This is a genomic window from Rossellomorea oryzaecorticis (assembly GCF_038405515.1).
GTDB lineage: Bacteria > Bacillota > Bacilli > Bacillales > Bacillaceae_B > Rossellomorea > Rossellomorea oryzaecorticis_A.
This window is the reverse complement of sequence record NZ_JBBYAF010000002.1, coordinates 115,344-221,676: the sequence shown is the minus strand read 5'-3', so window position 1 is coordinate 221,676 and position 106,333 is coordinate 115,344. Positions and strand designations below refer to the sequence as shown.

The 106,333-nt window shown below is 45.2% G+C and carries 105 protein-coding genes, 1 pseudogene and 4 riboswitches (1 of these 110 running past the window's edge); of the genes and pseudogenes, 18 read left to right on the top strand and 88 right to left on the bottom strand.

What is annotated here, in order from left to right; genetic code table 11:
• Window positions 1-143: 143 nt before the first annotated feature.
• From AAEO50_RS02015 to AAEO50_RS02005, 3 genes are all read right to left on the bottom strand, one after another.
• Window positions 144-602 carry an 8-oxo-dGTP diphosphatase gene (locus AAEO50_RS02015; RefSeq protein WP_341979877.1) on the bottom strand — a complete coding sequence of 153 codons (459 nt, stop codon included), beginning with the start codon at window positions 600-602 and terminating at the stop codon, window positions 144-146.
• A 460-nt stretch (window positions 603-1,062) separates the two neighbouring features.
• Window positions 1,063-1,779, bottom strand: coding sequence for a GDSL-type esterase/lipase family protein (locus AAEO50_RS02010; protein ID WP_341979859.1), 717 nt, complete (start codon window positions 1,777-1,779; stop codon window positions 1,063-1,065).
• Between the two features lie 686 nt (window positions 1,780-2,465).
• On the bottom strand, window positions 2,466-2,780 hold the full coding sequence (locus AAEO50_RS02005) for a MerR family transcriptional regulator (protein WP_341979857.1): 315 nt from the start codon (window positions 2,778-2,780) through the stop codon (window positions 2,466-2,468).
• A 171-nt stretch (window positions 2,781-2,951) separates the two neighbouring features.
• Here AAEO50_RS02005 and AAEO50_RS02000 point away from each other — a divergent pair, with 171 nt between their 5' ends.
• Complete coding sequence (locus tag AAEO50_RS02000; protein ID WP_341979855.1) at window positions 2,952-3,098, top strand: hypothetical protein; 147 nt, start codon at window positions 2,952-2,954, stop codon at window positions 3,096-3,098.
• Window positions 3,099-3,143: 45 nt separating this feature from the next.
• Here the strand turns inward: AAEO50_RS02000 and trxB are convergent, their stop codons facing one another.
• The 12 genes from trxB to AAEO50_RS01940 form a co-directional block, all read right to left on the bottom strand.
• Window positions 3,144-4,091: a thioredoxin-disulfide reductase gene (trxB, locus tag AAEO50_RS01995; protein WP_341979853.1), complete on the bottom strand. Its 948-nt coding sequence runs from the start codon at window positions 4,089-4,091 to the stop codon at window positions 3,144-3,146.
• Window positions 4,092-4,207: 116 nt separating this feature from the next.
• Window positions 4,208-5,716: a tetratricopeptide repeat protein gene (locus AAEO50_RS01990; RefSeq protein WP_341979851.1), complete on the bottom strand. Its 1,509-nt coding sequence runs from the start codon at window positions 5,714-5,716 to the stop codon at window positions 4,208-4,210.
• Between the two features lie 697 nt (window positions 5,717-6,413).
• Window positions 6,414-7,049, bottom strand: a complete 636-nt coding sequence (gene hisIE, locus AAEO50_RS01985) for a bifunctional phosphoribosyl-AMP cyclohydrolase/phosphoribosyl-ATP diphosphatase HisIE (RefSeq protein WP_341979849.1) — start codon at window positions 7,047-7,049, stop codon at window positions 6,414-6,416.
• The gene (hisF, locus tag AAEO50_RS01980; RefSeq protein ID WP_341979847.1) at window positions 7,046-7,804 is read right to left on the bottom strand and encodes an imidazole glycerol phosphate synthase subunit HisF; all 759 of its coding nucleotides are present in this window, start codon (window positions 7,802-7,804) and stop codon (window positions 7,046-7,048) included. Before hisF ends, hisIE begins: the two co-directional genes overlap by 4 nt.
• Window positions 7,798-8,535, bottom strand: a complete 738-nt coding sequence (hisA, locus tag AAEO50_RS01975; RefSeq protein WP_341979845.1) for a 1-(5-phosphoribosyl)-5-[(5-phosphoribosylamino)methylideneamino]imidazole-4-carboxamide isomerase — start codon at window positions 8,533-8,535, stop codon at window positions 7,798-7,800. The genes hisF and hisA overlap by 7 nt, the downstream gene beginning before the upstream one ends.
• Window positions 8,532-9,170, bottom strand: a complete 639-nt coding sequence (gene hisH / locus AAEO50_RS01970; protein ID WP_341979843.1) for an imidazole glycerol phosphate synthase subunit HisH — start codon at window positions 9,168-9,170, stop codon at window positions 8,532-8,534. The genes hisA and hisH overlap by 4 nt, the downstream gene beginning before the upstream one ends.
• Window positions 9,171-9,173: 3 nt before the next feature.
• Complete coding sequence (gene hisB / locus AAEO50_RS01965; protein WP_341979841.1) at window positions 9,174-9,761, bottom strand: imidazoleglycerol-phosphate dehydratase HisB; 588 nt, start codon at window positions 9,759-9,761, stop codon at window positions 9,174-9,176.
• A 62-nt stretch (window positions 9,762-9,823) separates the two neighbouring features.
• Window positions 9,824-11,098, bottom strand: coding sequence for a histidinol dehydrogenase (gene hisD / locus AAEO50_RS01960; protein ID WP_341979839.1), 1,275 nt, complete (start codon window positions 11,096-11,098; stop codon window positions 9,824-9,826).
• A 162-nt stretch (window positions 11,099-11,260) separates the two neighbouring features.
• The gene (gene hisG / locus AAEO50_RS01955) at window positions 11,261-11,887 is read right to left on the bottom strand and encodes an ATP phosphoribosyltransferase (RefSeq protein WP_341979837.1); all 627 of its coding nucleotides are present in this window, start codon (window positions 11,885-11,887) and stop codon (window positions 11,261-11,263) included.
• On the bottom strand, window positions 11,884-13,077 hold the full coding sequence (locus AAEO50_RS01950) for an ATP phosphoribosyltransferase regulatory subunit (RefSeq protein ID WP_341979835.1): 1,194 nt from the start codon (window positions 13,075-13,077) through the stop codon (window positions 11,884-11,886). Before AAEO50_RS01950 ends, hisG begins: the two co-directional genes overlap by 4 nt.
• A 140-nt stretch (window positions 13,078-13,217) precedes the next feature.
• A complete protein-coding gene (locus AAEO50_RS01945) occupies window positions 13,218-13,604 on the bottom strand; it encodes a hypothetical protein (protein ID WP_341979834.1) in 387 nt (128 codons plus the stop codon).
• A 132-nt stretch (window positions 13,605-13,736) separates the two neighbouring features.
• Window positions 13,737-14,906, bottom strand: a complete 1,170-nt coding sequence (locus tag AAEO50_RS01940; protein WP_341979832.1) for a MalY/PatB family protein — start codon at window positions 14,904-14,906, stop codon at window positions 13,737-13,739.
• Between the two features lie 359 nt (window positions 14,907-15,265).
• On the opposite strand from AAEO50_RS01940, the gene AAEO50_RS01935 reads away from it, so the two are divergent.
• A complete protein-coding gene (locus AAEO50_RS01935) occupies window positions 15,266-16,408 on the top strand; it encodes a hypothetical protein (protein WP_341979830.1) in 1,143 nt (380 codons plus the stop codon).
• Between the two features lie 170 nt (window positions 16,409-16,578).
• Here the strand turns inward: AAEO50_RS01935 and AAEO50_RS01930 are convergent, their stop codons facing one another.
• The 17 genes from AAEO50_RS01930 to serC all read right to left on the bottom strand — a co-directional run bounded on the left by AAEO50_RS01930 (window position 16,579) and on the right by serC (window position 34,489).
• The gene (locus AAEO50_RS01930; RefSeq protein WP_341979828.1) at window positions 16,579-17,118 is read right to left on the bottom strand and encodes an acyltransferase; all 540 of its coding nucleotides are present in this window, start codon (window positions 17,116-17,118) and stop codon (window positions 16,579-16,581) included.
• A complete protein-coding gene (gene ppaX / locus AAEO50_RS01925; protein WP_341979826.1) occupies window positions 17,115-17,765 on the bottom strand; it encodes a pyrophosphatase PpaX in 651 nt (216 codons plus the stop codon). Before ppaX ends, AAEO50_RS01930 begins: the two co-directional genes overlap by 4 nt.
• A complete protein-coding gene (locus AAEO50_RS01920; RefSeq protein ID WP_341979823.1) occupies window positions 17,737-18,702 on the bottom strand; it encodes a nucleoside recognition domain-containing protein in 966 nt (321 codons plus the stop codon). The genes ppaX and AAEO50_RS01920 overlap by 29 nt, the downstream gene beginning before the upstream one ends.
• 131 nt (window positions 18,703-18,833) lie before the next feature.
• On the bottom strand, window positions 18,834-19,670 hold the full coding sequence (lgt, locus tag AAEO50_RS01915) for a prolipoprotein diacylglyceryl transferase (protein WP_341979821.1): 837 nt from the start codon (window positions 19,668-19,670) through the stop codon (window positions 18,834-18,836).
• Window positions 19,671-19,706: 36 nt separating this feature from the next.
• Complete coding sequence (gene hprK / locus AAEO50_RS01910; RefSeq protein ID WP_341979818.1) at window positions 19,707-20,642, bottom strand: HPr(Ser) kinase/phosphatase; 936 nt, start codon at window positions 20,640-20,642, stop codon at window positions 19,707-19,709.
• A gap of 494 nt (window positions 20,643-21,136) precedes the next feature.
• A complete protein-coding gene (locus AAEO50_RS01905) occupies window positions 21,137-21,790 on the bottom strand; it encodes an alpha/beta hydrolase (RefSeq protein WP_341979816.1) in 654 nt (217 codons plus the stop codon).
• A 97-nt stretch (window positions 21,791-21,887) separates the two neighbouring features.
• Entirely contained in the window at window positions 21,888-22,244 is a 357-nt protein-coding gene (locus AAEO50_RS01900; RefSeq protein ID WP_341979814.1) for a phage holin family protein, read from the bottom strand.
• Window positions 22,241-22,447 carry a PspC domain-containing protein gene (locus AAEO50_RS01895; RefSeq protein ID WP_341979812.1) on the bottom strand — a complete coding sequence of 69 codons (207 nt, stop codon included), beginning with the start codon at window positions 22,445-22,447 and terminating at the stop codon, window positions 22,241-22,243. The genes AAEO50_RS01900 and AAEO50_RS01895 overlap by 4 nt, the downstream gene beginning before the upstream one ends.
• 489 nt (window positions 22,448-22,936) lie before the next feature.
• Window positions 22,937-24,058, bottom strand: a complete 1,122-nt coding sequence (locus AAEO50_RS01890; RefSeq protein ID WP_341979810.1) for a DUF4097 domain-containing protein — start codon at window positions 24,056-24,058, stop codon at window positions 22,937-22,939.
• A gap of 28 nt (window positions 24,059-24,086) precedes the next feature.
• Entirely contained in the window at window positions 24,087-24,401 is a 315-nt protein-coding gene (locus AAEO50_RS01885) for a DUF4870 domain-containing protein (protein WP_341979808.1), read from the bottom strand.
• A 396-nt stretch (window positions 24,402-24,797) separates the two neighbouring features.
• Window positions 24,798-27,671, bottom strand: coding sequence for an excinuclease ABC subunit UvrA (gene uvrA / locus AAEO50_RS01880; RefSeq protein ID WP_341979805.1), 2,874 nt, complete (start codon window positions 27,669-27,671; stop codon window positions 24,798-24,800).
• A 7-nt stretch (window positions 27,672-27,678) separates the two neighbouring features.
• Window positions 27,679-29,661, bottom strand: coding sequence for an excinuclease ABC subunit UvrB (gene uvrB / locus AAEO50_RS01875; RefSeq protein ID WP_341979803.1), 1,983 nt, complete (start codon window positions 29,659-29,661; stop codon window positions 27,679-27,681).
• Between the two features lie 714 nt (window positions 29,662-30,375).
• The gene (locus tag AAEO50_RS01870) at window positions 30,376-30,609 is read right to left on the bottom strand and encodes a CsbA family protein (RefSeq protein WP_341979875.1); all 234 of its coding nucleotides are present in this window, start codon (window positions 30,607-30,609) and stop codon (window positions 30,376-30,378) included.
• Between the two features lie 70 nt (window positions 30,610-30,679).
• Entirely contained in the window at window positions 30,680-31,321 is a 642-nt protein-coding gene (locus AAEO50_RS01865) for an HD domain-containing protein (protein ID WP_341979801.1), read from the bottom strand.
• A gap of 69 nt (window positions 31,322-31,390) precedes the next feature.
• Window positions 31,391-32,158, bottom strand: coding sequence for an alpha/beta hydrolase (locus AAEO50_RS01860; RefSeq protein WP_341979799.1), 768 nt, complete (start codon window positions 32,156-32,158; stop codon window positions 31,391-31,393).
• 75 nt (window positions 32,159-32,233) lie between these two features.
• Window positions 32,234-33,406 carry a phosphoglycerate dehydrogenase gene (locus AAEO50_RS01855; RefSeq protein WP_341979797.1) on the bottom strand — a complete coding sequence of 391 codons (1,173 nt, stop codon included), beginning with the start codon at window positions 33,404-33,406 and terminating at the stop codon, window positions 32,234-32,236.
• A 12-nt stretch (window positions 33,407-33,418) separates the two neighbouring features.
• The gene (gene serC, locus AAEO50_RS01850; protein ID WP_341979794.1) at window positions 33,419-34,489 is read right to left on the bottom strand and encodes a 3-phosphoserine/phosphohydroxythreonine transaminase; all 1,071 of its coding nucleotides are present in this window, start codon (window positions 34,487-34,489) and stop codon (window positions 33,419-33,421) included.
• A gap of 332 nt (window positions 34,490-34,821) precedes the next feature.
• Here serC and AAEO50_RS01845 point away from each other — a divergent pair, with 332 nt between their 5' ends.
• Genes AAEO50_RS01845 through AAEO50_RS01835 form a run of 3 tightly spaced genes read left to right on the top strand, consistent with a single transcriptional unit; the run spans window position 34,822 to window position 37,344 of the window.
• Window positions 34,822-35,712, top strand: a complete 891-nt coding sequence (locus tag AAEO50_RS01845) for an ABC transporter permease subunit (RefSeq protein WP_341979792.1) — start codon at window positions 34,822-34,824, stop codon at window positions 35,710-35,712.
• Window positions 35,709-36,746, top strand: a complete 1,038-nt coding sequence (locus tag AAEO50_RS01840) for an ABC transporter permease subunit (RefSeq protein ID WP_341979790.1) — start codon at window positions 35,709-35,711, stop codon at window positions 36,744-36,746. The genes AAEO50_RS01845 and AAEO50_RS01840 overlap by 4 nt, the downstream gene beginning before the upstream one ends.
• Entirely contained in the window at window positions 36,733-37,344 is a 612-nt protein-coding gene (locus AAEO50_RS01835) for a hypothetical protein (protein WP_341979788.1), read from the top strand. The genes AAEO50_RS01840 and AAEO50_RS01835 overlap by 14 nt, the downstream gene beginning before the upstream one ends.
• 71 nt (window positions 37,345-37,415) lie before the next feature.
• On the opposite strand, the gene AAEO50_RS01830 is transcribed toward AAEO50_RS01835, so the two are convergent.
• Window positions 37,416-38,738 carry a TrkH family potassium uptake protein gene (locus AAEO50_RS01830; protein WP_341979786.1) on the bottom strand — a complete coding sequence of 441 codons (1,323 nt, stop codon included), beginning with the start codon at window positions 38,736-38,738 and terminating at the stop codon, window positions 37,416-37,418.
• A 3-nt stretch (window positions 38,739-38,741) separates the two neighbouring features.
• Window positions 38,742-39,398, bottom strand: coding sequence for a TrkA family potassium uptake protein (locus tag AAEO50_RS01825; protein ID WP_341979783.1), 657 nt, complete (start codon window positions 39,396-39,398; stop codon window positions 38,742-38,744).
• Between the two features lie 356 nt (window positions 39,399-39,754).
• Window positions 39,755-39,885, bottom strand: a riboswitch (cyclic di-AMP (ydaO/yuaA leader).
• 201 nt (window positions 39,886-40,086) lie between these two features.
• On the opposite strand from AAEO50_RS01825, the gene AAEO50_RS01820 reads away from it, so the two are divergent.
• The 6 genes from AAEO50_RS01820 to AAEO50_RS01795 all read left to right on the top strand — a co-directional run bounded on the left by AAEO50_RS01820 (window position 40,087) and on the right by AAEO50_RS01795 (window position 46,176).
• The gene (locus AAEO50_RS01820) at window positions 40,087-40,944 is read left to right on the top strand and encodes a DUF1206 domain-containing protein (RefSeq protein WP_341979781.1); all 858 of its coding nucleotides are present in this window, start codon (window positions 40,087-40,089) and stop codon (window positions 40,942-40,944) included.
• A gap of 133 nt (window positions 40,945-41,077) precedes the next feature.
• Complete coding sequence (locus tag AAEO50_RS01815) at window positions 41,078-42,385, top strand: cell wall-binding repeat-containing protein (protein WP_341979779.1); 1,308 nt, start codon at window positions 41,078-41,080, stop codon at window positions 42,383-42,385.
• A 179-nt stretch (window positions 42,386-42,564) separates the two neighbouring features.
• Window positions 42,565-43,944 carry a sensor histidine kinase gene (locus AAEO50_RS01810; protein ID WP_341979777.1) on the top strand — a complete coding sequence of 460 codons (1,380 nt, stop codon included), beginning with the start codon at window positions 42,565-42,567 and terminating at the stop codon, window positions 43,942-43,944.
• Window positions 43,941-44,627, top strand: a complete 687-nt coding sequence (locus AAEO50_RS01805) for a response regulator transcription factor (protein WP_341979776.1) — start codon at window positions 43,941-43,943, stop codon at window positions 44,625-44,627. The genes AAEO50_RS01810 and AAEO50_RS01805 overlap by 4 nt, the downstream gene beginning before the upstream one ends.
• 19 nt (window positions 44,628-44,646) lie before the next feature.
• Window positions 44,647-45,561: a F510_1955 family glycosylhydrolase gene (locus AAEO50_RS01800; protein ID WP_341979774.1), complete on the top strand. Its 915-nt coding sequence runs from the start codon at window positions 44,647-44,649 to the stop codon at window positions 45,559-45,561.
• A 30-nt stretch (window positions 45,562-45,591) separates the two neighbouring features.
• Window positions 45,592-46,176: a TVP38/TMEM64 family protein gene (locus tag AAEO50_RS01795; protein WP_341979772.1), complete on the top strand. Its 585-nt coding sequence runs from the start codon at window positions 45,592-45,594 to the stop codon at window positions 46,174-46,176.
• Window positions 46,177-46,337: 161 nt separating this feature from the next.
• Here the strand turns inward: AAEO50_RS01795 and AAEO50_RS01790 are convergent, their stop codons facing one another.
• The 3 genes from AAEO50_RS01790 to AAEO50_RS01780 form a co-directional block, all read right to left on the bottom strand.
• Window positions 46,338-47,369 (bottom strand): ABC transporter permease, encoded by a 1,032-nt coding sequence (locus AAEO50_RS01790; protein ID WP_341979770.1) that lies wholly within the window; start codon window positions 47,367-47,369, stop codon window positions 46,338-46,340.
• Window positions 47,369-48,241, bottom strand: coding sequence for an ABC transporter permease subunit (locus AAEO50_RS01785; RefSeq protein ID WP_341979768.1), 873 nt, complete (start codon window positions 48,239-48,241; stop codon window positions 47,369-47,371). The genes AAEO50_RS01790 and AAEO50_RS01785 overlap by 1 nt, the downstream gene beginning before the upstream one ends.
• Window positions 48,242-48,394: 153 nt before the next feature.
• On the bottom strand, window positions 48,395-49,519 hold the full coding sequence (locus AAEO50_RS01780; RefSeq protein WP_341979766.1) for an MBL fold metallo-hydrolase: 1,125 nt from the start codon (window positions 49,517-49,519) through the stop codon (window positions 48,395-48,397).
• A 223-nt stretch (window positions 49,520-49,742) separates the two neighbouring features.
• Here AAEO50_RS01780 and AAEO50_RS01775 point away from each other — a divergent pair, with 223 nt between their 5' ends.
• Window positions 49,743-50,969, top strand: a complete 1,227-nt coding sequence (locus AAEO50_RS01775) for a dicarboxylate/amino acid:cation symporter (protein ID WP_341979764.1) — start codon at window positions 49,743-49,745, stop codon at window positions 50,967-50,969.
• 98 nt (window positions 50,970-51,067) lie between these two features.
• Here AAEO50_RS01775 and AAEO50_RS01770 read toward each other — a convergent pair whose 3' ends face one another.
• From AAEO50_RS01770 to AAEO50_RS01715, 12 genes are all read right to left on the bottom strand, one after another.
• A complete protein-coding gene (locus tag AAEO50_RS01770) occupies window positions 51,068-52,264 on the bottom strand; it encodes a PDZ domain-containing protein (protein WP_341979762.1) in 1,197 nt (398 codons plus the stop codon).
• Window positions 52,265-52,743: 479 nt separating this feature from the next.
• Entirely contained in the window at window positions 52,744-54,204 is a 1,461-nt protein-coding gene (locus tag AAEO50_RS01765) for a S41 family peptidase (protein ID WP_425383137.1), read from the bottom strand.
• Window positions 54,205-54,478: 274 nt separating this feature from the next.
• Window positions 54,479-55,561, bottom strand: a complete 1,083-nt coding sequence (gene metX, locus AAEO50_RS01760; protein ID WP_341979758.1) for a homoserine O-acetyltransferase MetX — start codon at window positions 55,559-55,561, stop codon at window positions 54,479-54,481.
• 161 nt (window positions 55,562-55,722) lie between these two features.
• Window positions 55,723-57,018, bottom strand: coding sequence for an O-acetylhomoserine aminocarboxypropyltransferase/cysteine synthase family protein (locus AAEO50_RS01755; protein WP_341979755.1), 1,296 nt, complete (start codon window positions 57,016-57,018; stop codon window positions 55,723-55,725).
• A 184-nt stretch (window positions 57,019-57,202) separates the two neighbouring features.
• A riboswitch (SAM riboswitch) is annotated at window positions 57,203-57,328 on the bottom strand.
• A 389-nt stretch (window positions 57,329-57,717) separates the two neighbouring features.
• Window positions 57,718-58,854, bottom strand: coding sequence for a PLP-dependent aspartate aminotransferase family protein (locus tag AAEO50_RS01750; protein WP_341979753.1), 1,137 nt, complete (start codon window positions 58,852-58,854; stop codon window positions 57,718-57,720).
• Between the two features lie 469 nt (window positions 58,855-59,323).
• Window positions 59,324-59,704 (bottom strand): DUF302 domain-containing protein, encoded by a 381-nt coding sequence (locus AAEO50_RS01745; RefSeq protein WP_341979751.1) that lies wholly within the window; start codon window positions 59,702-59,704, stop codon window positions 59,324-59,326.
• Between the two features lie 165 nt (window positions 59,705-59,869).
• Complete coding sequence (locus AAEO50_RS01740) at window positions 59,870-60,451, bottom strand: redoxin domain-containing protein (RefSeq protein ID WP_341979748.1); 582 nt, start codon at window positions 60,449-60,451, stop codon at window positions 59,870-59,872.
• Window positions 60,444-61,082: a hypothetical protein gene (locus tag AAEO50_RS01735; protein ID WP_341979746.1), complete on the bottom strand. Its 639-nt coding sequence runs from the start codon at window positions 61,080-61,082 to the stop codon at window positions 60,444-60,446. Before AAEO50_RS01735 ends, AAEO50_RS01740 begins: the two co-directional genes overlap by 8 nt.
• Complete coding sequence (locus AAEO50_RS01730; RefSeq protein ID WP_341979744.1) at window positions 61,063-62,160, bottom strand: HAMP domain-containing sensor histidine kinase; 1,098 nt, start codon at window positions 62,158-62,160, stop codon at window positions 61,063-61,065. Before AAEO50_RS01730 ends, AAEO50_RS01735 begins: the two co-directional genes overlap by 20 nt.
• Window positions 62,153-62,839 carry a response regulator transcription factor gene (locus AAEO50_RS01725; RefSeq protein ID WP_425383134.1) on the bottom strand — a complete coding sequence of 229 codons (687 nt, stop codon included), beginning with the start codon at window positions 62,837-62,839 and terminating at the stop codon, window positions 62,153-62,155. Before AAEO50_RS01725 ends, AAEO50_RS01730 begins: the two co-directional genes overlap by 8 nt.
• Before the next feature lie 12 nt (window positions 62,840-62,851).
• Window positions 62,852-63,565, bottom strand: a complete 714-nt coding sequence (locus AAEO50_RS01720) for a cytochrome c biogenesis CcdA family protein (RefSeq protein WP_341979740.1) — start codon at window positions 63,563-63,565, stop codon at window positions 62,852-62,854.
• A gap of 359 nt (window positions 63,566-63,924) precedes the next feature.
• A complete protein-coding gene (locus AAEO50_RS01715) occupies window positions 63,925-64,500 on the bottom strand; it encodes a class I SAM-dependent methyltransferase (protein ID WP_341979738.1) in 576 nt (191 codons plus the stop codon).
• A 345-nt stretch (window positions 64,501-64,845) separates the two neighbouring features.
• A riboswitch (cyclic di-GMP riboswitch) is annotated at window positions 64,846-64,934 on the top strand.
• Window positions 64,935-64,957: 23 nt separating this feature from the next.
• Between AAEO50_RS01715 and AAEO50_RS01710 the strand changes: the two genes are divergently transcribed.
• Window positions 64,958-65,275, top strand: coding sequence for a hypothetical protein (locus AAEO50_RS01710; protein WP_341979736.1), 318 nt, complete (start codon window positions 64,958-64,960; stop codon window positions 65,273-65,275).
• A gap of 88 nt (window positions 65,276-65,363) precedes the next feature.
• Here the strand turns inward: AAEO50_RS01710 and AAEO50_RS01705 are convergent, their stop codons facing one another.
• From AAEO50_RS01705 to hpf, 13 genes and pseudogenes are all read right to left on the bottom strand, one after another.
• A complete protein-coding gene (locus AAEO50_RS01705) occupies window positions 65,364-65,636 on the bottom strand; it encodes a hypothetical protein (protein WP_341979734.1) in 273 nt (90 codons plus the stop codon).
• Between the two features lie 146 nt (window positions 65,637-65,782).
• Window positions 65,783-65,874: riboswitch (cyclic di-GMP riboswitch) on the bottom strand.
• A 300-nt stretch (window positions 65,875-66,174) separates the two neighbouring features.
• A complete protein-coding gene (locus AAEO50_RS01700) occupies window positions 66,175-67,533 on the bottom strand; it encodes a murein hydrolase activator EnvC family protein (protein ID WP_341979732.1) in 1,359 nt (452 codons plus the stop codon).
• A gap of 38 nt (window positions 67,534-67,571) precedes the next feature.
• Window positions 67,572-68,456 carry a permease-like cell division protein FtsX gene (gene ftsX, locus AAEO50_RS01695; protein ID WP_341979730.1) on the bottom strand — a complete coding sequence of 295 codons (885 nt, stop codon included), beginning with the start codon at window positions 68,454-68,456 and terminating at the stop codon, window positions 67,572-67,574.
• Window positions 68,446-69,132 carry a cell division ATP-binding protein FtsE gene (ftsE, locus tag AAEO50_RS01690; protein ID WP_341979728.1) on the bottom strand — a complete coding sequence of 229 codons (687 nt, stop codon included), beginning with the start codon at window positions 69,130-69,132 and terminating at the stop codon, window positions 68,446-68,448. Before ftsE ends, ftsX begins: the two co-directional genes overlap by 11 nt.
• A gap of 877 nt (window positions 69,133-70,009) precedes the next feature.
• Window positions 70,010-70,327 (bottom strand): cytochrome c551, encoded by a 318-nt coding sequence (cccB, locus tag AAEO50_RS01685; RefSeq protein ID WP_341979726.1) that lies wholly within the window; start codon window positions 70,325-70,327, stop codon window positions 70,010-70,012.
• Between the two features lie 81 nt (window positions 70,328-70,408).
• Complete coding sequence (locus AAEO50_RS01680; RefSeq protein WP_341979724.1) at window positions 70,409-71,281, bottom strand: YitT family protein; 873 nt, start codon at window positions 71,279-71,281, stop codon at window positions 70,409-70,411.
• A 683-nt stretch (window positions 71,282-71,964) separates the two neighbouring features.
• Window positions 71,965-72,636, bottom strand: coding sequence for a permease (locus AAEO50_RS01675; protein ID WP_341979722.1), 672 nt, complete (start codon window positions 72,634-72,636; stop codon window positions 71,965-71,967).
• Window positions 72,637-73,021: 385 nt separating this feature from the next.
• A protein-coding gene (prfB, locus tag AAEO50_RS01670) for a peptide chain release factor 2 (protein WP_341979720.1) occupies window positions 73,022-74,123 on the bottom strand; the annotation gives its coding sequence in 2 pieces (ribosomal slippage) (window positions 73,022-74,050 and window positions 74,052-74,123; 1,101 coding nt in all).
• Window positions 74,114-74,304 (bottom strand): annotated as a pseudogene (locus AAEO50_RS01665) (hypothetical protein). Before AAEO50_RS01665 ends, prfB begins: the two are co-directional and overlap by 10 nt.
• A 257-nt stretch (window positions 74,305-74,561) precedes the next feature.
• Window positions 74,562-77,072, bottom strand: coding sequence for a preprotein translocase subunit SecA (gene secA, locus AAEO50_RS01660; protein WP_341979718.1), 2,511 nt, complete (start codon window positions 77,070-77,072; stop codon window positions 74,562-74,564).
• A 342-nt stretch (window positions 77,073-77,414) separates the two neighbouring features.
• Entirely contained in the window at window positions 77,415-78,542 is a 1,128-nt protein-coding gene (locus AAEO50_RS01655) for a YecA family protein (protein WP_341979716.1), read from the bottom strand.
• 364 nt (window positions 78,543-78,906) lie between these two features.
• Window positions 78,907-79,743, bottom strand: a complete 837-nt coding sequence (locus tag AAEO50_RS01650; RefSeq protein ID WP_341979714.1) for a DUF1028 domain-containing protein — start codon at window positions 79,741-79,743, stop codon at window positions 78,907-78,909.
• A 101-nt stretch (window positions 79,744-79,844) separates the two neighbouring features.
• A complete protein-coding gene (gene hpf / locus AAEO50_RS01645; RefSeq protein WP_341979712.1) occupies window positions 79,845-80,423 on the bottom strand; it encodes a ribosome hibernation-promoting factor, HPF/YfiA family in 579 nt (192 codons plus the stop codon).
• A gap of 447 nt (window positions 80,424-80,870) precedes the next feature.
• Between hpf and AAEO50_RS01640 the strand changes: the two genes are divergently transcribed.
• Window positions 80,871-81,140, top strand: coding sequence for a DUF3949 domain-containing protein (locus tag AAEO50_RS01640; protein ID WP_341979710.1), 270 nt, complete (start codon window positions 80,871-80,873; stop codon window positions 81,138-81,140).
• Window positions 81,141-81,189: 49 nt separating this feature from the next.
• Here the strand turns inward: AAEO50_RS01640 and AAEO50_RS01635 are convergent, their stop codons facing one another.
• Genes AAEO50_RS01635 through flaG form a run of 5 tightly spaced genes read right to left on the bottom strand, consistent with a single transcriptional unit; the run spans window position 81,190 to window position 84,279 of the window.
• Entirely contained in the window at window positions 81,190-81,585 is a 396-nt protein-coding gene (locus AAEO50_RS01635; RefSeq protein WP_341979708.1) for a hypothetical protein, read from the bottom strand.
• An 8-nt stretch (window positions 81,586-81,593) separates the two neighbouring features.
• Window positions 81,594-81,941, bottom strand: coding sequence for a flagellar protein FliT (locus AAEO50_RS01630; protein WP_341979705.1), 348 nt, complete (start codon window positions 81,939-81,941; stop codon window positions 81,594-81,596).
• The gene (gene fliS / locus AAEO50_RS01625) at window positions 81,941-82,345 is read right to left on the bottom strand and encodes a flagellar export chaperone FliS (RefSeq protein ID WP_341979702.1); all 405 of its coding nucleotides are present in this window, start codon (window positions 82,343-82,345) and stop codon (window positions 81,941-81,943) included. Before fliS ends, AAEO50_RS01630 begins: the two co-directional genes overlap by 1 nt.
• A 34-nt stretch (window positions 82,346-82,379) precedes the next feature.
• Window positions 82,380-83,903, bottom strand: a complete 1,524-nt coding sequence (locus AAEO50_RS01620; protein WP_341979700.1) for a flagellar hook-associated protein 2 — start codon at window positions 83,901-83,903, stop codon at window positions 82,380-82,382.
• Between the two features lie 16 nt (window positions 83,904-83,919).
• Complete coding sequence (flaG, locus tag AAEO50_RS01615) at window positions 83,920-84,279, bottom strand: flagellar protein FlaG (protein ID WP_341979698.1); 360 nt, start codon at window positions 84,277-84,279, stop codon at window positions 83,920-83,922.
• A gap of 159 nt (window positions 84,280-84,438) precedes the next feature.
• On the opposite strand from flaG, the gene AAEO50_RS01610 reads away from it, so the two are divergent.
• The gene (locus tag AAEO50_RS01610) at window positions 84,439-85,359 is read left to right on the top strand and encodes an endonuclease (protein WP_341979696.1); all 921 of its coding nucleotides are present in this window, start codon (window positions 84,439-84,441) and stop codon (window positions 85,357-85,359) included.
• Window positions 85,360-85,414: 55 nt separating this feature from the next.
• Here the strand turns inward: AAEO50_RS01610 and AAEO50_RS01605 are convergent, their stop codons facing one another.
• The 15 genes from AAEO50_RS01605 to AAEO50_RS01535 all read right to left on the bottom strand — a co-directional run bounded on the left by AAEO50_RS01605 (window position 85,415) and on the right by AAEO50_RS01535 (window position 97,230).
• Window positions 85,415-85,549, bottom strand: coding sequence for a flagellin (locus tag AAEO50_RS01605; RefSeq protein WP_024027835.1), 135 nt, complete (start codon window positions 85,547-85,549; stop codon window positions 85,415-85,417).
• A 321-nt stretch (window positions 85,550-85,870) separates the two neighbouring features.
• The gene (locus AAEO50_RS01600; RefSeq protein ID WP_341979873.1) at window positions 85,871-86,659 is read right to left on the bottom strand and encodes a flagellin; all 789 of its coding nucleotides are present in this window, start codon (window positions 86,657-86,659) and stop codon (window positions 85,871-85,873) included.
• A gap of 155 nt (window positions 86,660-86,814) precedes the next feature.
• Window positions 86,815-87,036, bottom strand: coding sequence for a carbon storage regulator CsrA (csrA, locus tag AAEO50_RS01595; protein ID WP_341979694.1), 222 nt, complete (start codon window positions 87,034-87,036; stop codon window positions 86,815-86,817).
• A gap of 4 nt (window positions 87,037-87,040) precedes the next feature.
• Window positions 87,041-87,487 (bottom strand): flagellar assembly protein FliW, encoded by a 447-nt coding sequence (gene fliW / locus AAEO50_RS01590; RefSeq protein ID WP_341979693.1) that lies wholly within the window; start codon window positions 87,485-87,487, stop codon window positions 87,041-87,043.
• Between the two features lie 18 nt (window positions 87,488-87,505).
• Window positions 87,506-88,096 carry a DUF6470 family protein gene (locus AAEO50_RS01585; protein WP_341979692.1) on the bottom strand — a complete coding sequence of 197 codons (591 nt, stop codon included), beginning with the start codon at window positions 88,094-88,096 and terminating at the stop codon, window positions 87,506-87,508.
• A 77-nt stretch (window positions 88,097-88,173) separates the two neighbouring features.
• On the bottom strand, window positions 88,174-89,079 hold the full coding sequence (gene flgL, locus AAEO50_RS01580) for a flagellar hook-associated protein FlgL (protein ID WP_341979690.1): 906 nt from the start codon (window positions 89,077-89,079) through the stop codon (window positions 88,174-88,176).
• Window positions 89,080-89,094: 15 nt separating this feature from the next.
• Window positions 89,095-90,651 carry a flagellar hook-associated protein FlgK gene (flgK, locus tag AAEO50_RS01575; protein ID WP_341979687.1) on the bottom strand — a complete coding sequence of 519 codons (1,557 nt, stop codon included), beginning with the start codon at window positions 90,649-90,651 and terminating at the stop codon, window positions 89,095-89,097.
• 23 nt (window positions 90,652-90,674) lie between these two features.
• Entirely contained in the window at window positions 90,675-91,169 is a 495-nt protein-coding gene (locus AAEO50_RS01570) for a flagellar protein FlgN (RefSeq protein ID WP_341979685.1), read from the bottom strand.
• Window positions 91,170-91,181: 12 nt separating this feature from the next.
• Entirely contained in the window at window positions 91,182-91,445 is a 264-nt protein-coding gene (gene flgM / locus AAEO50_RS01565) for a flagellar biosynthesis anti-sigma factor FlgM (protein WP_341979683.1), read from the bottom strand.
• A 113-nt stretch (window positions 91,446-91,558) separates the two neighbouring features.
• Window positions 91,559-91,966 (bottom strand): TIGR03826 family flagellar region protein, encoded by a 408-nt coding sequence (locus AAEO50_RS01560; RefSeq protein ID WP_341979680.1) that lies wholly within the window; start codon window positions 91,964-91,966, stop codon window positions 91,559-91,561.
• A 62-nt stretch (window positions 91,967-92,028) separates the two neighbouring features.
• Entirely contained in the window at window positions 92,029-92,730 is a 702-nt protein-coding gene (locus tag AAEO50_RS01555) for a ComF family protein (protein ID WP_341979678.1), read from the bottom strand.
• Complete coding sequence (locus tag AAEO50_RS01550) at window positions 92,723-94,207, bottom strand: DEAD/DEAH box helicase (protein WP_341979675.1); 1,485 nt, start codon at window positions 94,205-94,207, stop codon at window positions 92,723-92,725. The genes AAEO50_RS01555 and AAEO50_RS01550 overlap by 8 nt, the downstream gene beginning before the upstream one ends.
• A gap of 194 nt (window positions 94,208-94,401) precedes the next feature.
• Entirely contained in the window at window positions 94,402-94,965 is a 564-nt protein-coding gene (locus AAEO50_RS01545; protein ID WP_341979673.1) for a transposase, read from the bottom strand.
• Window positions 94,966-95,234: 269 nt separating this feature from the next.
• The gene (locus AAEO50_RS01540) at window positions 95,235-96,086 is read right to left on the bottom strand and encodes a DegV family protein (RefSeq protein ID WP_341979871.1); all 852 of its coding nucleotides are present in this window, start codon (window positions 96,084-96,086) and stop codon (window positions 95,235-95,237) included.
• A gap of 241 nt (window positions 96,087-96,327) precedes the next feature.
• The gene (locus AAEO50_RS01535) at window positions 96,328-97,230 is read right to left on the bottom strand and encodes a DMT family transporter (protein ID WP_341979671.1); all 903 of its coding nucleotides are present in this window, start codon (window positions 97,228-97,230) and stop codon (window positions 96,328-96,330) included.
• A gap of 260 nt (window positions 97,231-97,490) precedes the next feature.
• Between AAEO50_RS01535 and AAEO50_RS01530 the strand changes: the two genes are divergently transcribed.
• The 3 genes from AAEO50_RS01530 (at window position 97,491) to murB (ending at window position 101,416) form a co-directional block, all read left to right on the top strand.
• Window positions 97,491-99,563 carry a bifunctional 2',3'-cyclic-nucleotide 2'-phosphodiesterase/3'-nucleotidase gene (locus tag AAEO50_RS01530; protein WP_425383136.1) on the top strand — a complete coding sequence of 691 codons (2,073 nt, stop codon included), beginning with the start codon at window positions 97,491-97,493 and terminating at the stop codon, window positions 99,561-99,563.
• Window positions 99,564-99,652: 89 nt separating this feature from the next.
• Entirely contained in the window at window positions 99,653-100,366 is a 714-nt protein-coding gene (locus tag AAEO50_RS01525) for a hypothetical protein (protein WP_341979669.1), read from the top strand.
• Window positions 100,367-100,495: 129 nt separating this feature from the next.
• Entirely contained in the window at window positions 100,496-101,416 is a 921-nt protein-coding gene (murB, locus tag AAEO50_RS01520; RefSeq protein ID WP_341979666.1) for a UDP-N-acetylmuramate dehydrogenase, read from the top strand.
• Between the two features lie 40 nt (window positions 101,417-101,456).
• Here the strand turns inward: murB and AAEO50_RS01515 are convergent, their stop codons facing one another.
• From AAEO50_RS01515 to gloA2, 6 genes are all read right to left on the bottom strand, one after another.
• Entirely contained in the window at window positions 101,457-102,014 is a 558-nt protein-coding gene (locus tag AAEO50_RS01515) for a class I SAM-dependent methyltransferase (RefSeq protein WP_341979664.1), read from the bottom strand.
• A gap of 314 nt (window positions 102,015-102,328) precedes the next feature.
• Entirely contained in the window at window positions 102,329-102,790 is a 462-nt protein-coding gene (locus tag AAEO50_RS01510; RefSeq protein WP_341979662.1) for a hypothetical protein, read from the bottom strand.
• Between the two features lie 119 nt (window positions 102,791-102,909).
• On the bottom strand, window positions 102,910-103,626 hold the full coding sequence (locus AAEO50_RS01505; RefSeq protein ID WP_341979660.1) for a CBS domain-containing protein: 717 nt from the start codon (window positions 103,624-103,626) through the stop codon (window positions 102,910-102,912).
• Between the two features lie 27 nt (window positions 103,627-103,653).
• Window positions 103,654-104,541 carry a helix-turn-helix domain-containing protein gene (locus AAEO50_RS01500; RefSeq protein ID WP_341979658.1) on the bottom strand — a complete coding sequence of 296 codons (888 nt, stop codon included), beginning with the start codon at window positions 104,539-104,541 and terminating at the stop codon, window positions 103,654-103,656.
• 26 nt (window positions 104,542-104,567) lie between these two features.
• Window positions 104,568-105,470, bottom strand: a complete 903-nt coding sequence (locus AAEO50_RS01495; RefSeq protein ID WP_341979656.1) for a tetratricopeptide repeat protein — start codon at window positions 105,468-105,470, stop codon at window positions 104,568-104,570.
• A gap of 671 nt (window positions 105,471-106,141) precedes the next feature.
• A protein-coding gene (gene gloA2 / locus AAEO50_RS01490) for an SMU1112c/YaeR family gloxylase I-like metalloprotein (protein ID WP_341979654.1) crosses the window boundary here: on the bottom strand, window positions 106,142-106,333 show its 3' end. Its footprint extends 195 nt past the window's final position; only the last 192 of its 387 coding nucleotides appear in the window; its start codon lies off the right edge, out of view — the gene reads right to left on this strand; the stop codon is at window positions 106,142-106,144.

Here is a 106,333-nt window from a genome sequence, read left to right as displayed (position 1 = left end):
CTTCTTGGTCGGTTTGACTTATGACATGTGCCTCTAAGCCCCAGAGCTAGACACGTCTCACATTGGCCACTTCTCCCGCAGGAGTCTTCGTCTTGTACTCCAATCACCTGCTAGAAAAGGCCTAACATAATCTTTACCTTCAATCAGCTCGGATCTAACCGGTATGATAGCAGCTTAAAATCCGGCGTATATGTGAACGTTCCATAGATGGTTTTCTTTCCGTGCAGGAGATAATCAAGGATATGATAGTCCCCTTCAGCCATCGGCAGATTCTTGATGTCTTCAAACTTATGCCACTTGATCTTTCCTTCTTCCGATTCCTGAAGGTTGACACCGTCTGCTTCTGTCGCAAAAAAGGAAAACATCATCCACTCTGAAACCACTTGGTCTCCGTCTTTGATAATAAATGTGAAAACTCCTTTTAAATCGGGATTTTTCAAATAGATCCCTGTCTCTTCGCGGTATTCGCGTATAACCGCATCGCGAATCGATTCACCCGGCTCCATCTTGCCGCCCGGTGCTACCCACCAATTGCGGCGGGGTTTTTGGAGAAGGAGTACTTTGTCTCCATCCAGATATAAGCAATTTGTGACACGCTGCACTTCCTTCACCTCTAGTCTAGTTCTTTAGGACATTGTTTCCGTCCTTTCTCATTCCTTTCATTATACTATGATTGAAGACAAGCCACAATGTCTCAGCCTTCAATGAAAAACGGAATGTTTATTCGAAGGGAACATTGTCGATTTATCCTTACAAGAAAAGGGACAAACTTCTCCATCATTCGAGTAGTACAGCCCTCTCCCCGTCACTATAACAGAAAAAAAGGCAAAAAAAATAGACACAGGCGAGTCCTGTGTCGTCTACGGGATTTATTACTTAAAAAGGGGGTCAATTTCTTACTCTTTATATTACCCGATAATTGTTTCACTAGTGTTACAACAGATTTAAAACGGTATTACGGAATTGTTAATTTTGACGAATTTTTATTAAGTACCCCTCGGATTTTGGGGGAATTTGTATAATCTTCAGTGAATGAACATTCATTCCTTCGAATAGTTATTCTTAAAAGTTATATTTCTTCATAATTTGATCTGCCATAAGTTCATAGCCTTTTCCATTCGGATGAAGTGAATCATGAAAATATTGCTGTTTGTCTTTTCCTTTGAATAAAGGGTTGGATGAGACATATTTTACTTTTCCATGTTTCTTCACTTCTTTCACGATCGTTTGATTCCATTCATCGACATATGCTTCAATCTTGTCGCTGTCTTTGTCCGGATAAGGATTATAAAGCCCGATGACAAGAATCTCAGCATCCTCGTTCGTTTTTTCAAGCGTATCCAGAATGAAGTTCAAGTTATCAACATACTCTTTTTTCGCTTCCATGATTTTATCATGATGAAGAGGAACAAAATCCCCGCCATTGCTTTTGATCAAATCATTTGTGCCGATGTTGACGATGAATACATCCGCTTCCGATAGATCCTCGGTCACACTCGGTTTCATCAGCTGCTTTTGAAGACCTGATGACTTCTGACCCGGAATCCCCAAGTTTTGAAACTGATAGCTTTTTTTCGTATTCTTCGCGTTCACCTTTTCTTCCAAGCGGCCTATATAACCTGTATCCTTATCGTCCCCATATCCATACGTCAGCGAATCTCCGAGGGCGATGACCCTTTTCTTCGATTCCGATTTGCTTTCTTGGGCAAAAAAACTGAAATAAACGATGGGGATCAGTGCGATTACCACGATTGGTATTATGATTTTCCATTTTGACATTGATGATCATACCTTCCGATTAGACTGAGATGCTGTTCATGATGTGTTTATTCCCTTTTCTTGGAGGTGTAATCCTGTATATTTTTGGTATTGTTGAGCTTAGCGGGGGTTAAGCCTAATCACCGCTGTTGATTTCCGTGCAAGACTTCGCTTTCCGCGGGTGACCCGTGAGCCTCCTCGTCGCTGCGCTCCTGTGGGAAGAAAAGCGGAGGCGGCTCGCTCAAGCCCCGACAAGCATAAGATGAATGGGCCGGGAAGGCGTTCTTTGCCTTCTTGGACCATTTAGCTTATGACCTCGAGGGGCTAGCCGCCGGAGCTGGACAAGTCTCACATTGGCCACTTCTCCCGCAGGAGTCTTCGTCTTGCACTCCAATCAATAGCTGGAACCAAATTTAAAGGATGTTCTGCACATTAATCTACGAATTAAACATTCGTAAATCACATCGAATTTAGCTGTTAACCTGGTAGTGAAATCACCCTTAATCATCGTTTAAGTCGTTAATCTTCGAGTTTTCACCATTAATCTTCGAGTTTCACCTAAAAATCTTCGAGAAATCATCATTAATCATCGAGTTTTGACCATTAATCATCGAGAAATCACTGATAATCTTGCAATTTGGCTATTTCAACTGATATTCATCAAAAAAGACAAACTCCCCATTAGAGTTTGCCTTTTGCGGAATCTTTCAATTCTTCTGGATTCCAAACCGTGCGTTTATTTGGCCCTTGATCATTTTCTGTTTGGCTTCTTTTCTCTCTTTTTTGGTCAGTTCGTATTTGATTTCTTTGGTTGTGACACCTTCTTCTCTATGGTCCGCTATTTCCATTAGTCGTTCTACATCGTTGAAAGAGTATTTGCGGTATCCCCGGTTGGTCCGTTCCGGGAAGATCAGATTCTTTTCTTCGTAGTACCTGATTTTTCTTTCTGTCAGTCCTGTTAATTCACTGACTACGCCGATTGAGATTACTTTTTTATCCTTATAAGAAGATTCCTGTGCCACACTACCCTCCTCCTCTTTTCTTCATTATACATGGGCCTGAAGGAAAAACTGATGCGTATGTAAGAAAGTCTGACAAACAATCTTTTAATTGGAAGGAAAACTGACAAAGTTGCGGAATGCAGGCGGGGACCGTACTACAATGAAGGTAAGCTAACATAAGGAGTGAATGCTATGCCATTTTTAAGAGATGCCGTTCAAAAGCAGCGAGAGCATTTTATTCGTCTTTTAGTTAAGAGTGGAGTTGCGGAAGGACCGGATGTGGAGAAATGGACGCTCACCGAATTGGTCGCCTTGTATGATAAGCATCACAGGAAATGAATTGAAAAAAGCCTTGGGAGCAACTTCGCCCCAAGGCTTTATCTATTAAACGTGCTTGACTTTTTCCTTCAATTCTTCTACATAATGCTGGGCTGCCTGCGCCGCGATGCTGCCGTCGCCAGTCGCGGTAACGATTTGACGGAGTTCTTTCTCGCGCACATCGCCTGCTGCGAAGATTCCAGGGACTTTCGTTTCCATTTGTTCGTTTGTCATGATATAGCCCATATCATTGGTGATGCCAAGGTTTTGGAAAGGCTTCGTCAATGGAATCATTCCGATGTAGATGAAGACACCATCCGCTTGGAATTCTGTCTCTTCTCCGTTTTCAGTGGACACCAGCGTGACGCTTCCAACCTTGCCATCTTTGTCATTGATTTCTTTGACTGTATGATTCCAGATGAAATCAACTTTTTCGTTATCGAATGCACGCTGCTGAAGGATTTTCTGCGCACGAAGCTCATCGCGGCGGTGAACGATCGTTACTTTGTTCGCGAATCTTGTCAGGTACACGCCCTCTTCGACTGCAGAGTCTCCTCCGCCGACAACGACAAGGTCTTTCCCTTTGAAGAATGCACCGTCACAAACGGCACAGTAGGATACTCCGCGTCCGCCAAGTTCTTTTTCGCCCGGTACGCCGATTTTCTTGTATTCGGCACCGGTTGAAAGGATGACAGCACGTGCTTTGTATTCCTTCGATCCCGCTTTGACAAGCTTGTAATCGCCCTCGTCGACGATTTCCTTGATATCTCCGTAAGCGTATTCCGCTCCGAATTTCTTCGCGTGATCGAACATTTTATTCGACAGGTCCGGACCAAGGATATGGTCGAAGCCTGGATAGTTTTCAACTTCTTCCGTGTTTGCCATCTGTCCGCCGGGCACACCTCTTTCAAGCATTAGCGTTGAAAGACTTGCACGGGACGTATATACAGCCGCTGTCATTCCTGCTGGACCGGCACCGGCGATAATCACATCATAAATTTTTTCTTCTGACATTCTGAATTACTCCTTCCAAAAACGTTGTTATAAGCATGTTTTTTATATTCCCTATATAGTATTTACTGTCTATCACTATCCTATAAAAAACAGGGTTGTATCGTCCAAAAATATGCTCATGGAAGGTAGCTTTCCACCACGGAAATGTATTTGGTCAGTGTGCTTGCAGAGATATTGTAGGCATCACACACCTGTTTTTTCGTCACCTTTTCATTACGAAGATGATTCCATACGTACTCGGCAGCCGCTGCAAATGCTTTCGTATTCTTGAATGTCTCGCGCTCTTTAAGCCCGCGGTACGCAACCGTGAACCATGTTAAAAACAGACCGGAATCAATGCTTGAAATCGGATGATGGCCATCATACAGATGAAGCGCGACCTCATGCATATTCTTGATCTCCTGGTTCACCTTCATGGAGCTTTTCCCATTCGTGTTCAGGACATGCGCAAGATACACCTTTTCGACAATCGAAAGTTCCTCTACCTCACAAAAATCAGCATGAGTCAGCACTGATTTCTGATGCTCCGAAACAGACGTGAGGAAAAGACCGAACAGCTTTTCTTCTGTATAGTCACTTTGCAGTTTCTTTAAGATGGAAGTAACGTGATTCTCAAAACCTGCAGTACGGTTTTCATTCCAAGGTTCGCTTCCCTCTTTTTCCGGATTAAGCTCGACAACCTTTTTCCAGGCATTGCGTGCCGTCTGCCCGTGTCCGGTTTCATGCGCGGAGTGGGACAGCCAGTAATAATAGCTCGCATCCCCTTCAAAACCGATCTTCTGCAGCGACTTCAGCCATTCATATGCTTTTTCAGAATGACCGATCAGAGCGAAAGTGGCCCCTAGCTTGAAACGATGCTCATGCAGTAACGGACGCACCTTTTCAAGCCCCTCGATCAGCTCTTCCAGCTCGTCATTCCTCTTTTGATAAAAATAAAAAACAGCCGTGTTGCAAAGCGCATGAAGATTCCCCGGATTCTTCTCAAGCACTTCTTCAAGTGTCGCGGATGCTTGATCCACTTCACCCAAGTAGAAATGCGCAAGTGCGAGATTATTATAAGCAGACCAGAATTCAGGATATTCTTCGATCACTTTTTTCAATGTATCAACTGCTTTTTGGAAATGACCTGATTCAAGCAAGTCCTTTGCCTTCTCCTGCTGCATGATCAGATCATCATGTTCATATAAATCTTCCACAGTCAGGTCTGAATCCAGTTCCAACAATTCAAGCAGATCCTCGGCATCCTCGACGAACTCGCCGTGCTCTTCTTTATCCAAATATACGCTGACATGGTCATATGCCTCTTTAAACAATCCTAAATGCGCATAATTATTGGCCAAAAAATAATGGCACTCCGTCATATGGGGGTCGAGATTCTTAATGATTTCGTGAAGCAGTTCATTCGCATGCTTGAACTCGCCAAGCTCTGTATACACAATCGACAATTGACATGCAATCATCGGCTCCAATGGTTCCAGTTGAAACGCTCTATTCAAATATTTTAACGACCGCTTAAGCTCGCGGCGCTGATAAGCTTTCATTCCCTTGTTGTAGTAGTACTCACCTGTAGGGACAAATGACAACACCTTTGCTTGCTCACTTATTAGTTTTGACCCTTTTCTCATCAAAGTCCTCCGAACCGTTCATAGTATATCCAGGCTCTTTCATCAGACATTGGTATGCCGGCGGTGATTTTCGTCCCGACCGCCGGCTCCATGTATAATTGAAGAGCACGATTTATTAGTTGTAATAATCCATTTCATTAACCTATAACTAAGATAGTATAACACACAACAAAGTTGGACTAAACTACCATATTTTGAGGGGCTGGGAGTTTCGTCGGGGATGCGGGGGACGGAATGGGAAGATTTTTCGACATGAAGGGAGCAATTATTTTTTTGAAAGGCAGAAATAATCAATTGAAGGGTAGAAACAGATCTATGAAGGGTGTAATCTTCTTAGGGAAGGGTGCAATTGTTTGAATGAAGGGCAGAATCAGTATATAAGCTTAATCCGACCCTGGGGATCAAGCTGGCCACCAGGGTGGTTTGGCGCAATTATTTCGATTCTGGCGCAATTATCTGGAAAGTGGCGCAATTATGCTGAAACAGGCGCAATAATCTGGATTCCGGCGCAATTATCTAATATGTGGCGCAATCCCGCTCCCCAATTAAGAATTTACTTTAGCAGATCTCAACTATGCAGAAACAACTTCGAAAAAGTATACCGTTCGAACTCATTTCAAAAGAAATATTGTTCAGAAAATACATAAAAGGGACGAACCTTTAACAAAAAAGACCCGTCCCTTTTCCACATATTTATTTATTTATTATGCCGCTCCACAAGCACACGGAGCACTTCTTCCAAAGGGAGATCCTGTTCGCGCAGCAGCACCAGTACGTGGTAGAACAGGTCCGCCACTTCCCATTTCAGTTCTTCCCTGTCCCTGTTTTTGGCGGCGATGATCACTTCAGAAGCTTCTTCACCTACTTTTTTGAGGATCTTGTCGACCCCTTCCTCGAACAGGTAGGTTGTGTAGGCGCCTTCCGGACGTTCTTTTTCGCGGTCGGCGATGAGGGCTTCCAGAGTAAGTAAGATGTTTTCCTTAGAAGCAGATGGAGAATCCTCCCCAGCTACTTGTTCATGAAAACAGCTCTCCTCACCTTTGTGGCACGCGGGACCATTTTTATCGACAAGGACGAGTAAGGCGTCCTTATCGCAATCCCAGACAATGCTCTTGACTTTCTGTGTATTCCCGCTCGTTTCGCCTTTATGCCAGAGTTCCTGGCGGGAGCGTGAGTAGAACCATGTTTCGCCCGTTTCTAGTGTCCGCGCGAGCGACGTCTCATTCATATAGGCGAGGGTCAGGACTTCCTTCGTTTCCGCATCCTGGATGATGGCGGGCACGAGGCCGTTTTCATCGTATTTTACTTCTGTTGTCCAATCATACTTCGTCATCGTACATGCACCTCCTTGTCTCTCAGATAACCCTTCACTTCTTCTACGCTTGTTTCTTTATAATGGAAAATCGATGCGGCAAGCGCTGCATCTGCTTTCCCTTCTGTAAATACTTCTTTAAAGTGTTCTGCATTGCCGGCTCCGCCCGAAGCGATGACCGGGATGGATACTGCTTCGCTGACCGCTTTCGTCAACGCCACATTGAAACCTTTTTTCTCTCCGTCACTGTCCATGGACGTCAGCAGGATCTCTCCTGCACCAAGGGCTTCCACCTGTTTCGCCCACTGTACTGCATCGAGGTCTCTAAGCTTGCGTCCGCCGTGGGTGTACACCTTCCAGTTCCCGCTTTCTTCATCATGCTTGGCATCGATCGCCACGACGATGCACTGGGAGCCGAAGTACTGCGCACCTTCCCGCACCAGTTCAGGACGCAGGACTGCTGCAGTATTCAGGGAAACCTTATCAGCCCCCGCCCTCAGGATGGCTTTCATATCTTCAACGGCGTTGATGCCGCCGCCTACTGTAAAAGGGATGGCGAGTTCAGCCGCGACGTGCCGGACGACTTCGACGATCGTCTTCCGCCCTTCATGGGAAGCTGAAATATCTAAAAATACCAGTTCATCCGCACCCTGCTTGTCGTATACTTTTGCAAGCTCGACCGGGTCTCCTGCATCTCTCAGCTCAACGAATTGAATCCCTTTTACGACACGGCCGTCTTTGACATCAAGACAGGGAATGATCCGTTTTGTCAGCATGATCCGCTCACCTCTTTTAACGCCTCTGCAACGGTGAACTTCCCGGTATAAAGAGACTTCCCGCAAATCGCACCCGTGACTCCCTGCTCGCAGTACTTTTTCAAAGCAGCAAGGTCTTCAAGTGAGCTGACGCCTCCAGAGGCAATGACTGACTTTCCTGTTTCCCTTGCAAGCTCGACTACTGCGTCCACATTTGGACCCGACAGCATCCCATCGGTTGCGATATCGGTGAAAATAAACGTCTCCGCTCCGGCGTCGGCCAGTTCTTTTCCAAGGTCAACCGCTTTTAACGAAGATGTTTCAATCCAGCCGTGAGTGGCAACATAGCCATCCTTGGCATCCAGTCCGATCGCAATTTGGTTCCCGTATTTCGCAAGCCATTCTTTTACTAATTCTGTGTTGGAAACGGCGATGCTGCCGATGATCACGCGGTCGACACCGCGGCTCAGATAATGCTCGATGTCTTCTGCCGATCGGATCCCTCCGCCGATTTGCACTTTTGCATCCAATTTTTCAGCAACGTTAATGACAAATTCATCGTTGATCCGGGAGCCTTCCTTTGCTCCGTCGAGGTCGACCATGTGGATCCATTCGGCACCTTCATCCGCGAACTTTTTTGCCATATCAAATGGGGAGTGGCCGTACACCGTCTCCTGGTTGTAGTCTCCTTGAATCAATCGTACACATTTTCCTCCGCGCATATCGATGGCGGGATAGATGGTGAAACTCATGAAACCGCCTCCGATTCTTTCACTCGTTTTGTGAAGTTTTCCAGTAGCTGCATGCCCAATCGTCCGCTTTTTTCCGGGTGGAACTGCATGCCGTAAATGTTATCTTTGCTGACAACTGCCGGTATTTCAACGCCTGCATAATCCGCGGTTGCTGTCAGAACGCCTTCGGAGCCGTGAACATAATAAGAATGGACGAAATAGACGTAGCCTTCTGTCAAACCATCCAGAAGGTGAGATTTTTTTCGAAAAGATAGGTGATTCCAGCCCATATGCGGGACCTTGTATTGGTTCCCTTCGCTGTCTTGTTTCGGGATATGGATCACTTCACCGGGAAGCAGCCCGAGGCCGGGTGATTCACCGTTCTCTTCACTTTTTTCAAAAAGCAGCTGCATCCCGAGGCAAATACCGAGAAGCGGTTTCCCGCTGCCGGCAAAAGTCAGGATGGTTTCTTTCAGATGTGTCGATTCCAAGAGATTCATGGCATCCTTATAGGCACCGACCCCTGGTAATATCAAACCGTCCGCTAATAGCAGCTTCTCACGGTCGTCACTGATAAAATAAGGCACGTTCAACCTTTCGAGCGCTTTGCTCACGCTGAAGAGATTTCCCATTCCGTAATCTGCGATGCCGATCATGATTTACAACATCCCTTTCGTGGAAGGAATTCCTTTGACCCGCGGGTCGATGGTTGTGGCTTCGTCCAGCGCACGGCCGAGTGCCTTGAAAATCGCTTCGATGATATGATGCGTGTTGTGGCCGTAATGAACGATAACATGGAGGTTCATCCTGGCTTCCAGTGCCAGCTTCCATAGAAATTCATGCACATTTTCAGTATCGAACGTCCCGACTTTCTGACTTGGAAGGTCCGCTCTGAATTCAAGGTGCGGACGGTTGCTGAGATCGACTACGACTGTGGCAAGCGCTTCATCCATCGGCACCATCGCCGAGCCGTAGCGCTTGATGCCTTTCTTATCGCCAAGGGCTTTGACGAGTGCCTGTCCGAGGCAGATCCCGATATCCTCCGTCGTGTGGTGGTCATCCACCTCCGTGTCTCCATTCGCATCAATCTTGCAATCGAACTGTCCATGCTTTGTGAACAAATCCAGCATATGACTCATGAACGGAACACCCGTCTCAATCTCCGAATTTCCCTCACCGTCAATTCCAAAACTCAAACGAATATCCGTCTCATTCGTCTTCCTCACAATCTCCGCACTTCTCTCCATCGTTGCTTCACTCCTTTAAAGTACCGAGGGACGGGCGTTTAGCGATTTATCGCACTAAAGTATCAATCCCTCTTTTTGAATCGTATTTCGACTGCACGCGCGTGGGCCTCGAGTCCTTCGAGCCGTGCAAGTTTCGCTATTTTATCTCCATTTTCCTTCAGCGCTTTTTCGCTGTAGGAAATGATGCTTGATTTTTTCATGAATTCATCGACGTTCAGGGGACTTGAGAATCGTGCCGTCCCGTTTGTCGGCAGGACGTGGTTCGGTCCTGCAAAATAATCGCCGACCGGTTCTGAGCTGAACCGCCCTAAGAAAATCGCTCCTGCGTGGCGGATTCCGGCCATCGTTTCGAACGGATCCGCCGTCAGGATTTCCAAATGCTCCGGTGCAAGCTGATTCACAAGCTCCACACCTTGTTCCAAGTCGTCCACCACATAGATCGCCCCGAAATCACTGATCGACCGGCGGGCAATGTCTTCGCGCGGAAGAGTCGACAATTGACGCTCAACTTCCTGTGAGACATGTTCGGCAAGGTCTTCACAAGTGGTAACGAGGACCGCGGATGCCAATGCATCGTGTTCCGCCTGCGACAACAGGTCTGCTGCAATTTCGTCCGCATGCTGACCCTTGTCCGCTAAGACAACAATTTCGCTCGGACCGGCAATCATATCGATATCCACATCTCCAAAGACTTCCCGCTTGGCAAGCGCCACAAATATGTTCCCCGGACCCGTGATTTTATCAACAGAAGAAATCGTTTCCGTCCCGTATGCCAATGCGGCTACTGCCTGTGCACCGCCGACCTTATGGATTTCCTCAACACCGGCGATTTTTGCAGCGACCAGGACTCCAGCAGACAGTTTGCCGTCTTTCCCTGGCGGCGAAACCATCGTGATCCGCTCGACCCCGGCCACTTTTGCGGGTATGACATTCATCAATACGGAAGATGGGTACGCCGCAGTTCCTCCCGGTACGTACACTCCGACCGAATCAAGAGGTGTCAGCTTTTGCCCGAGCATCGTACCGTCCGGCTGAGTCGTGAACCATGATGACTGCTTTTGCTTTTCATGAAACGCGCGGATATTGTCTGCCGCTTCCTGGATCACTTTGATCATTTCTGTGTCCATCTCTGCAAACGCGTCGGCGATTTCCTCTTCCGGAACCCTAGTCTCTTCTATTAATACTCCATCAAATTTCTCTGTGAAGTCAATCAGTGCTGCGTTTCCTTTTTCACGGACAGATGAGATGATGTCCTGAACGGCTTTCCGCTGCTCTTCCGTTCCGCTGTCGACTGAGCGTTTAATCGATGCCCCTTCGACCTCTCTGATAATCTTCATTCATTCCACCAACCTTTTATAAGAAAAGCGCAAGCGCCTTGTTCAGCCCCGACAAACGCTCTTGGTCCGAACGGTGAAGTCGTTCTTTGACTTCAGTGAGCGGACCGAAACGTCTCGAGGGGCTAGGCGCTGGAGCTGGCCTTTTCTCAAATCTATTTATTACTATCCTTCGATAATACGGGTCAACCTAGCAACAAGGTCCTCGATTTTTTCATCCTTCATCCGGTAGCTGACAGGGTTCACGATCAGCCGCGATGTGATATCGACAATCGTTTCGTATTCAACGAGACCGTTTTCCTTCAGCGTCCTTCCTGTTGATACGATATCGACGATCCTGTCGGCGAGTCCGATCAGCGGTGCAAGCTCGATTGAACCGTTGAGCTTGATGATTTCCACCTGCTCACCCTGTTCACGGAAGTAAGAAGATGCGACGTTCGGATATTTGGTCGCGATTTTTGGAGCCACATTACTCATTTTTGTATCGGGAAGTCCTGCAACAGCCAGGTAGCAGCCGCTGATTTTCAGATCTAGCAGCTCGTACACATCCCGTTCTTCCTCAAGCATCACGTCTTTCCCGGCGATCCCAAGGTCTGCAACACCATGCTCGACATACGTCGGTACATCCATCGGTTTTGCTAATATAAACCGCAGATCTTCTTGGGGGACTTCGATGATCAGTTTTCTTGAATCATCAAATTCAGGCGGGAGATCGTAATCCGCTTTTCTTAAAAGTTCAACCGCTTCTTCAAAAATCCTGCCTTTTGGCATGGCAATCGTTAAGCTGCTCATCGGTCATCACCACCATTCCCAAACTGGCCCTGTCCAACAACAAAATGAACATTGCTGAACCCTTTTGTAAATTCATCGACGTCCCCGACACCTTTCCAGTTCTGAAGGACCACCTCTTTTCCTTCGTTTCTAAGTTCAGATGCAAGCGAGATGGCTTCTTTTCTGCGTTCGTCACTGAACAGCACACATTCCTGGTTGGACGATGAAAGTTCGACTTGCATGGCTTCCAGCACATAATCAAGACGCAGTCCAAAACCGGTCGCTCCGGAGGTTTTGCCGAACTTTTCAAGAAGCTTGTCGTAGCGTCCGCCATTCCCGATCGCAAATCCGACATTTTCACCGTACACCTCAAACAGGATCCCGGAGTAGTAACTCATATGACTGACGAGGCTGAGGTCGAATTTGATATACTGTTCGACTCCGTAGTCTTTTAGGATGCTCCATAATTCCTTTAACTGTTCCAGGGCCTGAAGTCCTTTTTCCCCTTCCAAAAGGGAGTGCGCTTCACTCAGCACATTCTCCGAGCCTCTCAGTTTCAAAAAACTGAACAATCTCTGTTTATCGATTGAGGAAAGCGTCAGTTCATTCACATGCTGTCGGTATCCCACATAGTTTTTCTCATATAAAAATCTTCTTAATGTATTGGCTCTCTCTTCAGTGCCGACGATTTGTGTGAAGAGTTCCTGGACAAAGCCGATATGGCCGACCGATAGTTTAAAATTCTCAAGTCCTGCTTCTTTTAAAACAGAAACCATGAGGGCAATCACTTCAGCGTCCGCACTGACGGAGTCATCCCCGATGCATTCGATGCCCACCTGTTCGAATTCTGCCGGGCGGCCGCCTTCCCGCTGCTGTGCTCGGAATACGCTGTTTGAGTAGGCCAGTCTAAGCGGCGTCTGATCATTAAGGAGCTTCGATGCTGCGATACGGGCAATAGGTGCAGTCATATCCGGTCTCAAAACGAGTGTGTGTCCCTGCTGATCGAGCAGTTTGAAAAGCTGCTGATCGAGGATGGCAGATGCATCCCCCACCGTTTCGTAGTACTCAAGCGAAGGTGTTTCGATGAATTTGTAGCCCCAGCGCTTCATCGCACCTTCCATTTTCTTTTTCGTGCCATCTTTTATCTCATATAAATCAGGAAATGTGTCTCTCATTCCCAACGGCTTCTCGAACATGAATAGCTTTGTCATAAGAACCACCTTTGGCAAATTGAATATTGATTTATTTTCCCCTATCAAAAGGGCTTTACTAATAGTTGATTATTCCGAAATCCTTTAGTTCGCTAATGTGCTAATAAAATAAAGTTATTAGTAGTGTAGCTTTTCTTGTTTTATTCGTCAACCGTTGTGAGCGGATTTTTTTGGCGGGGATTGGGTTGAGGAGAGGGGCTGGGCGGGTGTGGGTCGAGAGAAAATTCCACAGGTGGTGAAGTTGGAACGCGGGGCATACGATTCACGATTTTTCGACAAGTTGCGCAATAAATGAGATTCTTGCGCAATAAACCCAAAAGTAGCGCAATTACAAGAATTCTGGCGCAATTAATTTTTTCTGGCGCAATTCCTGAAAAACCGGCGCAATTATTAATAAAAGCAACGCAATTTTCAAATGCCCACCAAGTAAACTCTGCTCCCAACCCGTTTTCATCGTCCAACGAATGAAAATGATCCTGATTTGTCATTTTCAAGTCTAATATGAACTTGGAAATGACCATTTGCATAATGAACCGCCAAGCCTTTTAATATAACAAAAAAGACAAAAACAGATTTTCTCAATCTATCTTTGTCTTTTCCCCTATTTTTCAGTTTTCAATCCATTTCATGAATTCATATTATGCCTTCAAATTAAATGGTCATTTCACTATCCTCCGATGCTCCAGAACAGCATGGTTCATCCTTCTCAAAGCCATATCAATCCGTTCTTTCGGACATGCGATGTTCATTCGCACAAAGGATTGCCCGCATTCACCAAACTTGAAGCCTTCGTCGAATTTGACCCGGGCTTTCTCAAGGAAGAACATGCAAAGGTCCTCACCTAACATATCCAACTCGCTGCAATCGATCCAGATCAGATGAGTTGCCTGCGGGACGATCGCTTTCAGTTCTGGAAGGTGTTGTTCCAAATAATTGAGGACGTACTGCTTATTATCTTCGAGTACCATAAGCAGCTCATTTAACCAGGGTTCGCCTTCTTCATATGCGGCAATGGTTCCTTCAATTCCGAACACATTCGGTCTCATCAGCCCATAACCGGTAAGCTTTTCATTATACTTTTCCCTCAGTTCCTTGTTGGGAATGAGGAGGATCGACGTTTGAAGTCCCGCTATATTAAAGGTTTTACTTGGTGCTGCACAAAGGATGCTGTTTTCTAAAAAGCTTTCACCCACTTTAAAAAGCGGCTTGTGCTCATACCCTTCGTAGACCAGGTCCCCATGCATTTCATCCGAGATGATCCATAGATGATGACGTTTAGCGATGTCGCCGATTCTCTCTATTTCTTCAATTGTCCACACCCTGCCGACAGGGTTATGGGGACTGCAGAGAATAAGGACCTTTGTTTCAGGCTTCCGGGCCTTCTCTTCTAAATCGTCAAAATCAATCGAGTAGAATCCGTCCTGGTATAGCAGTGTATTTTTCAAAACCGAACAGCCGTGGTTTTCAATCGTACTGTAAAAAGGATAATAAACGGGATCCTGGATGATGACACCGTCACCCGGTTCCGTCAGTACGGATAGCAAAACATTTATCCCAGGTATGATCCCTGGGCTGAAGCATATCCAATCTTTGTATATCTCCATATCGAATCGCTTTTCCCACCAAGAGACGATCGATTCAAAATACCGGCTGCTAAAAGTGGTATAGCCATATATCCCGTGATGCGCTTTCTGATTGAGTGCCTCGACAATCGCCGGCGATACTTGAAAATCCATGTCTGCAATACACATCGGTATCACATCTTCTTCAGGAAACGACCATTTAACAGAGTGCGTATTTGTTCTCTCGATGCAATCATTCCAATTCATATCCCATGCCCCCCAGTTTGTCTCTGTTCTTACTTTATAACAGATTAAGGAGAGGGGGAATAGCTAATTTATTGTAATCGTCTGTTAAACTCCGCTGTTGATCTCCGTGGAAGACTTCGCTTTCCGCGGGTAGCCCGTGAGCCTCCTCGGTCGTACCCTCCCTGTGGGGTCTCACATTAGCTACTTTTCCCGCAGGAGTCTTCGTCTTCCACTCCAATCAACAGCTGGTATCGGTTAGAACAACATCAATCTTTAACAAAGGAAAACAATCATTCTTTGCCTATATGATACAAGCCGGTCCAATTCCAAGCACTCACCATAATATATAGAGAATTAATAAGAAAAAGAGGTGAATACTATTGTCTTTATCTGACAAACCAAAGAAGACTCCCCCGACCAGCATTGATCGAGATGAAGCTTTTCATCTGCTTCTAGCTTCGGTTGCCCATCAGGAGAGGAGTTTGGGGAACCTGATCAACGCTGAAGCTGAAGTGCTAAGGGCAGCTGCCGCCGGCTTACAGGGGAATCGGCATCCAGGGGCCGCTATTTCGAACTTGATTGACTTAAATCGTTCCATCGACGAAATATTGAGATCGGTAACAAGACATGAACGAGTTCTGCACGCTAAATTAAGAACGATTTTGGAGGGTATGCAGACCCGCCCCCCTTTAACGGCTGGATCCAGAATCCTTTATGTTGCCAACAACTGGGGCAGGAGTGTGGCGATTTTCGATGCTTCTAATCCAACCGCTCCGATACAAGTAGGAGAATTCAACAGCAATCAATTCCTTTCTCCTTCCGCTTTAGCGATTACGGGAAGAGTTCTTTATGTAGCAGACCAGTCTGCGGATAAGGTTGAAATCTATGACTTGGCCGACCCTGTGAATCCTGTCAATATCGGTGAATTTAATGCGGGGAACCTGGACAGCCCCTCTGCTTTGGCCATTACAGGTAACACTCTATATGTCGCGAACCAATCTGAAAAAACAGTTGAAATCTATGATATTTCCACTCCTGCAAATCCTGTGCGTCAAGGTGAGTTCAATGGGGAAAACTTCAGCTTTCCTCATGGATTGGCGGTTACGGGAACGATCCTTTATGTAGCTGACGGTACGAGAAATACCATTGCCATCTATGATATTTCCGATCCAGTAAATCCAGTCAGACTGAGAGAATTTAATGGTGCCAACTTGAACAATCCCCTCTATATGCTCGTGTACAGGGACATTCTTTATGTAGCGAATCACGAGGGTAACACAGTAGAAATCTATGACATATCGTCACCGACCGAGCCGGTCCATACGGGCACATTTAATGGGAATTTAAATGCTCCTGTCGGACTGGCCATAAACGAAACGACTCTATATGTTTCCAATTACTATGAAGATACTGTGGAATTGTACGATATTTCTACTCCTGAATCCCCTGTACGTATAGGACAAGTCAGCACAGGACTTTATACGGCGCCAAGCGGTCTGGCTATTTTCAATGTGTTTGGGTGAGTATGGTTATTGGAGCACAGTCAAGTGGGCGTTTCATTTGAATGAAATCAACTTAGGCAATTAAAAAAGTGATCCCTTTATGCTTCTTAGCATTCCAAGGGATCACTTTTTTTTATTTTAATGGGTGTACGAGCGCTGATCTATAGGCGAACTAAAAATGAAGGATTCACTTATTTCTCCGTTCTTACCCCGTAAATCTCATCATCCCGCCAGCGTTCGGCGAGTTCTTCTTTGGTATAAATGACACGCATGGGGTTTCCTCCGACAAACGCTCCCTGCGGCACGTCTTTATGGACAAGGGTGCCGGCCGATACAATGGCTCCGTCGCCGATTTTTACCCCTGGCAGAATCGTCGTATTCGCCCCGATCATGACTTCCGATCCGATTTCCACTTCACCGAGACGGTATTCTTTGATCAGGTACTCGTGGGCGAGAATCGTTGTGTTGTAGCCGATGACGGTGTTCTTGCCGACGGAGATCTTTTCAGGGAACATGACGTCGAGCATGACCATGAGGGCGAAGGATGTCTGGTCCCCGATGTTCATTCTCAGGAACGTTTTGTACAGCCAGTTCTTCATTCCGAGGAACGGGGTGTAGCGCGCTGCCTGAATGACGATGAAATTCTTGACGACTTTCCCGAATGGCACGGTTTTATAGACATGCCAGAGTGAGTTGGCTCCTGATACCGGGTAGCGTGTCGTTCTTCTCATGCTGTCGGCACTCCGACCACCTTCAATAGGTCAGGCATCGTTTCGAGCATGAAGTCAGGTTCGTAGTGGGCAAGATGCTCGCGGCCTTTCGCACTCCACGCGACACCAGCAGAGAGGACTCCCGCATTTTTACCTGCCAGGATGTCATGGTGATTGTCTCCGACCATGATCGCTTCCTGGGGTGAAGCGCCCAGTTCAATCAGGGCTTTCTCGATCGGTTCGGGATGAGGCTTCGCGTTCTCCACTTCATCAAGTGTGATCACCACGTCGAAAAATTGGCGGAGATTCATCAAATCAAGCCCTTTCAGGACGACATCTCGCACTTTCGTCGATACGATCGCGAGCTGATAGCCTTGTTTGTACAGCGTTTCAACGGTTTCGTAGACGCCTTCAAACCCGGTGACAAGCTCGTCATGGTGCTCATGGTTGAATGCTCGGTAATGGGCACACATTTCATCGACTTTATCCGGATTCAATCCCCCGAAAGATTCCTCCAGTGGAGGGCCCATGAATGGAAGCACATCTCTTTCGGTGTACTGATCCGGATAGTAATGATTCAAGGTGTGAAGGAAGGAAGAGATAATCAGATCATTTGTGTTGATCAGTGTTCCGTCCAGGTCAAATAATACTGTTGTAATTTTGCTCATAGTGATTCTTCCTTTCTTTTTTTGCATCAGCGCGGTTCCAGAAATACGCTACCGCCATCGTCAACACAATCGCCGTGACGAGTCGGATGATCAAGAGCGGCAGTACCGGGATGCCAAGCGGTATGAAAATCAGCGTATCCTCGACGACTGCGTGGCAGGAAACGAGGAAGATGAAGGCAATCGTGACGTCCTTTTTGCTCACGCCGTCCTCTTTCACGGCCTGGATCATGACGCCTGCCCCGTAGGCAAGGCCGATGACGAGTCCAGCGACCATCGTCGTCGACGTGTTGGCATTCATCCCCAGCGCTCGTGTTGCAGGTGCTAGCCAGCGCGAAAAGACTTCCATCCACCCCAAGTCTTTCATGATCTGGATGATGACCATGAGCGGGATGACGATCAGCGCCAGCTGAAGCACACCGTAACCCGCTTTTTCAAGTCCAAGTAAAAGGATTTCTCCCCATCCCTCAGGCTCTGCCTGCTGCGGGGGCATCATGCCATATTGGGCCATCTCGGATCCGCCCTTCCATAACAGGTTGATGACGACTGCCGAGATGAGCGCGAGTCCAATCCGTACGGTGACAATCAGCCAGATTTTCACCCCGACTTTGGCGGCAACCGTCGATTCGATCAATAGGTTATGGGAAAACGACAGCATGACCGCAATGATGAAGACTTCCTTGACGGTCAAATCAAGTGACAGGATACCCGCTATACCTGCGTACAGGTTAAGGAAATTTCCTAGGACAAGGGGAATGGCGGCGTCACCCGACAGGCCGATCAGCTTCATGAAGGGCGATATTTTTTCCATCACCCACGGCAGGACAGGAGTGTATTGCAATACAAATACAATCAGTGTGATGGGAAAAATGACTTTTCCCAGGGACCATGTTGTCTTTAAGCCTGTCAGGCCGCCATTTTTAATCGATGACATCCACATTCTCTCTTCTCCCCTTATCTATTAGCTCTGTTAACGTATAAAAGGAATGCGGAGCCCCCTGACCGTGAACGAACCGGTTGGCCGGCTCATTTATCCGACAGGAGTTCCGCTTATTCCCCTTCAAACTCAATTTACATATTCACTTCTTCATTGCTTTTATCGTTATAGGAATGGCGTGCCATACCTGACTTCCTTCTATAAATGATCAGTACAGCAGCCACTGCAATCAGAACAAGTGAAATGACTTGTGCGACCCGCAAATATTCCGTCAGCATCAGGCTGTCCGTTCTCATTCCTTCAACAAAGAAACGGCCGATCGAATACCAGATCACATAGGACAGGAATAATTCACCGCGGCGCAGGTTCACTTTTCTTCTTAAAATCAAGAGAAGAACGAAGCCGGCAAAATTCCACAGAGATTCATACAGGAACGTCGGGTGGTAATAGGCTCCATTTATGTACATCTGATCAATGATGAATTGCGGAAGATAAAGATTCTCCAAGAAGGCACGCGTCACATCTCCTCCATGAGCTTCCTGGTTCATGAAGTTCCCCCAGCGGCCGATCGCCTGACCCAGGATGATACTCGGCGCTGCAATATCAGCAAGTTTCCAGAAGGAAATCCCTTTTATTTTTGCGAACACAATCGCGGTGATCACGGACCCGATCAATGCTCCATGAATCGCGATCCCGCCGTTCCATACTTTAATGATATCCCCGGGATTTTGAGAATAATAATCCCATTCGAAAATGACATAATACGCTCTTGCAGAAAGGATGGCGATCGGGATCGCCCAAACAAGTAAATCGACAAACGTATCAGGGTGAAGCCCTAGCCGCTTGCTTTCCGATATCGCTAAATATAATCCTAGTGCAATTCCCATTCCGATGATGACGCCGTACCAGTGTACCTGCAATGGTCCAAGCTGGAATGCAATTGGATCAATGGGTGTGATCGTTTGGTTCATGGTTTCGCTCCTTTGTTCATAAAGTTGAAATCTCTATTAGATATCTTCGTTTACGCCGTCTTCGATGACTTCAGAAAGGCGGTTCGTGAACTGCTCGGCTGCATTCACACCCATCCGTTTCAGACGGAAGTTCATCGCCGCCACTTCGATGATGACCGCTAAGTTTCGTCCGGGACGAACGGGTACGGTATATTTTGTAATATCCGTATCGATGATTTTCATTTTCTCTTCCTCAAGTCCAAGTCGATCATACTGTTTCTTCTGATCCCAGAGCTCAAGGTTGATGCAGAGGGTTATGCGTTTATAGTTACGTACAGCTCCGGCACCGAAGAGAGTCATGACATTGATGATGCCTAGTCCACGGATTTCAAGCAGATGTTCAATCAGGTCAGGTGAGGTCCCGATCAGGGTATCCATATCTTCCTGACGAATCTCAACGCAGTCATCGGCAACAAGGCGATGTCCACGCTTCACCAATTCAAGTGCTGTTTCACTTTTACCGACGCCGCTCTTCCCTGTGATGAGCACCCCTACCCCGTAAATATCCACGAGCACACCATGTACCGCTGTTGTAGGAGCGAGCTTGCTTTCCAGATAGTTGGTCAGCCTCGAGGAAAAACGGGTTGTTTTCATTGAGGACCGCATAACCGGGACGGATGTTCGGTTCGCAGCTTCCACAAGTTCATCCGGTATCTCCAGGTCTCGGGAAATGATGATCCCCGGTGTGATATCTGTGCACAGTGCCTCCATTCTCCGCTTGCGTTCTGCTGCATCGAGCAGGTCCAAGAATGAAAGCTCCGTCTTACCAAGCAGTTGAACCCGTTCTGCAGGATAATAGTTAAAATAGCCTGCCATCTCGAGTCCCGGCCGTGATATGTCACTTGTGGTGATCGGTCTATGTAATCCATCTTCTCCGCCCACAAGTTCCAAGTTGAATTTTTCCTGTATATCTTTCGTTCGAACCTTTGCCAAAGCAAGCTCCTCCTTCTATTCTATAACCATTTTCGTTCGCTCTTCGAATCTTTTCTACTCTTACCTATTTTAGCAATTATGAGGAAAAGCGCAAGCGCGTCAGTTCTTATGGAAGTGGCCACGCTTTAACATAACAAAACTCTTTTAATACCGCTTTTGATTTCCGTGCAAGACTTCGCTTTCCGCGGGTAGCCCGTGAGCCTCCTCGGCTTCGCCTGCGGGTCAGAAAAGCGCAGGCGGCTTGTTCAGCCCCGACAAGCATAAGATGAATGGGACGGGAAGGCGCCTTTTGCCTTCTTGGACCATTCAGCTTATGACCTCGAGGGGCTAGCCGCCAGAGCTAGACAAGTCTCACATTGGCTACTTTTCCCGCAGGAGTCTTCGTCTTGTACTCCAATCAACCGCTGGAACGAACCCTTTATAGAGGGTAAGTCCACTTTTCACAAAAACTACAAGCGGCAAGGGAGATACAAATAAAAAAACATAGCCCAGGGCTATACTTTTTTTATAAATGACTCTATTGCCGTCATGATGCTTTTGTGGATGTCCATGGAATTGAGGACGTGAAAGTCATGTTCCAGGCTGTGGTTGGCGTCTGGGATCAGGTGGAGTTTCAATTGTTGGTTTGAGGATAGTTCTTCAATTCTTTCCTCAAGGTAATGGGGATCGCGGTCACCTATGAAGCAGAGTCCTTTATGGTTAGTCTCCTTCATTGCCTTGTAGACCATTTCCTCTTTTAATAAGGGGGTCAGCCAGATGGCTGCAGCGTCTTTAAAGGCTTCCCGTTTCAGCTCATTTCTGAGCGGGATGGTTCCGAGGGATTTGGCCAATAGGCAGTAGGATTCATATGTTTTAGCTTCTAACGCGATATCGATCACGGTTTTACAATCACTTAACAGCATTTCATCAAATTCCTGGTCGGTCATCTCTTTTAATTCATCTGAATTGTAGTGATAATTAATATGCAGTACATCCCATCCTTCGCTCAGGAACATGCCCGTCGGGTAGTGCAGAAGCGGCCCCATAACGGTGTACCCGATCCCTGGAAAGAAAATGGCGAGACCGACCGGGTTATCCGATGTGCTTAATACGCGATAAGGGACTTCACAATTTTTTAAACCTGTAATACTTGATGATGTCACTTTCATGGTTGATTCCTCCTCTTCTTTCCAACTATTTCTAGTTACCGAAGGAAAAATCCTCTTTTTTCCATAAAAAGAAAAACTCCAGTCAATTGACCGGAGTTCATTTCTCTTTACGAGGTTCTAACACAGATTTTTGAATGATCAGATTGGCAAGCGACAGGATGATTGATGCCAGAAACGCCATTCCGAACCCTGATAATTCAAATGCGTCCCCCATGATTCCGTCTGTCAGCAGCAGGGTTACTGCATTGATGACGAACAGAAACAATCCAAGTGTCAGAATGGTTACCGGCAGGGTCAGGAGGATCAGGATCGGGCGGATCAATACGTTCAGTATCGATAAGATAAAGCTTGCGATAATCGCCGAGCCGAATCCTGACACGTTAAATCCGTCAAAAAAACCTGCCAATGCCACAAAAATCACTGCGTTGATTAAGATCCCAACAATCCATCTCATTCTCTGATGGCTTCCTCCTCATTCGGCAGCACAAAGGCCATTAAGCCGTACACGACGACCAGCGGAAAGAATCCCGTGGGAATTAATAAAATAATGAAGATCACTCGCAGAATGGTCGCATCAATTCCTGTGAATCGGGATAACCCGCCGAGGACCCCGGCGAACTTACGATTAGATCTTGAGCGTACTAATTGTTTTTTCATAGAAAACCCTTCCTTCTCATCTTATGCGTTGTCCTTCTTAACATTCTTCTCCCCGCCCTTTTTTATGAGGAAAGAATGATTTGTTTCCGCAAAAAGATGACAGTTGCGCAGTTATTTCCGGTATTTAACGCAGACCGTTTCTTTCCGCTGCAGGCACTTGCTTTCCGCGGGCGGCCGGTGAGCCTCCTCGGCTTTGCCTGCGGGTAGAAAAGCGGAGGAGGCTCGCCCAGCCCCGACAAGCATAAGATGAATGGGCCGGGAAGGCGTATTTTGCTTTCTTGGACCATTTAGCTTATGACCTCGAGGGGCTAGCCGCCGGAACTGGACAGGTCTCACCTGTTCCGCTTTTCCCGCAGGAGTCAAGTGCCTGCAGCTCCAATCCACTCTAGGGAGAAATTGTTGAGAGACTTCTATTTTTACAAAAGGACAACGTCTCTTCTTTCATTTATTCCCCTCTATATTGAGCTTAAACGATTTGAAGGGGAATCTTTACACGTTACCTTCATTCCTGTCCTCTGTCTTTTTGATGAGGACAGAACCGGTTTTCGTTTCTGCAAACAGGTGAAGTTTTTCTTCGGCATCTGTCCTGCGGTTGAAGCGGATATGCTTTTGTACGACTTCATTTTTTTCCTCGACGACGTCGATTCCTTCGAGCTCCACTTTGAATCCGCCAAGATTTGATTTGGCTTCACCAGCGATGTTGATGGTTCCGGGTACGTAGAGGTCGACATTGCCTGTTACGGTTTTGGCGTGCAGCGTGTCGGCTTTTGTGCCGGTGATGGCGCAGACGATGTTACCGTTCAGGGATTGGGCATCCGTATACTGAATATCCCCTTCAACCTTGACTTTCCCGTTGATGGATTCTGCTTCGACTTTTTCGGCTTTGACGTTCAAAATTGTGATGGCTCCGTTCGATGTTTCGACCTCTGCTTTTTTGCTTGTCAGATGATCGATCTGAATTTTTCCGTTTGCCGATTTGGCACGAAAATCGTCGGCATCTATATGATCGGCTATCAGACCGCCGTTGAACAACCGTACCGAAACCTTTTCATACTGGTGCTTCGGTATATACAATTTCGAGTCAACCTTCATCCATTTCAGCTGAGTGGAGAAATAGAGGGTCTCTTCATCAACCGCGAAGGAGGTGTTCTCCATGAACTGCTTGCGTGCTTCTTCACGATCTTCCGTGCGGTATACCTTTGCCTGGCATTCGACCCTTACTTCTTCACCATCCCAAGGAATCAGTTCCACTTTCCCATTCGCAACATCGATATCCACCTTTTTGAATGCTGTGTTCGGCTGCTGGAAGACGTGGGATACCTCAACCGACTGATTCCACTGGAAGTCAAAGTCGAAGTTCTTAATTTTAGAAAAAGCGGTATTCATGAAATCAAGAAGTTTATCCTTTGTTTTGTCTGATTTATAGCTGTTGCTGGTGTCACCCTTCTTCTCATCCTGAAAAATGGACACGAATTCATCAAGGAAATCCTTTTCTTTTTCCCCTGCAGGCTCGGTTTTCTTATCGAGGGCTTCCAGAAGCGTCAATGCTTCCTGGGCAGTCAGCGTCCCTTTTTCCACCATATCGAGAATTCGTTTGCGTTCTTCATTCATAACTTTTCATCCCCTTATCATTAGTTCTTTATAGAAGTACTTTGATTCCTTTGTACACATTCCAAATGACAATGACGATATTGATCAATATGAACAAACCGATCATCAGGAAGAAAAAGACCGGAAGTCCTGAGCCCGTGGCAAAAATCCCAATGTCTAAAAAGATGCCTGCAAATATAAGCGGAATGGCGATTAGTGGTATGATGTGAGAAATCAATGCCGCCTTGGCATCCTTTTTCACATGCGGGTTATCTGTAATGAAATAAACAATGATTGGAAAAATGAATCCTGCAAAAAATATACTAAAATAGCAAAGCGCTGATAATATCTTGTTGGTCTCCATCTTCATCATCTCCTTTACTATTATTTACGATACGTTTCTGAAAAGGTTTCATTCTTTGAAATTTCCTTCTGTGATCATTTTCTCATAGGACACTCTTCTTTTTACTCCATCTTAGGTCTGAGTTTTTGTCGGTATGGAGGTGTGTTTTGTTTTTTATTGGATGTCCATTTACATCATCCATTTTTGAATGCCGCTGTTGATTCCCGTGGAAGACTTCGCTTTCCGCGGGTGACCCGTGAGCCTCCTCAGCTTCGCTTCCGGGGTCTCACATTGGCCACTTCTCCCGCAGGAGTCTTCGTCTTCCACTCCAATCAACTGCTTGAGCCAGCTAAATCACCAAAACCTTTAACAAGACCAAAAAAGAGCCGGATTTCTCCAGCTCTCGATTGATTGATATTAACTCGTTACTTCTTCCTTCTCACGGATTTTTTTCTTCATCCGTTCGCGGTCGCGTTCAAGAATCGGCTTCAGGTACTTACCGGTATAGGAACCTTTGGCTTCTGCCACTTTTTCCGGGGTTCCGCTGGCGATGATGGTGCCGCCTTTGTCTCCGCCTTCTGGTCCGAGGTCGACAATGTAGTCGGCCGCTTTGATGACGTCAAGGTTGTGTTCGATGACGAGCACGGTATCCCCGTTTTCAACGAGGCGCTGAAGTACGGTCAGCAGGCGTGAGATGTCATCGACATGAAGACCGGTTGTCGGTTCATCCAGGATGTAAAGGGAGCGGCCCGTTGAACGGCGATGCAGCTCGGATGCCAGTTTTACACGCTGCGCTTCTCCTCCTGACAGGGTCGTCGCAGGCTGGCCAAGTGTGATGTAGCCCAACCCGACATCAAAGATCGTTTGAAGCTTCCGTTTGATTTTCGGGATGTTTTCGAAGAACTTCACTGCATCTTCGACTGTCATTTGAAGAACGTCCGCAATATTCTTATCCTTATATTTCACTTCAAGCGTTTCACGATTGTATCGTTTTCCATGACATACTTCACATGGGACATACACGTCCGGCAGGAAGTGCATTTCGATCTTGATGATCCCGTCTCCGCGGCAGGCTTCACATCTTCCGCCTTTTACGTTGAAGCTGAAGCGTCCTTTTTTATACCCGCGCACCTTGGCTTCATTGGTTGTCGCAAATACATCCCGGATATCATCGAATACGCCTGTGTAGGTGGCCGGATTCGATCTGGGGGTACGCCCGATCGGTGACTGATCGATATCGATGACTTTTTCGAGATGGTCAATTCCCTTTACTTCTTTATGCTCACCAGGTTTGGTTTTGGCATTATGAAGTTTTTGCGCCAGGGATTTGTGAAGGATCTCATTGATCAGCGTACTCTTTCCGGAACCGGAAACGCCTGTGACCGCTGTAAAGACACCGAGCGGAAACTTTGCTTTCACGTTGTTCAAGTTGTTTTCCTTGGCGCCGACAATTTCAAGATATCTTCCATCCGGCTTGCGTCTTTCCTGAGGAAGCGGGATGAATCTCTTTCCAGATAAATATTGTCCTGTCAATGAATTTTTGTCATCCATGACTTCATGGGGTGTTCCGGCTGAAATGACTTCTCCGCCGTGTACGCCTGCCCCGGGACCGATATCGATAAGGTAGTCGGCTGCCAGCATCGTATCCTCATCATGCTCGACGACAATCAACGTGTTTCCGATATCACGCATATTTTTAAGTGTATCAATCAATCGGTCGTTGTCCCGCTGATGAAGTCCGATGGATGGCTCGTCCAGGATATACAATACCCCTGTCAGTCGGGATCCGATTTGAGTCGCGAGACGGATCCGTTGTGCTTCCCCTCCGGAAAGGGTTCCTGCAGCACGGCTTAACGTCAGATAATCAAGACCTACATTCACAAGGAAACCGAGACGTTCCCGGATCTCCCTCAGGATCAGTCTTGCGATTTTCATATCTTTTTCGGAAAGTTCAAGCTGGGCAAAGAAATGATCCGCTTCCTCGATGGAAAATGCAGTGACTTCCCCGATGTGAAGGGAGTCCACCTTCACGGCAAGGCTTTCTTCTTTCAGGCGGTGGCCGTTACAAGTCGGGCAGTCCTGCTGCGCCATGTACTTCTCCATCTGCTCCCGGATATAGTCCGAGCTTGTTTCGCGGTAACGGCGCTCTATATTTTTCATGACCCCTTCAAAGCGAAGATAGTTTTCGCGCACTTGACCAAAGTCATTTTCGTAACGGAAATAGATCTCATCTTTGCCGGAGCCTTTCAGGATCTTATCCATTTTATCTTTCGGAATATCCTTGACGGGAACATCCATCGGGATGCTGTAGTGATCACAGACCGCTTTCAGCAGGGATGGATAATATTGTGAGCTCGTCGGCTCCCAAGGGGCAACCGCGTGCTCATTAAGGGTGCGGTCCCAATTCGGGATGACCAGCTCTTTGTCCACCTCAAGCTTTGTCCCCAGCCCGTCACAGCTTTGACATGCTCCGAAAGGACTGTTGAAGGAGAACATTCTGGGCTCAAGCTCAGTGATCGAGAATCCGCAATACGGGCAGGCATGATGTTCACTGAACAGGAGCTCTTCCTCGCCGATCACATCGATGACGACCTGGCCCTCTGCCAGACGGAGAGCCGTTTCCAATGAATCGGATAATCGCGCTGCCACACCTTCTTTTACGACGATACGGTCAATGATGACTTCGATGGTATGCTTTTTATTTTTTTCAAGCTTGATCTCTTCTCCAAGATCCTGTACCTCGCCGTTTACACGGACACGGACGAACCCTTGCTTCTTGATGTCTTCAAGTGTCTTGGCATGGGTCCCTTTGCGTCCGGACACGACAGGTGCAAGCACCTGGAGCTTTGTGCGTTCCGGGTATTCAAGAATCCTGTCGACCATCTGCTCGATCGTCTGGGAAGAGATTTCGATGCCATGATTCGGGCAGATCGGTTTCCCGACACGTGCAAATAACAGACGCAGATAATCATAAATTTCAGTGACCGTTCCAACTGTTGAACGGGGATTTTTGCTTGTCGTTTTCTGATCGATTGAAATCGCCGGCGATAATCCTTCGATTGAATCGACATCGGGCTTATCCATCTGTCCCAGGAATTGACGTGCATATGCTGACAGCGACTCGACATAACGTCTCTGTCCCTCAGCGTAGATTGTGTCAAATGCAAGGGAGGACTTCCCGGACCCGGATAAACCGGTCAGGACGACCAGCTTATCTCTCGGAATTTTGATATCTATATTTTTTAAATTATGAGCTCTTGCTCCTTGTACGATAATTTGGTCTTTGGCCATTCCTGTTTCATCCTTCCGCCTTTAGCTCAAGAATGGTGTCGCGAAGCTGGGCTGCACGTTCAAAGTCGAGCGCCTTGGCTGCTTCTTTCATTTCCACTTCTAAGCTAGCAATAAGTTTTTGTCTCTCCGGTTTGGACATATTTGATACTTTCGTCTCTTTCCCCTCATAAACCCCTGCTTCTTCTGCGGCATGTGTCGCACGGATGACATCTCTGATTTCTTTTTGGATCGTCGTCGGTGTGATCCCGTGTTTCTCATTGTATTCCTCTTGGATTTCACGACGGCGCTTCGTTTCATCGATCGCTTTCTGCATCGAATCAGTCATCTTATCCGCGTACATGATTACCTTACCGTTCGAGTTACGTGCGGCACGGCCAATCGTCTGGATGAGTGAACGTTCGGAACGCAGGAATCCTTCTTTGTCTGCGTCGAGAATCGATACCAGTGACACCTCGGGGATATCGAGTCCTTCACGGAGTAAGTTGATGCCTACCAGCACATCAAATTTCCCGAGACGGAGATCACGGATAATCTCAATTCGCTCGAGCGTCTTGATTTCAGAGTGCAGGTATTGAACCTTGATGCCGATCTCTTTTAAATAAGCGGAAAGATCCTCTGACATTTTCTTTGTCAATGTCGTGATGAGTACACGCTCATTCTTCTCGATTCGTTCATTGATTTCGCCGAGAAGGTCATCAATCTGCCCTTCAATCGGACGCACTTCAATAATAGGGTCCAACAGCCCGGTCGGACGGATGATCTGCTCGATCATTTCAGGGCTGTGTTCAAGTTCATACGGCCCCGGTGTTGCTGAAACGTATAGAAGCTGCTGTACTTTCTCTTCAAATTCTTCGAATCGCAGCGGCCGGTTGTCCATTGCAGAAGGCAGACGGAAGCCATGGTCGACGAGCACCTTTTTACGTGCCTGGTCACCGTTGAACATCCCCCTGATCTGGGGGAGTGTCACATGGGACTCATCGACGACGATCATGAAATCATCGGGAAAATAATCGAGCAGCGTGTATGGTGTAGAACCTGGAGGTCTCAGCGTCAGATGACGGGAATAGTTTTCGATCCCTGAGCAGAAGCCCATTTCACGCATCATTTCGAGATCGTAGCGTGTTCTCTGTTCGAGACGCTGAGCTTCGAGGAGCTTCCCGTCTTCTTTCATGATCGCTAACTGCTCTTCCAGTTCTTTTTCGATATTTTTAATCGCGACCTTCATCTTTTCTTCGCGTGTTACGAAATGGGATGCCGGGAATATGGCGACGTGATCACGGTCTCCCATGATTTCACCGGTCAGTGCATCGACCTCTCGGATACGGTCGATCTCATCCCCAAAGAACTCCACGCGCATACAATGTTCGTCGCGCGAAGCCGGGAAGATTTCCACAACGTCGCCGCGCACACGGAATGTTCCGCGCTGGAAGTCGATATCGTTTCGTTCATATTGGATATCCACAAGCTTCCTTAAAAGCTGGTTTCGTTCGATTTCCATCCCTGTACGCAGGGAGAGGACAAGCTCACGGTATTCTTCCGGGTTACCCAACCCGTATATGCAGGATACGGAGGCAATGATGATGACATCTCTCCGCTCAAATAAAGCCGATGTAGCCGAATGGCGGAGTTTATCGATCTCATCATTGATACTCGCGTCTTTTTCTATAAATGTATCGGTTTGAGGAACATAGGCCTCAGGCTGATAATAATCGTAGTAGCTGACGAAATACTCGACGGCATTATCAGGGAAGAAATCCTTGAATTCGCTGTAGAGTTGTCCGGCAAGTGTCTTATTGTGGGCAATGATCAGCGTCGGTTTCTCTACTTTCTGAATCACGTTGGAAACGGTAAAGGTCTTACCGGTACCTGTCGCCCCGAGGAGCGTCTGATGACGTTTCCCTTCATTAACACCCTGAACCAATCTGTCAATCGCCTTGGGCTGATCGCCCTCCGGCTTATATTTGGACTTTAACTCAAATTGTTCCTTCACCGTGAAACCTCCTATAATAAAGGATCCGTACCTTGTTATTTACCTATTTATTCACATAATAAACACAGTCCATTCATCTATACACATTCTACCACATCTCATACAGGAATAACCAATAAAAAGCGAACAAAAGTTCGTTTATTTATACCGCTTATGATTTCCGTGAAAGACTTCGCTTTCCGCGGGTGACCCGTGAGCCTCCTCGTCGCTTACGATCCTGCGGGTCAGAAAAGCGGAGGGGCTTCGCTCAGAGGCGGTTGGCATAAGGCGAATCGACCACGAAGGCGTTCTTTGCCTTCTTGGACGGTTTGACTTATGACATGTGCCTCTAAGCCCTATAGCTGGACACGTCTCACATTAGTCACATTTCCCGCAGGAGTCTCCGTCTTGCACTTCAATCAACCGCTGGAACCGACTTTTATTTCAATTTTATGGATAAGTGAAATTTTTTTAAACACGTAACCCTTTATCAGATGGATGGATTGTTTTTAAAAAGAAATACACACAGGTTGTGAATAACTATGTGTATAAGTTGTTGTGTAATGTGGAAAACACCATTTTCATCCACAAAAAAGTAACTGACTTGTGAGCATTGTGTATGAACACGCATTCATAATGTGGATAATTTATTTCCCGACCTACTTATGCACATAACGACACAACTTATCCACAATCCACAAGAAAAATGCCTGAACACCGCTTCATCCACAGTGTTCAGGCATTTTTTCTTGCTTTTGTCATCATTTGATTGCTGTACCAGAATCCGATGGTCAATGATGCGGCGTCGACCACGATCAGCCACCAGGAATCTGTATATCCTTTATAAACAGATGCAGCAATCAGTGCTACGGTAAGTATTAGTCCGACATAATGATTGTAGGTGACCCTGGTGAACAGAACCACGAGCAATCCCGGTAAAAAGATCCCCAGTATGAATTTAGACACGATCCACTCTCCTCAATTGAAGGGAATAACCATATTTTAACGAAAATGCATCTGAGAAGAAAGGATTTTCTCCCTATTCGTCCCCTTCCTGGATCAATCGCTGCGTCTGCTCCTTCAGTTCACTATGAGGTATGAACTTCTCAGACAGCATGTCAGGGAGTATGTACTCCAGGAAGTATTGGACGCATTGGAGTTCTTTGAACCTCACGATCGTCGACAATGCTCCCTGATAGATTTCCATGAATAACGGATCGGGATTTCCTTTCTGGATTTCACCGAATGATTCATATAAAAGGTCGATTTTGTCTGCTACCGACAGAATCTTCCCTTCCAATGATGCGTCTTTGCCTTCTTTGAAACGTCCTCTGTATACTTCCTGAAATTGTGGAGGAAATTCTGTCGAGATGAATTTTTTAACCATTTCATCTTCGACCTGACTGAACAGATCACGCAGTTCCACCGAAGCATATTTTACAGGCGTTTTGATGTCACCAGTAAACAATTCTGCATAGTCATGGTTCAGTGCTTTTTCATAAAGAGCTTTCCAGTCGACTTCTTGTCCATTCTGTTCTTCGACGGTTCCGAGAAATTGAGAAATCTTGGTCACTTTGAAGGAATGACTGGCCACATTGTGTTCATGATATTTAAAACGTCCCGGACAGCGGACGAGCGTCTCCAGGTCCGAGAGACTTTTGAAATAATGATGAATTCCCATAGTATTCTCCTCTCATTATAATAGTCCCGGGAAGTACTATACCCTTTTCTCTTTAAAAGAAACAATTCATTACTTTTTCAGCAGCTCCTCCACTTCCCCGAGCAAAATGGCATTGAGTGCATCATGGTGAAGGGTCGGGATTTGGTGGGAGGCTCCTGGGATGATATAGATCTTTTTTGGATGACAATCCTTGTAGCACTCCATCTGATCGTTCAGCCAATCCGATTTTTCTCCATAGATCAAGAGAAGCGGAAGTTTGCAGTGGTTCATTTTTTCAATGCCGTCATAAAGAAGGGACTGCTTGTAAAAATGGTACCAGATCTCAGGATTCGCCTTGTTCATATGAAGAAGCAGTTCTTTTCGTTCCATCTTGCTTTTCGTGTGCGCTTTAGAAATGATTTTAGCGAGGCGGACGGGATGGTTACGGACCAGTTTCATCCCTGCTAAATGCATCAGCTTCAGTTTGTTGTGTATCACTTTCGGATACGCCCCGATCAGGATAAGGGCGCTCACTTTATTTTTATATAAAGATGCAAACTCCTGCGCAATGACTCCTCCTGCCGAATAGCCGATGAGAACGCATGTGGATATCTGTAAGTGATCGAGAATGAAGTTGATTTCTTCCGCGTAGGAGTCGAGGCTTACGAATGACTTGAGGGACGGTGAATCCCCGTGTCCTGACAAGTCCGGGATAATCAGCCGGAACTGCTTGGCGAGGGTGTGCTGTTTGTCAAAAACAACCCTCCCCATTCCAGGTGGATGCAGGAATACGAGCGGTGTCCCTTTTCCTATATCTTCGAAAAATAGAGTCGATCCCTGATAGGATACACTTGGCATAAATGAAAACCTCCCTTAATCCGAGTTAGTCTATTACACATTCTTCTCGGGTTAAGGGAGTTCTAGTCATATTTTTTAGATGAGACGAACCGATACGACGCCGTCGATGGCTTTCAATTTGGATTTCACATCGTTCTGCTCTTCTTCTGTCAGTTCTTGGTCAAGGTCGATCATCGTGTAGGCCCATGTGTTTTTACTGCGGTTGATCATGTCGGCGATGTTGACCGCATAACCGGATAAAGTCGTCGTGATGCCCCCGACCATGTTCGGGATGTTTTTATGCATCACGGTCACACGCATCTTCCCACTGTACGGAAGTTCCACGTCAGGCAGATTGACTGCATGTTTGATGTTACCTGTTTCAAGATAGGTTTTCAGCTGTTTGGCCGCCATGACGGCGCAGTTTTCTTCCGATTCAACGGTTGAAGCGCCGAGGTGGGGAACCGGGACGACATTGTCCAGTTTCAATACGTATTCGTTCGGGAAATCCGTGACGTATTTTTTGACGATGCCGGCGTTTAACGCTTCACCGAGCGCACTTTCTTCGACAAGCTCCCCTCTCGAGAAATTCAGGAGGGTGATGCCCTTCTTCATGCGTCTGAAGCTGTCATTATTCACGAAGTGCTTCGTTTCATCCGTAAGCGGGATGTGGAATGTGACAAAGTCACATTGCGCCCATACGTCTTCGATATTATGCGCTCTTTTTACGTCCTGGGATAATCTCCATGCGGCGTCGACTGAAATGAATGGATCGTAGGCGACAACGTCCATGCCGAGTGCCAGCGCATCGTTCGCGACGAGGACACCGATGGCGCCGAGTCCGACTACACCCAGCTTTTTCCCTTTGATTTCACTTCCGACAAACTCTTTCTTTTTGGCCTCGACGACAGTGGACACATCTTCTTCATTATGAAGCGTCTTTGCCCAGCCTACCGCTGAATAGAGATTGCGCGAAGAAGCGATCAAGTTCGCGAGCACTAGTTCTTTTACGGCATTGGCATTTGCACCGGGCGTATTGAACACGACGATTCCTTGATCGGTGCACGAGTCCACAGGGATATTATTGACGCCTGCCCCGGCACGTGCAATCGCTTTTAAAGACGGGGGGAACAAGAAGTCATGAAGATTCTGGGACCGTACAAGAAGGCCATCCGGATCTCCTTTGCCGTTCAGATGATAATTGATGTCGTCCTCGATTAATGAAAGTCCGCTTTTTGATATCGCATTGTACGTATTAATTGAAATCATTGTGATCCTCCTTCACTGCTTCTTTTCAAAGTTCTTCATAAATTCGACGAGCTCCTTCACACCTTCGAGCGGCATGGCGTTATAGATGCTTGCACGCATCCCGCCTACCGACCGGTGACCTTTCAGAAACTCGAACCCTGCTTCTTTTGCTTCTTTTAAAAATCTGGCATTTATTTCATCGTCGGTTGCGGTAAATGGAATGTTCATCAGTGACCGGTTTTCTTCCCGGACAGGGTTATGAAAAAGTCCCGACTGATCGATATAGGAGTACAGCAGGTCCGCTTTTTCCTGATTACGTGCCTCCATCCCTTCTACTCCGCCATTTTCTTTCACCCATTCCAGCACAAGTTTCAGCACATAGATGGCAAAGGTCGGCGGCGTGTTGAATAGCGATCCGTGTTTGACATAGGTCTCGTAATTCAGCAGCACCGGACAGTGATCAGGTGCATTGCCAACCAGGTCTTTGCGGATAATCGCGACGGTGACGCCTGAAGGGCCGAGATTCTTCTGTGCCCCTGCGTAAATGAGGCCGAATCTGGAAACGTCGAGTTTTTCAGAAAGAATATGCGATGACATGTCCGCGACCAGCGGGATATCCCCGGTTTCCGGGTAGCCATTGAAACGTGTTCCTTCTATTGTATTATTCGAGGTGATATGTACATACTGTGCATTTTCTGAAAAATCCTTTGCTGAATAAGACGGAATCGCTGTTTGTGTTTCCACTTTATGCGTCCGTACTTCTCCTACTTTGTCGGCTTCCTTTACAGCCTTATCAGACCAGCTGCCGGTCAGGATATACTCGGCAGTTTGACCGGGACCGAGCAGATTCAGCGGGATCATGGAGAATTGAAGGGAAGCTCCCCCTTGCATGAACAGGACGTGATAATCTTCCGGAATGGAAAGCAGTTCCCTCAGCAGGGCTTCCGCTCCTTCGATGATTTGTTGAAATGGAGCCGAGCGATGGCTGAGCTCCATCACGGACATGCCGGTGCCTTCATAATCAAGCAGTTCTTGCTGCACCTTTTCAAGCACTGACTTCGGCAGCACGGCAGGACCGGCCGAGAAATTATAGACAGTTTTCACGTACAACACCACCTTATAAAAAGTTCAGAATTTTTACACATTATATTGAACACCGGCGTTTCCGTCAATCTTACTCACCTGACATGTAAACGCTTAATCACCCCCCTTTTTATCAAATTCCATACCCATCGTTTCGTTCTTTTGAAATTTGAGATTTCATTGAAGGCCCGTCCCTCGTCGCGTTAAAGCAACGAGGGACGGGCCTTGAAAGAAAGGACTTTATTACTCTATTGAAGGGATAATATGTAAATGGTATAGTATAATGGGTAAATATTCTGAAAAGTTTGTAATGTAAATGTAATCATACTACTAGTGTTTAAGGGGGGACACCGATGAAAAAACATCTTTTGCGGCTGCCTGTTCAATTCATTTTGACGTGCCTCGGTTTATTTTTATTCAGCGGTGCCGGGTCACTGCTTATGTACGATCATGAGCTCGTCATACATATCGCGAAATACCTGCATACGTTAGAACTGATTTTAAAGGATCTCTTGGATCCCGGAAATATACTGATCCGAGTGGAAGCGGATGGGAAGGACTATCCGATTTTCCCAATGCTGTTAAAACTATTCGGCTATTCATTCCTGCTTCTGGCGTCAGCCTTTCTCATTGCCGTTGTGAGCGCTGCTCTATTAAGTTATCTATCTATGCTTCTGCCTCGCAGGGCACATCGGTTTTTTCTGAGAATTCTTGATCTGCTTGATTCCCTTCCTGATGTTCTGGTCGTGGTGATCCTGCAGCTGTTTATCATTTGGCTGTTTAAAAAGACCGGCATTCTTTTCTTCGATATGTATGCACTCGGAGAAGAGAGGATCTATGTCCTGCCAATCATTTGTTTAGCCGTGATGCCGATTGCCTTTTTAATCAAGAACTTCTTGTTTCAGCTAAGTGAAGAAGGTGATAAACCGTACGTCGAATTTTCTTTCTCAAAAGGGTTTTCCAAGGCTTACACCCTTTGGGTCCACCTTTTCAGGAACGTATGGATCAGCTTCTACTATCATATGAAACCGATCTTCCTGCTCATGCTCTCGAATCTGTTGATTATTGAAATCCTCTTTAACATCAATGGATTCATGGCGGCGATGTTGTCGGTTGCTGTCAGTGAGCCAAGTGCATTTTTTATCGGCATGCTCATGATTTATGTTCCTTTCTTCATCTTATTCAGTCTTGGGCAGCTCTTTATTACAAAATATACGGGCATCCATGAGGAGGTGGAATCATGAGTTTGTTGAGATCTTATCGTTTCTGGATACCGCTCGTGATATTACTGGCCATGATCATCGGGAGCTACCTTGTACCGATTCTCTATCCAGATTTTCAAGAATCCGGCCCACCCTATATGACCGATGAAGAGACAGGCAGGGTGATTGCAGCACCACCTTATTCGACTTCCGAAATGCCTCCGCTCGGGAGCGATAAGCTCGGAAGGAACATGTTCATCATCCTGGTGGCGGGTGCTAAATACACACTATTGTCGGCGATTGCCATCGCTTTGTTGAGAATGGCCGGCGGATTTATCACAGGGGTGCTGTATGCGTTTCTTCCCCGCTGGCTGCGGGCAGGGGCAAAAGGTTTGTTGGACACTTTTAATTTCATACCGCTTGCCATTGTCGTCTATATCCTGCTTTTCCCCCTTCAACTGGCATTCGCAGGGGGCTCCCTTCCATCCTTCAGATTCCTGATTATCGAAATCATCGTGATTTCATTGATTGTCATTCCATCACTCGGAATGTACGTCGGACAAGGGATGCATGACTTCTTGAAACAGGATTTCGTATCGGCTTCCCGGACGATGGGTGCGGGGCGCATTCAGTTGATCCGCAGGCATCTGTGGCCTTATTTCAGCCGACAGTCGATTGTACTGTTTTCCGAACAGCTCGCACAGACGCTTTTTCTCCTTGTTCAGCTTGGGATTCTGCACATTACATTGGGAGGTCTGATCACAGAAAATTTCGGGGTTCTCGAGTACATCCCTCAGTATTTTTCTGTCACAAATGAATGGGCTGCAACGATGAGCATCAACATACAGCAGATCTTCAATAAGCCGATGCTCTTACTGGCACCTTTACTGTTTTTTGCGGTATCCATTTATTGCGTGAATCAGATCAGCACCGTCTTGAGGCAGGTACTGATCGACGAGCAAACGATTAGGGGAAGACGGAGTAAAAAGTTAGATCAAACAAATACTGTCTTTTCTAAGCAAAATGTGGAGGATTTTCATTTCGTTCAGGGGAGGAATCAACATGAATCCATTTAGACTGGTGACTGTTTTATCACTCTCCCTTCTCTTTCTGTTGTCCGGCTGCCGTGTCGTCCTGGTCGACGAATCACTGAAACAGACCGCTGCTGAACCTGAGCCTAAAGGAAAAGAATCGATTGCGCTGCAGTCAAGTATGCAATTCAGCAAAGATAAATTGGTGTTTCGCGGAGTGACGGATCTGCCCAAGGGTGCTGTTATTGAAGCGAGTTTAAAGGAATACCCGCAAGATGTGACGCTTGATCAGGTCATGAATGCGGAAGCGGAACCATTGGATGGGTCTAAGATGTCCCAAACAGGGGAAGTGGAAGACGACGGCACCTTTCTGATCGTCATGAAACGCGAGGATACCGAAAAAAGATACCAGGTATCCGTTCAATTCAGGCCTGAGCTGCAGCCGCAGCATGTGAAAGATCAATACGGAGAAAACGGTGAAAACATCGGTCCCGGCGAAGGGGTCTTTAAATATGAGGCCGGCCAATCGGAATTTACCGGAATCGCACTATACGGCCCCCTCCCAAATATAGAGGATGGCGGATTTTATTATCGAGGGAAATGGGATTTGCATGAGACTCAGGAAAAATCGAGGCCTTCGTGATGCACCGACCTTCCCTATACACACTAAAAAACCTGTGCTCATAAAAAGCACAGGTTTTTTTGCGGAATGGATCATCCCGTCAGGATATCCTCCTTCGGATAACGTATCTTTTCCTTATCCGGTTTCGACAGCGAGAATGCAAGCGTAAGCGGACCGAGTTTCCCGATGAACATGACGACGATGATGACGCTCTTCCCTATTTCGGTAAGAGAGCCGGTGATGCCCATCGAAAGACCGACGGTTCCGAATGCAGACACGACTTCAAAGAGGACCGGCAGGAAATCAGTTCCTTTTTCACTGATATTCAAGATGAATAAAGCAGTGAAAACAAGAAATATGCTCATCATGGAAACTGCCAGTGCCTTGAAAATATGAAATTCGCTGATCGTGCGTCGGAACAGGCGGATTTCACGTTTCTCTTTTAAAAATGCTAATGCACTAAGGGAAATGACCACAAATGTCGTTAGCTTGATTCCCCCCCCGGTCGACGCGCTTCCTGCTCCGATGAACATGAGCAGGATGGTCAATAAAATCGAATCCCGCTCCATGCTCGCATAATCAAGGGAGTTGAATCCTGCTGTACGCGGCGTCACTGCAGAGAAATAAGCAGCTTGCAGTTTATCAAACAGGGATAGATTCGCCAGCGTATGGGGGTTGTTGAACTCAAGAATAAAAAGAATGATCATGGCTGCCGTATTGATGATCAACGTACCCCACAGCATAATTTTCGTATGAAGGGACAGCTTCCTGAACGATCTCGTCTTATAAAGATCTACCAGCACTGTAAATCCGATCCCGCCGATGATGAATAATGAAGAAATCACAATATTCACCGTCGGATTCCCCGCATACCCCATCAGGCTGTCCGGCCATATGGAGAATCCTGCGTTGTTAAAAGCTGAAATCGAATGAAATAAACTGACATACAGTCCCCTGCCCCATCCATATTCAGGTACCCATTCGACGGCGAGCAGGACGACCGCCGCCGCTTCCACGGTAAAGGAAAAGACAAATAAATATTTTACAAGCTTAATGACACCGCCCACAGAGGTCTGGTTCAACGCCTGCTGAATTAAGAGCCGTTCCCTGAACCCTATTTTCTTGCCGATCATCATAAAGATGAGGACGGCAAAGGACATGATGCCGAGGCCGCCGATTTGAATGAGACACATGATGACGACTTCGCCAAACAGAGTGAATACACTCCCTGTATCAACGACGATCAGTCCGGTGACCGTCATCGCAGATACTGCCGTGAATAAGGCGTCCAGCATCGTAATGCCCCCGACTGTGGCAAAAGGCAGCTTTAAAAGAAACATCCCGAGCGTACTGAAAAAGACAAAAATGACCACCAGCAGCTGCGGCGGGCTCCATTGAACAACTCGTTTCTTCACGGTTTATACACCTTCTTTTTCAAAACGATTAATATCGCGATTATGACCGATCACAATCAGAAGGTCCTCCTTTTGAATCACTTCATCTGCAGACGGCGAGACGATGACTTCTTCACCGCGGTGAATGGCAATGATATTACAGCCATATTTGGCACGCACATCTAAATCCATCAAAGTTTTTCCTGACACTTTTTTTGTTGCCAGCACCTCGACGATACTGTGTTCCTTGGATACTTCTATATAATCGATGATTTTTTCAGACGTAATATGGTGGGCGATCCTTCTCGCCATATCGCGTTCAGGATGAATGACTTTATCCGCACCGATGCGGTCGAGAACCTTCTGATGATACGCATTCGAAGCTTTTACCCACACCTCTTTGACCCCGATTTCTTTTAATTGAAGGGTCGTCAGGATGCTCGCTTCAATATTTTCACCGAATGATACGATGACATGGTCGAAGTTCCGCAGACCAAGCGATTTCAACACCGATTCGTCCATCGCATTGGCCTGGACGGCATGTGTGGCGATGTCCTGGAACTTCTGGACGACATCATGGTGGATGTCGATTGCCAGGACCTCCACGTTGAGATGTGCAAGTTCCTGAACAAGGTTTCCTCCAAATCTCCCTAATCCGATGACTGCAAATTGTTTCTTCATGATGTGTAACCTCCAAAACCCTTTTTATTAGCTTAACCAATTGGTGCTATACAACTCCGCTACTGCAAATCTGCGAAAACATGAGTTGTAATTTGTTGAAAAATCAACCATTAGATTTGCCTTACTGTTGCTTTAGCTGAATCCAGCTGTTGATTGGAGTGCAAGACGAAGACTCCTGAAGAGTAGCTAATGTGAGACCCCGCAGGAACGAAGTGACGAGGAGGCTCACGGGCTACCCGCGGAAAGCGAAGTCTTGCACGGAAATCAACAGCGGTATTACATGACTATACCAAAAAAACAACGCAAAAAGACCACAAGGAATACACCCTGTGGTCATCAAATTTTGATCACAAGTATCATCCTCTCCCATTACGCTTACGAGGTTAGCTGTCGGATTCGGGCGGTGGAAGTAGCCCTACCTTTTAAAAAGGATTCACCCCTGTAACATGGGTCCCCCGCTTCAATTAGAATTAAGCGATAAAGAATAGTTAATTTGGCTGATTAAGAAAACAGCCTCGATGATAGATATCATACTCCTCTCCTGCCTCGTTGTAAATATGTTTTTAATGAAAATATCCGTGTCGAAAATGGAAGATATTTTTCATACCGCGGGAGGTTTCCTTTTTAACTATATGGGGAAAAGCCTACATAAGTAACACGAACGAAGTACTAGAAGGGACGAAGGAATATGGCTGATTTTTCATCAATAGCAACAAGAGTAACAAGCAGTCAGAGCTCATCCTCCTCCCAGGACATCAAGCCCTGGATCAGAGGATTTGCACGAGTTGGATATATAGCAAGAGGAAGTGTTTATTTGATGATCGGAGCCCTGGCACTGATGGCAGCATTTGGAGCAGGCGGAAGCATGTCCGATTCCAGCGGTGCGTTCAGTGCGGTTGCACAGGCTCCATTCGGTGAAGTGCTGTTATGGATCGTCGGAGTCGGTATTATCGGAATCGTCATGTGGAGTTTCATCGAAGCATTCAAAGATCCCGGACATTCCGACAGTTTATGGAAGTCTGCGTTTAGGAGACTGACTCATTTCATCAGCGGAATCATTTATAGTGCACTTTCCTACAATGCCTTCATGATCGCCATGCATGCTAAAAGCGGTTCGGGATCGGGATCTAAACAGTCCATGTCAGCAAAGTTGCTGTCACAGCCTTTCGGTCAATGGATCGTCGGAATCGTCGGAGCCATCATCATCGGATATGCATTATACGAAATGTACTCGGCTCACAAGGAAACCTATACAAAGTATTTCAAGCGTCACGAAATGTCTGATAAGGAATGGCAATTAGGAAAAAAAGCAGGAAAGCTGGGACTATACTCACGCGGATTCGTCTTCCTCTTCATCGGCTATTTCTTTATCCAGACAGCCATCACCGCAGACCCGGATAAAACGAAAGGACTTGACGGGGCACTATCCAAAATTGCTCAGCAGCCTTATGGACAGTGGATTCTTGCGGTTGTAGCCGTCGGCTTGTTCCTGTATGGGGTTTATCAGATCCTGAAAGGAAAGAATCGTCATTTAAGTATGTATTGATTTATAGATGGACATTAACAGAGCCTGAGTGATCAGGCTCTGTTTTTTATTTGAAGTTTGATTGAATGCATGATTTTTGCTTTAATTTTAGGTATATTACCTTGTATAGATCAATGAAAGAAGGTACCCTCTAATGAAAAAAGAAACCATTATCATCATGACCTCCCTGTCGATGCTTCTCTCAGCATGCAGTAACGGTCCTGATACCAACGAGCATTCCGGCCACGAAAATATGGAGCAACCTCAAGGAGATCACGGCGACAGTCATAGCGATGAACACCATGATGATCATGAACATTCCGATGATATCTTCGGAGAAATGAACAAGAATCAATCCTATGAAATTCCTGATGAATTCAATGAAGCAGCATCCCAGAATCTGCAAACGCTCATGACCAAAAACAGCACCCGATTGAATACGAGCGAGGCGGCTGCAGCTTCCATCCTTACTTCTCAGATGATTTGGCCTTCCACTCACAAAAACAGCCAGCCGGGCACGGTGATCCTGATACCGGAAAACAACTGGCAGATTGGCCTGGCCGCTGTCGACCTTATCCATCATCCAAACAACGGGCCAGTCTTGCACTATAGCGAAAAAGGGATACCTGAGAACGTGATGAACGAAATCAAACGGTTGAATCCGAAAGGAAATGTGAACAAAACACAGGTTATGGTGATGGGAGATGCGCCTGATGCCGTTACCCAGCAGCTGCAAGGATACGTCATACAGGAAGTGAGAGGTAGCTCCCCTGAAAAATTTGCTGCTGACATCGACCAAACCTATGCCGAAGTGACAGACAATAAGTACCCGGAAAGCATCATCATTGTCTCGTCAGAAGAAAACGCAAAACCTTATTCACTTCTCGCAGCTAACTGGATCGCTCACATGCCTGAACCTATCCTTTTCGTGAATGATAAAGGCATCCCTGAAGAAACAAAGAATGCATTGAAAAAACGGGATGGTAAAGCGAACCTTTACCTGCTTGGAGCAAAGAAAGAGATAACGGATGAGGTGGCAAAGGAATTAAAAACCTATGGAAGCGTGACGAGAATAAAAGGGAAAGACCCCGTATCCATGAGTGTGGAATTCGCTAAATTCAAAGATAAGGATACCGGCTTCGGCTGGGGATTGACAGATCCCGGGCACGGTGTTTCGTTCATTTCAACCACCACACCACAGCTTGTGATTCCTGCAGCCCCTTTTTCCCATCTTGGAAAGCACGCTCCCCTTGTTTGGCTGGAGAACGGGAAAGCAAACAAGACTGTGGTTGACTTTTTAGCAGAAATCAAGCCTGCTTTCAAAGAGAATCCACAAGAAGGACCGTACAATCACGGGATCATCATCGGCGATTTACAAGCCATCCCTTATCAGACACAAGGCATTCTTGATGATGTCCTTGAAATTGTCCCAGCCAGCGGAGATGCTCACGGAGGACATTGAGTAAGACATGGAAGGCAGGCCCGCTAAAGGAGCTTGTCTTTTCATTGTTTGTCTTACTAGTTCCATTGAAGCTAAAATGAAGTTAAGGGAATAACGTGTTTGGAACAATACAATTAAAAACTGCACAAATTCTTCAAAAAGTTCAGGTACGATTTCATTGAGGGGAATGGGGGTATTCAGTGAATAAAATCTCAACAAAATTAGCTCTATACTTTACGATTGCCGTTATGATCATGGAAGCATTTCTTATGTTTTACCTTCATGAAAAAATCGTCAGCAACCGCATCGAAGAAGAGCTGCAGTCCATTCAATTAAGAGGAAACAGCCACAGGGATGTGTTGGAAGATAACTACTCCCAGGATACCCTGCATCATATCGCCCTTATGGAGTCAAAAACCGAAACGGAAGTATTGATCACAGATAGAAATCACGGTAAGATTATCAGCTCTGCCGACTTTTCTTCCAAGCTGGACGCACTGATTGAAAGCACTCCCTCTTCACTCGGCAGGGAAGGGAAAATCCTTGAGTCGGATTATAGGGATCAGCGTTATCTCGCCACCGTCACTTCTTTTAAGACAGACAGCGAGTCCGGATATGTGTACATGTTTAAAAGCACGGCACCCCTCCGCGAGCTGATCAAGGAACTGAATGCCCACTTTTTGATTGCCGGCATTTCCAGTTTATTCTTACTGGTCATCATCCATTTCACCCTATCCAAAATCCTGACCAGGCCGCTCATCCGGATGAAACGCGCCACTGAAAAAATCAGTAAGGGTGATTATGAAGTCGCTCTCCCCAGGCTCGGAAATGATGAAATCGGAGAATTGGGGGAATCGATCAACAAACTGTCAAAGGATTTAAAAACCATGAAAAGAGACCGGGCCGAGTTTTTAGGCAGCATCTCACATGAACTAAGGACGCCGCTTACATATGTACAAGGTTATACGAATGTGGCGCTGCGTGAGAATATTGACGAAAAGGACCGGCAGGAATACTTGCGGATCATACAGGAAGAAACAAGCACCATTGTAGCGCTCGTAGAAAATTTATTCGAATTGGCCAAGCTGGATGAAAATACGTTCACGATTTTGAAAGAGCATGTTGAACTCTGCCCTTTACTGCGTAAAATCCATACAAAGATGGCACCTGCTTTTAACAGCGAGGGGATCTCGCTGGATGTTGAATGCCATGAAGATCTGACTCTGTATGCGGATCCAATCAGGCTCGAACAAATTCTCTTGAACCTCCTGGATAACGCAAGAAAATATTCCAAGGCCGGTTCTGCGACCAGACTTCACGTCACAGCTGAAGCTCATTCACTGGTCTTTACAATAGCAGATGAAGGAATCGGAATCCCGCAGTCCGAGCTCCCTCATATTTTTGAACGCCTTTACCGGGTTGAAAAATCAAGATCACGGGAGCTTGGAGGGACGGGGTTGGGGCTTTCCATCGTCAAAATGCTTGTAGAAGCCCATGGAGGAGATATCTCCATTACAAGTTCAGAAGGAGTGGGAACGACGGTTATGCTGACAATGCCCAATGAGGAGGATCGAGAATGAACACGATTTTACTAGTAGATGATGAAGCACGGATGCTGAACCTGCTGGAGCTTTATTTAAGCCCTGGCGGCTATTCCATTTTAAAAGTGAATAATGGCCATGAAGCGATTCAAGCCATCAAAAATAAATCGGTCGACCTGGTTCTTCTCGATATCATGATGCCGGAACTGTCAGGCTGGGAAACCTGTGAACGCATCCGTTCATTTTCAAACGTTCCCATCATCATGCTGACGGCCAGGGATACAAAGGGTGACGTCATAAAAGGACTTAATGCAGGAGCGGATGATTACATCACGAAGCCTTTTGATGAAGAGGTGCTTCTTGCCCGTATAAACGCCCTTTTAAGGAGACGTAACAATGACTTTCATTCAGCACAGAACCATCTGCTGACCCGGGGTGATTTCACCCTGGATTCCAGTTCCTATACGTTTCATCACCGTGATCAGAAGATTGCGCTCACTCTTAAAGAATTCAAATTGCTCGAATCGCTGATGAAAAACCCGGAGCGGGTTCACACTCGTGAACAATTGCTCGTGATGGTCTGGGACATAAACTCAACGACTGAGACCAGGACAGTGGACTCTCATATCAGAAATCTGAGAGACAAACTTAAACGTGCCGATTTCCCGATTGAAGATCATTTGACGACTGTTTGGGGAATCGGCTATCAGTGGAAAATTTAAACAGAAAGCAGGAGATTGAATGAGAAAATTGATTGGACTTTTAGGGGCAGCAGGATTGCTGGTTACCGGCTGCTCTTCTTCTGGAGACGAAGAATATAAATTCATTGAAGCAGAAAGCGGAAATATCGAACATCTGCACGGGGCAGGCTATCCAAATGATAAAGAAGCATTTGTCATTGCCACTCATAACGGTCTTTATAAATATGAAGATGGAAAATGGCTCGAAGCGAACAGTGAAAAGCATGATTATATGGGGTTTTACCCTTATAGCGAAGGTTTCTATTCAAGCGGCCATCCTGAAGAAGGCTCTGACTTGAAAAATCCTTTAGGCCTGATCAAAAGTACCGACTATGGTAAGAGTATGAAGAAACTTGCCTTCTACGGGGAAACTGATTTTCATTATCTTGCGGCCGGCTATGAGTCAGGTGCCGTTTATGTATTGAATCAAGAACCTAATTCAAGTCTTGAAAGTGGACTTTATCTTACAGAGGATGAAGGAGAAAATTGGAGCAAGAAAGAAATGTCAGGATTTGATTCGACAGGCATCGGCGGGATGGCTGTCCACCCGACTGACAAAAACACGATGGCGATCGCAAGCCGAGACGGCCTCTTCCTTTCTGAGGACGGCGGTGATAACTTCAAGGCTGTAACGGAAGGGAAAATGACGACAGGCATTTTGCTGGGCGAAAAAACAGCGGTGTATTCTTCAATCGAAAATGGAGAAATAACACTCGTGGAATTCGACCTTGAAAGCGGCAAAGAAACTCCGCTTCAAGCACCCGCCTTGAAAGAGGATAATCCCATCATGCATATCAACCAAAACCCAAGTGAACCTTCAGAATTGACGATTGTGACGTATAAAAATGATATATACCGCACGACCGATAAGGGTGAGAAGTGGGAAGAAATCATGGATGAAGGTACAATTGAATAGCAGGAAGATTTTTAAAGACACGTTTAAGGAATGAAGAGAATGGACTGGCTGGCACTTACCATAAAGGAAATAATAGAGAATCATTTGAGCGGGAGTGCAGTCTTACTGGCTATCTTCAGCGTACTCGTGAACATTCTGATCAGTATTGCCGGCGTACTTCCGAGCTTTTTCATCACTGCTTTGAACATTTCTTACTTTGGCCTGGAAACTGGATTACTTCTCTCCATCATCGGGGAATCGCTCGGTGCCATCGTCACGTTTGTGCTCTACCGGAAAGGGATATCCGCCGCAAAGCTCGATACGATATCAAACAATCGATACTTTTTAAGATTGAAGCAGGCAAAAGGAAATGAGTGGATTTTCCTGCTGTTTGTTTTTCGCATCGTCCCGTTTGTCCCTTCCGGTGTCGTCACAGCCGCAGCCGCATTCAGCAACATCCCCCTCACCGCTTTTGCCGTGGTGAGCACGGTGGGGAAAATCCCGGCTCTCTTGCTGGAAGCTTTAATCGTCGTGAATGTGATCGAAGCGTCAAAGGGAACGTGGATATTGCTGGGAGCCGCGGCGGTATTGGGACTCGGATATGCAGCGGTCCGCTACGGACGCCAGCGAAGATAGCATACTTAACGCCCGGAACATTGGATTCCGGGCGTTTTTTGGGGTGTGTTATGTTTGATTGTACCTGGTACATCACAGCTTAAATGTACCTGGTACACCAAGCAGCGGTCCAGGTACCGTCACATAAGGAGTAAAAAATCCAGCGCTAGCAATGTCTGTTATCATCCACTTAATGATTTATCCCGATGCTTCACGCGTTCAAAATCACTCTGACTCACATCGAACGTTTCCCCTTTTGCCGCTCCTTCGTACTTCTCCTTGAATTTTTTATAATAATAAGAATGTCCCGAAGTCACTCTCACATAGCCCTCCATCATAAGGGCCACAGCGAACATCGCACTCGCAAAGAACAGGATCGGGGTGAGCGGTACCCACGGGGCGCCCTGTAGGTAACGAAAGGAGTCGCCGATCAGACCGGACCATTCGTTTGTCATCGATTGGGGCGGGTCCTTAGCGAAGGAATAGTCCACATCGGTACCTCCCACAAAAAGCTGAAGCAAACCGAGATGAATAAAAATGATCAGGGTCTGCATGACTTGCTGGCCAAACATAATCACAAGTTTGTCTTTCAATGAAGGCAATATATGCTTAACGATGATTCTGAGCCTGTTTGCCCCTAATACTCTCGCACTAAAAATAAATTCTTCCTTATAAATCAATGCGATTTCATTTCCCAACAGAGATGAAATGACCGGGACGATGAGAATCGTGAGCACGACGATTTCAATGATGAACCTCTCTGTCAAAGTGGTCGGAAAACCGTTATATGGCTCCCACAGGACAGGTTTGAGAAGGAAATAGGCCAAGATGGATAACGGCAGGTAATGAAAGGAATCGATCATGCCGTTTACCGATTTTCTATATTTTCCAAGGTAGATGCCGAGGACGAATCCGATCGGCAGCGAGACGGCCACCCTCAGAAATGCGATGATAAAAGCGGTGATCAGCGTATACTTAGCACCGATCACGATTTTCCCAAGCATATCAAGTCCGAGTGGATCTGTTCCGAACGGAAAGGCCCATTTCGGTGAAATAGGAGCTGCTTCAACGGGAAGACCATTTTCTGAAATAAAATAAAGTCTTCTGACCTCATCCCCCCACAAAATCGAATACAGAAAACTGGCCAGAATTAATAAAGTGATATACAGGAATCCCGTCAGAAAATAGGGGTTCTTCCAAATATTCGGTTTCATCATAACTCCTCCCCCCTGTTCGCTTTGCGGGACAGCACAAACTCCCCGACGTTATAAAAAAGAAACAGGGGAATAAAGATGCTGAATAAAGCGAGTGTGAATAAAGTCGGCTGTATGGTGGACATGAGAAACCTTGTGATGCCCGGTATATTGAACAACAGCTCAACGACGAATAAATTCGACAGCATGAACCAAATCGTTTTCTTAGATTGAAAGAATACCGTGATGACGGCATTTTTAAGAATATGTACAATCAATATGAATAAACGTCCGAACCCGATGGATTTTGCCAGCAGCACATAATCCTTCTTGTCTTCTTTCTCGAACGTCAAAATCGTCAAACGGTACAACTGAATCGTCGGTAAAATTGCGAGCGCCAGGATCGGTAGGAGATAGACTTTTTCTTCATAGGTGGCGGCGATTCCGACGATGACCTCTCCTGATTGTTTGTAATAATAAAGGATGACGAGCTGCAGAAGCAGTATGATGAGGAGATCCGGCAGACTCTCCAGAAGATAGAAACCAAATTTAATAGATTGCCTGATTCTCTCTGAGAACATCATGGTGAAAATCGTGAGGAAGACGGCCACAAGCATGGCCAGGAAGAAAGAAGAGAACAGCACGGTCAGCGAATACTGGATCGGCTCCCATAGATACGGAAATAAATCGCGCTCTTTCTGGCCCCCGATCACCTTATAAGTAAGTTCCGAAGGATGGAAGATGGCGTGAAGTATGACTTTGATGGCTGTCCAGTACTCCCCCCATTGTAACTCTTTATTGGCTAGGCCTGACATGAGGACCGGAAGCCCGCCCATCAACACGATACCAGCTGCCGAAAGAATGAAATTTTTTATGATATGCAGAATTTTCATTGACTGCCTCCCTATTTACAATACCCATTAGTAAAATTATACCAAATAACATTTTTTATGGAAGGACAAATCAAAAAACAATCAAGCAGCATGTGAGGCTGCCTGATTGTTTGAAGATATTCTTTATAATGGTTGCTTTTTCAACCAGCGGATTTACACAGAACAGTTATTAGGCCCTGTCTCCATTTCCTTCTTCTTGTCCTGATCAGGGTTTTGTTTCCCCATATTCGTTTTACGGATTTCTTCGTGGCTGTTCGGCTGTTCCGGCAGGTTATCGGTGACCATATGCCTGAATTCTTCCGGATTTTCCACATTCAGCTTTTTATTTTTTTCATAGAGGCTGTTCAATTTATCCGATACGCTTCCATCTTCATTCAGTTCGCTTATTTCACCGAAGTGAGATGGAAGGACGGTCAGGTCTGATGACAGGTTTTTATATCGTTTATACAGAGTTTCCCTTAGGTCGTCCACCCAGTCATCCGCTTTACCGGCAAGATCCGGACGACCGATGGATTCCACGAACAGGATATCACCTGTCAGCAGAAATTCGTCATCCACGATAAGGCTCGTGCTTCCGATCGTATGACCCGGAGAGTAAAATGGCTTGATCGTCACATCTCCGACTCTGATTTCATCGCCGTCCTTCAGCGGTGTATACTCAAACTCCACTCCTTCATCATCTTTTTCAGGAAAAGAATAAGACGCTCCGGACTGTTTCGCGATTTCACGCCCGCCGGAGATATGGTCGGCATGTAAATGGGTATCTAGCACGGCTTTGATCGTTAAGCCCTGTTCTTTAATGAAGTTCGTGTAATACTCCGTCATACGGTTCGGGTCGACAATCGCCGCCTCTCCATTCGATTCTATTACGTAGGATAAACATCCTTTTCCGAGACGGACGAATTGATAGAGAGCGCCGCCTTCCCCGGACAATTTGCTCACCTTGATTGGTTCCAGATGTTCGCTCCAGCCGTTCATTCCGTCCACCAGGTGAGTGATCTGTTCGACACCTGCTTCTTTCAGAATCTTGACTCCGTCCTGAGATGAAACCCCTTTTGCACAAACAACATAGATTGGCCCGTCATCCGGCAGTTTTTCCTTTGCTTTCTGCGGATCTTCTTTGATTTCTTTCAGCGGGATATTCATCGTTTCAACCGAATCGCCTTCGATCTTCCAGTTTTCATAATCGTCTTCACCGCGAACATCCAGGATAAAGACATTTTCTTTTTTAATGATTTTCTTTACTAAGTCTTTTACTTCTAATGGTTGCAGTGACATTGAATCTCCTCCTATTTTTATTGCTGTACATTCATATTTTCTGTATACCCTCTTCCGTATGAGTAAAACGTAAAAAAATGGAGTGAAAGACATGTCTTTTGACAGACAAAAGAATGTATTGTATCGTTATTTAATCCCGACTAAATCAATATGATTATATTTTCAATATGGAAGATTCTAATAGAACCTATTGGGGAAACTATGGAATAAAGGAGGAATTTACATGAAGGCGATATGGAAGAGTTACAGGGATGCTTCTCTTATTTTAAAAATCACTGTTGCACTCGTGCTTGGTGTCATAGCCGGTCTGGTGTTTGGAGAAGATGCTTCCGTACTCACACCGCTTGGTGACGTTTTGATTCGTTTACTTAAATTTCTTATTCTGCCGCTGATTCTGTTCACTCTCATTGTGGGTGTCAATCAGACAAGAGTAAGCAAACTCGGGCGCATGGGCGGAAAAATGTTCTTATATTACGTACTGACTTCTTCTTTGGCAATCATCGTCGGCATTACAGTCGCCAGTCTATTCGACCCTGGAACCGGAATGACATTGGATACGAAAGAAACATTCGAAGTACCTGAAAATCCCGGAATCACGAGTGTGTTATTAAGTATCATTCCTGAGAACATCGTGACTGCATTTTCCGAGTTCAATCTGTTGGGAATCATTTTTACAGCTCTTACCTTTGGAATTGCCATTTCATATTTACGATCGAGTGACCAATTCCACGAGGCTGGCGAACAGGTGTACAAGCTGGTTGATGGATTGAATGAAGCTACACTTGTCATCATGAAAGCCGTATTGCAATATGTGCCGATCGGAATTTTTGCCATCATGGCCAATACGGTAGGAAGTCAGGGGATGGATACCCTTGTATCGCTAGGCAATATGGTGCTTGTTCTTTATGCAGCGATCGCGGTTCAAATCGGGCTCTATATTCTGTTTATGATTTTCTTCAAAATCAGGCCCGGCAGATTTTTTGCCCAAGCCCGCACACCGATGATCACCGCTTTTGTCACGCAAAGCAGCTCAGGGACACTCCCCCTTACGTTGAATGCGGCGAAAAACTTAGGGTTGTCAAAAAGTCTTTATGGCTTCAGTCTTCCACTCGGGGCGACAATAAACATGGACGGCGCTGCGATACGCATAGCGGTTTCCGCCGTATTTGCCGCTAACGTCATCGGTGAACCGCTGACGATCTCAGAAATGCTTGTCGTCGTCTTGATCGGGACGCTCGCATCGATCGGGACTGCCGGCGTACCGGGTGCAGGGATTGTCATGATCGCGACCGTGTTTGCACAACTCGGACTGCCGATGGAAACGGTCGCGCTCTTGACTGCCATCGACGCTCTTGTCGGGATGGGTGCGACTGCCCTGAATGTGACAGGAGATTTGGTGGGGACAGCGATTATTGATAAGACGGAGAAGGATGAGGTCGAGTCGGTTTAGATCCGTTTTAATAATGCAACAGGCTTTGCTGCCTCTTGTGGTATTATAAAAAGCTTGCAGGTATTTAGTCTGCAAGCTTTTTGTATGGAATGATTGTGTTATGAAACCTGATGGCGATCCCAACCAGAATCCTGATCGGCAAACAGGATGCCCAGTTCGTGGTGATCGCCTTCGTAAAGGGCACCTTGTGCAAATCGATTTTCTCCGTTCGTCCCGAGGACCTCAAGTTTGCAGTAGGCTCCATTTTTCTGAAGAGCTTCATAGAACCCTCTTTCCGTGTGTACGTCTGCTCCGTTCACCTTCAAAATGATTTCCCCGACACCGAGGGATAATTTTTCAGCAGGAGAATCGGGAAGAATGCCGAGAATCATGACGCCTTTCGACTGCCTCTTATAGTAATAGGGCTTCGAATCTTCCGCAGATCGGTGGCGATACGCAATCCAGGCACGGCCGAGTATTGCAGCTACCCCTGCTGCAATCGAAAACATCGGAGCCCAAAATCCTGTAACAGCGAGCGTCAGAACGAAAGCGCCAAGCCAGAATACGCGCGAGCCCATTTGCTTGATCGCGATTTCCGGCAGGCTGCTTTTGACAAGCTGCTGAAAACCAAGCAGGAAGGGCACGCAAAGCAGCGAATAACTCTGTGTACCAAGAGTGAATACCGGCCACCAGTCGAACGGCAGGTTCAGATTCCCTCCAGGCAGGAGGACAAACATCGGGACCAGCCACAGCTTCTTGCTTTGGTGAACCCCGACCTTCAATCCTCTCTCACTTTTAATCAGACGGGGGGAAGTATGCTTCCATCCGTTCAACTTGATGAGGATGCCTTCTATTAAAGTAAGCACCCCTGCAAGTACCATGATCGAACTCAGCAGCCCCAGATTCAACTCATCCATATATGTATGTACATAAGGAATTTCCACACCGAAATAACGGACCGTTACGAGAAGGAAATAAGAAAAGCCGACAGTGATGGCAGCTGACACCAGATGAAAGTTCCTGGTAAGTGCGAATAACACACTTAAAGCCCCTATCAAAGTAAGAGCAATAACCGGAATGACGAGACCCGCCCCAATGGTGACGAGGGAGAAAAGAAGCCCTGCCACTATGCCATATGATAATAGAACACGTGTATCGTGATATCCGTCCAATAATCTTGTGTTAAAATCCTTCCGTTCTCTCTTAACACGATAATATCCAGTCAAAACCGCTAAAAACACGGATAAAAATAGAACCGGGTGTAGAATGAATTTCCCTAATGCCTTCAAGACGTCCAGTAACCAAAGCTCGACCAATGAACCGTCACCCCCTCAAAACTTGTGAAAGATTGTTATCTTATATTTTATCAAACTACGCTGTTAAAACCTATTGCAATTTTTTTCGGATTCTATTACATTGGGAAACTTCTCGTAATGAGCAGTCTGGAAATCCCCGTTTATAGAGATTATTTCGACAGCATATCTTGTATTTTCCCGGGAAATGATGTCGGAATTTCCGGTTTGGTTGGGGTTTTATTGGGTTGGGGGTGGGTTGGTTGAGGGTGCCTGGCTCGATTGGGGTAGATTGAGCCTGGCTCAAATCGGTGGTTTTTGAGCTAGGTTAGGGAAAGGGGTGCCAGGCACAATTTGCCTGTTTTGTTCCTGGCACAATCAGCACGTTTTGTACCAGGTACAAATAGAATGTCTTGTACCTGGTACACCGCAGACCCGCCTGCCCCCATTTACCATAACCGGAAAAAGACCGCCTCCCGTATCGGGAAGCGATCTACATCTGATTATTCGTTTGCAGCCTGTGTCTTGGCAATTCGGTTCACGTATTCGATTGCTGCCTGCAGTTGAAGATCGTTCTTTTCGTTCTGCACCTGCTGGTAGATTTCCGCTTGCAGATGTTCTGCTGTTTTACTGTCGATGACTCCGTTCACGTCCAGGCCTTGCTGGATCTGGAATTCCTTGACGGCCTGTTCTGTCTTCTTGCTGTAGTAGCCGTCGGTACGGTCGAGCATGAATCCGAGTCCTTTCAGCATTTCCTGTGCATTCTTGACTTGATCGTTGTTCATTTCCGGTTTCAGCGGTTTTTCGATTTGAAGAGGGTGAGCGTAGTAATAAGCAGGCTGTTTGACTGGAATGTCAGGCCTGATCCCCTTCTTGTGAATCCAATTTCCGTTCGGGGTGAGCCATTTGTACATAGTCAGCTTGATGTTGCTGCCGTCACCCATAGGAACCGCCTGCTGGACCGTGCCTTTTCCGAAGCTCTTCGTGCCGATCAGCGGATATCCTTCCGTTTCCTTCAGGGCACCTGCCAGGATTTCCGATGCCGAAGCACTTCCTTCATCGATCAGGACAACAACCGGATAAGCTTTCTTTTTCTTGTTACTGGAGAAGGATTTCATGACCTCCCCGCTTCGTTCCTGAATTTGGATATAAGGTTTTTTCGCTGTGACAAACTCCTGCAGGATCTGTTCGACACTCGATAGCAGTCCGCCTGGGTTGCCGCGGACATCAATCACGAGGCCTTCCACCTTTTTCTTCTCAAGTTCTGCCAGCTGCTTTTTAAAATCAACCGCCGTATTTTCAGAGAACGTCGTGATTTCGATATACCCAGTCGTGGTCCCATTCACTTTTTTTACATCTGAATGGACGGTTTCAACCGGTATATCATCCCGTTTGACGGACACTTCAATCGGTTCTGCGACACCTTCTCTCAGCACTTCCAGTTTTACTTTCGTACCTTTCTTCCCTCTTATCTTAAGGGTGGCTTCGTATAAATCCAGACCGTCGATGCTGCTGCCGTCGATTTTTACGATTCGGTCATTCGGCTTCAGACCCGCCTCTTCTGCAGGAGAATTTTTAAAAGGGGCAACGATAATCAATTTCCCGTCCATCATCGTGACCTCTGCTCCGATCCCTTCAAAAGAAGAATCGAGGGCATCATTAAACTGCGAAGCCGTCTCTGCGTTCATGTAGACCGAGTATGGATCGTTCAAGGTCTTCAGCATGCCTTGAATCGCGCCCTCCACAAGCTCTCCTTTGTTCACATCCTGAAAAAACTTCTCACTGATCAAATCATAGGCCACTTCCACCTTATGAAGCTTGTCATCCACACTTCCTTTGCCGTTGAATTCTGCCAGCTCGTCCCCTGAATCTGTGAAATCAAGCAGGGTGACCCCTCCGTACATCCCGCCTGCTCCGATCAGCATGCTAATCACGATTGCGATGATAAGCTTTTTGCCTCTCAACTCCATATTTTCCCCTCCAACTTGTCAATGGCTGATAAGAAAAATGCCGGCCGCTTACGGATGAAGGATGGTTTGTCCTCTTTTAAACAACTGACCGCCTGAAACGGCTCGTCCTTGTTAAAATGGTCCTTCTCTCAACCGCTGCTGCCCCGCACTTCAAAAAGCGTTGACCATTCTTATTCAAAAAAAAGACACCACACAAAAACGCGCTTCTTCGCGGTGCGATGTCTTTGCTTATTTAACTATATGCCGGAGGGGGACGGGTTATGATACTTTAGCCGTTCACAACACGATTGGGCTGATATTTTTTCAGATGAGAAGCAATCATGCTCCCCCATTTCTCGAACTCTACTAAAAACCCGTCGTGGCCAAAGGCCGTGGAGACGAAATAGTGGCGCCCAGACCGCACCCGGTTTGTGAAGCTTTCGAGATACTGAGGAGAGTAGATCAGGTCGCCTTCATAGCTGATCGTGATCAGCTCGGTTGGATATTCTCTAGCAATCTCATCCATCGTGCAGCCGCGGTTTCTGCTTAAGTCATGTGAATTCATCGCTTTCAGGAGCGTCAGATAGCTGTTCGGATCGAATCGCTTTGCGAGCTTCTGCCCCTGGTAATTCAAATAGCTCTCCACTTGAAAACAAGACTGTGCTTCTTCCCGCTTGAACCGGTCGTCAAAAAGCTGGGGCGTCCTGTAGGTGACCATACCTGCCATCCTCGCAATCTCCAATCCTTTTAAAAGAGTGCCCGCGGGGTAATTTCCGTCTTGAAAGTCAGGATCTGATTCGATTGCCTGGATGCCGATGTGGTTAAAAGCAAGCCCGTAGTCGCTGAGAGCCGGTGTAACGGCAAGCGCAAATACCTTATCGACGAAAGAAGGATACACCATCCCCCACTCGAGTGCTTGCATCCCGCCCAAAGAACCACCGATCACAGCATAAAGATGCGGGATCGACAGTTCCTTCAGCGCCAGATATTGAGCTTTGACCATGTCTCTTACGGTGACTTTTGGAAAATCCCTTCCATAGGGATGCCCGGTTGATGGGTTGATGGATGCGGGTCCGGTGCTGCCATCATTGCCGCCAAGAACATTGAAAGAAAGAATCGTGTATTCATCAGTATCAAGGTAGGAACCCGGCCCCACGAGTCCGTCCCACCAGCCTTTAGCAGTCGGGGTCCCTTTTACAAGGTGATTTCCTGTGAGCGCGTGACAGATAAGGATGACAGGACCGTCTTTGACACCGATTTTTTCATACGCAAGCTCTGCCTGCTCCAGGGTGGTGCCGCATTCCAGGGTCAGGGATGGGATCGTAATGGAGTTTACTTCGTATTGAGTCTGTCGGGTATGCGGGTTCTCCATTCCGCCGCCTCCTTTTTGGTGAGAGATTGGGGGCAGGCGGATGGATGTTCAGCCTGCATACCCCTTTTTTCATTTATTTTTGATGGATTTCACAAAAATACAGCTGTCATCATGCGACCGGCCACACTGCTGAGTTTCAGATCACCGGTTCATTTTTCGGTTTATACAGGGGAAGCTGCCAATGCCGCTTCGATCGCGCTGTCCAGGTCTTCGATCAGGTCTTTTGCAGACTCCAATCCGACCGATAACCGTACTAATTCTTCAGTGACACCTGTCGCACGCAGTTCTTGATCGTTTAATTGCTGATGCGTCGTTGAAGCCGGATGGATGATGAGTGATTTTGCATCCCCGACGTTCGCCACATGTGACCAAAGGGTAATGTTATCGACGACTTTGCGTCCAGAATCCCTTCCGCCTTTGATACCGAACACGACGATCGAGCCGGCACCTTTTTTCAGGTATTTTTGCGCCAATGCGTGCGACGGATGCTGGGCGAGTCCCGGGTAGGATACCCACGCTACACCGTTGTGCTGATCGAGATGCTCGGCGATCTTCAATGCATTTTCCGTATGCCTTTCGATTCGCAAGTGCAGTGTCTCGAGCCCCTGCAGAAGCAGAAAGGCATTTTGCGGACTTAAGCAAGCGCCGAAGTCACGCAGCAGCTGCACTCTGAGTTTCGTGATGAAGGCAGCTTCGCCGACATCGATGCCAAAGCGGATTCCATTGTAGCTTGGGTCTTCGTCTACAAATCCAGGGAATTTTTTATTATTCCAATCAAACTTGCCTCCGTCGACAACAAGGCCGCCGATTGCTGTACCGTGACCGCCGATCCATTTCGTAGCAGAATGGATGACGATGTCCGCACCCCATTCAATCGGCTTGGTAAGATACGGCGTGGCGAATGTGTTATCGATGATGAGTGGGATTTCATTGTCATGCGCTACTTTTGCGACAGCTTCGATATCTAATACGTGCAGGCTCGGATTTCCGATCGTTTCGGCAAATACAGCCTTCGTTTTCGGAGTGATCGCATTCCGGAAGTTCTCCGGATCGGTCGGATCAACGAAGTGCACCTTGATTCCGTACTTCGGAAGCGTTGTGGAGAAAAGATTGTACGTACCGCCGTAAAGATTCGTTGCGGCGACGATTTCATCCCCGGCTCCCGCGATATTCAAGATGGATAACGAAATTGCAGCCATACCGGAGGAAACGCCAAGCGCTCCAATTCCGCCTTCCAACAGGGCGATTCGCTTCTCAAGTACATCCACCGTCGGGTTCATGATACGGGAGTAGATATTCCCCTCTTCTTCAAGGCCGAATAATTTTGCAGCGTGCTCACTGTTGTCAAAAACGTAAGATGTGGTCTGGTAAATCGGGACTGCGCGCGAACCTGTTGTCGGATCCGGTTCTTGACCTCCGTGTAGTAGTAACGTTTCAACATCGAATGATTTTGTCATAATGAATTCCTCCTGGGTAATGGTTTTAGTTTGTTTGGCTTTTGCGGGTGATTGTGACTTGGCGGGTGAATGTATCCGGCTATTCACAAAAACGATTCAGCATTCATTCTAGGAATTTTTAAAAGAAGAGGAAAAATCAAAAACCCCCTTCCTAAGAAGAGGGTCTAATTTAATAGGGGTCCTCCTCTTATCTTTCAGACAATTGTCTGCAGGAATTAGCACCTTTTCATGTAGACGCAGTTAGTCTCTCGCGAACATGAAGGTTGCCGGGCTTCATCGGGCCTAGTCCCTCCGCCTCTCTGGATAAGAGCGATTTAGTTGTCATTAAGTAGTGCGTTGAAAAGAATTATAAAGGCTGCTTCACTTAACGTCAAGGGTGTTTTCTGATTTTTTTTATAATTTAGTTTTTTAATCGTCCTAATTTCCATTCAGAAAGCTCTGTAATCACCGCTGTTGATTTCCGTGCAAGACTTCGCTTTCCGCGGGCGGTTGGTGAGCCTCCTCGTCGCTCTGCTCCTGCGGGGTCTCACCTAACACGCTTCTCCCGCAGGAGTCTGCGTCTTGCACTCCAATCAACAGCTGGAACCAGTCAAAAAACAAGAGCAAGATTTAAATAAAGCTATGAGGAAATGAATATGCACCTACTTCATTTAGCGAAATTAAATAAATTTGAAAAGCCATATTCCTTAAAAGACAACATTAGTTAATAGCTTCTTGAATTGCTGCGTTGAACTGCTCCACGATGTCTTCTGCGTCTTCGATTCCTAATGATATGCGGACGACATGTGTGTTTATGCCGAGTTTTTCCTGTGCTTCTTTCGGCAGCGCCCGATGGGAGGTTCCGAGCGGGTAGGAGACGGTCGTTTCCACTCCGGCAAGGGTCGGCACGATTTTGATCCAGCCGAGGGATTTGAAAAATGCACTGATGTCACATGACGGATCGAGCTCGATTGTGACGATGGCTCCGTGACCTTTTTCTGAAAGGGTGTTTGGATAGTACACGTGTTTTATATGCTCGTTCGTTCGTAGGTTTTCTGCGAGGACACCGGCGTTATAAGCTTGCGCTCCCATGCGGAGACCCAGCGTTTTCGCCCCTCTTGCTGTCAGCCATGCCTCAAATGGACTTAAGTTCGAGCCCATGTTGACGACTTTTTCTCTTGCTTTTTTTACGAGGTCTTCATTCCCGGTTACGACCCCTGCGGTGATATCACTGTGGCCGCCGATGTATTTGGTCGCGCTGTGAGCGATGAGGTCGACGCCTTCAAGAAATGGGGTCCGCAGGTATGGTGTAGCAAATGTGTTATCGATGATCGTTTTGAGATTATATTTTTCGGCAAGCTCGACCAGCTGCGGGATATCCTCCACCCTCATGAACGGATTAGTGACCGTTTCACTGTACAGGAGTTTTGTCCGAGGCGTGATGGCTTGTTCGATTTCCTCGCGTTTGGTGAAATCGACGAACGTTGTCTCGATGCCGAAGCCTTTCAGCTCTTCCTTCAGCATATGGAAGGTGCCGCCGTACAGATCTTCCGCTGCGACGATTTGGTCTCCGCTTTGTACAACTGCAAGTACCGCCGCTAAGATAGCGGACAAACCTGAAGACGTCGCCACCCCGGCAGGCGCCCCTTCAAGAGCCGCCACCATCTGCCCGAGTTCATCCGTGTTCGGATTTCCCGTCCTAGTGTAGAGGTAGGGTGATTTCCCTTCATAAAAACCTTCAAGCTCTTCAAGTGATTTGAACGAAAAAGCTGAAGTCTGATAGATTGGCGTCGTTTTGCTGCGGATTTCCTCGGTTCCTTTTAACTGACTATGTACGACTTTCGTTGTGAATTTCATGTATGTCATCCTTCCTCTTATGTTCGGTAGTATTTAGAAGAGTGTATCATATTCAGAAGATTGCGAGGAAGGAAAATGTTTCGGGGGTCGGATTATTTTTTTGGTGTTGGTTTTAGTTTTGGTATGAGTTTTGGTTGGGGTTGGGGTTAAGGCTGGGCTGGGTAAAGATTTTTCGACAAGTTGCTTGTATTTTGGGATTTTGGATTGTATTTTTTAAAGTGGATTGAATCAGAATGGATTGTATATTTTAAATTTGGATCGAATATCAAGAAAAGTGGATTGAATCTCTGTTACCGACAAGCTTTATAAGTGATTATACACGTGTATCCTCTTTGATTTGAACCGAATTCAATAGATTTGATAGGGGCAGGCACTAAAACAGATGATTTCGCATTCATTTTGGGATTTTACACCCTTAACCTCAAAAAAAACCCGCCGCCAATGCAGCAGGTGTTCCTCCATTCAAACCCTATACTCGATCCATACAAGCAATCAACCGGTCTTCAATATCCACCGCAATGCTCTTCAGCTCATCATTATCCACAAGCTCGATCAGCTTGCTCGGTTTGGCCATGCCGACCTTGGTTGTTCCTTTTTCTGTGTAAACAGTGATTTTACAAGGCAGGAAGTAGCTGACAAGCATGCTTTGCTCAAGGACTTTCTTCGCTTCATGCGGGTTGCAGACTTCAAGGATCACGACTTCCTCGTTAAAATCCAAGCCTTTTTCCTCAAGCTTACCGGCTAGATCCAGATTCCAAAGAACGCCGAAGCTTTCTTCCTTCAGGGCAGCTTCCACCTTCTCCGCCGCTTCTTTCACATTCATAGAAACTTCTTTTGTGTAATGAAACATCCAATACTCCTCCTTCATCTTCTCTCGATTAATAGTGTCTTCAAGAAAATCGTTCACATACATATTTTATACCTCTTGGAGTATGCGATTAAACTTCCATGCTTTAACGAGGTGAGGGACGGGCTTTTAGCGTGCTAAAAGCCCGTCCCTCACTGGATTAACGCGTTAGTCCATTCCTGCGACCATTTCGCCCATCATTTCTTCGTTCATGGGGCCGACGATTTTATGTTGGATTTGACCTTTTGTGTCGATCATGTAAGTGGTCGGGATGGTGAAGGCGCGGTACTCTCCGCCGATATCACCGTCTACGTCCATAGGGATCGGGAAGGTGAGTTCGTAGCCGTCAACGAATTCTTGTACAGCGTTCCTTCCTTCATCCATGCTTGTCAGATTCACTGCCAGTATTTCGACATTTTCTTTGTCAGCATTTTTTTCGTAGTATTTTTGCATATGCGGCATTTCCGCTTTACATGGCGGGCACCATGTTGCCCAGAAGTTAAGGATCACTTTCTGGCCCTGGTAATCGGAAAGCTTCACTTTTTCACCAGCCAGAGTCGTCAGTTCAAAGTCCGGGGCCTGGTCGCCTTTCGCCAATCCCTGTTCGGCATTCGAAAGGTCCATTGACTCCTCTGCAAGCTTGGCCGCTTCCTCTTTTTCTTTTTTCTCCTGCTGATCCTGGAATATATTCACCAAGAAGATCCCGATCAAGAGAGCCACGATGGCTAAAGCAAAGTTACGTTTATTCACTGATTTTTCCTCCCTGCTTTATTGATTTGGTCTGTTCATCTTTTTTCAATAGATATAGCAGAACGATGGTTATAACGATGTATGTGAGTAGGGGTGTCTCTATTTCAAATCCCCCGGATGAGTTCAACAGCAATTGAATCAGAGTAAAGATGATCAAGAGCTGCATAGACCATACTTCCTTACCGGTTGTGTTCAATTTTTTTAGTAAAAAGAGCAACAGTAGACTGTTTAAAATGAGCTGCGCCCCTCCAAAGATGTAAATCCCGTGAAGAATGTCGAACACGCCTTCATAGATAAGGACGGTCATGACCCATGCGGCGAGCACATGATAAGGATTCTCTTTTTTTATAAACGTATAGATCAAGACAACTGCGATCCCGATCCAATATCCGGCGGTGCCTCCGTGAAAATAGAGAATGGTGAGCGGATGTTTGATGACCGTATTGAAGTCGACGACAATCACACTCAGTTTCCAGGTAAGGATAAAATAGAATACCGCGTTCGAATACCAGTCACTCGCTTTCTTATTCCAGAAAAAGAGAAACAAGAACGTCAGGATGAACGCGGCGACAATCGCTGCCCAAGATCCCGGGAACGTGAAGGCTCCGATGTTATACCATTGTTGATTCATCTTGATCCTCCTCCGTTCCGTAATGATTGATCGGCAATCGCACCTCGAATGTGTGATGATGTCCGTCCGTATCAAGGGTCAGCGTGCCGCTGTGAGCCTTCACGATTTCCTTTGTGATCGCAAGACCCAATCCTGCTCCGTCGGTAACAAATGAACGAGATGAATCGACACGGTAAAAACGTTCAAAGATGAGATCTTTTTCGTCTTCGGGAATCTCTTTCCCCTGATGATAAAATTGTATGATATAGTATTGATTTTCTACAAATCCTTTAATGTTTACCTTTTTCCCAATGTCATAGTCGGTCATATTCTGAAGCAGATTATTGAAGACCTGATGAAGCCCGTCGCTGTTTCCGTAAAGGGAACAAGGAGCGAGGTCCACCGCTGCATCGATCTCTTTTTGCCTGAATTTCAATTGAAATGCAGTGATCCGATTTTGTAACAACTTGTGAATGAGAACTGGTTCCTGGCGATGATCGGTTAATTTTTCTTCCGCCGTCCACTGATTGATGCGCACAAGCTGCTGCAGCAGACGCTCGATCCGCCCTGTTTCTTCCTGCAGGGAACGGTAAATATCTTTATCCCCTTCTATGATACCTTTTTCCAGACCTTCTAGATAGCCGGTCAGATTCGTGAGCGGCGTCCGCAGTTCATGCGACAGGTCACGGAGGAGACGGTTTTGTTTGGCTTTTATAAGGGCAGTCGTTTCCGAAAGATCATTGAACGCTTCACTTAATTCCTTCACTTCGTAAATGAGCGGTTTTTTTAGTCTTTCGGGCTGCTCTCCCCTTTTAAGTGTCTGCGTGGCTTCCGTTAATCTCTTCAGTGGCGTTGTCAGCCATTTTATAAAGAAAAAATGAAAGCCTCCCGCAAGGATGAACGCGAGTACACTGACCTTTATCAGATAATCATTTAAAAGAATTTCAAGATTCGCCCCGGTGATTTGCTGTTGATTCACCAGATTGCAAGCATAATTTTTAACGGTAAACCCGGCAATCAGAATCACGGCAGCTATGATGAAGGTGTTGAGAAAGGTGAGCTGGGATAGTAAACTCCCGAGCTTTTTTCGGTTACCCATTGAATTTATACCCCATTCCTCTTACCGTCTCGATGAAATTCAGGCACGTCCCTTCCTGGAGTTTTTGCCTGAGGTGACGGATATGAACATCAATTGTCCGCTCTGAAACCACTTTTTCATGTAATTCATACAGGGAGTCAAGGATTTGCTGCCTCGAGATGACCTGTCCTGGATGAGTCATCAGCAGCTGAAGAATCCGGAATTCGAAAGCAGTCAGTTCGACAGGATTTCCTTTATACGTGACTTCCCCTTTTTGAGGTTTGAGGGTGAGTCCATTGCGGCTGAGTTTTTGACAGCGATTGGAGGTCCTTCGGAGGACCGTCTCCACCCGTGTCACGAGCTCGGTTGGACTGAACGGCTTGGTGACATAGTCATCCGCCCCCGTTTTTAACCCGGAAATCCGGTCGTTTTCACTTGTTTTTGCCGTCACCAGAATGATGCCGATGTCGCTCTTTTCATCCTCGCGAATCCATTTGCACAGCTCTTCGCCTTGAATTTCAGGCAGCATCAAATCAAGGATGGCAAAGCAGGGATCATGCTCTTTAAAGAGACGTTTCCCTTCCTCACCGTCACCTGCTTCAATGACTTCATAGCCTTCTTTTTCAAGAAAAATCTTTATCAGCTTTCGGATCTTTGCATCGTCTTCCACGACGAGGATGCTTTTATTCTGAACGTTCACGACCATTTCCTCCTAAGTTGAAAAGAGACTGAATACGGATAGATACGCAGAAATTTGCTGCATTTTCCCGCTGAAGACGAGAAGCCCCAATGCCACCATGATGGCACCATTGATTTTCGCCAGTTTCGGGAGGATTCTGTTCACTTTTTTCATGACCGAGAATGTTTTCGTGATCATGAGCGAGATGATCAGAAACGGAATCGCAAGCCCGATTGAATAAACGACCAGCAGCGTGATCCCCTGGGCCAACGTAGAGCTTGCACCTGCCAGTAACAGGATCGATGACAGCGTCAATCCTACGCAAGGCGACCATCCGCTCGCAAAGGCCATCCCAAGCAGGATCGAACCGAATGCAGTCCCTTTTTTCTTCGTTTCAAACTGCTTTCCGCCCTTCATCAGAAACGAGAACGAAATCCAGCCCATCATCTGCAAACCGAATACGATGATCAGTATTCCCGCGATTTGCTCTATGTACATGCGATACTCCGAGAACAAGCCGCCGAGTAAGCTCGCCGATGCTCCCATTAATATAAAGATAAAAGAAAAACCTGCAATGAAGCCAAACGACCGCGTAAAGACGATCTTTCTCTCCACCTGGATGCGCCCGCCTTCAGCCTGCCCCCCAGTCAAATGACTCACATAAGCCGGCAGCAGCGGAAACACACAAGGCGAGAAAAACGACAGCGCCCCCGCAGCCAGCGCAAACCAAATTGATACCTCTACCATACATTGTTCACTCCTTTACTCCAATAGTATGGCGGGGGAATGTTAATTTTTTGTTAAGTGTGGGGAAATTTTTTGTGGGGAAAGAATTGGCGGGGCTGGGTTTATCGGGTTGGTGGAGTTGGCGGTTGATTGGTGCATTGATTTGTTGTGTACCTTTGATTGGTGCCTGGCTCAAATTGGGTGGTTTGAGCCAGGCTCGTTTGTACCGGTTTGAGCCTGGCTCAGATCAGGGGTATTGAGCCTGGCTCAGTTTTTGTACCTGGTACATTTCCTCCGATTTGTACCTGGTACAAGTATGTCAAAATGTACCTGGTACAAAACCATCACCGGTACCAGATCCGCCCCAATTAACCGGCCTTTCAGCCCTTACGCACAACAATATAATACACAGCCGGATGCAGATGTCCCACTGTGGTCTCGTATCCTGCTGTCTCCAGCTGCTGTGCCAGTTCTTCTGACGGAATCCGTTCATGAAGCGGCGGGCCCATTTCCGATTCTACCGCTTCCCAGTCGAGGATCAGCCAGAGACCATCGTCTTTCAGCATGTCATTTAAATCCTGAAATACTTTGGTGAGGTTCGGCACTTCATGCAGGACGAATGCAGATACAACCTTGTTCAGGGTGTTTTTGTTAAAACTCAGGTACTCCAGCGAAGCTTTTTCATACTCAATGTTGTGCACATCCGCTTCCTTTGCCCGATGCTGAAGATACTCGAGCATTTCCTGCTGGAGGTCGACAGCATGTACTTTTGTGTCTACCGACTTTGCTATTGGAAGCGTCAGATAGCCATTTCCGCAGCCCAGGTCGGCGACGAGGTCCTCTTTTTTCAGTTGAAGAAGCTCAAGCACTTTGTCTACCGGTACCATTTCCTGCCGCTTTGGATCGAGCAATTTTGATGCTTTGTGATGTTGAAATAAGTGTCCGTGTCCTTCCATGGTTGATCCCTCCGTTATGTTGGTTTGGTTTAGATCATGACAGTCTGCTATTGCAAGTTTCAGCAGCCGAAGTGAATGACACAAGCTTGTTTCATATTATTGTTATCGTTTCGACTTACCTATAGACTGTTTCGAAAGAATAGTCGAGTGCAAGTACCCTTAATATGATACCCTCTTATGTATTTCAGTATGAACCTTTTCCTGGACCCAATCAAGTAGCATGACTTGAACTAAGCGTTTGCATATTAGTCTTTTAGAACTATTACTTTATCTTCATATACGGTTAACAGTATATAATAAAAAGCCGATAATAGGGGAAAGGTGAATTTCTTTTTCACAAGGTTCTGTTGAAAAAGGCAAACTTCCTGAAAAGGAAGGACGCAAAGCTTCGGGTCTAAGGCGGACAGTGCCGCTAGGATGGCCGGGCCGCCAACAAAAATATAAAGGGGAAATTATGATGACATTTGAAGAACTTCAAACGATTAAACGTCATATATGCCAGTTGAATGCATTGATTGAATTACGAAGCGACGATGCAAAGGATGCAGGAGAATTCATCCAGCTTATTCGCTCATTTTTGCGAATTCAACCTAAAGAAGCTTACTTGCCAATGATGGAAGTGATGACGGTAATCAAATATCAAAAGCCCGTAATCTTTCAAGTATTGAAACATCGCGGTCAAAAAGATCACCACTTCGAGTTCCTAACTAACATTACAATGGATATTCGTACAGCCGAAAAGAATCTTGAACATTGGCTAGCCAAGTCGGCCTAATATTTTTATTAATAAAGGATTGATTTCATCGATGATCTGCTTTCATAAAAAAAACCGGCTGTCGAAAGAAGTAGACATCCGGTTTTTTTTATATAATGGCTCTTTCATCTGAATTATCTTTTTGTGAGCTCTTTAATGCTTCCAGTATAAGTATTAAATAAAAACCCGTGTTTCCACCTCTGCGGTCGATCAGCTGGATGTCGTCAACGATTCTCTTAACCTCTTCATAGCCCAATCTGCTTAATACCATGTCGCTGATTTCTTCTGCTGAATAGGAGCCAAACTTCTTCAAAGAGGAACGGTTTCTCCTGCAAAAACTTCTCAACTGTCTTCTAACATCAGAAATTGTTACTTGTTCCATCTTCATTCTCCTTTCTCATTCTCAAGTTTTTCCTCCAGTGACGTTTGAGGGCTGGTTTATTAAAATAAAATAGCCCGCCAAAAAGAATGGCGGGCTATAAACGAAACTGACACCTGTCGACAGCATTCATTTATCTTCCAATCCTTTTCGGTAACCCGGCGGTCATAGTTTTTTAAAAAAAACGTTAGATCCGTGGCTTTGCGTCCTAATCTTTCGAATTAGTTTGCCATTATCGTAGGGTCATGCATAGTTCCAATGATACAGTTCACTTCTACAACAATACTACTATAGTACCAATTACCAAGAAAATTTAAAATAGATTTTTTACAAGAAACTTACTTTTTCGACATTTATTTTTTATTATACATGATAACGTATGATTTGTAAGCGTCCGGTTATATTCTTTTATGAATATTAGAAAGCTTGTAATTTGCGAAATCTTGTAAAAGGTGGACTTAGTTTTTAACTATTATTAATCTATTATCCAAAAAAAACCTGCCATAAACGTATGGCAGGTTTTTACAATACTACTATTCTCTTAAAAATTGATATATTGACGCGGATTTACAGCGTTAGATTTCGATCCATTCCATGAACCTGCATGAAGTTCAAAGTGTAAATGCTGACCGAAAGAGTAACCCGTGTTACCCATATATCCGATTCGCTGACCTTTATCTACAGGCGTCCCAGTGCTTACGTTTGATGAAGACAAATGGGCATAGACTGTAGTGAAGGTTTTTCCGTTAATTGAGTGCGTGATGTATACGACGTTACCGTAACTTGAGCTGTAATGGCTCTTGATGACATATCCGTCAGCCGCAGCAACGATCGGCACGCTTCCACCAGCAGCCACATCTATACCATAGTGGTAACGACGCTTGCCATTTAATATATCCCAGCCGAACTCGGTTGTAATGGCACCTGATGCCGGTCTTGTCCAAGCTCCTTCGCTGACAGGAGCAGAAGCTACCGGAGCAGATGCAGTGCTGCCACTGTTGCCGCTGCTGCTTGCTGATGCCTGGGCTTGTGCTGCTGCTGCTGCTGCACGTTTTGCTGCCTCAGCTTCAGCCTTTCTCTTCTTCTCAAGTTCACGCTGGCGTGCAAGTTCTGCTAAGCGAGCCTGCTCAGCCTGGATTTCTCCACCGATTTGCTGTTCAATTTTCGACAATTCATCTGATTCTTTTTCAAGATTAACTTTTTCTTTTTCAAGTGCCGCCTGCTGTTTTTCAAGCTGCTTGAACAGTTCCGCTTTTTGAGCTTTTTCACTGTTCAGATCTTGCTTAAGTGTTTCCAGACTTGCTTTATCATTTTCTAGTTCTGCCAGTTTCGTTTCTACTTCGCTTTTCTTCTTCTCTAATTCTTCCTGGTCTCTCTTTTGTTCATCCATGATCTTCTTATCTGCACTCACAATTGTGTTCACTGCAGTCACCCGGTTGATGAAGTCACCGATGCTGTCCGCACCAAGAAGTACATCAAGATAGTTTGCTGAGCCGCCTTTTTCCTGGATCGCACGTGCGCGTTCTTTTAAAAGTTCGTTACGCTCTTTAATTTTTTCTTCTAACTCTTTGATCTCTACTTTAAGCTGATCGATTTCAGCATTTGTTTCATCGATTTCTTTCACTTTTTCTGCGATCTTCTTTTCAGTGTCTCTTATCTTCGCATCAAATTCTGCAATTTTCGCTTTGATTTCTTCTTGTTTATTGATGTTGGCATCGATTTCTGATTTTTTCTTATTGATTTCACCGTTGATTTTATCTTTTTTAGAGGAAACCTCATCTTGTTTCTTTTTTAAATCCTCTACTGAGGAATTAGCGTTGGCTGGATTACCTAACGCTGGAAAACTTCCGATTGTTAATGCTGCTGCTATAGCTATTGATACGAAATACTTCTTGTTCAAGCGGCATGCTCCTTTCAGCTTCTATCAACCTATCAACTTTACACTCTCAAGAATTTACGCACTGACATAAAGCTTCCCCAAGCCCCGATCAAGCATCCCATTAACAGGATCAATCCGTTTACTTGATAGATAAATGGGGTAAAGTCCAATATCTGTATAAAATGGTTTTGAAGTTTCGGTTTTATGAATTCGTAAGCATAGTAATAACCAGTTGTAACAAGAGCGATCGGGATAATAGAACCTAAAACACCAAGCCATAGCCCTTCTAAAACGAATGGCCAGCGGACGAACCAGTTGGTTGCACCCACGAGTTTCATTATCTCGATTTCCCTTCTTCTAGCGACGATCGTTATCTTTATCGTATTGGAGATGAGGAACATCGCTGTGAACAGCAGACCGATGATTAGTACCAGCCCTACGTTCCGACTCACTTCCAGGATATTGAATAACTTCTCAATCTTCGCTTCTCCGTATAATGCTTCATTAACGTTATCATACTTGTTAATCTGTGCAGCAATTTTTCCGGTATCACGAGGATTTTCAGCTTTTACAATAAATACATCATATAATGGGTTATCCTGCTCGAATAATCTGAAATCATCACCGAGATCCTTTACCAGGTTCTTAAGTTCTTCTTCCTTAGAAGAATAGTCCACGGATTCGACTCCATTTATTTTCTCTATCTTATCTCCAACGGCTTTAGCTTCTTCCTGCTTTGTACCGATTTCGAGGAGTACGCGTACTTCAACATCTTTCTCTATATCGGTTGCAACCTTGTTCATGTTTAACATCAGGACGATGAAAACACCAACAAGCAATAATGTAACGGTTACGGCACTGACGGATGCGAATGTCATCCAGCCGTTACGGCCGATGCTCTTAAAACTTTCCCTTACGTGACGGGCATACGTTCTAGCCTTCATAACCGTAATCACCTCGCTGTTCGTCCCGGACAATCCGGCCATTCTCAATGGCGATTACCCGATGCTTGATTGTATTTACGATTTCCCGGTTATGTGTAGCCATGATCACTGTTGTACCGCGTGTAGCGATTTCCTCAAGGATATTCATGATATCCCAGGACGTTTCAGGATCCAGGTTCCCAGTAGGCTCGTCCGCAATTACCAGCTTCGGCGTATTGACGATCGACCGTGCAATCGAAACACGCTGCTGCTCCCCGCCTGATAATTCATTAGGAAGCATTCTGGCTTTATGCTTAAGACCAACAAGTTCAAGTACATCCATTACACGCTTCTTGATCTGTTTCGGATGCTCTTCTATTACTTCAAGAGCAAACGCAATGTTTTCGTATATTGTCAGGGACGGAAGCAGTTTGAAGTCCTGGAAAACCACCCCTATATTCCTGCGTAAATGAGGTACTTTGCTATTCTTTATTTTTGCTAGATTTATACCATTCACGATGATGTCACCTTTTGAAGGCTTCACTTCACGGTACATCATCTTGATGAATGTTGACTTACCGGCGCCACTTGGACCCACGACATAAACAAACTCGCCTTGCTTAATGTGGACGTTAAACCCATTCGCAGCCATAACGCCATTGTTATACTGCTTATAGACGTCTTTCATTTCAATCATTTTAAAATCACCTAATTTGTAGTATGTAGTTCCCCTCTTGGCTGTTTCGACTATGTGCGTGACTAAAATTCAGCTGTCTTTACCAAATTAGACATAAATTGGTGAAATTGCTCGAATTTCGCTCACGAAAATATTATAACATCACTTCTTGCGATGTTAAGGAAAAAAATTATTACAGTTTCATTGCAAAACCCTACTTTTTGAGAAATTTTTACCTTTTTTATTGACAAATATACCTAAAATCCGATTTTCACATAGTTATTTTTGACTAGTAACAGGTACTAACAACAAGTAAAAAAGATAGAAAGCGATTGATTTCAACTCCTCTGTTTTAAGGTAGTCAGCGAGGCGTTAATGAGATAGGGGAGGTTTTATTAGTTTGTCATATAGATTTAAAATAGGGGGGAGTTATTTGTGTGGATAAGTGGAAATTTCTATATTAATTGAGGACAATTGAGAGTGATAGGTGCGATTTCTGCAAAATGACAATAAAAATTATTTGCTAATTTTGAAATATGTTATCTACCATATCATTAAATTAAGCTCTTTATACACCGCTGTTGATTTCCGTGCAAGACTTCGCTTTCCGCGGGCGGTTGGTGAGCCTCCTCGTCGCTAAAGCTCCTGTGGGTTAGAAAAGCGGAGGCGGCTCGTTCAGCCCCGACAAGCATAAGATGAATGGGACGGGAAGGCGTTTTTTGCCTTCTTGGCCCATTTAGCTTATGACCTCGAGGGGCTAGCCGCCGGAGCTGGACAAGTCTCACCTAACACGCTTTTCCCGCAGGAGTCTTCGTCTTGCACTCCAAAATCAACAGCTAGAACCAATTTATAGTAAAAAAAAGAAGAACCCTCTCACAGGATTCCCCCTCTTCACCGATTACTTTTTATTCGCCAGCCATTCAGCAACAGCTTCTGCTTCTTCACCTTTTACAAGATCCGCAGGCATTTGGCCTTTACCATTTTGAATGATTTCAAGAATTTGATCTTTGTCTAAACGAGACCCTATGTCGTTCAGCGCCGGTCCCATCCCGCCTTCAAGGTTACCGCCATGACAACTGGTACATTTGTTGTTCACGATTTTCTCGGCATCCATACCGCCGGAGCTCGTTTCCTTACTGTCCCCGCCATCGTCTCCGCCGCAGGCAGCAAGAACTAATGATGTTCCTAAAAGAATGCCTAAAAGCTTTTTCTTCATGTTTTCTCCTCCTAGGAAAAAATTAAGAGTAAGAAATCGACCGAGATGAAATCTTTCCTCCTATAGATAATTATACCAAGCTTACACCCGTTTGAAACCTTCGCCCAATACCTCTGAAGCGTCCATAGTGACCACAAATGCAGACGCATCAATACTTTTCACCAGTTGTTTCAGTTTTGTGAATTCTGTCTGATCGACCACGACCATCAGAATCGGACGTTCATCATCGGTGAAACCGCCGTATGCAGATAGTTTTGTCACACCGCGGTCGATTTTATTCAGGATTCCTTCACGAATCTCCTCCTGGCGGTTGGTGATGATGAGTGCCATCTTGGAACGGCTGACACCTACTTGTACAAGGTCGATGGTTTTACTTGTTACATATAATCCGATCAAGGCATAAAGCCCTCGTTCAATATCAAAAACGATTGCAGCTGATAACACGATCATCCCATCGATCATCGCAACACAGGTCCCTAGTGAAAGACCGGTGAATTTGTTCACGATCTGAGCTGCTAGGTCCGTTCCACCTGTGGAGGCTTTACCACGGAAGACGATCCCCAGTCCCAATCCGACTCCGATCCCTCCGAACAGTGCCCCAAGCAGCGGATCCTCCGTCCACGGATTCCAGTCCTCAGTAAGATAAACGACTAATGGTAAAAACACAGTACCGATCGCTGTTTTTACACCAAACTGAAGACCAAGGAAGATGAGGCCTGCGATGAAAAGCGGAATATTGAATGCCCACTGAACAAATGCAGGTTTCCAATCAAATAGCCCCTTTAATATAGTAGAAATCCCGCTGACCCCTCCTGAGGCAACCTCATTCGGTAGTAAAAACACATTGAACGCAATGGCCACAATCGTTGACCCAAATACGACAAACAAATACTCCAAAAACTTCTCTCTCCGCGGATTAAATGACTGCTCTCGACGTCTTTGCTTCAAACCCATCCCGTACGACTCCTTCTTCATATGTATTGATAGTATGAGTACAAGTTCCGCAAATCATCCCTCATTCACAAACGTGAGTATTGTCCTGTTTTAGCACGTTAATCGAGCGAGGGACGGGCCTTGACTCATACTGTTTAAATTTAGTTGAATTGTTGTCTTAAGATGTATTGCGCGGGCGTTTGTAAGTACTCCCGGCATGCTCTGTTACAACCTTTGAGAGTATAGCACGGGTGTCGAAACGTGTAAATGACAGTTGAGTGACGTGGTAAAGCATTAATGGGTTGGGGTGATGATGGTTGGGAGGGACAGTTCTTGTGAGGGGTGTGAGGTGTGTGCGGGGTTGGAGTTGGTGCCTGGAGTTGGTGCCTGGCTCAAAAGAGGGGAATTGAGCCAGGGTCAGGATGCGGGAAATGAGCCTGGCTCAGGTTGAGGGATTTGAGCCAGGCTCGATTTTCCGTTTCGTTTCCGTGCCAGGAACAAATCGGGGGTTTTGTTCCTGGTACAATTTCAACTTTTGGTGCCTGGCACAATTCACTCATTTTGTTCCTGGCACTTTTCCCGATCAAGCCCCTTACTCAAAAAAGCCGGCCCCCCCAGCTAAGGGGCTAAGTTAAAGGAGGGACAACCTTAGATCACACCCAAATCAGCTGCAGAAATAGCAATGTAAATAACTTTAAATTTTTTTATATAAATCTTTTTAAGTATTCGCCAAATATTTTGTTCATAACTTTGGGTGTATTTTCTAAATAAACATTAATCTGTTCAATGTTCGATTCGAATTTATCAGAGTTACTTTCTTCTGTTGGAAAATCAGATATTCCTTTGATAATAATGCATTCAACATCATTTTTCTTACAGATATAAGCAATTGCACCGGCTTCTGTATCGGCTATTATAATTTTGTTTTCTTTAAGTTCTAAATAGTCCTTCCACATAACTACTGCTTTATCAGCTGTGCCAATTGTTCCGGTATAATAATCAGTTCCATATTTTGATAGATCAATATCAACTATGAAGGATTGTTTAATAAAAGGCTCAATTTCTTTTACTGTGCAATCATATTGAACGGCTTTATCGGGAACAAAAATATCCAAATTACTGAACTTATCATCTATTCCTGCACATGTTCCAGCAACGATTACTTTAGTTAGATTAAATTTAGAAATCATATACTGATTACCACCAACACCATTTACTTTTCTTACACCGGTACTATAAAAAACAAGCTCAGTGTCATTCATTGTTCTCATGAAATACTCGCCATAAGGATAACCGAAACGTTCGTTATCTTTTATACTAAAGTACTCCAATGCCGCTTCATATTCCCACTTCGTCGCTATACTTATTCCTATCATCGGCTTATCACCCTAAAATATATTTGTCACTATTGAACAATACCTAATTAAAATCCTCTATTACTGATTTAATGGATTATCCAATATTTACAATTGTATCACTCAATTCCTTACAAGAGGCTCCTCTTATCAAGAACAAGTTCTGAATTGATAAGTCATTTAGCCCTAATTAGCACTTCATTTTTTAGTTATACAATAATAATTGTACTCCTCATGCTATTTAAGATGCTAATTTCACCACAAAATCGAATGAAAACATTGTTATAGCAAAAAAATAAAGCAGGTCTAATTCATATGCGAATTAGCCTGCTATTTATAATGCTATTTGAATTTTCTTCGAAGACGGAACCCCTTACTACCGAGCAGGGTGGTTCAGCTTGTTGAATTACATTATTTTAGAACGCAGGTACGCATTGATGAACGGATCGATATCTCCGTCCATTACACCCTGTACGTTTCCGGATTCTGTATTGGTTCTATGATCTTTGACCATCGAGTATGGATGGAAGACGTATGAACGGATCTGGCTTCCCCATCCGATTTCTTTTTGCTCTCCGCGGATTTCAGCCAGTTCCTGTTCCTGCTCTTCGATGCGCTTTTGATAAAGCTTTGCTTTCAGCATTTTCATGGCAGATTCACGGTTCTTGATCTGCGAACGTTCTGACTGACATGTCACGACGACATTTGTCGGCAAGTGGGTGATCCGGACAGCTGAGTCGGTCGTATTGATATGCTGACCGCCGGCACCGCTTGCACGATACGTATCCACTTTAAGATCTTCTGTACGGATCTCGATTTCGATTTCTTCATTAAACTCAGGCATCACTTCGCAAGATACGAACGAGGTGTGACGTCGGCCAGAGGAGTCGAATGGTGAAATACGCACAAGACGGTGTACTCCTTTTTCAGCTTTCAAATAGCCATAAGCGTTGTGACCTTTAATGGCAAGGGTGACACTTTTGATACCCGCTTCGTCTCCTGGAAGATAATCGAGCGTCTCCACCTTGAATCCTTTTTTCTCACCCCAGCGAGTGTACATGCGAAGCAGCATGGAGCCCCAGTCCTGAGACTCGGTTCCGCCTGCACCCGGATGCAGCTCTAGAATCGCGTTGTTTTTGTCGTATTCTTCGCTTAGCAATAACTGAAGTTCATAATCGCTCAGGCGTTTCATAAGGTCGCCCAGCTCTTCTTCAAGATCCTGCTGCAGTTCCTCATCGGGCTCTTCTTTTACAAGTTCGAGCGTCAGCTCCAGGTTCTCCTGTGTTTCAAGCAGTGCTTTGTATTCATTTACAAGGGCTTTAAGTCCGTTTCCTTCATTAATAAGTCCCTGCGCTTTTTGCTGGTCATCCCAGAAGTCGGGCTCTACCATGATTTCATCAAGTTCCTGGATGCGCGCCTCTTTGTTTTCTAAGTCAAAGAGACCCCCTGAAGTCCGCTAACGTAGTAGCTGATTTTTCTAATTCTGATCTGATTTCTGCTAGTTCCATGATTGGTCACCTCTGTGGTTATTTGGTTTATTTTGATTTGGCTCTTTTAACACCGCTGTTGATTTCCGTGCAAGACTTCGCTTTCCGCGGGCGGTTGGTGAGCCTCCTCGGAGCTGCGCTCCTGTGGGGTCTCACCTAACACGCTTTTCCCGCAGGAGTCTTCGTCTTGCACTCCAATCAACAGCTGGATATGTCTCACAACGGGTGGTGTACCTGGTACAATTCAATTGTTTTGTACCAGGTACATCCCTTCTTACTTTGAGCCTGGCTCAGTGTCCTGGATGTGTGCCTGGCACCAAAAGGCGATTTTGTTCCTCGCACAATCCACTTGATTTGTGCCTGGCACCAAAACACCAGCCAAAACGCACCCGTGCATAAAAACGGAAAAGTACCTGGCACTCATCAATAAGTACCAGGTATCATCTCCAAGCTGATTTTTTATCCTATATTGCCGTGGCAGTTTTTGTATTTTTTTCCGCTTCCGCATGGACATGGGTCATTGCGCCCTACGTCTTCTTGCTTGCGGACTGGTTTTTTCTTGGCTTTTCCGCCTTCTTCTTTAGGGTTGACGGCTTGGCCTTTGGCTACTTCCTGGCGCTGAAGGTTGTTGCGGATTTCAGCTTTCATTACGTATTTTGCTGCGTCTTCTTCGATTGCAAGAATCATGCTTTCGAACATGGCGAAACCTTCATGCTGGTACTCGCGCAGTGGATCGGTCTGACCGTATGCACGCAGGTGAATACCTTGACGGAGCTGGTCCATCGCGTCGATGTGGTCGATCCATTTTGTGTCGACCGCACGAAGAAGGATGACTTTCTCGAACTCACGCATTTGTTCGGCGCTCATTTCTTCTTCTTTTTCATCATAGCGACGCTTTACGGCTTCCCAGATGAGATCCATGATTTCATCTGCTTCTTTTCCGCGAAGCTCGTCTACTGAGATATCTCCTTCTGGAAGAAGGTTAGCGTTCACGTAATCAACAAGCCCTTGAAGATTCCAGCTTTCGATTTCCTCATTCGCGGTGTGAGCAGCAACCTGGCGCTCGATAACGGATTTGATCATGCCTTCCACGATTTCGCGAAGGTTTTCAGATTCGATGACATCATAACGCTGCTTGTAGATGATCTCACGCTGCTGGCGAAGGACATCGTCATATTGCAGAAGCTGTTTACGCGCATCGAAGTTGTTTCCTTCCACTCGTTTCTGTGCAGATTCAACGGCACGACTGACCATTTTACTCTGGATCGGCTGTGAATCATCCATTCCGAGACGGCTCATCATCGTCTTCATATTGTCGGAACCGAAACGGCGCATCAATTCATCTTCCATTGAAAGATAGAATTGAGTGACACCAGGGTCCCCTTGACGACCAGAACGTCCACGGAGCTGGTTATCGATACGGCGTGATTCGTGACGTTCGGTACCGATGACGGCAAGACCGCCAAGATCAAGCACGCCTTCACCAAGCTTGATATCCGTACCACGACCGGCCATATTTGTGGCAATCGTTACGGCCCCTTTTTGACCTGCTTCTAAAATAATTTCAGCTTCACGGCCATGGTTTTTCGCGTTCAACACGTTATGGCGCACGCCTTTTTTCGTTAAAAGTTTCGAAATCAATTCTGACGTTTCTACTGCAACCGTCCCGACAAGGACCGGCTGTCCTTTTTCATAACGTTCCTTGATATCCTCGACGACGGCCAGGAATTTACCTTCCATCGAAGCATAAATCAGATCGGCACGGTCATCACGGACGATCGGTTTGTTCGTCGGGATCACGATGACGTTCATGTTGTAGATGTTACGGAATTCTTCTTCTTCCGTCTTCGCAGTACCGGTCATACCGGAAAGCTTTTCGTACATACGGAAGTAGTTCTGGAATGTGATCGTTGCCATCGTCATGCTTTCGTTCTGGATCTCGAGACCTTCTTTTGCCTCGATTGATTGATGAAGACCGTCACTGTAGCGGCGCCCTTTCATCAGACGTCCCGTGAAGGAGTCAACGATGACGATTTCGCCTTCCTGAACCACGTAATCAACGTCGCGGTGCATACTCTGGTGAGCTTTCAGCGCCTGATTGATGTGGTGATTAAGGGTTACATGTGAAATATCGAACAGGTTATCGATGTGGAAAGCTTTCTCCACTTTTGTGATACCTTCTTCAGTCAGCTGCACACCTTTTGTTTTTTCATCGTATGTGAAGTCTTCGTCTTTTTTCAGGGTGCGGACAACCGCATTCGCCTGGATATAAAGCTGTGGCGTGCGTTGTGCGTTTCCTGAAATAATCAATGGCGTACGCGCTTCATCAATCAGGATCGAATCGACTTCATCGATCACAGCAAAATGAAGAGGACGCTGAACCATTTGATCTTTATAAAGGACCATATTGTCACGAAGATAGTCGAAACCGAACTCGTTGTTCGTTCCGTACGTGATGTCCGCTTTGTATGCTTCACGCTTTTCTTCTTTTGACATGGAGTTCAGGTTCAGTCCGACTGTCAGACCAAGAAAGTTGTACAGCTGACCCATTTCCTCAGCGTCACGGCTTGCAAGGTATTCGTTGACCGTTACGACGTGAACGCCTTTGCCTGTGATTGCGTTAAGATAAACCGGCATCGTTGCAGTCAGGGTTTTACCTTCACCGGTTTTCATCTCGGAAATATTACCGCCGTGAAGGGAAGCTCCCCCCATCAGCTGGACGCGGTACGGGTATAGACCAAGGACACGGCGTGCCGCTTCACGTACGACTGCGAATGCTTCGACAAGCATATCCTCCAGGTCTTCTCCTTTTTGATAACGCTCTTTAAAGCGCTCTGTTCTTTCGCGGATCTGGTCATCCGAAAGGCGCTCCATCTCCGGAGCCATTTCTTCTATTTGATCAGCCAGTTTTTCCAGCTTCTTCAATTCTCTCTTATTTGCATCGAACACTTTGTTTAAAATCCCAAGCATGTATAACGCTCCTTTATCCTGTATAAGTAAGAGCCAAACAACACTTCCACTATAGCGAAAGCAGATGAGAATTCCATGAGAATAAATAAAAACATCGATAGGCTTCAAAACCTATTCATTCCCCGCTCAAACATCTCTATTACACATTCGCTAAAAGCCCTATATATCCTGCTACTAAATACAATACATTCCTACTAATTCTACCACTAACCCACCCCTCTTACAACTTAAGCCAAATGGATGCGCTTTAGTTGAGTGAGGGACGGGCGTTTAGCGGTTTAAACGGCTAAAGGCCCGTCCCTCATCACGGTGAAGCGACATAGGGCGGGCCTTTGGGTAGGCTTATTTGTTTAATAGTTCACAGACTGTGTCCTGGTAGCTTTCCCAGATTTGTTTGCTTCGTCTGGAGATGCTGTTGGCTGATACGTCGAAGTATTCGGCCAGTTCCTTTTGGACGTGGCGGATGCTGATTTCATTGATATTCTTAGCCATGTCGACGAGTGCACCTGAATAGATTTTCGGATTGCGTATCGTCGGGCGTTCTGTGTAGAAGTATTTTTCCAGTACTGCTACGAGCAATTCGCTTTCCGCTTTGTCTTCGCCTTTTTCAGACAGGAAGTTTTTCAGCGCAGTGATGGCTTCGATGTATTCTGGAGTTTTCCAGATTTCGACTCCTTCAATCGTGTCAGCCTGCTCACTTGATTCTTCCTGAGTTTCTGGTACATCGATCTCCGTACCTTCTGAATCAACGGCTGCTTTCTTACCGGACTTTTTCTTTTCCGCACTGTATAGAACAAATCCGACATCGGCAAGCATCATATATTGATCAGCCAGGTAATCCTGCAGGTTTTCGAATTCACCCTGCTCAAAACGAATCTTCACCAATTCCATCGCCGCTTTTTCGATCAATGGATAGATGAAATACTGGGCGAACGGCAGATATTTGTCTCCGTTCGGCAGCAGCAGTGCAAGGAAGAAGCTGTTCTCTTCCAACTTTCCAAATCTCTCTTTCACTACTAATTTTTCGCCAGTGATGACTTCTTCTACATGAAGTGTGCTGTCATCCACTTTTTCAACCGTACCAGCAGTCACACGAAGATTTCTCCATGATTCCAAAACTTCAGCCGTTTGCGGACGTGTTACCGAGCTTATCGCCTTATCGATGAAGCGGTCAATCAGACGGACTCCATCTGCTGCATTTTGCGTAGAACCGTACCAGCTGACAAATGCCATCTCATAAATATCCGGATCTGCCTTCATGAGATCCATTTTCTTGAGGTATTCATGATAGGCTTCTTCCATTTTTGGGTCCTGCGCAGTAGCTATGTAATCATAAAGCTGCGCCTGGAGCACATCAAGTTCCTGGTTCACCAGTGTATCTATATTTACAACGTTCTCTTTTTCACAGCATTTCTTATATTTCTTACCGCTCCCGCAAGGACACGGTTCATTTCTACCGACTGTACTCATGTTTGTTCTTACCTCCGAATTGTTGAGTCCCGTTCACAAATGTTCATTATATAACATTTTGGGGTTGGGTTAAACTGTTTTGGTGTATGTAAAAACAACCAGTGGTGCTTTAACAGAGATAAAGGGCTGTTAAGTGACCATTTAATACCGCTTTTGATTTCCGTGCAAGACTTCGCTTTCCGCGGGCGAGCGGGGAGCCTCCTCGGACATGCGCTCCTGTGGGGTCTCCCCAGCTTCGCTTTTCCCGCAGGAGTCTTCGTCTTGCACTACAATCAAAAGCTGGATATGGCTATCTATTTTTTCACCCATAAAAAAAGAACTGTTTTCAACGTCAACCAATCCTTGAAAACAGCTCTATATCTTTTTACCTGTCCTGTTTCTTCATGTAATCCAATACATCCAAATCAATATAATTCTCTTCCTGCTCCCGCATTTCGAAGTTTTCGGTGTGCAGGTAGTCTTTGAGTGCTTGGTGCAGGGACTTCTTAGCATGTGCATATCCGAGGCGGGTCAATTGTTTTTCCAGGTCATCACGGATCTCGCCTTCTATTAGAACGACTCTTCCGGGCTCTGATTCTTTAAAATAAAGCTGGTGCATTAAATAGATTCGCTTCAACTCTTTTATAGGAGAGGGATGATCGTCTACCCGGAGGTCAATGTAGCGGTCGTTGAATCCTCCGTAGCCTCCGTTTTCTTTTACGACCAGAAGAGCTGCCGACTGCATGCCTCGGGAGTCGCCTCCTGCATCCTGGCCGGCACCCAGTGCTTGAAGCAGTCGTTCTGCCAGACTTCCGGTAGTAGATTCAAAGGTTTCCGCCATCGCTTTGACCGTATGTTCATCTACTAAAATATTTCCCTGTGCTGCAAAATGCTTGCCTGTCACTCCGCCTGCCCAGTCGTAACAACCTTCTCCTGTGAACGTAGCAGCGTGGCCCCAGGCATCTATCAGCCCTACCTGTCTGAGATGGCGTTCGGGATCATCTTTTGTAATGATGTCCATTGCTTCTTCAGCCGTCTTTCCTTCTTCCATCAACTGAAGCGCCTGGGGTCCGTATGCTGTATTGGCGTAGGACTGGGTTGCCACTGCCCCGACTCCTGCTTTGGCAAAAGGGACCACCGAGCCGACACCGAGGAATTTGGACTGAACCGCGATTCCCCATTCTTTTTCTTCAGGATCATAACCGACTATGGAATATGTCATGTTGAAGTCCTCCTTATGTTTTAATATCATTAATTGATATGTTCTCTTATATTGCAAAAAATCCTGCAGCCATAATGACTGCAGGATCTTCGATTGTATGATCAGTTCGTTTCGATCAATCCGTATTTGCCGTCACGACGCTTGTACACAATGTTTGTCGCGTTTGTTTCGGCATCTGTGAAGACGAAGAAGCTGTGGCCTAACAGGTCCATCTGAAGAATCGCTTCTTCACTGTCCATCGGCTTCAGGTTGAATTGCTTTGTACGTACTACTTCTGATTCGTTTTCATCCTCTACTTCAACAGCCGCTGCACCGTTTGGAGAAACATGATTCAGATCCTCCTGGGCTGCGAAGAATTCTTTCGGGCTGCCTTTTTCACGCATTTTGCGGTTCACTCTTGTTTTATGTTTGCGAATTTGTCGTTCCAATTTATCTAGTATCAGATCAATGGCCGCATACATATCTGTGTGGCGTTCCTCTGCTCGAAGGACCAGATGCGGCATTGGAATAGTCACTTCAACTTTAGTATTTTTATCAGGGTACACTTTCAAATTAACATGTACATTTGCATCAGGAGTTTCATTAAAGTAACGATCTAACTTGCCAATCTTCTTCTCCACGTGTTCGCGAATCGCTGGAGTTACCTCAATGTTCTCGCCTCGAATGTTGTAATTCAACATGTAAACTCCTCCTTTTAAAAATAAAGCTATGTTTATATATTTCTACATTCCCTCAATTATTCCTGCTTAAACTTTCAAAATTTTTTGTCATTTTACAAAGATTTTTGTCGCAGGATTTTGAAACATGTCGAACGTGTTGATACATAAGGGATTGAAGAAATAGAAGAGTGAAAAGTATGTGGAGCCTGTAAGTGACCATTCACTCTTTATACTATTATTTTCTCACTGTTTTTGAGGATTAAACGGATAAAATTTGAAGGATTGGTGGATAATTTGGGGCAGGTTTGTGAATGAACAACTACCAAAAGTGTACCTGGTACAATTAACTCCGTTTGTACCAGGTACACCAGCCAACATCCCATTCAACAAATTTCTCCTGAGCATGAAACCTTCCCCCATCTAAAACGTATGTATAGGTATTATCCACCTTTTAAGGAGGCCATTTCAATGCTGCTTGATGTGTTTTTCATCATAATCGGAGTCTATATTTTGATTTCACTTCTCATCCTGCCGTTTCAGTACCGTTTTCTATTGGTCTTAAAAAAGGAAGAGGAGAAATATAGAAAAAAAGGGCTGACCCAGGGGGAGATGTACGATAAGATGAACGCCGGAGAACTTGCTCTTCACAGCAATATGCAGGGGAATCCGTTGTTTTTTCTTGCTAATGTTCTTGCTTCAATAATCTATTGGCTGAAACATCGGGAGAAAACTCTCTAAATTATAAATACTCGCAAAAGAAAAGCCCCAGTTCATCCGGGGCTTTTTATCAGTTATTCAATAACGGCTTCATCACTTGATCGATCTCCAGCTTCCAGGCGGAGAATGCAGGTGAAAGTTTGCCTCTCACGATTTCTTCTTTCATGTTGCTTTCCTGGAAGTGGCCATTCAGCTCCATTGCTTGATCGATGACCGTCTCGAATTTTTCCAATACAGTGATAAACTCCGGACGATCCTTGAACAAGTCCTTGAAAACCCTGTTGCTCTCGGAAACCTGCCCCAATGCCTCGAACACATCCCCCAGCACCCGGCCGCCTTCTGTCTTTTCGATGTCTGCGAAGCTCGCTGTGACGTAGTCCAATGCCTCTTCGATCGTCTCTAGCATATCAATATACTGCTGGATCAGCTCATACTGTTTTTCATCGATCTTTACTGCATTTGTCAAAGAATCACCTATTTCTTTTTATCGTAGAACATTCCGTCGTGCTGCATGTTTTCATATGGATTTGTATACTTTTGGGCCGATGTTTTCTTCTTTGTCAGACCGTTCATATCACGCTTGATTTCTGTACGGAGAAGGATGAGTTTACGGTCAATCTCCTGATTCCATGCCATCATCTGCTTGCCAAGCACCTGTTCGTCTTCCGTTAAAGGGGGCTGGATGCTGCCCAGCAGACTTTGTCTTTCCGTCAGTAGTTTTTCGATTTTTTGAATAATAGAATCACGATTGCCGCCAGACACCTCATCCATTGCTTCTTTCAGCTGTTTCGTGATGGAGTGGCAGAGTATTACTGAGCTCATTATGCCTGCCCGCCTTGACCAGCATGCTGTTTTTGACGGTTAAGCTGGATGACTTGTTTCCACGTGTCACGGAATTCAGTGATCATCCCTTCTACCTCTTCTAAAATAGCACTGTCGTTTTTTACATTCGCTTCCGTTAAACGGCGGTTGATGTAGTCGTAAAGTGACATGAGATTCTGAGAGATTTCAAGGTCGGTATTGAGCGTGACCATCAGTTCACTGACGATGGCCTGTGCTTTTTGAATATTAGTGTTCTTCAGTTCAATATTTTTATCTTCAATGGCTTTTTTTGCGATATGGATAAACTTCAGGCTTCCGTTATAAAGCATAAGCGTAAGTTCACCGGGCGATGCCGTGTTCACTGAGTTGTTCTGATATGCTGTATACGGGTTGTTGATGGCCATATTGACACTCCTTTTGTACTGCTTTTATAAAAAATTACATGCCCCCGCCGAATTGCTGCATGAGGTACATGGATTGCTGATTTGATCGCTGAATCGCCTTTTCCATGGCGGTGAATTGACGCCAGTAGCGGTCTTCGACTTGAATCAAGCGGTCCTCAAACCGGTCGATCTGATTGTCCATATTGTTCAACAGGCGGCCCAATGAAAAGGTATTATTCGTGCTGGAGGCTTTCCCCGCCTTCTTCTCGACACTGTCCATCGTATCTTTCAAGGTCTCGCGCAAACGGCGCGCAATTCCTTGTTCACCGGATGTCGCACCGTCTTTTCCAAATATTTCATAAATGGCATTCGGATCCTTCGAAATCGCTTCCCGCAGCTTGGCTTCATCGATGATTAATTTTCCTCTTTCCAAATAGTTGCTGGAGGTCTTGATGCCGATTTGAGATAACTGGTCGGTTCCCGACGTTCCACCGGATACAGGAGTATACAGATCCACTCTCATCTTGTTCATGGCAGAGGACAGAACCGAGTCATTCCTCAGTGTCCCGCTGCGCGCTTTCTCTTCCCAAAGCTCGATCTCTTTTTCTTCCATCGCTTCTTTTTGCTCGGCTGTTAAAGGTTTAAAATCACGGTAATTCTTTTCGTTAAGTTCGCCGTTTACCTTTTCGATCAGTTTATTGTATTCGTCTACGAATTTGACGATTTTTTCTAGGATCTTGTCGGTGTCGGGCTTTGAACTGAATGTGATTGGAGTTGTAGTTGTACCTTTCAACGTAATTTCAAATCCGTTAATCTGAAAAGTATTCGACGGGCGCGTAGTAGTCAACCCGTTATAGGTAAAGGAAGCATTTGCCCCTTCTTGTCTTGTACCAGTAAAAGTATTTGCTGAGTTTACAGGAGTCTCCTCAAGCCTTAATGTTTCAAAGAAGGTACCTGACAGATCTTCCAGTACAATATCATTACCGGCTGCATCACCCGTATTTTTGGCGGTGACGGAAAGCTTTTTGGATTGCTCATCAAAAAAGACCGACACACCGGTTTGCTGATTGATTTTCGAAATCAAACTATTTAATGTTTCCGTTGCAGGGTCAAACTCAATCGTTTTACCTGTAGCATCCAACGTCCCATCTTTCAATATGGACTTAATGGAGATTTTTTGTGTTCCTGTCAAACCCATTGACGTACTGAGTGTTGCTTTTGGGTCTACTATTCCTGTGTCTTCACTGACAATAGTTGCCGCTTTTGCAAGACTTCCAACTTCAATTGTTCCAGAGAGATCAGTAGTAGAGTTGATATTCTGAATAGAAACTTTCGATGAATCAGAAGCTGTGACTGATTTCTGCGTATATGTACCATGCTTCATGACCCCGTCAAAAATCAAATTACTAAAATCAAACATCATCTTATTCATATCCCGGTAATCATCGCGCTGCCACTCGAGATACTGCTTTTTCTGTTCCATTTTATCAAGGGGGATTCGTTCCGCCTTCATTAAATCCATTATGATCTGATCAGTGTCCATACCACTGGCAAGCCCACCAATTCGCATATCTGCCATCAGGAATCACCTTCCTTTAAATCTTTTTATCTACCATCAATCCCACAAATTCAGTCATCGCTGCGTACATATCCAATATCTTTTTTGCCGGAATTTCTCTGACTACTTCTTTTGTTTGCTCGTCTACAATGGTTACATAGTATTCTTGTAATTTATCGTGAAATTCGAATTTGAGGTGAGTGTTCGAAGCATGCAAAAACTCATTCATCCCCTGAACGACATCTTCCACTTTTTCTTTTGTGACAGATTCTTTGTTGGTGTTCTCTTCTTGCTGCCGTTCCTGTCCTTGAATGTATTTTACCGCTTCGTTTTGATTGTTTTCTAGTTTGGTAAATGATTGTGTGGGTTGTATATTTCCTGTCACTTTTTCAATCATTGGTTGATCCTCCTTGAGGGGTATATGGGTTATATCGGAAAGACATTGAGGAAAGTTTAGTTTCTTCTAAAAGAAAGAGGTTGCTAATGTACAAATAGTGTTAAAAATGGGTATAATCGAATAAAGAACATACGTTCCTGTAAAGGGGGGTGAAATATTTTGGGAGATGAATCCAAATTTATGGATATAATGATCGGGAAGCTATTAGGTGACGGCTGTATTACAAAACAAGAAGGAAGAAAACCTCGATTTCAATTTATTCATTCGAAGAAAGACCAGGAATGGTGTGAACATTGTTATTCCGTCTTAAAAGAGTATTTCCCTTTAAATGCTCCTAAGTATAAAAAGGTAAAAGACAAAAGAGTACAGGCAGGTTATACTGAAGGTTATTATGTTCAATCTAAAACTCACGAGACTATTACCATGTTAAGAAACGTTTGGTACAAAGAAGGCAAGAAAATAGTCCCGTTTGATTTTATATCTGAGCATCTTTCTCCTAGAACTCTTGCTTGGTGGTATCAGGATGACGGACACCTAAAAAGACAAAGTAATATCCCGAAGAAAATAATCCTTTCCACAGAAAGTTTTTCAACTCTCGAAAACATACAACTTTGTAAAATTCTAAAAGAAAAATTTCTATTGTCCTTTTCACATGATAAGCAAAACAGGATAATCCTCTATGATAAGTTTCAAATACTCTACTTCCTGAAGCTGATCGAGCCCTATATTCATCCAAGTATGAGTCGTAAAATCGTCCCTGTCTTTGATATTTATTCACAGGAAATCATCTCAAAAAGAACCTCTATTTATCTCCCTACACATCTGACATTGCAATCGCCGACTTCAGAAATTAACAATCGTCTTTTGTTTCTTGAGCAACTCATAATCACTTACAAAGCCGGAAAGTTTTATACTAAAGAACTGGTTGGCTATATTGAAAAAATCAGAAACGGAATTGAGACAAAGCCTTATCAGGTTGTAATTAACCAGAAAAACTTACATCAACTTAACAACCTTAGCAAACTCACTGGATTAAACAATAGTGTACTTACCTTACTATGCTTTGAATACTTCTCCTAATTTAAATGAGAAAAATCCGGCACTCTTTTTAAAGAGAACCGGATTTACCATAAAATTAACGAAGTAGTTGTAGAACTCCTTGAGGCTGCTGGTTTGCTTGAGCTAGCATAGCTTGAGCAGCTTGAGAAAGGATAGAGTTCTTTGTTTGGTTCATCATTTCTTTCGCCATCGTGCGAACATTTACTTTCATAAATGACCAGACTATATCTTCACCCTCTGTTTTCCAGTAGGGGTTGGGCACTTCGGATTCACAATGCTGATGACCATTGTTTCACCTACGAATTTCATCACCATAGCTTTCGCCTTAGATGGTCTATCCTAGTCGTTGAACCTTCTCCACTTTTTCAAGACAGGAGCTTGGCTGCTGATTGCCCAATCTTTTCTTTTATCAAACCTTCACGCTTGTCGTTTCCAACTACGTTGTGGCAAGAAAAGCTCTAAGGGGTTTCCAGCAATTCACCCAATTATGATCTCTGACCGTTACCAGTCAGGACGACTGTGCTTGTTGCTGCTATGCAGCTAAAGCATAATCTACGTCACGGATACGAGATTCCGCTGCAGTTAGGTTTTCTGAAGATGTACCTAGGTTGTTGATTGTGTGTTCCAGGCGGTTTTGATAAGCACCTAACTTAGAACGCTCACCAGAAACAGTCTCAATAGCAGTATTAATAACATCAATAGCAGAGTCAGCCGCAGTTTGAGTAGAGATATCTATTCCTCCGGTTGTTGCTGCATCACCACCAGCTGCTGTAGCAGCAGTTCCTGTCCCATTAGAAACCAACAAAGTTTCTGCATCCATTGCAGTAATATCTAATGTCACGTTTTGGCCAGTATTAGCTCCGATCTGGAAAGTTAATGAAGCTCCTACACCACCAGAATCTCGTGTACCATCGATTAATTTTTTGGTATTAAACTCAGTATTGTTAGAAATACGAGTAATCTCTTTTGCTAACTCATCAACTTCTTTTTGAAGTTCTCCGCGATCTGTATCAGTATTCGTATCATTTGAAGACTGGACTGCAAGTTCACGCATACGTTGAAGAATTGAGTGAGTTTCGTTTAAAGCACCTTCAGCAGTTGCAATCAATGAAATACCATCTTGAGCATTTTTTGATGCCATATCCAACCCACGAATTTGTCCACGCATTTTTTCAGAGATTGCTAGACCGGCTGCATCATCTCCAGCTTTGTTAATACGAAGACCAGAAGATAACTTTTCCATTGAGCTAGATTGTGCAGTTGAAGCACTATTTAACTGACGATAAGTATTCAACGCAGCAATATTATGATTAATTCTCATAACAATAATTTCCTCCTTGAAAGTAAGTCCACATCCTTGTGAACTGTTCATTATTTGGTTTACAAAGAACAGAAAGGTCGGCCGCCTCTTTCTTCCTTGCTTACATAGTTAATATCGGCCGTTTTTACCAGGGTTTAATAGTTTGATAGAAAAAATTATTGTTTTTTTGGCAAAATGTTGAAGAGGTTGTCGATTCCTTTGGATGCTTCGTTGTTTTCTTCTTGAATAGTCAGGTAGATTTCTTTTCGATGAATCTCAACGTTCTTCGGCGCATTGATGCCAAGCTTCACCTGATCTCCTTTTACAGATACCACACTGATTTCAATATCTTCCCCGATTTGAATGGCTTCTCCGGTTTTTCTCGTTAATACAAGCATCGTCTCACTCCTTACCAGCTTGCTCTGGCTGAGCAAAGATTAGATGTTTCGTTTGATAGTTTGTATCATTCAGGATCACTTGTTTTGCTTTTTTGTTTGACAGATTAATAACGATGGGAGCTTGCAGATTGGCGGTTGATTCATTTAGGGTTTCCTTCATTGTAAGTATGGTCAATACCTTGACATCTTTTTCGGAAGTGAATCCTAATGATTCAACGCTGCCTTGATCCAGTTCGAAGTCAAACTCTTCCGTAAATAAAAACGGATCCGTCACCACAAATCCAAGCTGAGGTGTGGAAACAGACTGCAAGATATGAAACCAATCATTCTCCGGCAGAGGGAGCAGGACGAATTTTTTCTCATCGGCAAACCCCGGGATCCCCTGCTCAAAATTCAATACATCGTCTTCTTTGACGTCAATCTCTCCGTGGTATTTCGTGTTTATGTTCATGCTCTCATTCCTTACTTTTTAGATTTCCTGTTCGTAGTTAATTCCGACGTGTTTTAAATTCACAAAATCAATCTGTAAATCGGCATATTTTTGAAGGCTGATATCCACCTGAGCTTTCGACACATTAATGTGCGGCTTCACAACCTGTGTATTGTTGATGACTTTTTGCGGCTCAAACTTCACATTCACCTCGCCGGGGTCATATTGAATTTTCACACTTCCTGCTGAAGGGATCCAACCTATATTAAAGTCATACATCGGATTTTCGCTGTTTCGTTTGGCTTGTGCTGCAATGGCATTACCTCCATTTTCTATCCTCATCAGCTCGTCTCCGTCCTGCGCCATCCGTGCGAGTCCGGCCAGCCAATCCTCATGACCCTGTCTTGCAAAGTCTTCAATTCGCCTGCGCACTGACTTTAAATCCATATCAGCCCGAGCCTCGGTTTGGTCGATCGTCAGCTTCGATGGTCTCCAGTCGATCTCCATCTTCGCTTTCGGCTGCTGGATGTCCAGTGACGGCGGGGGTGTTTCGACTTCCAGTTTACCCGGAGTCGTTTTGATCCCGATGGATGACGGTGTGGATTGCAATCGTATCTGTGGAAAGTTCATATCCTTTCACCTCTACTAAAAAAGGGCCCGCCCCTAAGGTGACGAAACACCTTAAAGGGTTGGTCCCCTTGCTTTTTTTATCGTAAAAAGTCCATCAATGTTGGCTGGATGATTCTCGCACCTACTCCAAGTGCCGCACGGTGTACACTTTCTTGAGTCTTCAAATCAGTGATCACTCGTTCGATATCCGCATCTTCGTTGTCTGAAAGGATTCGGTTCGCCACGACTTCTTGCTGTCCAAGGCGGTCGTCGATCATTTCCAATCGGTTGTAACGGGCACCCAGCTCAGAACGTTCAGCTGATAGGGTCTCCATTACATCATCCAAGTTCCCTAACTCTGTATCCAATGCGGAAGTATCCCCGGATTCCAATGCTTTTTGAATGTTATGGACGGTGTCAAAAAGCTTCTGGCTAAATACATTGCCTGGATTAATGTTGGCTTTCAGAGAAACTCCCTGTGAAACTTCCACATTATAAGTACCAATGGCTGCACTAGTCAGATTATCAGCAACCTTTGGTGCACTTCCATCGGCAGGCTTTCCATCTTTTATAGGAGAATTCCCCACGTCGGTACCATGGAAAATATATCGTCCTGCCACCTTGGTTTCCGCCACTCCGACTAAGTCCATCTTAATTTGTTCAATTTCAACTGCGACTGCTTTTTTATCCTCATCACTTAAGGTTCCATTCTTACCTTGAAGGGTAAGTTCACGAACGCGCTGCAATCCTTGATTGGCCTGGTCAATCCCTGCTTCGGAGTTGTCCATCCACAGATACAGTTCAGAAAGATTCCGCTTGTACTGCTCGATGCTCGTCAGGTTCGAACGATAGAACATCCCTTTCATCGCGACAACCGGATCATCAGAAGGCTTGGTGATTTTTTTACCAGTAGCCAATTGATCTTGAAGCTGACCCATCCGACCGTAGGAAGAGCTTAAATTCCTCATTGAGTTATTGGTTAGCATGCTTTGTGTTACGCGCATTTAGGTTTCACCTTCCTATCTTCCCACGGTTCCCATGCCGTTGATGATTTTGTCGAGCATTTCGTCCTGTAGTGTGATCATCCGGGCAGAGGCGTTGTAGGCGTGCTGGAATTTGATCATGTTGGTCATTTCTTCATCTAGTGAGACTCCGCTTACGGACATGCGGCGTTCTTCAACCGCTGATCGCAGGACCCCGGAATTCTGGGAAAGTCTGACGGTTTCCTGAGATTCAACTGCCATCGCACCGATGACCGATTCAAAGTGCGCTCTGAAGGTTGCCGGTTTTTTTCCGTATGGAAGCTCAGTCGTTGTAATGATATCTGCAAGTTCTCTAACATTGGCTGCGTTACCAAGTGTAGGGTTGTCTGCACTTGAGGTAGCAATCATGTCCAGGTTTTCCAGTTCACCTGCAATTTGCATACGCTGGGCAAACCCTGCTTTATCAATGTTTTCCAAGTCAGCAGAAGCATTCGCAGCATCCTGGAAGAACTTCGGTGTTTCGATGGACGGGTCTTCCATTTTTGCAGGAGAGACACCTTTTTGATGCTGTTCGTTAAAGGCTTTCGCGAATTCATATGCCATATTGTCGAGTTCGTTCAGCATCGTAATGTAAGAGCCTTTTGCTTCACCGTTCTTGTCCGAGTAGCCGTATGTATCGATGAGGGCTCTCAATTTCCCTTCGCCCTGTGATAAGAAGTCGTTCACATCGAACGTCTGGCTGCCGATTGTAACGGAATTGACCGTATTCTGCGGCCCTTTCATAGAGAGCTTCAGTTCGTTCGCTCCGCTTTTCCCAACGAGATTCAGTGCAAAATTACCGTCCTTGCCGACCAGGTTGACTGTCACTTGGCCTTCCGCAATAGGGGAGGCTGCTCCGCCGCTTGATTGATAGCTTGTTTGAATGGAAACGTGGGAAGATAGTTCATCGATTAAGCGGTCACGCTCATCATACAGATCATTCGGCAGGTAGCCATGAGGCTCGACATCGGCGATTTGCTTGTTGATTTTATCAATTTGGCTTGTGAGTGAATTGATTTGTTTTTCAGTTACGGATAGTTCATTTTTCAAATCACCGCGTACAGCTGTCAGTGATGTGGACAAGTAATTAAATGTATTCGCCACTGCAATTCCGCGTTCACGGACAACGGAGCGGGCACCAGCATTGGTCGGATTGACCGCAAGATCCTGGAGCGACTGCCAGAACATGTCCATGGTTTTGGACAAGCCGGACTCGGATGGTTCGTTCATGACTTCCTCCATCTTCTTCATCGCTTCCATTTTCGACTCCCAATAGCCAAGCTTGTTATTTTCACCACGGTATTGAACATCTAGAAATGAATCGCGGACACGCTGAATGGACCCTGCCTCTACACCGGTCCCCATTTGACCGGGGATATCCGGACGGTTCATTGAAGGAGCTGGATATGGAGTTGTCTGTTCAAAATTCACACGCTGACGGCTGTAGCCGGGTGTGTTCGCGTTTGAAATATTGTGACCTGTTGTATAAAGGGCGCCTTGCTGTGTGTACATGCCGCGCTTTGCGGTTTCAAGGCCGTGGAAAGTAGATCGCATGGGTGGTGCCTCCGTTTCAAAAATTAAGCTTGCGAATCAAAGATTGATCGCTGTGCCGGTGCTTTTTTTTCACCGTTCGGACGTGAGTATGTCGATTGCCGGTCCTGCGGCTGCATCGCGGATAGATTCATATTCACAAACTGAAGAGATTGATATACCAGCTTCTGATTCAGTTCATTCCGTTCTTTCAACAGAGAAACCAGCTCTGTCAATTTGATTTGCCAGTCCCGAAGCACCGCTTGATCCCCGGGCGGACTGTACTCGATGCATTGTGAAAGAGTAGGCGGTTCTTCCGTCAGCAGGTCCATGGTTCTCAAATACTCGGCTGATTCCCGCTGGCGATCGTTTTCGACCATGTTGATGGCAGCAATATGCTTCTGCTCGTCTTTCAACAGATGATCGAGCCCTTCCATATCGCCGCCTTTGATTACATCGGTCTTTTTTACAGAAAGGTCGAACAAACTTTTATTCAGCTTATACAGTTTTTCAAGCGTTGCAATCAGGGTAGTCGCTGACATGCTTGTTCTCTCCTAGCTTTGATAGAAATTTTTTAATCCTTTGGCAATGGCTTTCGGATCGATTGTGTAATTCCCGCTCTGTACCTGATCCTTCAGTGCTTCTACTTTTGCCTGACGTTCCTTCACGAGCTTAGAAGTTTCCTGCATCTCCTTTGCGGTGGAGGAAATCTCGATTTTATCAGAAGGTGTTTTCCCGGATTTCGCTGCTGAATCCAATTTATTCAGGCTGCGCTGATACGGATTGATATTCTGGTTCCCAATATTATTGATTTTCATATTGTTTCCCTCGCTTTCATCACGTTCAAAGTGTCTCTATATAAGTATATCGGATAGAACGCTTCATTGTTTAGTAATCTCCACTGGTTAGTTCTTCCTAATTCTGTTCTGGTTCACTTGTCACGCATCGTGTAATACGTACGCTGCTCTTTCATCTTTTCTTTCCATTCATTATTCGCCTCGTAATGCTGTAAGTCCTTTTTCAATTCATCCGAGCATCCCTGACATAGCTTGCCGGCAGTAATAATCTTCCCGCATTTATCACAAGGATAACCCAGGTTCGGGAACAATTTTGTTTGAATCCGCCCTTTCTTCACCCATTTATAAAGAAGTTCTTCCTCTACACCGGTTTGATTAATGACCGTTTCCATCGTTGCGGCACGATTATCTCTTTTCTTTAAAAATTGGTACACCGTTTCATACATCTTCTCATCTTCTTTAAAACATTTATCACATACATCGCGGAATTTATTTTTCATAAAAAGCGTATTACAGCGCGGGCAGTTCATAACTTCTGACATCTTGATCTTCCTCCTGGCGGTACTCATTGTTATCCTTTATATCGGAGGAAACCTGCAAATTTTTAACCCCTGGCGAGAGTTAAAGAAGAGACTTGCCGTGCCCCGGCTTCTTTTAACAATTTAGCTGCTTGTCTTAGGGTCGTACCGGTTGTATAGATGTCATCGAAGAGTAGAATGGATTGTCCATTGAGGTTTGCGTCCGGCAAAGTGAAAATTTGTTTTTGCTGCAACCTTTGCTGACGTGATTTTTTCGACTGTTTTTCAGAATGGATTCTTGATAGTATGTTTGACGAATCGATACCTGCAGCTTCTAAAAGGGCGGTCGATTGGTTAAAGCCTCTTTCATAGTGTCTTTCCTGACTAAGAGGAATGGTGGATATGAGGTCATAATGAAAACTTTTAAGGCAGTTTGAGATTTGAAGCCCGAATTCTTTTGCTAAAATGTGATCTCCTCGGTATTTGTAGCGGGCAAGGTATTCTCTTAGGAAGTCATTGTATTCGAAGAGTGAAGTATTATTTTCCAGGATACCCTTCCACTTGGGATCTTTCTCCCACCGATAACAGTCCAGACAAACCTCCCCTTTTATAAGGTCATCGGGAAGTTTATCTATTGACCGGGAACATTGCGTGCACCGTTCACCCGTTATGGGCTGCAGGCCGCTTTTACAATCACCACAAAGATACTGGGGTTCACTGTGAAATAAACCTCTCCATGAGATGATTTCGCTGATTGGACTGTCGCAATACAGGCATACATTATTCATCAATCAACCCTCGCTTCGCTGCTTCCTTATTCATCATAAAAATCTGCAAAATTGCATAGATCATCGCTCTTGTCCGGCCATTGTGAAAATAGACGGCGTCCCCTTTCGGATAATCGGCGCTCCTCCCCACTCTACCTGCAATCTGGATTAGTGCACTTTCAGTGAAAATCTGATCTTCAGCCCCCAGCACCGCTACATCGATATTCGGGATGGTGACCCCTCTTTCTAAAATGGTTGTAGTGAGCAGGATCGGGATTTCCTTGCTTCTCATTTTTTGAACTTTTTCTTTTCTGTCGGGATCTTCAGCATGGACAGATTCAATGGAAGGATTGAGTTCCTGGAATAGCGGCAGGGCCTTTTCCATGACTTGTACAGACGGGAAAAAGATGAGCGCCTGTTTGTTTTGTTCGAGTCTTTGGAGGGTCCACTTCTTTACCGGTGAAGGGATTCTGCGTTTCTCAAACGCTTTATCCCAGTTTCCGCCCCAGGCTAATCGCGGTATAGGAATCGGGTTCCGATGATAACGGGCCGGGATGCGGATGTGGTTTTGCTTTCCTGATGTACACTTTTTCTGGGTTTGTGCGTCGGGGGTCGCTGTTAAATAGACGATCGCCGACTCAGGTTTGCGTGCTTTCTCTACCGCATATTGCAGGGATGTGTCGTAGGAAAATGGGAAGGCATCCACTTCGTCGATGATGATGAAATCGAATGCATGCTGGTATCTATATAGCTGATGTGTGGTTGAAAGGACAAGCTGACCGTATTCGTGGCGGTCTTCGGATCCTCCGTAAAGCGTGGTGATGGATGTTTTCGGAAAGACTTTTTGAAGTCTTGGGGAAAGTTCAAGGATGACGTCTGTCCTGGGTGCGGCGATGCAGACCCGTTTGTTTTGAGTGAGAGCCTCATGGATTCCTTCAAAAAGAACTTCTGTTTTCCCGGCTCCGCAGACGGCCCAGACTAGTAGATTGTCATTGGTTTTGACGGCGCCTACCACTCTATCGGAAGCTTCCTGCTGGGCTGGGGAGAGAGTGCCCTGCCAGTCGAAAATAAGTTGGTCGTGATTGGTTGGCGGTGGTCCTGTCCAGGTGATGAGCGGCGTGCACTCGGATACCCTGCCCATCATGATGCAATTTCTGCAATACTTGCAGGGTTCTTTGCAGCGGTAGCACTGGAATGTGGCAAATAAATGTTTTTTAGAGTTGCCGCAACGGGTGCAGTGGTTTTTGTCGACTCCTTTGCTGTAGGTGGTGTAGCCGTTTATGTGGTGTTGGTGGAGTGTTTCGATGGGGAAAGGCAGTTCGTTTGGGAGGAGGGAGCGGCCTGAGAGGTAGTGTTGGAGTTGGGGTGAGTAGTTGAATGATGGGTTGGGTGGTGCTGAGGGTGGGATGGTGATTTGGGATATTTTTTGGAGAGTTGCTGGTTGGTTGGATAGTAGTTGTTCTGGGGTTAGGTGGTTGGCTGTTAGTGTGAATCTCATTGGGATTCCTCCTTGGTTTGGTTGGTAGATTTGATTGCTTGGCGAGGTCATTTATTGGGGTGGTGCTTGGGAGTGGTGCCTCTGAGAGTTGTGCCAGGCACAGAAGGCCCTATTTGTTCCTGGCACAAATTAGACGTTTTGTGCCAGGAACAAAAACCTATAATTGTGCCTGGCACCAACAAACACAAAAATTTCTAAGTCGGTTTTTGCCAATCTTTAATTTTCAATTTTGATTCTACATAGAATTGATATTTTTGTTGAGGATTTTCCCCTAATGCCTCGTAAAGCTTTTCCTTATCGGTAATTTTGTCATTATACATGGTGATGTAGCTCTTATAATTACTCCAGCGGTATTCCTCAGGCAAGGTAGAATTGTGTGATTTTACAGGGTTCAAATGAACATAACTGCTCGTATCTAAAAGCTGCTTCATATTTTTTATTTCCTTAGAATAATAGCGATCCTGAAAAACATGACCAACATAGTTGTACTTTCTGTTGAAATATCTTGCATATATGGAATGGATATAATGAATGATCTCTGCGGGGGAATGGTTGATGGTTTCGATTACTAAGTGGATATGGTTAGGCATAAGACAAAAGGAGTGTAAGATGAAGGGTGTGCGAAGCTTTGCTCTTAAAAGTAGTGATAGATAGTGGTGGTAATCCTTGCTGTCCCTGAAAATATTGTTTTTCCTATTTCCTCTGGCTGTAATATGATAAATTGCACCCGGATCCCACACTCGTGGTTTTCTTCCCATTGAATCATCCTTTCTAGGTTTTTATTAACCTAGTACTACATTCGACAAACTCCTTCATTTTCCTTCTTTTTACAGTAAAAAAAAGACTTGTGCCAGGCACAGATTGCCTGATTTGTGCCTGGCACAATTTGGTTTATTTGTTCCTGACACAAACTCCCCGAATTGTTCCTGGCACAATCAGCCCCGTTTGTGCCAGGAACAGCGTCTAATACACCTCCCATTAAATCAAAAAAGCCAGGCACCATCCACCGGCACCTGACCACACCCTACTATCCACTAATCTTCCTAGCCCAGCCCATCCCCATCGAGCCTTCACCCAAATGAGTACCGATCACCGGACCAAAATAACTAACATCAAACTCCACATTCGGATACTTCGCAGAAAGCTCCTTCATCCACTCCATCGCTTCCAACTCGCGATTTGCATGGATAATGGATGCTTGATAAGAACCTCCGTCCTTAACAGCATCCTCCAACAAGCCTTCCACCCGCTTCAACGCCTTCTTACGGGTACGTATCTTCTCAAACGGCACGATCACCCTGTCTACAAAATGCAGCAAAGGCTTGACCTGCAATAAGCTTCCAATGATCGCCTGAGCCTGTGATAAGCGACCTCCGCGCTGCAAATGAGCTAAATCGTCAACCATGAAATAAGCCTGAACCGACCCTTTCATTTCATCCAGCAACCGAACTATTTCTTCAGCACCCTTTCCTTCACGGGCAAGCTTGGCACCCTCGAGGGCATAGAATCCCTGTATCATACAGCTGATTTCTGAATCATAAGGATAGACCTTGATTCCATCCACCATCTCTCCGGCCTGCACCGCTCCCTGGTAGGTTCCGCTGATGCCACTCGATAAATGAATCGAAATCACCGCGTCATAGTCACGGGACAATTTTTCAAAGAGCTCCACGAATTCACCAACCGGGGGCTGGGATGTTGTCGGCAGCTTGTCCTGACTCACAACCTCTTCGTAGAATTCGTTTGCTGTGATATCGATTTCTTCACGGTATGTTTCGCCGCCCAGGATGACGCTCAGCGGGATCATGTGTATGTTTAATGACTCGCGCAATTCTTTAGGGATGTAGGCTGTACTATCCGTGACAATTGCCGTTTTCATCATATTTATCCCTCTTATTCTTTAGTTTTATGTCGATCGGCAGCCGGCACTGCATAAGCGCCCGCCGATAACTCGTCTACTCTACCCTATGTATCTTTTTCATTTTATATGAAAGTTCTTTCGAATGCATCACTTTCGCCAAAAAACCACTTCTCAAAAAATAAAACAAACGTTTGTTTAAGTACTGGAAACCCCGTCAGCACTGGGCTCCCAAATCTTAATCAAACGTTTGTTTAAATTCTCAACGCGCGCCGACGGTAAGAGAAGCGAGCGTCTTTTTAGACTTTCTGGAAGACAAAAACACTCCTGCAAAAATGATTAAAAGACCAAGTACTAAATTATGCGTAACCGGTTCCCCAAGCAGCACAAATCCCCAGATCATCGCAGTCCCCGGTATCAAGTATGTAACCGTCGAAGCGAACTCCGGACTTCCATTCGTCATGATGTAAAAATAAAGCAGTGTGGCAATTCCCGATCCGAAACAACCAAGTCCGATGATGCCAAGCAAAGCTTCACCTGTTAACAGGCTTCCGACTTCAATCGGCTGGGTCGCCAGCATCCCACCAAAACCGATGGCTGCCCCAATCAACAACTGAAAAGTCGAAATGGTAACGACGCTCGTACCGGCCAGATATTTTTTCGTGAAATGAGAAGAAAACGCATAGCTCACGGTCGCAAGGATCATCGTCCCTACTCCGACAAAATCAGAACTGAAGATTCCGCTCACTTCAAAATTCATCAATACCAATATGCCAAAGAAACCAACCAGGATCCCAATCCATTGAAAGCTGGTCAGGACGACTGAAAACAGCAGAAAGCCGATAAGGCCGGTCCAGATCGGGGTAGTCGCATTCAAAATCGACGCTGTATTACTATTAATCTGTGTTTCACTCAAAGCGATAAGCGTCCAGGGTAGGGCCGCGTTCCCGATTCCTACTACGAGGAGCTTCCATATCGGAAGAGGTTTCTTCTCCCCTTTCCGTCTTTGCAAGAAAAAGATCGGCAGCAGCACGAGTGCCCCTGCGATGCAGCGAAGAAAAGTCGTGCCCCATACGCCTGCAGGCTCGACCAGCCATTTTATGAAGACAAAGGACATTCCCCAGATCAGGCTCAGCCCGATTAGTGCTATGTATAAGCGTCCCATAACGTTTCCTCCTCTCTCTTCCTATTAATGTATGATGTGGATGTACAATTTAATAGATAAAAAGATGCTATAACGGATAATTTTATACGTTCAATCCTATCTTATTTTCCCATGAAAAGGTAGTCCCCAATTTAGCACATTATTCTTCTTTACAAACTATTACACTATTCAAAAAAACACTACTTTTCAACCATTCTATTATTACAATTAAGTGCTACTATGTAATTGTTTGCAATAAAATACATATTTTAGGGGAGATACTGTTGAAGAATAATAAGAAAAAAGTCGTTGGTACCGCTTTAGCACTAGGACTTCTCATCCCTCAAGCCGCTCCTTCCATTACGTACGCTGATGTCATGGATCAGGACGTGGTGAAGCTTCGTATTTTGGAAACAACGGACATACACGTAAACCTTGCCAACTATGATTATTATCAAGATAAAGAAACAAACAGCTATGGGCTTGTTAAAACAGCCACTCTTATAAAAAACGCGCGTGAAGAAGTAAATAACAGCCTGTTATTCGATAACGGTGACCTGATTCAGGGAAATCCACTGGGGGATTACGTGGCAAAAGTCGATCCGCTGCAAGATGGGGAGACTCACCCGGTATTTAAAGCAATGAATCTGCTTGATTATGATGCAGCGAACATTGGAAATCACGAGTTCAACTATGGACTGGATTTTCTTCAAACATCTTTAAAAGGCTCTAATTTTCCATATGTAAACGCCAATGTTTATAAAGATGATGGAAACGGCGATCCAAGTGACGATGAGAATTATTTTACACCTTATGAAATTCTTGACCGTGAAGTAATCGATGAAGACGGGGAAAAACATACCCTGAAAGTCGGTGTCATCGGATTCACCCCTCCTCAGATCATGCAATGGGATAAAGCGAACCTTGAAGGAAAAGTGATTGCAAAAGATATCGTGGAGTCAGCAAATAAATTCGTCCCTGCGATGAAAGAAAAAGGTGCCGACATCATTGTCGCCATTCCTCACTCCGGAATCGGAAATGTAACAGATGAAGGCATCGAAGAGAACGCTACTTATTCCCTGTCAAAAGTGGAAGGCATTGACGCCATCCTGTTCGGCCATTCCCATGGGGTCTTCCCTTCTGACTCATATGCCGGCATCGAAGGCGTTGACGTAGAAAAAGGAACAATCAATGGCGTAGCTTCCGTTATGCCTGGTTATTGGGGAAGCCACCTGGGTCTCGTCGACTTGGAAATCGAACTGAAAGACGGAGAATGGTCAGTTGTTGATTCCCAATCTTCCACCCGTGCTATCGCGGATAAGGACGGCAATCCATTAGTTCAGCGCGATGAAGAGGTTTTTGGAGCTATCGAGGAAGACCATAACCACACAGTAGACTGGGTCAGAAGTGCAGTCGGCGAAACAACGGCTCCGATCAACAGCTATTTCGCACAGGTAAAAGATGATCCTTCCATTCAGATCGTGACGAACGCACAAAAATGGTATGTGGAGAAATACATCATAGGCACTGAATATGAAGGGCTTCCGGTATTATCCGCAGGCGCACCGTTCAAAGCAGGAACACGCGGGGACGCTTCCTACTACACAGACATCCCTGCAGGCGAACTTGCCATCAAAAACGTTGCTGACCTGTATTTGTACCCTAATACTCTTCAGGCAGTATTAATTGATGGTGCACAAGTGAAAGAGTGGCTGGAGATGTCTGCCGGGCAATTCAATCAGATCGATACAGCAACCTCTGAAGAGCAGTCACTTGTGAATGGGAATTTCCGTTCCTATAACTTTGACGTGATTGACGGTGTCACGTATGAAATCGATGTAACAAAACCTGTTCGTTACGGAACAGACGGCAAACTGATCAATGAGGATTCCCACAGAATCAAAAATCTCAAATATAATGGCCAGGCGATCGACCCGGATCAAAAGTTCATCGTCGCAACGAATAACTATCGTGCAAGCGGCGGCGGACATTTCCCTGGCATCGATGGATCGAACATCATCATCCAATCGCCGGATGAAAACCGCAATGTCATCATCGAATACATCATGGAAAAAGGAACGATCAACCCTGAAGCAGACGGCAACTGGAATTTTGCTGCGATCAAGGGGGATGTGAATGTCGTATTCGAGACTTCCCCTGAAGCTCAGAAATACATCCATGATTCAAGAACATACGAGTACATCAGCACAGAAGACAGCGGATTCGCCAAGTATTCAATCAAGTTCAAACAAAGTGATGCAACGAATCCCGGACAGGAAAAGAAGGAGTCTAAAGGAAACTTTTTGACAAACTTCATTTCATCGATTGCACAGACATTTAATTTCATAAAGTAAAGTCTTAGAACCTCCTGCATGGGGGTTCTTTTTACATTTGAAACTGTTAAACTGGGAAAAACACTACATTATATGAGAGAGGTAGAAACATGATTGTCGTATTGATCTTGTTCACAACACTGCTCCTTGGATATATCTCGTTTTTACTTAACGGAAAGAACGACTGGAAAAGAATCAAAGTGCCCCTTCTTCTTTACATGAGCGGAATCTTCCTTCTGTTGTATGCAAAACTGGTTGTCGGGGACTTCTTTTTAATGTTTTTGCTCATGCTCCCAGCTCTCGGCATTCTTGGAGTATCCCTCTTATGGCTTTTCATTTTGAGTGTGGGAAAGAAAGGGATTGGGAAAAAACTGCTGAAGACCACGGCGTTTTGTTTTATTACTCCCTTCCTGTTTTTAATCGGACTAAATCAAGAAACAACCTTCATATTCCATAAGGCTGACTATACGACTGTTTCCGATGCCTTGTTTAAGGCAGTGGATAATGGGCAGATCAGCGTTGGAGATGAATTCTCCACCCATACATATGACCAGGAAAAACTAAAGCCCTTTTTATCTGACAGGGCAGTTGAAAAGATGAATCGATTGAAAGAATCCAGCGGAGTTTACTCTATAATCATAGCAGACCGGGATGTGATCTATTTCAGCCACGGAGCAGCCTTCCAATCGATAAGCGGGATTGCCATCACCCGAAACGGGAAGGATCCGGGAGCCGATGAAGGGCTGAAATCGAGATTCTTTGATGGCAATACTTCTTTTAGACACATCATCAATGAGGCTTACTATTTTTCTGACGGACTTTAAATGGACTTCCTGCCTTCGGTGGTTTTTTTAACTGTCAACGGAAACCATTTAACTTTCATGGGTTTTCATCATATAATGGGAGGGTAGAACTTATAATCAGAGAAAAATATTTTATGGGACTGATCATGAATGTACAATAAAGAAACGGTTTATAAAGAATTACTGAATGTGATGCATACAGAGAATATCAAGCGTGATGAAATGCTTAGGGACCACCTTTATACCAAGCTCGGCGGGAAAGCGGATTTCTTCCTGACACCGACCACCTATGAGGAAGTGCAGAACATCGTCAAACTTTCCAATAAGGTGGACGTACCGTTTACACTGCTTGGAAACGGGTCAAATTTGATTGTAAAAGACGGCGGGATCCGCGGAATCGTTCTTCATCTGAAGAACTTTGATGATATCAAGTCAAACGACCAGCAGATTGTGGCGCAAAGCGGTGCAGCGATCATCGATGTATCAAGGCGGGCATTGGCAGAACGCCTCTCCGGACTTGAATTCGCCTGCGGCATTCCCGGAACAGTCGGCGGCGCCCTGTTTATGAACGCAGGGGCTTACGGCGGTGAAATCAAAGACGTGCTGGACTACTGCTATGTGGTTGACCGTCACGGCGAGCTTGTTAAACGGACGGCTGCAGATCTTGAACTCGATTACCGCCACAGCAACATCTCGGAAAATGGCGATATCGTCCTTGAGGCAACCTTCAGTTTGAAGCCGGGTGAATACGAGGATATCAAAGCAGTAATGGACGACCTGACGTATAAAAGAGAATCCAAGCAGCCGCTTGAATTCCCATCATGCGGAAGTGTCTTCAAACGCCCTCCTGGTTACTTTGCCGGCAAACTGATTCAGGACAGCGAGCTGCAGGGAACGAATTTTGGCGGTGCCGAGGTTTCCACTAAGCATGCCGGGTTCATCGTCAACAAAGAGAATGCGACGGCAAAGGATTATATTTCATTGATCGAGCATGTGCAGAAAACGGTGAAAGAGAAGTTTGATGTGGAGCTTGAACGTGAAGTGCGGATCATTGGTGAGGATTTGGAATAAACATAAAAAATCAGGGCTGCCAATAACGGGGCCTGATTTTTTATGACTTAATTGCATCCACAATGAGAGATACAAACCCTAACCCCCCATTTGAATTTCGATGATCAAAACGCTTGGAACGATAGATGCAGCCATCTTTTTCATCCCATTCATTGAAAACAAACTCCCCGGCATCATTACAATATTCAAGAAGGCGAACCTCAAATCCAGCCTCTTCAAACATTTTCGCAAGGGTTTGATAAGTATGTACAATTTTATGACTGGCAGCGGGGTGATCGAGTGAACCCGGTCCCCCAACCTGCACCATTTGCTGATATTCTTCGTCAGGAAAATTCCCATCCGGTACTGCACAGCGAACGTATCCGCCTGATTTTAAATAGGTATAACAGTTCCTGGCAGCCTTTACGCCTTCTTTATAGGTCAAGTGCTCCCATACATGCTCAGCCAAGATGGCCTTGATGCTGTTTTGAGAAAACAAGTCAGCCCAGTCCCCTTGATTCAACAGGTTAAGATCTTTTTCCTGTGTCTGCATCCAAGCCGGGTTATTGGAATATTCCCCTGCTCCGATGACAACTCGGATATCCTTATCTTCATACATTCTCATCAACTCCCTTCAGCTATACTAAACTTCTATTTAATTATAGAAATCACCTTTAATAAAATAAAAAAACAGCCTAACTAAATTAGACTGCCGGAATGGATGATGAGTGGTCTTTATCTGTTTTTCTGAACAGGTGCAGACTTTGGTTTACGGAACAGGCGGATATTCGTGTTCTGAGACTGCTGGACTTTCGCGTCGAATTCCATCATTTCTCGAGCCTTTACGTATAAAAGGGACACAGCCTAGCCCTCCTTTTTAAAATGGTTAATTAGTTTCTAAATACCCCGACTTTTTCTTCTAAAACCTGTAATTTAAAAATCATAGCCCCATAAAATTTTCCATTCCCCTTTTTCCTGGGCAACATAGCAAATCTGACTGATCGTCATCTCACCGAACTGGCTTTCAAACAGCAAATCCACCTCGGCTGACCTCACGTCCTTGAAGGTCGGGCCATCCTTACTGAACTCAAAGTTCTTGACTTCCTCCATTTTCCCCATCTCCACCTCGAAGGTGTCAACACCCATGTGACCGAGGAACACATGATTTTTTGTTTGAATATAGGAAGATTTCCCGAATTTCTTCTTCATCTCAGAATGGAACAACTCCCACGAATTGCCGAAGTCGCCTTTCTGCTCATATTCATAAAATTCCTGAATGACTTGCTCCGGGGATTCCCCTCCTCCACTTCCAAGTACGCTTACGAAAAGAAAAAGGAGAATACCCCCGGTGACGCCAATAAGTAAAAGAGGAACTGAGTTTTTGCGTCTCCTCATCCTTTCACCCCTGTCTGAACCCTATACAACCATTAGTATGAAAGCCCGCCTCTCTGTATGTAACTTTCAAGTGGATTAAATGAGAAAAGCCTTCATGATTTTTTCATGAAGGCTCGCAGCTAGTCTGCAGTATAATCAATTTCAATCAAATCCCAAGCAGTAACGATACCAAGCGGCACCTCATCTTTCCGGCCATTTTCCGTAATGATGATGGCTTCAAGATCAAGTTTCTTTTGATGATAGAACTCAAATAATTCTTCCACATCGAAAATGGTAGATGATTTTGATGCAAAAGCTAATGGATATTCTTTCTCATTTTGAAAAACATCTTTAATTTTCACATGTGATAAATCCACAATACTCCCCATCATCCGTTCTGCAAGCCACTTTACAATACCTTTTGCAGTTAATAGACCCACGCAGAAACCGTCATGATAAACAGGGTACTGAGAATAATTATACGTTCTAATGCCATTGATGACGTCTTCGATACTTTCTTCCATCTGAAAAAAGATGATGTCTTTCGTTGCAATCGTCAAGGCATAATTGGGACTGGTAAGAACCCGTGCGATCTTCTCGATTCTCTCGACTACTTCTGTATGAGGTTCCGCTATGTAATAGCCTAACTCCGTCTTTTCATGGACAAGTGCATTTCGCAGTTTGGCATATTGAAAGAGTTCATCCTGATACGTACTGATAACTCGGTGATGCCGTCCAGCGTGTACAAGGCTTGTGAATTTATCTGATCGGGATTTGACCTGCTTTTTTAAAGCGTCATGAATTTGATTGAACGCCACTTCGTATCGCTCTGATAATGAGTAGGTAGTCGTATTCATTTAACTAATCCTTTCTATAAGGGCTGCTCATTCCTGTTTGGATAGGATTTCCTCTTTTTTCTTTATCAAATAAGACAGGTATTTATCATCCCTCAGTATGTCAAAAAGATGGATGGACTTTTCTACGTAGTCCAAAGCCTTTTCAGAACATCCTTCTAACTCATAATTATAACCGATATGATAGTGCAATTGACCCAAACCGTATAGATTTTCTTCTTCAAGACACCACTTGATTGCTTCTTCACAGCGTTTGATGGATTCCTGTCGTTTCCCTAATCGAGTCAGGACTCTTGCGATATTATATAACATCCGTGTTTTAATCGACTTATCGTTCAGTTTGGTAAACATTCTCAATCCTTGCCTGACTTCATTGTAAATGTCTAATGCTGTTTCATAATTCTCCCCTATAAACTCAAGGGCGCCGATACTCAAGAGAATTTCCATTTCCCTCTCGGACAACGCTTTTTTACTGTAATAAGTCAGATGGAAAGCTATATAAAAAGTAGCGATAGCCTCCTCCCTCTTTTTTTCAATCTCGAACATGTAAATCCCCTTGTGCCACAGGAGGAGCTGCAGATTTTGATCGTCTTTGAAGAATATCGGGTTCTTTTCCTCTGCTTTCACCATCTCTATCATCTCTTCATATTTAAGCCGGATGCGCAGCTTCCGTAATTGACGCTCCACTTCCTGAATGTAATCAAGCCGGGGAGTCGTACCGATTTCAAAGAAGTAGTTTACATCCACCCCAAGTTTTTTTGAAATTTGATAAAGAGCTGTGGCACTGGGGTATATATCCCCTTTTTCAATGCGGCTGATCAGGGCCTGCGTACAAATGTCATCTGCCAGCTCCCCTTGAGTCAAACCGACAATCTTCCGGAGTTCTTTGATTTTTTTACCTATCAAGGAATAGTCCACGTATTCACGTCCCCCTGTGAATCTTTTTATTTGCTGTTTCTTTTTTCTCTTTTAGCCTTGATCTGTTCTTTCTTCTTAAAAAGATAGGAATGGTAGCCAGTATTATTTCGCATTTCAAATATGATCATCGACTTTTCTATATATGACAATGCCTTTTCCAACTCACCTTCCTGCTCATAGTTATGACCTATATGATAATAGAGCTCCCCAAGGCCCCACAAATGCTCCTCTTCAACACACCATCTTATTGCTTCCTCACAATATTCCGTTGACTCTCCATACTTACCCAGGCGGGTCAAACTCCTGGCAATATTATAAAGGAGTCTGGTTTTAATCGATTTATCAGTTAGAAGCTCAAGAGTACTTAAAGCGCTGTTCACTTTATGATAATATTCCATAGACTGATCATGATTTCCAAGGTTAAACTCAAATACACCGAGTGTCATAAGAATCTCTATCTCTCTCTCAGTCAATGCCTTTTTTTGGCCTGCCGTAAGATGATAAGCTTTCTTTAAAATTTCAATGGCTTTCTTATGATCTTTCTGAACTTCAAATAAATAAATACTTTTATGCCAATAGAGGAGCTGCAGATTGGTAGAGTCCTTATAGAATAGGGGATTACTCTCCTCAACTTTGATTACATCCATCATCTCACTGTATTTCAACTTAATCCTTAACTTCCGTAACTGTCGTTCAACCTCTTTAACATAATCCAATCTTGGGGTCGAGCCGATTTCAAAGAAATAGTTAACATCAACCCCTAATTTTTTCGAGATTTGATAGAGGGAGGCGGCGCTTGGGTAGATGTCTCCTTTTTCAATACGGCTGATCAATGCCTGTGTACATATGTCTTCCGCTAACTCCCCTTGTGTCAATCCAATGTCTTTTCTAAGCTCTTTGATCTTTGTCCCAATTGCCGAATAGTCCAAATCCACCCCTCCTATAGCCGAATATTAATATATTTATATTTTAACAGAAATGGTTTGAAAAACTTTGATTTTTCCGGTATTTCTACAAGAGAATGGCCCGAGAGTGAAATTACATGAAAGATTTGAATGTGGTTTAATAAATCTAACGACAAATTACAATACCTCTTGATGGCACTTCTCTTTTTGGGAAGTGCTCTTTTTTTTGCAAGATAAGCCTATGGAGTATGATGAAGTTTGCTACGGGTGAAAATATTAATATTTTAATATCCTCGAAGAAATTAGCTATTTTCATGAGATTCTTCCCAGCTAAGGGCATTTAATGGCCTTAGACCGGAAATCCATTCATTTTCTATCTGTGTTTTAATAGACCTAACGACAAATTACAATACCTGTTGACGGCACTTCTCTTTGGGGGAGTGCCCTTTTTTATGAAAGTTGGGATGTTTGTAGAGGTTTTGACCGAAAATGAGAAATATTAATATTTTAATATTTCTGAAGGAATAAGCTCTTTTAATTAGTTTCTCCCCAGCTCAGAGCAATTGAGAGGCTCAGACCGGAAATCCACTCATTTTTCATCTGTGATTTTATAGACCTAACGACAAATTACAATACCTGTTGACGGCACTTCTCTTTTGGGAAGTGCCCTTTTTTATTGAATTCGGGAAAACCCGCTAATTCTCATATAATTCTAATGGCAGCCCGTCAGGATCTTCAAAAAAGACAAAACGTTTTTGTGTGTAAGGGTCCACTCTGACTTCTTGGGGAACAATCCCATGTTTCTTCAGCTCAACCACCGCTTCTTCTATACTTTCCACTTCCAATGCTAAATGACGCAGTCCTCTTGCTTCTGGATAGCTTGGGCG

Excerpts from the sequence above, each read along its gene's own strand:
- AAEO50_RS02010 (WP_341979859.1), bottom strand. The coding sequence starts at position 1,779 with ATGTCAAAATGGAAAATCATAATACCAATCGTGGTAATCGCACTGATC.
- AAEO50_RS02000 (WP_341979855.1), top strand. The coding sequence starts at position 2,952 with ATGCCATTTTTAAGAGATGCCGTTCAAAAGCAGCGAGAGCATTTTATT.
- trxB (WP_341979853.1), bottom strand. The coding sequence starts at position 4,091 with ATGTCAGAAGAAAAAATTTATGATGTGATTATCGCCGGTGCCGGTCCA.
- AAEO50_RS01990 (WP_341979851.1), bottom strand. The coding sequence starts at position 5,716 with ATGAGAAAAGGGTCAAAACTAATAAGTGAGCAAGCAAAGGTGTTGTCA.
- hisIE (WP_341979849.1), bottom strand. The coding sequence starts at position 7,049 with ATGACGAAGTATGATTGGACAACAGAAGTAAAATACGATGAAAACGGC.
- hisF (WP_341979847.1), bottom strand. The coding sequence starts at position 7,804 with ATGCTGACAAAACGGATCATTCCCTGTCTTGATGTCAAAGACGGCCGT.
- hisA (WP_341979845.1), bottom strand. The coding sequence starts at position 8,535 with ATGAGTTTCACCATCTATCCCGCCATCGATATGCGCGGAGGAAAATGT.
- hisH (WP_341979843.1), bottom strand. The coding sequence starts at position 9,170 with ATGATCGGCATCGCAGATTACGGAATGGGAAATCTCTTCAGCGTGAGC.
- hisB (WP_341979841.1), bottom strand. The coding sequence starts at position 9,761 with ATGGAGAGAAGTGCGGAGATTGTGAGGAAGACGAATGAGACGGATATT.
- hisD (WP_341979839.1), bottom strand. The coding sequence starts at position 11,098 with ATGAAGATTATCAGAGAGGTCGAAGGGGCATCGATTAAACGCTCAGTC.
- hisG (WP_341979837.1), bottom strand. The coding sequence starts at position 11,887 with ATGAGCAGCTTAACGATTGCCATGCCAAAAGGCAGGATTTTTGAAGAA.
- AAEO50_RS01950 (WP_341979835.1), bottom strand. The coding sequence starts at position 13,077 with ATGACAAAGCTATTCATGTTCGAGAAGCCGTTGGGAATGAGAGACACA.
- AAEO50_RS01945 (WP_341979834.1), bottom strand. The coding sequence starts at position 13,604 with ATGCAAATGGTCATTTCCAAGTTCATATTAGACTTGAAAATGACAAAT.
- AAEO50_RS01940 (WP_341979832.1), bottom strand. The coding sequence starts at position 14,906 with ATGAATTGGAATGATTGCATCGAGAGAACAAATACGCACTCTGTTAAA.
- AAEO50_RS01930 (WP_341979828.1), bottom strand. The coding sequence starts at position 17,118 with ATGAGAAGAACGACACGCTACCCGGTATCAGGAGCCAACTCACTCTGG.
- ppaX (WP_341979826.1), bottom strand. The coding sequence starts at position 17,765 with ATGAGCAAAATTACAACAGTATTATTTGACCTGGACGGAACACTGATC.
- AAEO50_RS01920 (WP_341979823.1), bottom strand. The coding sequence starts at position 18,702 with ATGTGGATGTCATCGATTAAAAATGGCGGCCTGACAGGCTTAAAGACA.
- lgt (WP_341979821.1), bottom strand. The coding sequence starts at position 19,670 with ATGAACCAAACGATCACACCCATTGATCCAATTGCATTCCAGCTTGGA.
- AAEO50_RS01905 (WP_341979816.1), bottom strand. The coding sequence starts at position 21,790 with ATGAAAGTGACATCATCAAGTATTACAGGTTTAAAAAATTGTGAAGTC.
- AAEO50_RS01900 (WP_341979814.1), bottom strand. The coding sequence starts at position 22,244 with ATGAGATGGATTGTTGGGATCTTAATCAACGCAGTGATTTTTGTGGCA.
- AAEO50_RS01895 (WP_341979812.1), bottom strand. The coding sequence starts at position 22,447 with ATGAAAAAACAATTAGTACGCTCAAGATCTAATCGTAAGTTCGCCGGG.
- AAEO50_RS01890 (WP_341979810.1), bottom strand. The coding sequence starts at position 24,058 with ATGAATGAAGAACGCAAACGAATTCTCGATATGGTGGAAAAAGGGACG.
- AAEO50_RS01885 (WP_341979808.1), bottom strand. The coding sequence starts at position 24,401 with ATGGAGACCAACAAGATATTATCAGCGCTTTGCTATTTTAGTATATTT.
- uvrA (WP_341979805.1), bottom strand. The coding sequence starts at position 27,671 with ATGGCCAAAGACCAAATTATCGTACAAGGAGCAAGAGCTCATAATTTA.
- AAEO50_RS01865 (WP_341979801.1), bottom strand. The coding sequence starts at position 31,321 with ATGGGAATTCATCATTATTTCAAAAGTCTCTCGGACCTGGAGACGCTC.
- AAEO50_RS01860 (WP_341979799.1), bottom strand. The coding sequence starts at position 32,158 with ATGCCAAGTGTATCCTATCAGGGATCGACTCTATTTTTCGAAGATATA.
- AAEO50_RS01855 (WP_341979797.1), bottom strand. The coding sequence starts at position 33,406 with ATGATTTCAATTAATACGTACAATGCGATATCAAAAAGCGGACTTTCA.
- AAEO50_RS01845 (WP_341979792.1), top strand. The coding sequence starts at position 34,822 with ATGAAAAAACATCTTTTGCGGCTGCCTGTTCAATTCATTTTGACGTGC.
- AAEO50_RS01840 (WP_341979790.1), top strand. The coding sequence starts at position 35,709 with ATGAGTTTGTTGAGATCTTATCGTTTCTGGATACCGCTCGTGATATTA.
- AAEO50_RS01835 (WP_341979788.1), top strand. The coding sequence starts at position 36,733 with ATGAATCCATTTAGACTGGTGACTGTTTTATCACTCTCCCTTCTCTTT.
- AAEO50_RS01825 (WP_341979783.1), bottom strand. The coding sequence starts at position 39,398 with ATGAAGAAACAATTTGCAGTCATCGGATTAGGGAGATTTGGAGGAAAC.
- AAEO50_RS01820 (WP_341979781.1), top strand. The coding sequence starts at position 40,087 with ATGGCTGATTTTTCATCAATAGCAACAAGAGTAACAAGCAGTCAGAGC.
- AAEO50_RS01815 (WP_341979779.1), top strand. The coding sequence starts at position 41,078 with ATGAAAAAAGAAACCATTATCATCATGACCTCCCTGTCGATGCTTCTC.
- AAEO50_RS01805 (WP_341979776.1), top strand. The coding sequence starts at position 43,941 with ATGAACACGATTTTACTAGTAGATGATGAAGCACGGATGCTGAACCTG.
- AAEO50_RS01800 (WP_341979774.1), top strand. The coding sequence starts at position 44,647 with ATGAGAAAATTGATTGGACTTTTAGGGGCAGCAGGATTGCTGGTTACC.
- AAEO50_RS01795 (WP_341979772.1), top strand. The coding sequence starts at position 45,592 with ATGAAGAGAATGGACTGGCTGGCACTTACCATAAAGGAAATAATAGAG.
- AAEO50_RS01790 (WP_341979770.1), bottom strand. The coding sequence starts at position 47,369 with ATGAAACCGAATATTTGGAAGAACCCCTATTTTCTGACGGGATTCCTG.
- AAEO50_RS01785 (WP_341979768.1), bottom strand. The coding sequence starts at position 48,241 with ATGAAAATTCTGCATATCATAAAAAATTTCATTCTTTCGGCAGCTGGT.
- AAEO50_RS01780 (WP_341979766.1), bottom strand. The coding sequence starts at position 49,519 with ATGTCACTGCAACCATTAGAAGTAAAAGACTTAGTAAAGAAAATCATT.
- AAEO50_RS01775 (WP_341979764.1), top strand. The coding sequence starts at position 49,743 with ATGAAGGCGATATGGAAGAGTTACAGGGATGCTTCTCTTATTTTAAAA.
- metX (WP_341979758.1), bottom strand. The coding sequence starts at position 55,561 with ATGGAGAACCCGCATACCCGACAGACTCAATACGAAGTAAACTCCATT.
- AAEO50_RS01755 (WP_341979755.1), bottom strand. The coding sequence starts at position 57,018 with ATGACAAAATCATTCGATGTTGAAACGTTACTACTACACGGAGGTCAA.
- AAEO50_RS01750 (WP_341979753.1), bottom strand. The coding sequence starts at position 58,854 with ATGAAATTCACAACGAAAGTCGTACATAGTCAGTTAAAAGGAACCGAG.
- AAEO50_RS01745 (WP_341979751.1), bottom strand. The coding sequence starts at position 59,704 with ATGTTTCATTACACAAAAGAAGTTTCTATGAATGTGAAAGAAGCGGCG.
- AAEO50_RS01735 (WP_341979746.1), bottom strand. The coding sequence starts at position 61,082 with ATGAATCAACAATGGTATAACATCGGAGCCTTCACGTTCCCGGGATCT.
- AAEO50_RS01730 (WP_341979744.1), bottom strand. The coding sequence starts at position 62,160 with ATGGGTAACCGAAAAAAGCTCGGGAGTTTACTATCCCAGCTCACCTTT.
- AAEO50_RS01720 (WP_341979740.1), bottom strand. The coding sequence starts at position 63,565 with ATGGTAGAGGTATCAATTTGGTTTGCGCTGGCTGCGGGGGCGCTGTCG.
- AAEO50_RS01715 (WP_341979738.1), bottom strand. The coding sequence starts at position 64,500 with ATGGAAGGACACGGACACTTATTTCAACATCACAAAGCATCAAAATTG.
- AAEO50_RS01710 (WP_341979736.1), top strand. The coding sequence starts at position 64,958 with ATGACATTTGAAGAACTTCAAACGATTAAACGTCATATATGCCAGTTG.
- AAEO50_RS01705 (WP_341979734.1), bottom strand. The coding sequence starts at position 65,636 with ATGGAACAAGTAACAATTTCTGATGTTAGAAGACAGTTGAGAAGTTTT.
- ftsX (WP_341979730.1), bottom strand. The coding sequence starts at position 68,456 with ATGAAGGCTAGAACGTATGCCCGTCACGTAAGGGAAAGTTTTAAGAGC.
- ftsE (WP_341979728.1), bottom strand. The coding sequence starts at position 69,132 with ATGATTGAAATGAAAGACGTCTATAAGCAGTATAACAATGGCGTTATG.
- cccB (WP_341979726.1), bottom strand. The coding sequence starts at position 70,327 with ATGAAGAAAAAGCTTTTAGGCATTCTTTTAGGAACATCATTAGTTCTT.
- AAEO50_RS01680 (WP_341979724.1), bottom strand. The coding sequence starts at position 71,281 with ATGGGTTTGAAGCAAAGACGTCGAGAGCAGTCATTTAATCCGCGGAGA.
- AAEO50_RS01675 (WP_341979722.1), bottom strand. The coding sequence starts at position 72,636 with ATGATAGGAATAAGTATAGCGACGAAGTGGGAATATGAAGCGGCATTG.
- secA (WP_341979718.1), bottom strand. The coding sequence starts at position 77,072 with ATGCTTGGGATTTTAAACAAAGTGTTCGATGCAAATAAGAGAGAATTG.
- AAEO50_RS01655 (WP_341979716.1), bottom strand. The coding sequence starts at position 78,542 with ATGAGTACAGTCGGTAGAAATGAACCGTGTCCTTGCGGGAGCGGTAAG.
- AAEO50_RS01650 (WP_341979714.1), bottom strand. The coding sequence starts at position 79,743 with ATGACATATTCCATAGTCGGTTATGATCCTGAAGAAAAAGAATGGGGA.
- hpf (WP_341979712.1), bottom strand. The coding sequence starts at position 80,423 with ATGTTGAATTACAACATTCGAGGCGAGAACATTGAGGTAACTCCAGCG.
- AAEO50_RS01640 (WP_341979710.1), top strand. The coding sequence starts at position 80,871 with ATGCTGCTTGATGTGTTTTTCATCATAATCGGAGTCTATATTTTGATT.
- AAEO50_RS01630 (WP_341979705.1), bottom strand. The coding sequence starts at position 81,941 with ATGAGCTCAGTAATACTCTGCCACTCCATCACGAAACAGCTGAAAGAA.
- fliS (WP_341979702.1), bottom strand. The coding sequence starts at position 82,345 with ATGGCCATCAACAACCCGTATACAGCATATCAGAACAACTCAGTGAAC.
- AAEO50_RS01620 (WP_341979700.1), bottom strand. The coding sequence starts at position 83,903 with ATGGCAGATATGCGAATTGGTGGGCTTGCCAGTGGTATGGACACTGAT.
- flaG (WP_341979698.1), bottom strand. The coding sequence starts at position 84,279 with ATGATTGAAAAAGTGACAGGAAATATACAACCCACACAATCATTTACC.
- AAEO50_RS01605 (WP_024027835.1), bottom strand. The coding sequence starts at position 85,549 with ATGAAAGTAAATGTTCGCACGATGGCGAAAGAAATGATGAACCAAACA.
- AAEO50_RS01600 (WP_341979873.1), bottom strand. The coding sequence starts at position 86,659 with ATGAGAATTAATCATAATATTGCTGCGTTGAATACTTATCGTCAGTTA.
- csrA (WP_341979694.1), bottom strand. The coding sequence starts at position 87,036 with ATGCTTGTATTAACGAGAAAAACCGGAGAAGCCATTCAAATCGGGGAA.
- fliW (WP_341979693.1), bottom strand. The coding sequence starts at position 87,487 with ATGAACATAAACACGAAATACCACGGAGAGATTGACGTCAAAGAAGAC.
- AAEO50_RS01585 (WP_341979692.1), bottom strand. The coding sequence starts at position 88,096 with ATGAACTTTCCACAGATACGATTGCAATCCACACCGTCATCCATCGGG.
- flgL (WP_341979690.1), bottom strand. The coding sequence starts at position 89,079 with ATGCGCGTAACACAAAGCATGCTAACCAATAACTCAATGAGGAATTTA.
- flgK (WP_341979687.1), bottom strand. The coding sequence starts at position 90,651 with ATGCGATCTACTTTCCACGGCCTTGAAACCGCAAAGCGCGGCATGTAC.
- AAEO50_RS01570 (WP_341979685.1), bottom strand. The coding sequence starts at position 91,169 with ATGTCAGCGACTACCCTGATTGCAACGCTTGAAAAACTGTATAAGCTG.
- flgM (WP_341979683.1), bottom strand. The coding sequence starts at position 91,445 with ATGAAAATCAATAATATTGGGAACCAGAATATCAATCCGTATCAGCGC.
- AAEO50_RS01560 (WP_341979680.1), bottom strand. The coding sequence starts at position 91,966 with ATGTCAGAAGTTATGAACTGCCCGCGCTGTAATACGCTTTTTATGAAA.
- AAEO50_RS01555 (WP_341979678.1), bottom strand. The coding sequence starts at position 92,730 with ATGAATAATGTATGCCTGTATTGCGACAGTCCAATCAGCGAAATCATC.
- AAEO50_RS01550 (WP_341979675.1), bottom strand. The coding sequence starts at position 94,207 with ATGAGATTCACACTAACAGCCAACCACCTAACCCCAGAACAACTACTA.
- AAEO50_RS01545 (WP_341979673.1), bottom strand. The coding sequence starts at position 94,965 with ATGGGAAGAAAACCACGAGTGTGGGATCCGGGTGCAATTTATCATATT.
- AAEO50_RS01540 (WP_341979871.1), bottom strand. The coding sequence starts at position 96,086 with ATGAAAACGGCAATTGTCACGGATAGTACAGCCTACATCCCTAAAGAA.
- AAEO50_RS01535 (WP_341979671.1), bottom strand. The coding sequence starts at position 97,230 with ATGGGACGCTTATACATAGCACTAATCGGGCTGAGCCTGATCTGGGGA.
- AAEO50_RS01525 (WP_341979669.1), top strand. The coding sequence starts at position 99,653 with ATGATTGTCGTATTGATCTTGTTCACAACACTGCTCCTTGGATATATC.
- murB (WP_341979666.1), top strand. The coding sequence starts at position 100,496 with ATGTACAATAAAGAAACGGTTTATAAAGAATTACTGAATGTGATGCAT.
- AAEO50_RS01515 (WP_341979664.1), bottom strand. The coding sequence starts at position 102,014 with ATGTATGAAGATAAGGATATCCGAGTTGTCATCGGAGCAGGGGAATAT.
- AAEO50_RS01510 (WP_341979662.1), bottom strand. The coding sequence starts at position 102,790 with ATGAGGAGACGCAAAAACTCAGTTCCTCTTTTACTTATTGGCGTCACC.
- AAEO50_RS01505 (WP_341979660.1), bottom strand. The coding sequence starts at position 103,626 with ATGAATACGACTACCTACTCATTATCAGAGCGATACGAAGTGGCGTTC.